General features: G+C 71.9%; 99 protein-coding genes and 1 pseudogene (1 of these 100 running past the window's edge). 39 read left to right on the top strand and 61 right to left on the bottom strand.

Going from position 1 to position 115343, the window contains the following annotated elements:
• On the bottom strand, positions 1–60 hold the 5' portion of the coding sequence (locus G6039_RS03780; RefSeq protein WP_043801600.1) for a cytochrome ubiquinol oxidase subunit I. The gene continues 1437 nt to the left of window position 1, outside the view; 60 of the gene's 1497 nt are visible here — the first part of the coding sequence; the start codon lies at positions 58–60; its stop codon lies off the left edge, out of view.
• A gap of 212 nt (positions 61–272) precedes the next feature.
• Positions 273–1118: an aminodeoxychorismate lyase gene (locus tag G6039_RS03775; RefSeq protein ID WP_029541472.1), complete on the bottom strand. Its 846-nt coding sequence runs from the start codon at positions 1116–1118 to the stop codon at positions 273–275.
• Positions 1119–1172: 54 nt separating this feature from the next.
• Between G6039_RS03775 and ygfZ the strand changes: the two genes are divergently transcribed.
• The 4 genes from ygfZ (at position 1173) to G6039_RS03755 (ending at position 4337) form a co-directional block, all read left to right on the top strand.
• A complete protein-coding gene (gene ygfZ, locus G6039_RS03770) occupies positions 1173–2303 on the top strand; it encodes a CAF17-like 4Fe-4S cluster assembly/insertion protein YgfZ (RefSeq protein ID WP_043801598.1) in 1131 nt (376 codons plus the stop codon).
• Positions 2300–2974, top strand: a complete 675-nt coding sequence (locus G6039_RS03765) for an MOSC domain-containing protein (protein WP_043801595.1) — start codon at positions 2300–2302, stop codon at positions 2972–2974. Before ygfZ ends, G6039_RS03765 begins: the two co-directional genes overlap by 4 nt.
• The gene (locus G6039_RS03760) at positions 2971–3945 is read left to right on the top strand and encodes an asparaginase (RefSeq protein WP_043801593.1); all 975 of its coding nucleotides are present in this window, start codon (positions 2971–2973) and stop codon (positions 3943–3945) included. The genes G6039_RS03765 and G6039_RS03760 overlap by 4 nt, the downstream gene beginning before the upstream one ends.
• A 182-nt stretch (positions 3946–4127) precedes the next feature.
• Positions 4128–4337, top strand: coding sequence for a DUF3073 domain-containing protein (locus G6039_RS03755; RefSeq protein WP_006930206.1), 210 nt, complete (start codon positions 4128–4130; stop codon positions 4335–4337).
• 252 nt (positions 4338–4589) lie between these two features.
• On the opposite strand, the gene purM is transcribed toward G6039_RS03755, so the two are convergent.
• The 12 genes from purM to G6039_RS03695 form a co-directional block, all read right to left on the bottom strand.
• The gene (gene purM, locus G6039_RS03750; protein ID WP_006930215.1) at positions 4590–5663 is read right to left on the bottom strand and encodes a phosphoribosylformylglycinamidine cyclo-ligase; all 1074 of its coding nucleotides are present in this window, start codon (positions 5661–5663) and stop codon (positions 4590–4592) included.
• 175 nt (positions 5664–5838) lie between these two features.
• The gene (gene purF / locus G6039_RS03745; protein WP_006930220.1) at positions 5839–7425 is read right to left on the bottom strand and encodes an amidophosphoribosyltransferase; all 1587 of its coding nucleotides are present in this window, start codon (positions 7423–7425) and stop codon (positions 5839–5841) included.
• A 116-nt stretch (positions 7426–7541) separates the two neighbouring features.
• Positions 7542–7928 carry a sterol carrier family protein gene (locus tag G6039_RS03740; protein ID WP_006930223.1) on the bottom strand — a complete coding sequence of 129 codons (387 nt, stop codon included), beginning with the start codon at positions 7926–7928 and terminating at the stop codon, positions 7542–7544.
• Positions 7929–7939: 11 nt separating this feature from the next.
• Entirely contained in the window at positions 7940–8626 is a 687-nt protein-coding gene (locus G6039_RS03735) for a CPBP family intramembrane glutamic endopeptidase (RefSeq protein ID WP_043801589.1), read from the bottom strand.
• Complete coding sequence (locus G6039_RS03730; protein WP_006930227.1) at positions 8623–10398, bottom strand: alpha/beta hydrolase; 1776 nt, start codon at positions 10396–10398, stop codon at positions 8623–8625. Before G6039_RS03730 ends, G6039_RS03735 begins: the two co-directional genes overlap by 4 nt.
• Before the next feature lie 3 nt (positions 10399–10401).
• Positions 10402–12684, bottom strand: coding sequence for a phosphoribosylformylglycinamidine synthase subunit PurL (gene purL, locus G6039_RS03725; RefSeq protein WP_043801585.1), 2283 nt, complete (start codon positions 12682–12684; stop codon positions 10402–10404).
• 65 nt (positions 12685–12749) lie between these two features.
• Entirely contained in the window at positions 12750–13361 is a 612-nt protein-coding gene (locus G6039_RS03720; protein ID WP_006930232.1) for a Uma2 family endonuclease, read from the bottom strand.
• A 69-nt stretch (positions 13362–13430) separates the two neighbouring features.
• Positions 13431–14729: a M18 family aminopeptidase gene (locus G6039_RS03715; protein ID WP_043801581.1), complete on the bottom strand. Its 1299-nt coding sequence runs from the start codon at positions 14727–14729 to the stop codon at positions 13431–13433.
• A gap of 173 nt (positions 14730–14902) precedes the next feature.
• Positions 14903–15253, bottom strand: a complete 351-nt coding sequence (locus G6039_RS03710; protein ID WP_043801578.1) for a VOC family protein — start codon at positions 15251–15253, stop codon at positions 14903–14905.
• A 60-nt stretch (positions 15254–15313) separates the two neighbouring features.
• Positions 15314–15679 carry a hypothetical protein gene (locus tag G6039_RS03705; protein ID WP_043801631.1) on the bottom strand — a complete coding sequence of 122 codons (366 nt, stop codon included), beginning with the start codon at positions 15677–15679 and terminating at the stop codon, positions 15314–15316.
• Positions 15680–16004: 325 nt separating this feature from the next.
• A complete protein-coding gene (locus tag G6039_RS03700) occupies positions 16005–18074 on the bottom strand; it encodes a copper-translocating P-type ATPase (protein WP_029541448.1) in 2070 nt (689 codons plus the stop codon).
• Between the two features lie 105 nt (positions 18075–18179).
• On the bottom strand, positions 18180–18800 hold the full coding sequence (locus G6039_RS03695; RefSeq protein ID WP_051446147.1) for a DUF305 domain-containing protein: 621 nt from the start codon (positions 18798–18800) through the stop codon (positions 18180–18182).
• 134 nt (positions 18801–18934) lie between these two features.
• Here G6039_RS03695 and G6039_RS03690 point away from each other — a divergent pair, with 134 nt between their 5' ends.
• Positions 18935–19174, top strand: a complete 240-nt coding sequence (locus tag G6039_RS03690) for an SHOCT domain-containing protein (protein WP_043801576.1) — start codon at positions 18935–18937, stop codon at positions 19172–19174.
• Between the two features lie 182 nt (positions 19175–19356).
• Here G6039_RS03690 and G6039_RS03685 read toward each other — a convergent pair whose 3' ends face one another.
• Positions 19357–19716 carry an MmcQ/YjbR family DNA-binding protein gene (locus tag G6039_RS03685; RefSeq protein ID WP_006940324.1) on the bottom strand — a complete coding sequence of 120 codons (360 nt, stop codon included), beginning with the start codon at positions 19714–19716 and terminating at the stop codon, positions 19357–19359.
• A 93-nt stretch (positions 19717–19809) separates the two neighbouring features.
• On the opposite strand from G6039_RS03685, the gene G6039_RS03680 reads away from it, so the two are divergent.
• Together G6039_RS03680 and G6039_RS03675 are read left to right on the top strand one after the other, a co-directional pair.
• Complete coding sequence (locus G6039_RS03680) at positions 19810–20505, top strand: response regulator transcription factor (protein ID WP_006940326.1); 696 nt, start codon at positions 19810–19812, stop codon at positions 20503–20505.
• Entirely contained in the window at positions 20502–21623 is a 1122-nt protein-coding gene (locus G6039_RS03675) for a sensor histidine kinase (protein ID WP_006940328.1), read from the top strand. The genes G6039_RS03680 and G6039_RS03675 overlap by 4 nt, the downstream gene beginning before the upstream one ends.
• Here G6039_RS03675 and purQ read toward each other — a convergent pair.
• The 3 genes from purQ to G6039_RS03660 form a co-directional block, all read right to left on the bottom strand.
• A complete protein-coding gene (purQ, locus tag G6039_RS03670; RefSeq protein ID WP_006940330.1) occupies positions 21590–22267 on the bottom strand; it encodes a phosphoribosylformylglycinamidine synthase subunit PurQ in 678 nt (225 codons plus the stop codon). The two genes, G6039_RS03675 and purQ, sit on opposite strands and share 34 nt — an antisense overlap.
• Positions 22264–22509 (bottom strand): phosphoribosylformylglycinamidine synthase subunit PurS, encoded by a 246-nt coding sequence (purS, locus tag G6039_RS03665; protein WP_006940332.1) that lies wholly within the window; start codon positions 22507–22509, stop codon positions 22264–22266. Before purS ends, purQ begins: the two co-directional genes overlap by 4 nt.
• A 114-nt stretch (positions 22510–22623) precedes the next feature.
• Positions 22624–25005 (bottom strand): PAS domain-containing hybrid sensor histidine kinase/response regulator, encoded by a 2382-nt coding sequence (locus G6039_RS03660; RefSeq protein WP_043801573.1) that lies wholly within the window; start codon positions 25003–25005, stop codon positions 22624–22626.
• Positions 25006–25207: 202 nt separating this feature from the next.
• Here G6039_RS03660 and G6039_RS03655 point away from each other — a divergent pair, with 202 nt between their 5' ends.
• From G6039_RS03655 to G6039_RS03645, 3 genes are all read left to right on the top strand, one after another.
• Entirely contained in the window at positions 25208–25525 is a 318-nt protein-coding gene (locus G6039_RS03655) for a heavy-metal-associated domain-containing protein (protein WP_006940337.1), read from the top strand.
• A gap of 27 nt (positions 25526–25552) precedes the next feature.
• A complete protein-coding gene (locus G6039_RS03650) occupies positions 25553–27793 on the top strand; it encodes a heavy metal translocating P-type ATPase (RefSeq protein WP_043801570.1) in 2241 nt (746 codons plus the stop codon).
• Positions 27794–27874: 81 nt separating this feature from the next.
• Positions 27875–28591, top strand: coding sequence for a hypothetical protein (locus tag G6039_RS03645; protein WP_006940340.1), 717 nt, complete (start codon positions 27875–27877; stop codon positions 28589–28591).
• Positions 28592–28601: 10 nt separating this feature from the next.
• Here G6039_RS03645 and G6039_RS03640 read toward each other — a convergent pair whose 3' ends face one another.
• Both G6039_RS03640 and G6039_RS03635 read right to left on the bottom strand, forming a co-directional pair.
• Positions 28602–28790, bottom strand: a complete 189-nt coding sequence (locus tag G6039_RS03640) for a hypothetical protein (RefSeq protein ID WP_006940342.1) — start codon at positions 28788–28790, stop codon at positions 28602–28604.
• Positions 28791–28852: 62 nt separating this feature from the next.
• Positions 28853–30331, bottom strand: a complete 1479-nt coding sequence (locus G6039_RS03635; RefSeq protein ID WP_029541430.1) for a carboxylesterase/lipase family protein — start codon at positions 30329–30331, stop codon at positions 28853–28855.
• Positions 30332–30490: 159 nt separating this feature from the next.
• Between G6039_RS03635 and G6039_RS03630 the strand changes: the two genes are divergently transcribed.
• Positions 30491–31033: a flavodoxin family protein gene (locus G6039_RS03630; protein ID WP_029541426.1), complete on the top strand. Its 543-nt coding sequence runs from the start codon at positions 30491–30493 to the stop codon at positions 31031–31033.
• A 128-nt stretch (positions 31034–31161) separates the two neighbouring features.
• Positions 31162–31806: an MBL fold metallo-hydrolase gene (locus tag G6039_RS03625; protein ID WP_006940348.1), complete on the top strand. Its 645-nt coding sequence runs from the start codon at positions 31162–31164 to the stop codon at positions 31804–31806.
• Between the two features lie 54 nt (positions 31807–31860).
• On the opposite strand, the gene G6039_RS03620 is transcribed toward G6039_RS03625, so the two are convergent.
• The 12 genes from G6039_RS03620 to G6039_RS03565 form a co-directional block, all read right to left on the bottom strand.
• The gene (locus G6039_RS03620) at positions 31861–33504 is read right to left on the bottom strand and encodes an FAD-binding dehydrogenase (protein ID WP_043801567.1); all 1644 of its coding nucleotides are present in this window, start codon (positions 33502–33504) and stop codon (positions 31861–31863) included.
• Between the two features lie 48 nt (positions 33505–33552).
• Entirely contained in the window at positions 33553–34257 is a 705-nt protein-coding gene (locus tag G6039_RS03615; protein ID WP_029541421.1) for a DUF2334 domain-containing protein, read from the bottom strand.
• Between the two features lie 30 nt (positions 34258–34287).
• Positions 34288–34941: a 5,6-dimethylbenzimidazole synthase gene (gene bluB, locus G6039_RS03610; RefSeq protein WP_043801563.1), complete on the bottom strand. Its 654-nt coding sequence runs from the start codon at positions 34939–34941 to the stop codon at positions 34288–34290.
• 5 nt (positions 34942–34946) lie between these two features.
• Positions 34947–35441 carry a glutathione peroxidase gene (locus tag G6039_RS03605; RefSeq protein ID WP_006940357.1) on the bottom strand — a complete coding sequence of 165 codons (495 nt, stop codon included), beginning with the start codon at positions 35439–35441 and terminating at the stop codon, positions 34947–34949.
• Between the two features lie 69 nt (positions 35442–35510).
• A complete protein-coding gene (locus G6039_RS03600) occupies positions 35511–36347 on the bottom strand; it encodes a hypothetical protein (RefSeq protein ID WP_006940359.1) in 837 nt (278 codons plus the stop codon).
• Between the two features lie 46 nt (positions 36348–36393).
• Entirely contained in the window at positions 36394–36726 is a 333-nt protein-coding gene (locus G6039_RS03595; protein WP_043801559.1) for a cupredoxin domain-containing protein, read from the bottom strand.
• A complete protein-coding gene (locus tag G6039_RS03590) occupies positions 36723–37067 on the bottom strand; it encodes a cupredoxin domain-containing protein (RefSeq protein WP_043801555.1) in 345 nt (114 codons plus the stop codon). Before G6039_RS03590 ends, G6039_RS03595 begins: the two co-directional genes overlap by 4 nt.
• A gap of 11 nt (positions 37068–37078) precedes the next feature.
• Entirely contained in the window at positions 37079–38692 is a 1614-nt protein-coding gene (locus tag G6039_RS03585) for a multicopper oxidase family protein (RefSeq protein WP_043801550.1), read from the bottom strand.
• Positions 38689–40002, bottom strand: a complete 1314-nt coding sequence (locus tag G6039_RS03580; protein WP_043801546.1) for a hypothetical protein — start codon at positions 40000–40002, stop codon at positions 38689–38691. Before G6039_RS03580 ends, G6039_RS03585 begins: the two co-directional genes overlap by 4 nt.
• Positions 39999–40661 (bottom strand): methylamine dehydrogenase light chain, encoded by a 663-nt coding sequence (locus tag G6039_RS03575; protein ID WP_029541405.1) that lies wholly within the window; start codon positions 40659–40661, stop codon positions 39999–40001. The genes G6039_RS03580 and G6039_RS03575 overlap by 4 nt, the downstream gene beginning before the upstream one ends.
• A 44-nt stretch (positions 40662–40705) precedes the next feature.
• Positions 40706–41320 carry a redoxin domain-containing protein gene (locus G6039_RS03570; protein ID WP_006932024.1) on the bottom strand — a complete coding sequence of 205 codons (615 nt, stop codon included), beginning with the start codon at positions 41318–41320 and terminating at the stop codon, positions 40706–40708.
• Between the two features lie 40 nt (positions 41321–41360).
• Positions 41361–41951 (bottom strand): MauE/DoxX family redox-associated membrane protein, encoded by a 591-nt coding sequence (locus G6039_RS03565; protein WP_277606633.1) that lies wholly within the window; start codon positions 41949–41951, stop codon positions 41361–41363.
• Positions 41952–42389: 438 nt separating this feature from the next.
• On the opposite strand from G6039_RS03565, the gene G6039_RS03560 reads away from it, so the two are divergent.
• Together G6039_RS03560 and G6039_RS03555 are read left to right on the top strand one after the other, a co-directional pair.
• Positions 42390–43871 (top strand): APC family permease, encoded by a 1482-nt coding sequence (locus tag G6039_RS03560; protein WP_043801538.1) that lies wholly within the window; start codon positions 42390–42392, stop codon positions 43869–43871.
• Positions 43868–44629, top strand: coding sequence for an IclR family transcriptional regulator (locus G6039_RS03555; RefSeq protein ID WP_006932018.1), 762 nt, complete (start codon positions 43868–43870; stop codon positions 44627–44629). Before G6039_RS03560 ends, G6039_RS03555 begins: the two co-directional genes overlap by 4 nt.
• Positions 44630–44665: 36 nt before the next feature.
• On the opposite strand, the gene G6039_RS03550 is transcribed toward G6039_RS03555, so the two are convergent.
• Positions 44666–45931 (bottom strand): serine hydrolase domain-containing protein, encoded by a 1266-nt coding sequence (locus G6039_RS03550; RefSeq protein ID WP_043801534.1) that lies wholly within the window; start codon positions 45929–45931, stop codon positions 44666–44668.
• Positions 45932–45965: 34 nt separating this feature from the next.
• Positions 45966–47033: a helix-turn-helix transcriptional regulator gene (locus tag G6039_RS03545; RefSeq protein WP_006932013.1), complete on the bottom strand. Its 1068-nt coding sequence runs from the start codon at positions 47031–47033 to the stop codon at positions 45966–45968.
• Positions 47034–47120: 87 nt separating this feature from the next.
• On the opposite strand from G6039_RS03545, the gene G6039_RS03540 reads away from it, so the two are divergent.
• Positions 47121–47582 (top strand): cupin domain-containing protein, encoded by a 462-nt coding sequence (locus G6039_RS03540; RefSeq protein ID WP_043801529.1) that lies wholly within the window; start codon positions 47121–47123, stop codon positions 47580–47582.
• On the top strand, positions 47579–47983 hold the full coding sequence (locus G6039_RS03535; protein WP_006932010.1) for a DUF1304 domain-containing protein: 405 nt from the start codon (positions 47579–47581) through the stop codon (positions 47981–47983). Before G6039_RS03540 ends, G6039_RS03535 begins: the two co-directional genes overlap by 4 nt.
• Before the next feature lie 4 nt (positions 47984–47987).
• On the opposite strand, the gene G6039_RS03530 is transcribed toward G6039_RS03535, so the two are convergent.
• From G6039_RS03530 to G6039_RS03515, 4 genes are read right to left on the bottom strand one after another with little or no spacing between them, the layout of a single operon-like run.
• Positions 47988–48761 (bottom strand): (2Fe-2S)-binding protein, encoded by a 774-nt coding sequence (locus G6039_RS03530; protein ID WP_029541393.1) that lies wholly within the window; start codon positions 48759–48761, stop codon positions 47988–47990.
• The gene (locus G6039_RS03525; protein ID WP_029541391.1) at positions 48754–49536 is read right to left on the bottom strand and encodes an ABC transporter ATP-binding protein; all 783 of its coding nucleotides are present in this window, start codon (positions 49534–49536) and stop codon (positions 48754–48756) included. The genes G6039_RS03530 and G6039_RS03525 overlap by 8 nt, the downstream gene beginning before the upstream one ends.
• Positions 49533–50648, bottom strand: a complete 1116-nt coding sequence (locus G6039_RS03520) for a FecCD family ABC transporter permease (RefSeq protein WP_006932005.1) — start codon at positions 50646–50648, stop codon at positions 49533–49535. The genes G6039_RS03525 and G6039_RS03520 overlap by 4 nt, the downstream gene beginning before the upstream one ends.
• Entirely contained in the window at positions 50645–51667 is a 1023-nt protein-coding gene (locus G6039_RS03515) for an ABC transporter substrate-binding protein (protein WP_029541389.1), read from the bottom strand. Before G6039_RS03515 ends, G6039_RS03520 begins: the two co-directional genes overlap by 4 nt.
• A 753-nt stretch (positions 51668–52420) precedes the next feature.
• On the opposite strand from G6039_RS03515, the gene G6039_RS03510 reads away from it, so the two are divergent.
• Entirely contained in the window at positions 52421–52678 is a 258-nt protein-coding gene (locus G6039_RS03510) for a hypothetical protein (RefSeq protein WP_006932002.1), read from the top strand.
• A 17-nt stretch (positions 52679–52695) separates the two neighbouring features.
• Here the strand turns inward: G6039_RS03510 and G6039_RS03505 are convergent, their stop codons facing one another.
• From G6039_RS03505 to G6039_RS03495, 3 genes are all read right to left on the bottom strand, one after another.
• Entirely contained in the window at positions 52696–53031 is a 336-nt protein-coding gene (locus tag G6039_RS03505) for a hypothetical protein (RefSeq protein WP_029541385.1), read from the bottom strand.
• 199 nt (positions 53032–53230) lie between these two features.
• Positions 53231–54208: an LLM class F420-dependent oxidoreductase gene (locus G6039_RS03500; protein ID WP_029541382.1), complete on the bottom strand. Its 978-nt coding sequence runs from the start codon at positions 54206–54208 to the stop codon at positions 53231–53233.
• Between the two features lie 205 nt (positions 54209–54413).
• A complete protein-coding gene (locus G6039_RS03495) occupies positions 54414–54638 on the bottom strand; it encodes a hypothetical protein (protein ID WP_139310946.1) in 225 nt (74 codons plus the stop codon).
• 178 nt (positions 54639–54816) lie between these two features.
• On the opposite strand from G6039_RS03495, the gene G6039_RS30955 reads away from it, so the two are divergent.
• On the top strand, positions 54817–57612 hold the full coding sequence (locus tag G6039_RS30955; RefSeq protein WP_206530704.1) for a helix-turn-helix transcriptional regulator: 2796 nt from the start codon (positions 54817–54819) through the stop codon (positions 57610–57612).
• Here G6039_RS30955 and G6039_RS03485 read toward each other — a convergent pair.
• Positions 57585–58544: a LysR family transcriptional regulator gene (locus G6039_RS03485; RefSeq protein WP_029541376.1), complete on the bottom strand. Its 960-nt coding sequence runs from the start codon at positions 58542–58544 to the stop codon at positions 57585–57587. The two genes, G6039_RS30955 and G6039_RS03485, sit on opposite strands and share 28 nt — an antisense overlap.
• 37 nt (positions 58545–58581) lie before the next feature.
• Here G6039_RS03485 and G6039_RS03480 point away from each other — a divergent pair, with 37 nt between their 5' ends.
• Together G6039_RS03480 and G6039_RS03475 are read left to right on the top strand one after the other, a co-directional pair.
• On the top strand, positions 58582–59547 hold the full coding sequence (locus G6039_RS03480; RefSeq protein ID WP_206530703.1) for an EamA family transporter: 966 nt from the start codon (positions 58582–58584) through the stop codon (positions 59545–59547).
• Positions 59544–60224 (top strand): NAD(P)-dependent oxidoreductase, encoded by a 681-nt coding sequence (locus tag G6039_RS03475; protein WP_029541371.1) that lies wholly within the window; start codon positions 59544–59546, stop codon positions 60222–60224. The genes G6039_RS03480 and G6039_RS03475 overlap by 4 nt, the downstream gene beginning before the upstream one ends.
• 34 nt (positions 60225–60258) lie before the next feature.
• Here G6039_RS03475 and G6039_RS03470 read toward each other — a convergent pair whose 3' ends face one another.
• Positions 60259–60738 (bottom strand): hypothetical protein, encoded by a 480-nt coding sequence (locus G6039_RS03470; protein ID WP_029541369.1) that lies wholly within the window; start codon positions 60736–60738, stop codon positions 60259–60261.
• 230 nt (positions 60739–60968) lie between these two features.
• Here G6039_RS03470 and G6039_RS03465 point away from each other — a divergent pair, with 230 nt between their 5' ends.
• A complete protein-coding gene (locus tag G6039_RS03465; protein ID WP_029541366.1) occupies positions 60969–62201 on the top strand; it encodes a MalY/PatB family protein in 1233 nt (410 codons plus the stop codon).
• Here the strand turns inward: G6039_RS03465 and G6039_RS03460 are convergent.
• Positions 62172–64313 (bottom strand): NAD(+) synthase, encoded by a 2142-nt coding sequence (locus G6039_RS03460; protein ID WP_029541364.1) that lies wholly within the window; start codon positions 64311–64313, stop codon positions 62172–62174. The genes G6039_RS03465 and G6039_RS03460 overlap by 30 nt on opposite strands.
• A gap of 202 nt (positions 64314–64515) precedes the next feature.
• Here G6039_RS03460 and G6039_RS03455 point away from each other — a divergent pair, with 202 nt between their 5' ends.
• Complete coding sequence (locus G6039_RS03455; RefSeq protein WP_206530702.1) at positions 64516–65220, top strand: GAF and ANTAR domain-containing protein; 705 nt, start codon at positions 64516–64518, stop codon at positions 65218–65220.
• 24 nt (positions 65221–65244) lie between these two features.
• Here the strand turns inward: G6039_RS03455 and G6039_RS03450 are convergent, their stop codons facing one another.
• Positions 65245–65991 carry a Mut7-C RNAse domain-containing protein gene (locus tag G6039_RS03450; RefSeq protein WP_006931970.1) on the bottom strand — a complete coding sequence of 249 codons (747 nt, stop codon included), beginning with the start codon at positions 65989–65991 and terminating at the stop codon, positions 65245–65247.
• A 113-nt stretch (positions 65992–66104) separates the two neighbouring features.
• On the opposite strand from G6039_RS03450, the gene G6039_RS03445 reads away from it, so the two are divergent.
• The 6 genes from G6039_RS03445 to G6039_RS03420 all read left to right on the top strand — a co-directional run bounded on the left by G6039_RS03445 (position 66105) and on the right by G6039_RS03420 (position 72466).
• On the top strand, positions 66105–67181 hold the full coding sequence (locus G6039_RS03445) for an alkene reductase (protein ID WP_029541362.1): 1077 nt from the start codon (positions 66105–66107) through the stop codon (positions 67179–67181).
• A gap of 198 nt (positions 67182–67379) precedes the next feature.
• Complete coding sequence (gene ahpC / locus G6039_RS03440) at positions 67380–67943, top strand: alkyl hydroperoxide reductase subunit C (RefSeq protein ID WP_006931963.1); 564 nt, start codon at positions 67380–67382, stop codon at positions 67941–67943.
• A 139-nt stretch (positions 67944–68082) separates the two neighbouring features.
• Positions 68083–69672, top strand: a complete 1590-nt coding sequence (gene ahpF / locus G6039_RS03435; RefSeq protein ID WP_029541359.1) for an alkyl hydroperoxide reductase subunit F — start codon at positions 68083–68085, stop codon at positions 69670–69672.
• Between the two features lie 10 nt (positions 69673–69682).
• A complete protein-coding gene (locus G6039_RS03430) occupies positions 69683–70600 on the top strand; it encodes a LysR substrate-binding domain-containing protein (RefSeq protein WP_006931958.1) in 918 nt (305 codons plus the stop codon).
• Between the two features lie 94 nt (positions 70601–70694).
• On the top strand, positions 70695–71300 hold the full coding sequence (locus G6039_RS03425; RefSeq protein WP_006931956.1) for a TetR family transcriptional regulator: 606 nt from the start codon (positions 70695–70697) through the stop codon (positions 71298–71300).
• A gap of 119 nt (positions 71301–71419) precedes the next feature.
• Positions 71420–72466, top strand: coding sequence for a nucleoside hydrolase (locus G6039_RS03420; RefSeq protein ID WP_029541357.1), 1047 nt, complete (start codon positions 71420–71422; stop codon positions 72464–72466).
• 86 nt (positions 72467–72552) lie between these two features.
• Here the strand turns inward: G6039_RS03420 and G6039_RS03415 are convergent, their stop codons facing one another.
• The gene (locus tag G6039_RS03415) at positions 72553–73959 is read right to left on the bottom strand and encodes a C4-dicarboxylate transporter DctA (protein ID WP_006931951.1); all 1407 of its coding nucleotides are present in this window, start codon (positions 73957–73959) and stop codon (positions 72553–72555) included.
• Positions 73960–74152: 193 nt separating this feature from the next.
• Here G6039_RS03415 and G6039_RS03410 point away from each other — a divergent pair, with 193 nt between their 5' ends.
• Both G6039_RS03410 and G6039_RS03405 read left to right on the top strand, forming a co-directional pair.
• A complete protein-coding gene (locus G6039_RS03410) occupies positions 74153–75709 on the top strand; it encodes a sensor histidine kinase (protein WP_037201423.1) in 1557 nt (518 codons plus the stop codon).
• Positions 75706–76395 (top strand): response regulator, encoded by a 690-nt coding sequence (locus G6039_RS03405; RefSeq protein WP_006931945.1) that lies wholly within the window; start codon positions 75706–75708, stop codon positions 76393–76395. The genes G6039_RS03410 and G6039_RS03405 overlap by 4 nt, the downstream gene beginning before the upstream one ends.
• A gap of 95 nt (positions 76396–76490) precedes the next feature.
• Here the strand turns inward: G6039_RS03405 and G6039_RS03400 are convergent, their stop codons facing one another.
• Together G6039_RS03400 and G6039_RS03395 are read right to left on the bottom strand one after the other, a co-directional pair.
• Entirely contained in the window at positions 76491–78632 is a 2142-nt protein-coding gene (locus G6039_RS03400) for a S9 family peptidase (protein ID WP_006931943.1), read from the bottom strand.
• Complete coding sequence (locus G6039_RS03395) at positions 78629–79522, bottom strand: phosphoribosylaminoimidazolesuccinocarboxamide synthase (protein WP_006931941.1); 894 nt, start codon at positions 79520–79522, stop codon at positions 78629–78631. The genes G6039_RS03400 and G6039_RS03395 overlap by 4 nt, the downstream gene beginning before the upstream one ends.
• 109 nt (positions 79523–79631) lie before the next feature.
• Between G6039_RS03395 and G6039_RS03390 the strand changes: the two genes are divergently transcribed.
• Together G6039_RS03390 and G6039_RS03385 are read left to right on the top strand one after the other, a co-directional pair.
• Positions 79632–81068, top strand: coding sequence for an MFS transporter (locus G6039_RS03390; RefSeq protein WP_006931940.1), 1437 nt, complete (start codon positions 79632–79634; stop codon positions 81066–81068).
• A 29-nt stretch (positions 81069–81097) separates the two neighbouring features.
• Positions 81098–81928 (top strand): siderophore-interacting protein, encoded by an 831-nt coding sequence (locus G6039_RS03385; protein WP_029541352.1) that lies wholly within the window; start codon positions 81098–81100, stop codon positions 81926–81928.
• 134 nt (positions 81929–82062) lie between these two features.
• Here G6039_RS03385 and G6039_RS03380 read toward each other — a convergent pair whose 3' ends face one another.
• The 11 genes from G6039_RS03380 to G6039_RS03330 form a co-directional block, all read right to left on the bottom strand.
• On the bottom strand, positions 82063–82755 hold the full coding sequence (locus G6039_RS03380; protein ID WP_029541349.1) for a GTP pyrophosphokinase: 693 nt from the start codon (positions 82753–82755) through the stop codon (positions 82063–82065).
• A gap of 178 nt (positions 82756–82933) precedes the next feature.
• Positions 82934–83155: a hypothetical protein gene (locus G6039_RS03375; protein WP_006931934.1), complete on the bottom strand. Its 222-nt coding sequence runs from the start codon at positions 83153–83155 to the stop codon at positions 82934–82936.
• A 184-nt stretch (positions 83156–83339) separates the two neighbouring features.
• Entirely contained in the window at positions 83340–84905 is a 1566-nt protein-coding gene (locus G6039_RS03370) for an alpha/beta hydrolase (protein WP_029541344.1), read from the bottom strand.
• A gap of 193 nt (positions 84906–85098) precedes the next feature.
• Positions 85099–85422, bottom strand: coding sequence for an ArsR/SmtB family transcription factor (locus G6039_RS03365; protein ID WP_006931930.1), 324 nt, complete (start codon positions 85420–85422; stop codon positions 85099–85101).
• A complete protein-coding gene (locus tag G6039_RS03360) occupies positions 85419–85850 on the bottom strand; it encodes an SRPBCC domain-containing protein (protein ID WP_006931928.1) in 432 nt (143 codons plus the stop codon). Before G6039_RS03360 ends, G6039_RS03365 begins: the two co-directional genes overlap by 4 nt.
• Before the next feature lie 110 nt (positions 85851–85960).
• Positions 85961–86701: a class I SAM-dependent methyltransferase gene (locus tag G6039_RS03355; protein WP_231385867.1), complete on the bottom strand. Its 741-nt coding sequence runs from the start codon at positions 86699–86701 to the stop codon at positions 85961–85963.
• Between the two features lie 271 nt (positions 86702–86972).
• Complete coding sequence (entS, locus tag G6039_RS03350; protein WP_043801519.1) at positions 86973–88223, bottom strand: enterobactin transporter EntS; 1251 nt, start codon at positions 88221–88223, stop codon at positions 86973–86975.
• Positions 88224–88230: 7 nt separating this feature from the next.
• A complete protein-coding gene (locus G6039_RS03345) occupies positions 88231–88470 on the bottom strand; it encodes a phosphopantetheine-binding protein (protein ID WP_029541335.1) in 240 nt (79 codons plus the stop codon).
• Between the two features lie 4 nt (positions 88471–88474).
• Positions 88475–97747 carry a non-ribosomal peptide synthetase gene (locus G6039_RS03340; RefSeq protein WP_043801515.1) on the bottom strand — a complete coding sequence of 3091 codons (9273 nt, stop codon included), beginning with the start codon at positions 97745–97747 and terminating at the stop codon, positions 88475–88477.
• An 81-nt stretch (positions 97748–97828) separates the two neighbouring features.
• On the bottom strand, positions 97829–98845 hold the full coding sequence (locus G6039_RS03335) for an ABC transporter substrate-binding protein (protein ID WP_043801513.1): 1017 nt from the start codon (positions 98843–98845) through the stop codon (positions 97829–97831).
• A gap of 287 nt (positions 98846–99132) precedes the next feature.
• Positions 99133–99765 (bottom strand): LysE family translocator, encoded by a 633-nt coding sequence (locus G6039_RS03330; protein WP_308936531.1) that lies wholly within the window; start codon positions 99763–99765, stop codon positions 99133–99135.
• A 122-nt stretch (positions 99766–99887) separates the two neighbouring features.
• On the opposite strand from G6039_RS03330, the gene G6039_RS03325 reads away from it, so the two are divergent.
• Positions 99888–100340: an Lrp/AsnC family transcriptional regulator gene (locus tag G6039_RS03325; protein ID WP_006931915.1), complete on the top strand. Its 453-nt coding sequence runs from the start codon at positions 99888–99890 to the stop codon at positions 100338–100340.
• 160 nt (positions 100341–100500) lie between these two features.
• Here G6039_RS03325 and G6039_RS03320 read toward each other — a convergent pair whose 3' ends face one another.
• A complete protein-coding gene (locus G6039_RS03320; RefSeq protein WP_043801508.1) occupies positions 100501–108243 on the bottom strand; it encodes a non-ribosomal peptide synthetase in 7743 nt (2580 codons plus the stop codon).
• 175 nt (positions 108244–108418) lie between these two features.
• On the opposite strand from G6039_RS03320, the gene G6039_RS03315 reads away from it, so the two are divergent.
• Genes G6039_RS03315 through G6039_RS03300 form a run of 4 tightly spaced genes read left to right on the top strand, consistent with a single transcriptional unit; the run spans position 108419 to position 112764 of the window.
• Complete coding sequence (locus G6039_RS03315) at positions 108419–109636, top strand: isochorismate synthase (RefSeq protein WP_206530700.1); 1218 nt, start codon at positions 108419–108421, stop codon at positions 109634–109636.
• The gene (locus tag G6039_RS03310; protein WP_029541311.1) at positions 109633–110403 is read left to right on the top strand and encodes a 2,3-dihydro-2,3-dihydroxybenzoate dehydrogenase; all 771 of its coding nucleotides are present in this window, start codon (positions 109633–109635) and stop codon (positions 110401–110403) included. Before G6039_RS03315 ends, G6039_RS03310 begins: the two co-directional genes overlap by 4 nt.
• Before the next feature lie 20 nt (positions 110404–110423).
• Positions 110424–112073: a (2,3-dihydroxybenzoyl)adenylate synthase gene (locus tag G6039_RS03305; protein WP_029541308.1), complete on the top strand. Its 1650-nt coding sequence runs from the start codon at positions 110424–110426 to the stop codon at positions 112071–112073.
• A 37-nt stretch (positions 112074–112110) separates the two neighbouring features.
• Complete coding sequence (locus G6039_RS03300; RefSeq protein WP_029541306.1) at positions 112111–112764, top strand: isochorismatase family protein; 654 nt, start codon at positions 112111–112113, stop codon at positions 112762–112764.
• A 17-nt stretch (positions 112765–112781) separates the two neighbouring features.
• Here the strand turns inward: G6039_RS03300 and G6039_RS03295 are convergent, their stop codons facing one another.
• On the bottom strand, positions 112782–114617 hold the full coding sequence (locus G6039_RS03295) for an ABC transporter ATP-binding protein (protein ID WP_029541303.1): 1836 nt from the start codon (positions 114615–114617) through the stop codon (positions 112782–112784).
• A gap of 76 nt (positions 114618–114693) precedes the next feature.
• Here G6039_RS03295 and G6039_RS03290 point away from each other — a divergent pair, with 76 nt between their 5' ends.
• On the top strand, positions 114694–115131 hold the full coding sequence (locus G6039_RS03290) for a MarR family winged helix-turn-helix transcriptional regulator (protein ID WP_037200505.1): 438 nt from the start codon (positions 114694–114696) through the stop codon (positions 115129–115131).
• 69 nt (positions 115132–115200) lie between these two features.
• Positions 115201–115343, top strand: a pseudogene (locus tag G6039_RS30435) (wyosine base formation domain-containing protein); the annotation flags it as partial.

Raw genomic sequence — 115343 nt, 5'->3', positions numbered from 1 at the left:
GATGAAGTGATAGACGGTGGTGATGCCGAACTGCCACCGGGACAGGTCCAACACATCCATGGCTACTCCGAGGTGACGCCCAGGGACAGGCTCCGAATCCGGGGCGCGGGCTCGGGGCCTCGGACTCTGTGCACAAGGGACCATCCGCCGCACGCGCCGGAGACCTTGTTACTACTAACAGTAGTAGAAGTGGACAGAAGCGTCGACGGTGTCGACCGACACATGCTTCCGATCGCGCGAGCGGCACGCCCCCGGCCGGGCCGCGGCGGCGCTCACTCGACCGCGGCGTCCACCAACGCCTCTACCTCACCGACCAGGGCACGGCGGGACAGGGCGTGCCCGTCGAGGGTGTGCACCCGCGCCGCCAGAGCGACGCTCGAGACGAGCCAAACACCTTCCGCCACAACAAGATCCGCAGGACGGACCGGTTCGTACCGCACGACGAAATTGTGGTCGCCCGCGACGTCGAACAGCGCCTGCTGCGTGGTGCCGGGCAGGATCCCCTGCTCCGGCGGCGGAGTGATGAGCGTGCGGCCGCGCGCAATGAGGACCGACGAACGTGGCCCCTCCAACACGTACCCCTCGCTGCTGATGTAGATCACATCGTCGGCGCCGAGCGACTCGGCGTGCCGCAGCGCCGCCATGTTCGTCGCGTAGGACAGGGTCTTGGCCCCGAGCAGCTGCCACGGCGCCTTCGACGCGAGATCCACCGAGTATCCGCGCTCGAGCGTCACCACGGACACCCCGTCCTTGCGGGCCTTGTACACCCGTTCGGCCACCGGCGTCAGCAACAGGAACGCGGTCGGTTCACTCCCGCCCTCCCGGCCGCGGGTGTACACCAGGCGCAACGCCCCCTCCCGCTCCGCGTCCCACTGCTCGATCGCGACCTCGATCGCCAGCCGCCAGTCGTCGCGCTCGGGGGCCGGCAGTCCCGCCGCCGCGGCGGACGACACGAGCCGGCTCAGGTGCTGTTCGACGGTGCGTGCCCGCCCGCCACGCACGAGGAGCGTCTCGAACACCCCGTCGCCGCGCAGCACCCCGATGTCGTCCGCGTGCAGCAGCGGCACATCCGCGTCCCGAACCTCGCCGTCCAGCGTCACCAGCACCCGCTCAGCCATGCGCACACCCTATCCATTCCTCCCGGTACAGACCCGCGCTCCTAGACTGGTGTCGTGGCCGACACTCCCTCCGTGACCGACAGCCCACTCCTTGCCCGCCCCGGCGCCGTCCCTGCGCCGGCCGGCACCCCCGACGCGGGACTGCCGTGGCACTACGGCGACCCGTTCGGTGAACAGCGCGCCGCCCTCACCGGCGTGGCCGTCGTCGACCGCTCGACCCGGTTCGTCGTCGCCGTTCCCGGCGAGGAGCGCCTGAGCTGGCTGCACACCATCTCGAGCCAGCACGTCGCGCAGCTGCGCGACGGCACCTCGGCGGAGAACCTCAGCCTCGATGCGCAGGGCCGCGTCGAGCACCACTTCGTGCAGACCGATCTCGACGGCGTCACCTGGATCGACACCGAGCCGCAGCGTGGACCGGACCTGCTCGCGTTCCTCACCAAGATGGTGTTCTGGTCCAAGGCCGAGCCGCGGGACGGCAACGAACTGGCCGTGCTCACCCTGCTCGGTCCGCACGCCGGCGATGCCGCCGTCCTGGCCGCGCTGGGCATCGACGCCCTGCCCGCCGACGTCTACGCCGCGGCCGCGCTGCCCGGGGGCGGGCTCGTCCGGCGCATGCCCTGGCCCACCGACGACGCCTGGGACCTTCTCGTACCCCGGGAACGGCTCGCCGACGTGTTCACCGCCCTCGTCGACGCCGGTGCCCGCCCGGCGGGCACCTGGGCGTTCGAGGCGCTGCGGGTCGTCTCGCTGCGCCCGCGCATCGGCCTCGACACCGACGAGCGCACCATCCCGCACGAGGCCCGCTGGATCGGCGGCCCGGCCGAGCGCGGCGCCGTCCATCTCGACAAGGGCTGCTACCGGGGGCAGGAGACCGTCGCGCGGGTGCACAACCTCGGCAAGCCGCCCCGGCACCTCGTCCTGCTGCACCTCGACGGTTCCGCCGAGGGCCGGCCCGAACCCGGCGACCCGGTGACCGCCGACGGTCGCGCCGTCGGCCGGGTGGGCACCGTCGTCGACCACTTCGAGCTCGGTCCCGTCGCGCTGGCCCTCGTCAAGCGGAACGTTCCCGTCGGTACGGCGCTCGTCGCCGGACCCTGCGCCGCGGCGATCGATCCGGACTCGGTGCCCGACGACGCCGCCGTGCAGGCCGGCCGGCTCGCCGTGGAACGGCTCCGCGGGCGGTGAGCCACCCGTACGTCCCGACCGGCCGGGTCGAGGCGGTCTGCGTGGTGCACGCCGTCCGCCACAGCGGCACCCGCCGCGTTCCGTACACCGCCATCGACAAGCGGCCCGTGCCCGGGCCCGTGCCGGTCCGGCAGCTCGGCCTGCACGGCGACCGGCAGTGCGACACCGCCCACCACGGCGGCCGCCACAAGGCCTTCTACGCGTACGCCGAGGACGAGGTGCGCCGCTGGGCCGACGAGCTCGGCCGCGAACTGCCCGCGGGTTGGTTCGGCGAGAACCTGCGCGTGAGCGGGATCGCCACGTCGGATGCCGTGATCGGCGAGCGCTGGCGGATCGGATCCGCCGGCCTGCTCCTCGAGGTCACCGGACCGCGCACCCCGTGCGGCACGTTCGGGGTGGGGGCGCAGGAACCGGGCTGGGTGAAGCGGTTCGCGGCCCGCGGCGACACCGGCGCGTACCTGAAGGTGATCGTCGAGGGCCCGGTCGAGGCGGGCGACGGGATCACCGTCGTGCACGTGCCCGAGCACGGGGTGACCGTGCGGGAGCTGTTCACCGGCCGGGACCCGGCGCGGATCGCGGTGATGCTCGAACGGCAGGCCGACTTGTCCCCTAGTGTCGCCGACAAGGCTCGCAGACGAGTCGCCGGACGAGAGGTGCAGGTGGAGTATTGAGCGTCGAACTCGTGGAAGTGGTGCGGTCCGGATTCCGCGAATGCGTGCACCGCGGCTCGCTCGTCGTGGTCGGGCCGGACGGTGAGGTGCGGATCGCCCTCGGAGAGATCCACACGCCCGTCTACCCGCGTTCGTCGAACAAGCCGCTGCAGGCGGTGGCCCTGCTGCGCCACGGATTCGTGCCCAGCTCGACGGAGGAACTGGCCATCGCGACGGCCTCCCACGAGGGCGAGGAGGATCACGTCCGGCTCGTGCACGCGCTGCTCGCCGGGCACGGGTTCACCGAGGACGACCTGCAGTGCCCGCCGGACCTGCCGGGCAACGAACCGGCCCGCGCGACGATCGTCGCGGCCGGCCGCCCACGGCGGACGGTGTACATGAACTGCTCCGGCAAGCACGCGGCGATGCTCGCGACGTGCGCCGCGAACGGCTGGCCCGTCCGCGCCGAGCAGGACGAGCCGGGCTACCTCGACTCCGCCCATCCGCTGCAGCAGGCCGTGCTCGAGACGATCCTCGAGCTCGCCGGGGACGTGGAGGACACCGATCTCGGAATCGACGGGTGCGGACTGCCGATCGTGCCGCTACCGCTGTTCAACCTCGCCCGCGCCTATTCGCGGCTGGCGACGGCCGCGCCCGGGACGCCGGAACGGGCCGTCGCCGACGCGATCCGGCGTCATCCGCGCCTCGTCTCGGGCAGCGGCAAGGACGACGCCCGGCTGATGCCCGCGGTGCCGGGGCTGCTGTGCAAGGCCGGCGCGGACGGCGTGCACGCGGGCGCCCTGCCGGACGGCACCGCGTTCGCCCTCAAGATCGACGACGGCCACGAGCGGGCCCGGCTCCCCCTCACGGCCGCCCTGCTGCACCACCTCGGCGTGACATGGTCCGAGGACCACGCGGAGCTCGCCTCGCAGCCGGTGCTCGGCGGCGGCATCCGGGTCGGCACGGTGCGGGCGATCCCCGGGGTGCTCTGAGCGCCACCGGCACCGCATTTGCCCAGGTCGCCTGTGGGTGAGACCAATCGGACACTGCCGCAACCAGGTGTGTGGAGGCGGAACCGACTTTTGCACGCTAGAGTGGTGGCCAGGAAAATACTCAATTAACCGGGGCCGCCAAATTCCCCAGGCCGCCCCGTCAAGGCGCGAGGGGGTTAGCCATGGGCCGCGGCCGGGCTAAGGCAAAGCAGACCAAGGTTGCACGGGAGCTCAAGTACAGCTCACCGGCCACCGACTTCGAGAGCCTCCAGCGGGAATTGTCTGGCGGTACACCCAACTCGCACCGGGACGAGGTCTTCGCGGACCAGCGTTCCGGCCCGGACGGTCGTTCCGCCTGGGACGACGACTACGACGACGACTGGCGTCGCTGACCCGAGCCTCACGCACGGGAGGGGGGAGTCGGACCACCGACTCCCCCCTCCCGCTGGGCACCCCTCCCCTCCGCCCGGATCCCGCACAGCTCTGCGGACCCGGTCGGGCGGTGAGGCGATCCCGAAAACTTCTTCATCACCACGACGCGCAGCGCCCGGGCCGTCCTGAACGGCCCGGGCGCTGCGTGTTTCGGGTATGGAGAGGTTCCGGGGTGGGGCGTTCCCGGATGCCGGACTCGGGCCGGCGCCGGGTCAGAACCGCGGGTGGTCGCCCACCAGCACGGCCCGCACGTCGTCCTGGTCCTGCGACTTGCGCACGGTGCCCAGGGTCCAGCAGTCGATGTGCCGCGCGGTGAGCACCGCGAGGGCCCGGTCGACGTCCTCGGGCGCGACGATCGCGACCATGCCGACGCCCATGTTGAAGGTCTTCTCCATCTCGGCCCGCTCGACGCGGCCGCGCTGGGCGATGAGCCCGAACACCGGAGCCGGGCTCCACGTGGTGCGGTCGAGTTCGGCGACGAGTCCCTTCGGCATCACGCGGGCCAGGTTCCCCGCGAGTCCCCCGCCGGTGACGTGGCAGAAGGTACGGACCTCGGTCTCGGCGGCCAGCGCGAGGCAGTCCTTCGCGTAGATCCGGGTCGGCTCGAGCAGTTCCTCGCCGAGGGTGCGGCTGAACTCGTCGACGTGTGCCGTCAGGCTCATCTTGCCGATGTCGAGAAGGACCTTGCGCGCCAGCGAGTATCCGTTGGAGTGCAGGCCCGACGAGCCCATGGCGATGACCACGTCGCCCGGGCGCACCCGGTCGGGTCCGAGCAGCCTGTCGGCCTCGACGACGCCGACACCGGTGGCGGACAGGTCGTAGTCCCCGTCGGCCATCACGCCGGGGTGCTCGGCGGTCTCGCCGCCGAGCAGCGCGCAACCGGCCTGGACGCAGCCGGCCGCGATGCCGCCGACGATCTCGGCCACCCGCTCGGGCACCACGCGACCGACCGCGATGTAGTCCTGCAGGAAGAGCGGTTCGGCGCCGCAGACCACGAGGTCGTCGACGACCATCGCGACGAGGTCGAGACCGACCGTGTCGTGCTTGTCGAGGGCCTGCGCGACGGCGAGCTTGGTGCCGACGCCGTCGGTGGACGCCGCGAGCAGCGGTTCCTTGTAGTCACCCTTGAGCGCGAACAGACCCGCGAATCCGCCGAGGCCGCCGAGCACCTCCGGGCGGGTCGCCTTCTTCGCGTGCGGTGCGAACAGTTCGACGGCTCGATCGCCGGCCTCGATGTCCACGCCCGCCGCTGCGTAGGAAGCTCCGGGGGTTGTGTCCTCGGTCATGGGTTGTCGGCTCCAGCCTCGAGTTGTGGTGAACAGGTGTGTCGGCATCGCTGCCGGGCGCGCGCACGCACGCCGAAGCCCGCCGATCGCGCACCTCAAGGTACCTGACCGGGTCGGACCGCCGACGCGCGACGACGCGAAACCGTGGCCGCCGCCATCGCGGCGGCGGGTGGGTCTAGGGGCGGCTCAACGCGTCCGCGTTGTCGTTGTCGAGCACCGGCGCGGTGCCCGCGGCCCCGCCGAGCATGCCTTCGAGCACGTTCTTTCCGACGGCGTGCTCCTTCGGCAGCGCGATCGGGTAGTGCCCGTCGAAGCACGCGGCGCACAGGCGCGATGCGGGCTGCTCGGTGGCGCCGATCATCCCGTCGATCGAGATGTACCCGAGGGAGTCCGCACCGATCGAACGGCGCACCATCTCCACCATCTCGTCGAAGTCGTGCCCGGTCAGCTCGGAGGCGTCGCGGGTGCCGCCGCCGTTGGCGATCAGCTCGGCCGGGGACGCGAAGTCGATGCCGTAGAAGCAGGGCCACTTCACCGGCGGCGACGCGATCCGCACGTGGATCTCGAGCGCACCGGCCTCGCGGAGCATGCGGATCAGGGCGCGCTGAGTGTTGCCACGCACGATCGAGTCGTCGACGACGACGAGCCGCTTGCCGCGGATCACCTCGCGCAGCGGATTGAGCTTGAGCCGGATGCCGAGCTGCCGGATGGTCTGGCTCGGCTGGATGAAGGTGCGGCCCACGTAGGCGTTCTTCATCAGGCCCTGGCCGTAGGGGATGCCGGAGCCCTGGGCGTAGCCGACGGCGGCCGGGGTGCCCGACTCCGGGACCGGGATGACCAAGTCCGCGTCGACCGGGTGTTCCTTGGCCAGGCGCCGGCCGATCTCGACGCGGGTCGCGTGCACCGAGCGGCCCGCGATCGTCGAGTCCGGACGCGCGAGGTAGACGTACTCGAACACGCAGCCCTTGGGCTCGGGGTTCGCGAAGCGGGTCGAGCGGACGCCGTCGGCGTCGATGGCGAGCAGCTCGCCGGGCTCGATGTCGCGCACGAAGGACGCACCGACGATGTCGAGCGCGGCGGTCTCGCTGGCCACCACCCAGCCACGGTCCAGGCGACCCAGGCACAACGGCCGGATTCCCCACGGATCGCGGGCGGCGTAGAGCGTGTGCTCGTCCATGAAGGTGAGGCAGAAGGCACCACGCAGGGTCGGCAGCAGCTCGAGGGCCGCCTGCTCGACGGTGCTGTCGGCGGCGGCGTGCGCGAGCAGCGCGCCGACGATGTCCGAGTCGGTGGTCGCCGTGACCGCCCGCCGGTCCTCGCCGAGGCCCAGCTCGCGGGCGCGCTGGGCGAGTTCGGCGGTGTTGACCAGGTTGCCGTTGTGGCCGAGCGCGACGCCGGTGCCGGCCGCGGTGGTGCGGAAGATCGGCTGGGCGTTCTCCCAGGTGGTCGACCCGGTGGTCGAGTAGCGGCAGTGCCCGATCGCGATGTGACCGGACATGGCGGCGAGCGTCTGCTCGTCGAAGACCTGGCTCACCAGCCCGAGATCCTTGAAGACGAGAACCTGCGAGCCGTCGGCGACGGCGATGCCGGCCGCCTCCTGGCCGCGGTGCTGCAGCGCATAGAGGCCGTAGTACGTGAGCTTGGACACATCCTCGCCCGGAGCCCACACTCCGAAGACTCCGCACTCCTCGCGAGGTTCGTTCTCAGGTTCCTCGGCTGCGAGGAGATTACGTGTGTGGACCGACAGATCGGCACTGGTCACCGGGGTGCTCCCTGGGGGCTGGACAGAAGAGAGGCAACACCATTCTACGGGTCGCGCGACGGTGCCCCGCCCCGACGGGCCGCCGGGGCCCCATCCGGCGTCCCGTAGTCCCCCACTCACAACCGCAGCAGCGGCATCCAGTGCGCGATTTCCCCCGCCCGGCTGCCGGACGCGTCCAGCGATCCCTCGGCGGCCGCGTCGGCGAAGCCGACGAGACCGGTGGCCAGCCGCAGCCACGTCCGCGGGTCGGTCTCGACCACGTTGGGCGGGGTGCCCCGGGTGTGGCGAGGGCCCTCGATGCACTGCACCGCCACGAACGGCGGCACCCGGACCTCGACGCTGGATCCGGGCGCCACCTGTTCGAGGGCACGGGCGCTCAGGCGCACGGCCGTCGCGAGGTCGGTGCGGGCGGGCGCGTCGTCGGTCTCCGCCCGCAGCCACGGACCGACCCGGAGCAGGGCGGCGCGGAGTTCGGCGGGGTCGACGGGTCTGCGCGGTGCCACGGCGAGCCAGCCTAACGCCGCCGCGGCGCGGCGGCGTCCTCCTCGGGCGGCAGGCCGGCCAGGCGGACGGCCACGGCGCCGCCGGCGTTGAGGGCCAGGTGCAGCAGTGCCGGCGCGAGGACACTGCCGCTGCGCCGGCGCAGCCCGTCGAAGACCACCGCCGAGAGTCCGGTGACCAGCACGGTTCCGAGCACGTGGTGACCGGCGTCCCTCGCGGGCCGCACGTGCCACAGCCCGAAGGCCGCCGCGTGCAGGCCGGACCCCGCCCCACCCGGACCGAGCAGCGCCGCGAGCACGCTGCGGAACAGGAGTTCCTCGGCGGCGACGGTGCCGAAGGGAATGTGCAGGCCCACCCATTCGTAGAAGTCCTCACGTTCGGCGCGGGCCTCGTCGACGAGCCGGGCACGCAGCGACGGGACGGCCAGCATCACCCCGTAGGCGGCGAGCGGGACGGTCGCGGCGGCCGCACCCCAGCGGGCGCCGGACACCAGGTGCACCGGGTCCAGTCCCAGCGTCGCCCGTTCCAGGCCCGAGGCCCGCGCCGCACCCACCGCCGCGGCGCCGACCGCTGCGGACAGCACGGCCCGCCCCCGCGGCCCGAGGCGCGTGGCCGGCAGCACCGCACCCCAGCCGACGACCGCCGCGGCGACGACCGGACCGAGCCACGGCCGGCGGCGAGCCCGTCCCGGCCGGCTCACTTCTCCGGTCCCTGCAGGTCGTCGATGACGCTCAGCGCGAACCGCACCCGCTCGGTGTCGGTCTCCGCCCAGCCTTCGGGCCGGGCGATCGCGAGCCACCCGTCGAGCACCGTGGTGCCGTAGTTGTGGCCGTGACCGTCGGGTACCCCCGCGGCGTTGGTCAGATCCGCCGAGACCTGCCAGAACGTCACGAACGGGAACCACCGCATCTGCGGCAGCCGATCGGGTCCGGGCGGTTCGGACAGCCAGTCCGGCCGGCTGAAGATCAGGTCCGGGGACCACCACACCACCGGATCGGAGGCGTGCTGCAGGTACAGGATCCGGGGGAACAACCATTGAGTGTCGGGTTCGCCGATCGACGCGCGGTTGTCGGCGAAGCGCACCACCAGGCCGTCCGCGTACACCGGCTCGACCTCGGTGGTGCCCGGGTCGCGCCGGGTGACGAGCTGACGCCACAGGCGGTTCGAGTTGGGCGGACCGACCCACAGGACACCGTCGACGGTGTCGCGGATCTCGGCGAGCGTGTCGAAAGCGCCCTCCCCCGACTGGGTTCCGAGGCTCTCCCCGTACAGGTACAGCTTCGGGCGATGCTCGGCGGCCTGGGCGAGCCACCGGTTGTGCACCCGGTCGATCAGCATGTCGCCGGCGGCGGCGGCCTTCTCGCGGTCGGCGAGGAACGAGATCCAGCTCGGCATGTACGAGTACTGCCACGCGACGAGGGCGACGTCGCCGTTGTGGACCAGTTCCATCATCATCGCCGCGGTCGGATTGACCCATCCGGTGCCGGTGGTCGGGATGACGACGAGCACCTCGCGGTCGAACGCGTCGGTGCGTTCGAGCTCGTCGATCACCAGGTCGGCACGCGCCTCGGGGGTGTCGGCGGTCTCGAGCCCGGCGTAGACCCGGATCGGTTCCCTCGCCGGGGCGCCGTTGATCGCGGTCAGCTCCGCGGCGCTCAGTCCCCGGCCGACGAAGTCGCGGCCCTGGTAGCCGAGCGTGTCCCACGCCGCGAACGACTCCGGGCTCCCGGACTTCTCGGGCACGAGCGGCTGGGTGATCCCGGGGCGGGTCTCGCTGTTCTGGAGACCGAACACCACGTTGAGTCCCGCGTACGCACCCCGGGCCAGCACACCGTCGATCAGCATGAAGACGACCAGCACCACCAGCAGCGCACCGAGCGAGCGAGCCGCACCCGGCGGCATGCGCAGGCGCCGCACGAGTTGCCACGCGACGATCCCCGCGAGTTCGCGCAGCCCCCGCCAGGTCGCAATCAGGGTGATCGCGACGGCGGCGGCAAGCACCAGGGTCCGCAGATACCCGCTGGTGGTGGTGCCCTCGGCATTCATCAGCGCGGCGAGCTGACGCTGCTGCCGCGAGGCGAACACCAGGGCCACCAGCGACGCGAGCACGGCCGCGACGGGGACCGCGACCTTGATCGCCCGCAGCACGGGCAGCGGCGGCGGCCACCACAGTCGGTTCGCCAGCAGCAGCCGGTACCCGGCCCAGCCGACGGCACACCCCACGCCGTAGCCGATGGCGACGTTGATGCCGCCGATGATGCCCTGGAACAACCAGTCGCGGGGCAGCAGCGACGGGGTCAGCGACCAGCAGAAGAACAGGGCCGCGAAGGCGATGCCGGTGAAATCCAGGCTCAGCAGTCCCCACGCCTGGGCGGTGTGGGGATGACGGTCACCGAATTCGGTGACCGCGTCGATGATCCGGCCCTGCCGGGCCTCGATCAACGCCAGCCGATCGACCTGGGATCCGACCATCGCTCACCCGAACAATGCCGGCAGTGTGCCCTCGTAGACCTCTCGCAGTTCGGCCATCGAGACCGAGAACCGGCCCTGCACCTCGACGGAGTCGGAGCCCTCGTCGACGACCCCGATCCGCACCCACGGCATGTTGCGCGCCGTGCACATGCCGGTGAAGCGGGTCTCCTCGGTGCGCGGCACCGCCACCAGCACCCGGCCGGCGGACTCGGAGAACAGGGTCACGAACGGATCCGCGTCCTCCGGCAGCAGGATCCGGCAGCCGGTCTCGCCGGCCAACGCGGCCTCCACGACCGCCTGCGCGAGGCCGCCCTCGGACAGGTCGTGGGCGGCGGAGATCAGGCCGTCGCGCGAACCGGCGGTGAGGATCTCGGCGAGCAGCCGCTCCCGCTCGAGGTCGACCTTCGGCGGCACGCCGCCGAGGTGGTCGTGCTCGACCTGCGCCCAGATCGAGCCGTCGAACTCGTCGCGGGTCTCCCCCAGCAGGATCAGGGTCTCGCCCGGCTCGAGGCCGAGGCCGGTGGGGATGCGCCGGTGCACGTCGTCGATCACGCCGAGCACGGCGACGACCGGGGTCGGCAGGATCGGGGTGGCCCCGGTCTGGTTGTAGAAGCTGACGTTGCCGCCGGTGACGGGGATGCCGAGCTTCGCGCATCCGTCGGCGAGACCACGCACGGCCTGCTGGAACTGCCACATCACGCCCGGATCCTCGGGCGAGCCGAAGTTGAGGCAGTTGGACACGGCCTTGGGGGTGGCACCGGTGACGGCGACGTTGCGGTAGGCCTCTGCGAGGGCGAGCTGCGCGCCGGCGTACGGGTCCAGCTGGGTGTAGCGGCCCGACGCGTCGGTGGCCAGCGCGATGCCGCGGCCGGTCTTCTCGTCCACGCGGACCACGCCCGCGTCGGCGTTCTCGGCGAGCACCGTGTTGCCGCGGACGTAACGGTCGTACTGCTCGGTGATCCACCTGCGGCTGCACAGCTGCGGCGAGCCGATCATCTTCAGCAGGGTCGCCTTCAGCTCCTCGGGAGTCTGCGGGCGCTGCAGTCCGGCGGTGGTGTCCGCGACGAGCGCGTCCTGGGACTCCGGGCGCTGCACCGGACGGTGGTACACCGGGCCCTCGTGCGCGACGGTGCGCGGCGGCACGTCGACGACGGTCTCACCGTGCCAGGTGATGACGAGCCGGTCGCCGTCGGTGACCTCGCCGATCACGGTGGCGAGCACGTCCCACTTCTTGCACACGGCCATGAAGGCGTCGACGTTCTCCGGGGTCACGACGGCGCACATGCGCTCCTGGGACTCGCTCGAGAGCACCTCGGCGGGCGTCATTCCCTTCGCGCGCATCGGGACCCGCTCCAGTGCGACGTGCATGCCGCCGTCACCGGCGGCGGCCAGCTCGGAGGTCGCGCAGGCGAGGCCGGCGCCGCCGAGGTCCTGGATGCCGACGACGAGCTTCTCGCGGTAGAGGTCGAGGCAGCACTCGATGAGCACCTTCTCGGTGAACGGGTCCCCCACCTGCACGGCCGGCAGCTTCTTCCGGCCGGAAGAAGATTCGTCGCCCTCGAAGGTCTCCGACGCCAGGACGGACACGCCGCCGATGCCGTCGAGACCGGTGCGCGCACCGAACAGGATGACCTTGTTACCCGTGCCCGACGCGAACGCCAGGTGCAGGTCCTCCTTGCGCATCGCGCCGGCGCACAGCGCGTTGACGAGCGGGTTGCCGGCGTAGGAGGCGTCGAAGACGGTCTCGCCGCCGACGTTGGGCAGGCCGAGGGAGTTGCCGTAGCCGCCGATACCGCGGACCACGCCGTCGACGACGCGACGGGTGTCGGGCGCGTCGGCGGCGCCGAAGCGCAGCTGGTCCATGACCGCGATCGGGCGGGCGCCCATCGCCATGATGTCGCGGACGATGCCGCCGACACCGGTCGCGGCGCCCTGGTACGGCTCGACGTAGGACGGATGGTTGTGGGATTCGACCTTGAAGGTGACCGCCCAGCCGTCGCCGATGTCGACGACGCCGGCGTTCTCACCGATACCCGCGAGCATCGACGCCCGCATCTCGTCGGTGGTGGTCTCCCCGAAGTACCGCAGGTGCACCTTGGAGGACTTGTAGGAGCAGTGCTCGGACCACATCACCGAGTACATGGCCAGTTCGGCGTCCGTGGGACGACGGCCCAGGATCTCGCGGATGCGGGCGTACTCGTCGTCCTTCAGCCCCAGTTCGCGGGAGGGCTGGGCGACATCGGGGGTTTCGGCGGCGTGGGTGACGGTATCCACCTGCGGTGACACTGGGCGTCGGGTCCCTTCACTCTGGGATCGAAACGGCAGGCCGGGCGCGCGCTGCCGCGGCCAGTCTATCCGGGTGCACGCCCGGCGCCGTCCACCGGTGCGACGCCCCGCGGCGGCCGCACCGCCGTCAACGCGTCGAGATCCACGCTCACCCGGTGACCCGCGGCCGGAAGCAGCACCTTGCCCGTGTACTCCCCCTCGTAGCGGTACCACCCGTCGTCGAGCACGAACACCCCCAGCGTCGCGGGTTCGACGAGGTCGATCATCCAGTAGGCGGGGATGCGCGCCTCGGCGTACTCGGAGAACTTCGTGACGCGATCGGTGCGGACGCTGCCCTCGGCCATGACCTCCACCACCAGCCGCACGTCGCCGGCCGTCGCGCGGTCGGGGTCGGCGTCCACCAGCGCCCGGTCGACGACGATGCCGTCCGGGCAGCGCACCGTCAGCGGGGACTCGGTGAGCAGCACCTCCACGTCGCCGAGCACGGCCAGTTCCTTCGGCAGCTGATCGGCGAGCTGAGCGACGAGCCCGAACGCGACGTGCTGGTGCAGGTATCCGGGCCGCGGCGACGCCGACAGCACCCCTTCGCAGACCTCGACGTGGAACTGCTCGTATTCGGGCAGTTCCGTCCATTCGGCGAGCGTGAGCAGATGGTCGGGGAACGACGGGCCGGTCACAGGATCACCACCGTTCGCGGTCGGGCGAATTGTCCCCTCAGTCTGGCACCGGATGCCGGGCCGTGCCGGTCAGTTCGCCGGAGTGAGAAACGCCCCGAGAGCGCGGGCGTACGCGGTGACGTCCTTCGCTCCCATGAGCTCGCGCGCCGAGTGCATCGCGAGCTGCGGAGCCCCGACGTCGACGGTCGTCAGCCCGGTCCGGGAGGCGGTGATGGGGCCGATCGTCGAGCCGCACGGCAGGTCGGCGCGATGCACGTAGCGCTGCAGCGGCACCCCGGCCTGATCGCAGGCGAGCGCGAACGCGGCGGCGCCGGCGGCGTCTGTGGCATAGCGCAGGTTCTGGTTGACCTTGAGCACGGGGCCGCCGTTCACCGCGATGCGGTGGGCGGGCTCGTGGCGGTCCGGGTAGTTCGGGTGGGTGGCGTGAGCCATGTCGCCGGAGGCCACCACCGAGCCGGCCATGGTCCGCAGAAAGTCCTCGCGGCTCCCGCCGCGGGCCAGCACGACCCGTTCGAGCACGGTGTTCAGCAGGTCGGAGAACGCGCCGCGGTCGGACATGCTGCCGACCTCCTCGTGGTCGAACAGGGCGAGCAGCGGCACCGGGCCGCCGTGCTCGGCGACGTGGCCGACGGCGGCGAGCAGCGCCGCGGTCCCGGCGTAGCAGGTGCCCTGGTTGTCCAGCCGTGGCGCGCTGACGAGGTCCGCGTCCGCCCCGACCAGGGTGGACGGGGCCAGGTCGTGGGTCATCAGCTCCCAGCCCAGGATCGCGTCGGCCTCGACCTCGACCGCCTCGGCGAGGAAGGCGAGGAAGGACCGCGGCGCGGTGCCCACCCCCCACACGGCGTTGACGTGGCGCTGCGGATCCAGTTGCACGCCCTTGCGGTCCTCCGAGAGGTGGATGGCGAGCTGGGGGACACGCAGGATCGGCCGGTCGACGCGCACGAGCACGTCCTCGGCACCGTTGCCGGCCCGTACCGTGAGCCGGCCGGAGACGCCGAGATCGCGGTCCAGCCACGAGTTCAGCCATGCTCCCCCGTACGGTTCGAGACCGACCAGTTGCCAGCCTGCCGAGGCGAGGTCGGGGTGCTGCTTGACCCGCAGGTTGGGGCTGTCGGTGTGGCCGCCGACGATCCGGAACGGGCGGGCGGGGTCGCCGTCGGCGCCTTCGGTGCTCCACGCGATCAACGAGCCGCCCCGCAGCAGGTAGTAGCGGCCGGGCTCGCTCGGCCACACCTGGGCCTCGGTGAGCTGCGTGAAGCCGGCGTCGGTGAGGGTGGCCGCGACGGTCGCGCACACGTGGAACGGCGACGGCGACAGATCGACGAAGTTGCACAGGCCCTGTGCGTCGGCGGGCATGGTCGTAGGCATGGCTGCATCCTCGCACCGCACCCGCCTCGACACACCCCGGCCGCGCCACCCCGCACCCCGGCACGTCCGTGATGCACGACCGGGAGTGTCTCCGCGAGCGCACCGCGTCGCCGGCGACCGCGCCGACGGGGCGGGATCGAATCCCGCCCCCGGGGCCGCGCTGCCGCCGTCGCTCAGTGCCCTCCCGCCACGCAGAACTGGTTGCCGTCCGGGTCGGTGAGCGTCACCCACCGGAACCCGCCCATGTCCTGGCGGTGCACCTCACCCGCGCCCGCCTCGACGAGCCGGCGCACCTCGGCGTCGAGATCGGGCGCCACCAGGTCGAGGTGGACCCGGTTCTTGCCCGGGATCGGATCCGGAACCTTCTGGAAACCGAGTTTCTGTGCGGTGCCGGGCATTCCGACGATGTAGAACCAGCCGTCGTTGTCCTGCTCGATCCGGCCGCCGATCTGCTCGGCCCACCACGTGGCAAGCGGGCCGGGGTCGGCGCTGTCGAAGGTGATCATGCCGATGTTCAGTGCCATGGCCGGGACGGTAGCGGACGGGACCGACACGAGTGTGCCGCCACGGCACCGGGTTCGCCGTCAGCAGGCGGCGCGGACGAGCTGGGTGATGCGGTCCACCTGCTGATCGGTGGGGGTGACCGCCCCGTTGGTGGACAGCTCCGCGACCCGGCTGTTGATCTCCTCGTCGCTCGCCCCGTCGTCGATCAGTGGACAGGTTTCGGTGACGATCGCCTCGATGGAGGCGTCGTCCCGACCGTCGGCCAGGTTCGGGTAGCCCGTCCGGAAGGTTGCGACGAAGGTCCCCAACTTCGCTGCGTCGACGGCACGTTGGACGACGCTGGAGGCGACGCTGCCGGCCGGGCGGGTCGTGCTCTCGGGCGCGGACGTCTCGTCGTCGGATCCGCAGGCGGTGAGCAGGAAGAGGGCGGCGACCGCCGCCACCACAGCAGTCTTGGTCTTCATTGTTCGAGCGTGACACGCCGGGACGCGCCCGCGCCGGTGAAAGGCGGAATTCACGGTGAGCCGTCGCGCTCACGCGCTTCCCGGCCCGGGAAGGGGACGGCCGAACGGCCCCGGCAAAGATGCGTAATGCTACTCGAGACAACGGCGACGACGTGCGGCATAGTGGTGCCCGGCACGGCCGATCGGGGGATTCGGCGGTGCCCGCCGGAGCCGGTTGGGGGCCGCGCTCCGGACCGCAGGAGAAGGGGCCCCGCCGCCGATCGGGACGGCGGCGGGGCCCCTTTCGTCGCGTCGGGCGACGGTCGTCTCAGCTCCGGGCTGCGACCTTCGCCGGATCCAGCTCCAGCCGGCGCAGCAACTGCGCGTTCAGTGCCACGACGATCGTGGAGACCGACATGAGCACGGCAGCCACCGCAGGCGGCAGGACCACCCCGGCGAAGGCCAACGCACCGGCCGCGAGGGGCACCGCGACGACGTTGTACCCGGTGGCCCAGGCCAGGTTCTGCCACATCTTGCGGTAGCTCGCCCGCGACAGTGCGATCACCGACAGCACGGCGCGCGGATCGTCTGCGGCCAGGACCACGCCGGCCGACTCGACGGCGACGTCGGTGCCCGCGCCGATCGCGATGCCGACGTCGGCCCGCGCCAGCGCCGGCGCGTCGTTGACCCCGTCACCGACCATCGCGACGCGGTGCCCGCGGGCCTGCAGCTCGGCGACCTTCGCGTCCTTGTGTTCGGGCAGCACGTTCGCGAACACCTCGTCGATACCGAGGTCGGCGGCGACGGCGTCGGCCACCTGCCGCGCGTCCCCGGTGATCATGGCGACCTTCACCCCGCGCGCGTGCAGGGCGTCGATCGCCTGCCGCGACTCCTCGCGCACCGCGTCCTCGAGCGCGACGGCTCCCAGCACCGTGCCGTCGCGCACGACGTGCAGCACCGACGCCCCGCGGGCGACCCAGCGGTCGGTCGCGGCCGCGACGTCGGCGGGCACGTGCGCCCGCAGGTCCGCGAGCACGGCCGGACCGCCGACGAACACGGTCGCCCCGTCCACCACGGCCCGCACCCCGCGGCCGGGCAGGGAGCGGAAATCCTTCGTCGGCAACATGACTCGCCCTCCCGCGGCGGCGACGACGGCGCGGGCGACGGGGTGCTCGCTGTCGGATTCGACCGCGGCGGCCAGGGTCAACAGGTCGTCCTCGGTGGTGCCGGCGGTGGCGACGACGTCGGTGACGACGTGCCGCCCCTGGGTCAGGGTCCCGGTCTTGTCGAACAGGACGACGTCCACGCCGCGCATCCGCTCCAGCGACAGCCGGTCCTTGACGAGCACGCCGGCGCGGGCGGCGCGCTCGGTCGAGATGGCGATGACGAGTGGGATGGCCAGGCCCAGCGCGTGCGGGCACGCGATGACCAGGACCGTGACGGTACGGACGACGGCCTCGTCGACGTTGCCGAGCAGCGTCCACACGGCGAAGGTGAGGACGCCGGCGACGGTGGCGAAGTAGAAGAGGAAGGCGGCGGCCCGGTCCGCGAGCGCCTGGGCTCGCGAGGACGAGGCCTGCGCGTCGGCGACCATGCGCTGGATGCCGGCGAGCGCGGTGTCCTCCCCCACCGCGGAGATGCGGACGCGCAGTGCACTGTCGGTGGCGACCGTGCCGGCGACGACGGTGTCGCCCACGGCGCGGGGCACGGCGCGGGACTCGCCGGTGATCATCGACTCGTCCACGTCGGCGCGCCCGTCGACGACCGTGCCGTCGGCCGGGACGCGCGCACCGGCGCGCACCAGCGCGACGTCGCCGACGGCCAGGTCGGCGAGGGCGACCTGCACGACGCCGTCCGCGGTCACCTTCTCGGCGGTGTCGGGCAGCATCGCGGCCAGGGCGTCGAGCGCGCGCGACGCCGAGCCCAGCGCCCGCATCTCGAGCCAGTGCCCGAGCAGCATGATCACGATCAGCAGCGCCAGTTCCCACCAGAAATCGAGGTCGAACCCGCCCAGCCCGAGCGTGGTCACCCAGGACGCCGCGAACGCGACGCTGATGGCCATGGCGATGAGCAGCATCATTCCGGGCCGGCGGTCCCGCAGCTCGTTCCACCCGCCGACGAGGAAGGGGCTGCCGCCGTAGGCGAACACGACCGTGCCGAGGACGGGCGAGACCCATCCGGCCCACGCGGCGTCGGGCAGCGCGTAGCCGAGCAGGTCGGCGAACATGGCGCTGAACGCCACGATCGGAACCGCGAGGACCAGGCTCACCCAGAATCTGCGACGGAAGATCTCACCGTGCGGCCCGTGCCCGGCGTGCCGGTCCCGGGCGCGGTGGGCGTCGCGCGCTCCGGGCGGCGCGGTGTGGGCAGCGTGTCCGTGGTGTGCGAGCTCTGTCATGGCTCCCGCCTCGATCCGTTTCCGTTTCCGTGGACCCCTCCATTGATACCCCCTGGGGGTATGAATGGAAGGGGTGGGACGGTCACGATCCGATCACGGCCCCGACTACCGCTCGAGCATGGCGCGCATCTCGTCGATCTCCGCCTGCTGCGTCGCGATGATCGACTCGGCGAGTTGCCGCGCCTCCGGGTTCACGCCCTCGGCCAGCTCGGTCTGCGACATCTCGATCGCGCCCTCGTGGTGGACGATCATCATGGTCAGCCACATGCGGTCGAAGTCCATGCCGCGGGCCCCCATCATGGAGTCCCACTCGTCGTCGGACATCATTCCCGGCATCCCGCCGGGCATGCCCATGCCGCCGTGACCCATCCCGTCCTCGTCCGGCGCCTCCTGCCCCCAGCTGTCGAGCAGCGACACCATCTGCTCCATCTCGGGTTCCTGCGCGGCCTCGATGCGGGCGGCGAGGTCGATGAGCTGCGGATCCTCGCTGCGTTCGGGCACGGCCTGGGCCATCTGCACGGCCTGCGCGTGATGGGGATACATCTCCTGCAGGAACTCGACGTCCGCGTCGACGAACTGCGCCTGCCCGGCCGGCGCCGAGGTCTGGGACGTGCCCGGAGTCGCCGTCCCCGCCTGCTGCTGCGGCTCGTCGCTGCCACACGCCACGATCACCAAGGCGAGCGGAACCGCCGCCGCTGCCGCTACTACTCTCTTGTTCCACAACATGATTCGACGGTACCCGCCGTATCGGCCGAGTCCGGGGCCGCAGCCCCGCCCCGGCCGGTCCTTCATCGAAACTTCATCGGCCGCAACGCCCGCCCACACGCGGCGGCGCGCACACTCGTCGTAGGAGGTGCGCGATGATGGGTTGGTACGGCGGCGCAGGCTGGGCCGCCGCCCTCGCAATGGGTGTGTTCTGGCTGTTGCTCGCCGGGGTGGTGGTGTGGGCGGTGGTCCGGGCGGCGGCGCCACCGGATCCCGGCGACGACGCCCGCCGGATCCTGGACCGGCGGCTCGCCTCCGGCGAGATCGACGTCGCAACCTACCGGACTCTGCGCGACGAACTGGACGCGCGGCCCCCACGACGGACGCGTCGATAGATCCGCCTGCTCGATACGCGATGCAGCACGTTCACGGGGTCACCGCGATCCGATCCGTCGTCGACGGGTCGCCGAACAATTCTCTGCCGCAACCCGAGTGGCGGGCAGCCGGGGGCGCCCGGCCCTCGTCCCCCGCGGCATGGTCACCCGAGGCATGGTCGGCACCCTGCGGCACTCGCTCGTCAGCGATGTTCCCGGCGGGCATCGAACGCCGCGACGACCCGCTTCGGCGCGGTCAGCCGCCACGCATCCTCGATCAGTTCCGCCAACTCGACCGTGTCGACCGCGGCGAAAACCACGTCGATCCAGCCGTAGCGCCCGAAGAACGGGGCCGCGCGGAACACGTCCGGATCCTCGTGGAGCAGGGCCGCCTGGGTGTCCACGGTGGCTTTGAGGCAGACCGTGGCCGCACCGTAACCCAGGAGGCCGAACATCTTGTTCCGCACCCGGTACGTGGGTTGGTCACCCCAGCTGTCCACCACCACTTCACGTGCCTCGGGCAGCGCCAGCATCATCGCGCGCACACTGTCCGCGCTGGGCATGGGATCTCCTCGGTCGGCGGACAGGGCCACCCAGTTGTACACCCGACCCGCGACAGGGAACGGACGGCCGCGAGTGCTGGGTACCCTGGCCGCGTGCACACCCCCGGCCCCCGCATCCTCGTAGTCGACGACGAAGCCGCCCTGGCGAAGGTGGTGGCCAGCTATCTCGAACGGGAGGGCTTCGAGGTCGCGCTCGCCTACGACGGACCGACGGCCGTCGCGCTGGCTCGGCAGACGGACCCGGTGCTCGTGGTGCTCGACCTGATGCTGCCGGGATTCGACGGCATCGAGGTGTGCCGGCAGCTGCGGACCTTCTCGGACGCGTACGTGCTCATGCTCACCGCCCGTGGCGACGAGGTGGACAAGGTGATCGGCCTGTCGGTGGGCGCCGACGACTACGTCGTGAAGCCTTTCGGGCCACGGGAGCTCGTCGCCCGGGTGCGTGCCATGCTGCGCCGGCCCCGCAGTGGCACCGCGGCGGAGGCACCGCGCCGGATCGGCGGGCTCGTCGTCGATCCGGTGTCGCGCACCGTCTCGGTCGACGACGCGCCGGTGGAGCTGACACGCACGGAATTCGATGTGCTGCTGGCACTTTCGGATCGACCTTCGGCGGCGCTCTCACGCCGGCAGATCATCGACGAGGTGTGGGGGCCGAACTGGTTCGGCGACGAGCACATCGTCGACGTCCACATCCGCGCCCTGCGCCGCAAGCTCGGCGACGATGCCGCCGCCCCGCGCTTCGTCCGGACCGTGCGCGGGGTCGGGTATGCGATGGAGGCCGCGCGGTGAACCGGCTGGGACTGCGCGGGCGGCTGCTGATCGCGCAACTGCTCGTGCTGTTCGTCGGGGCCGCGACGCTCACCGTCGTCGCGACGCTGGTGGCCGCCCCGCTGTTCCACTACCACCTCGCCCACGCGGGCGTGGAGGACACGCAGGTCCGCCTTCACACCGAGGAGGCGTTCGCGCAGGCCGGGGCGGTCGCGCTCGCCGCCGGGGCAGCCGTCGCGCTCGGTGCCGCGGCGATCACGTCCGTGGTCCTGGTGCGCCGCATCACCGCGCCGGTGGGCCGGCTGGTGGAGGCCGCGGGCCACGTCGCCCGCGGCCGCTACGACGTGCCGATCACCCGGTCCGGCGACGCGGACTTCGCCCGGCTCGAGAACGCCTTCGCCGACATGGCGGGCCGCCTGCACAGCACGGAGCTCTCACGACGCCGGCTGCTCGACGATCTCGCCCACGAACTGCGCACACCCGTGGCCACGCTCGAGGCCTACCTCGAGGGCATCGAGGACGACGTACTGCCCGCCGACGCCACCTCGTGGCAGGTGATGCACCACCAGCTCGACCGGCTGCGGCGTCTCGTGTCGGACCTGTCCGACCTCTCCGCCGCGGACGAGCACGCGCTCGCCCTGCACCCCGAGGAGGGCGACCTCGCCGCGGCGGTGACGGCATCGGTCTCGGCCGCGGCACCGCGGTTCGCCGACAAGCAGGTCGGGCTCGGGACGGAGCTGCCCGAGGCGCTGCCGCCGGTCCGGTTCGATTCGCAGCGAGTGGCGCAGATCCTGGCGAACCTGCTCGAGAACGCCCTGCGTCACACGCCGGCCGGGGGCCGGGTGGTCGTCACGTGCGAGCGCGCGGACCGGGCGGCCGTGCGGGTGCGGGTCCGCGACACGGGCGACGGCATCCCCGCGGATCAGCTCGACGCGGTGTTCGAGCGGTTCCACCGGATCGATCCGGCCCGCAGCCCCGGCGGCAGCGGCCTGGGCCTGACCATCGCGCGCAGTCTCGCCCGCGCCCACGGCGGCAATCTCACGGCCGCGAGCGACGGGCCGGGGCGCGGTGCCCGCTTCGACCTGACCCTGCCCACGAACGGGAATCAGGCGGAGACGACCGCGTCGAGAACGCTGTAGAACATGCCGAGCCCGTCGTCGCTGGGACCGGTGAGCGCTTCGGTGGCGTGCTCGGGGTGCGGCATCAGGCCGACGACGCGGCCGTTCGCCGACGAGATGCCCGCGATGCCGCGCTGGGAGCCGTTCGGGTTGTCGCCGGCGTAGCGGAACACCACGCGGCCCTCACCCTCGAGTTCGTCCAGCACCTTCTCCGAGGCCTGGAACCGGCCCTCACCCGACTTGAGGGGCACCAGGATCTCGGCCCCGGCCTCGTAGCGGGTGGTCCACGCGGTGGTGTTCGACTCCACCTTCAGCCACTGGTCGCGGCAGATGAAGTGCAGGCCCTCGTTGCGGGTGAGGGCTCCCGGCAGCAGACCCGCCTCGCACAGCACCTGGAAGCCGTTGCAGATGCCGAGCACCGGCATCCCGCCCCGAGCGGCCTCGACGACCTTGCCCATGACCGGGGCGAACCGCGCGATGGCGCCGCAGCGCAGGTAGTCGCCGTAGGAGAAGCCACCCGGCACGATGACCGCGTCGACTCCCCTCAGGTCGGCGTCGCCGTGCCAGAGGCTGACGGCCTCACCGCCGGCGAGTTCGACGGCGCGGGCCGCATCGATGTCGTCGAGCGTGCCCGGGAAGGTGATGACTCCGACGCGGGCACTCATGCGTCACCGTCGATCCGCCGCACGGTCCAGTCCTCGATGACCGTGTTGGCGAGCAGAGCCTCGGCGATCTTCTCGACCTCGGCGTCGTCGACGCTGCCGTCGACCTCGAGCTCGAAGCGCTTTCCCTGACGGACGTCGGACACGCCCGCGAAGCCCAGTCGCGACAGCGCCCCGACAATGGCCTGGCCCTGAGGATCGAGAATCTCGGCCTTGGGCATGACTTCGACGACGACACGAGCCACGTGCTGCTCCTCGGTAGTAGTGCTGGCGCCCGGGGACGGACACCGGACAGCCCGCAGTTTACCGGCCGACCCGAGCCGGTCCGGAATCGGCAGGGCCCGACGCCGGCGGCCCCGTCACGGCTGTGGCGGCCCCGGCTCGGCGAGCGACGCCGTGAAGTTCTCGACGATCTCGGCCGCGAGGGTGCGGACCTTGACGTTCGTCGCCTGCGACATCGCCGACAGCTGCGCGAACGCGGTGTCCGCGTCGACCCGGTGCGCTGCCATGAGCAGGCCCACGGCCCGGCTCGTGACACTCCGTGTGTCCAAGGCGGTCCGGAGCGAGGCGGCCTCGCGCTCGCCGGCGGCGAGCAACGCCTCCCGCAGCCGCGACATCTCCAGGTGCACGCGGACCCGGGCGATCAGCTCGCTGGGATGGAACGGCTTGACGACGTAGTCGTCGGCACCGGCCCGCAGCCCCTCGACGGCGGACTCCGATCCGGCCCGGGCCGTGAGCAGGATCACCGGCAGCCGCACCAGCCGTTCGTCGCCCCGCACGTCCTGCAGCAGCGACAACCCGCTACGTCCGGGCAGCATGACGTCGCTGAGGAGCAGGTCGGGAACCTCCGTCCGGATCCGCTCGAGCGCGGACTCGGCGTCGGCGGTGACGTCGACGTGCCAACCCTGCGCGGCGAGCAGGTCGACGAGATGGTCACGCATGTCCGCGTTGTCCTCGACGAGGAGCAGGCGCGGTTGCCCCTCGCGCGGTCCGGCGCCGGGGGTCGCGACGGGCCGCCACGCCTCGGCCTCCCCCAGATACGCCGCGCCGGCGGACGCCACGACGTCGTCCGCGGCGCGTGGTGCCGGCTGCGCGCTCGGCACCGCGGGCACCGTCACCGTGAACACCGAGCCGTGCGGGGCGACGGCGTCGACGGACACCGAACCACCCAGGGCGGCAACGAATTGCGCGACAAGAGACAGCCCGATGCCCGAGCCCTCGCGGCTGCGGCCGGACCGGTCGCCGATCTGGTAGAAGCGGTCGAAGATCTTGCCCCGCTCGGCCTCCGCGATGCCTGTGCCGGTGTCGGCGACACGCAGCACCAGGTTCGCCCCGTCACCCCGCAGGGACACGGCGACCGATCCCTCCGGCGTGAACTTCATCGCGTTGGACAGCAGATTCAGCACGATGTGCGTCCACATCGCCCGGTCGGTCGCCACGTACCGGGTCGGCACATTGTCGACGTCGACGAGGAGCGCGAGCCCCGCGCGGTCCGCGGCGTCGCGGAACAGTTCGGCGGCCTCGCGCGTCACCGCGACGATGTCGGTGGGCTCGGTGTGGGCGTCGAGCCGGCCGGCGTCCCCACGCGCAACGTCGAGCAGCATGTCGACGAGCCGCTGCAGGCGCAGGGCGGCCCGCCGCGCCGCCGCGACGGCGTCGACCTGGGCGGGTGGCAGCGCGGCGGCGTGCTCGTCGAGCAGGGTCTGCAGCGGCCCGAGGAGCAGCGTCAGCGGGGTGCGGAACTCGTGGCTGACGTTCTCGAAGAACCGGCTCTTGGCGGCGTCGAGCTCGGCGAGTTCGGCCGCCCGCCGGCGTTCGGCCTCGTAGGCCTGCGCATCGGACAGGGCCGTGGACACGCGGACCGCGACCATATCGAGGAACACCCGGTACTGCTCGTTCAGCTCGCGGAACCGGCTGATGCCGAGCATGAGGGAGCCGGCCGGGCCACCAGCGGAGACCGGGAGCGGCAGGACCACCGCGGTGTCGCCGTCGCGGCCGAGGTCCGCGACGGTCTCGGCCTTGCCGGACTCGGCGACCCGGGCGATCACCTCCGGCAGGTCCGACGCGGCGCCGGGAGCGGTGCCGAACTCGGCGACCGTCACCGTCACCTCGTCGCGGCACAGGTGGGCACTGCCGAACGGCAGATCGTCCTCGTGGCCGGCGAGCAGGCCGAGCGCAGCCCGGCAGGCATCGTCGGCGGTATCGGTCTCCGTCATCGAGAGCTGGCCGAGTTCCCGCAGGACGGCGGCCCGGCGCTCGGCGAGCACCTGCTCGGTGACGTCCGTGGTGGCGACGAAGATGCCCGCGACGGTGCCGTCGGCGGCCCGGACGGGGCTGTAGGAGAACGTCCAGTACGTCTCTTCCGTGTAGCCGAATCGGTGCATGAACAACTGCATCCGCTCCGACAGGGTCGGCTCCCCGCGTTGCGCCTGGGCGAAGAGGGCGCCGACGAAGTCCCAGATCTCGCCCCAGCACTCGGAGGCCCGCTGGGCGACCGCCGCCGGAAACTTCTCGCCGAGGAGGGGCCGGAAGGCGTCGTTGAAGATCTGCACCAGTTCGGGGCCCCAGCACAGCAGCATGGGCACCCGCGACGGAACGACGGTCCGCACGGCCGCCGTCAGTTCGGCAGGCCAGGTGTCGATCGGCCCCAGCGCGGTCGACGCCCAGTCGGCGGCGCGGTGGGCGGTCGCGGTGGGATCCGATTCCGGGAACAGGGCGCGGGCCGAAGTCTCGTCGTTCACCTCGGTGTCGCCTCACATCCTTGCCGTCGGTCCTGTCGGAGGTTCTCAGGATAAAGCGGGCCGGCCCGCCGCTTTCCGGGCCTTGTCCCGCCCCGACGGCACGCGGCATTCCTGAAGATTCGATGAAGAGCACGTCCCGCCCTGGCGGTTCAATACCCCTAGGGGGTATAAATGGGGTGCACCCACGCAGAGGAGAATCGCGATGACCCGGCTCCTGCCCCTGACCGACACGGCCAGCGGCTGCCGCTGCGGCAGCCACCCCACCGAACCGACCGGACCGAGCAGTGAGGACCCCCGAATGAACACCCAGGCCTTCCCCGTCGTCGGCATGACCTGCGGCCACTGCGCCGGCGCCGTCACCGAGGAACTGCGCGCCCTGCCCGGCGTCGAGGACGTACACGTCGAACTGGTCGCGGGCGGCGTCTCCACCGTCACGGTGACCAGCGTCGACGGAATCGACGACGAGGCCGTCGCCACCGCGCTCGACGAGGCCGGCGACTACCGCCTCGCCCCGCAGTGACCCGCCGACCCGAGAAGGGACCCGCCCATGACCACGGGTGAGATGGTGCACGAGGTAGAACTCTCGATCGGCGGCATGACCTGCGCCTCCTGCGCGGCGCGCATCGAGAAGAAGCTCAACCGGATGGACGGCGTGACCGCCACCGTCAACTACGCGACGGAGAAGGCGAAGGTCACCTATGCGCACGGGGTCGTCCCCGACGACCTCGTCGCGACGGTCGAGGCGACCGGCTACACCGCCGCGCTCCCCGCCCCGCCCCGGGCCGAGGAGGCCACCGAGGCCGCCCCCGAACCGGACGAGGCCGCCGCCTGGCGTCAGCGCCTGACCGTCTCCGCGGTCCTCACCGTGCCGGTGGTACTGCTGTCGATGATCCCGGCGCTGCAGTTCGACAACTGGCAGTGGCTGACCCTGACCCTCGCCTCCCCCGTCGTGGTGTGGGGGGCACTGCCGTTCCACCGCGCCGCCTGGACCAACGCCCGCCACGGCGCCGCCACGATGGACACCCTCATCTCCGTCGGCGTCACGGCCGCGTACCTCTGGTCGCTGTGGGCGTTGTTCTTCACCCACGCCGGCATGACCGGGATGCGGATGACGTTCGACCTGCTCCCCACCGGAAGCTCCGAGCCGCACATCTATCTCGAGGTCGCCGCCGCCGTCACCACCTTCATTCTCGCGGGGCGCTATTTCGAGGCCCGCGCCAAGCGGCAGTCGGGCGCGGCCCTGCGGGCACTGCTCGACATGGGCGCCAAGGACGTCGCCGTGCTGGGCGACGGTGACACCGAAACCCGGATCCCGATCGGCCGGCTCACCGTCGGCGACCGGTTCGTCGTGCGTCCCGGCGAGAAGATCGCCACCGACGGCGTCGTCGTCTCCGGCACCTCCGCCGTCGACGCGTCGATGCTCACCGGCGAACCCGTGCCCGTCGAGGTCGGGCCCGCGGACCCCGTCGTCGGCGCGACCGTCAACGCCGGCGGCCGGCTCGTGGTCCGCGCGACCCGCGTCGGCGCCGACACCCAGCTCGCTCAGATGGCGCGGCTGGTGACGGAGGCGCAGAACGGCAAGGCCGAGGTGCAGCGGCTCGCAGACCGGGTGTCGGCGGTGTTCGTCCCGATCGTCATCGGGCTGTCGCTGCTCACCCTCGCCGGCTGGCTCCTCACGGGCAACTCGGTGACCGCGGCGTTCACCGCTGCCGTCGCAGTACTGATCATCGCCTGCCCCTGCGCGCTGGGCCTCGCGACCCCGACCGCACTGCTCGTCGGCACCGGCCGCGGCGCCCAGCTCGGCATCCTGATCAAGGGACCGCAGATCCTCGAATCCACCCGCCGCGTCGACACCGTCGTGCTCGACAAGACGGGCACCGTCACCACCGGCCGCATGGCCGTGGCCGCGGTGCACGCGGCGGACGGCGGCTCCGAGGACGAGGCGCTGCACCTGGCGGGGTCGCTCGAGCACGCCTCCGAGCACCCCATCGGGCGCGCCGTCGCCGACCGGGCCGCGGCCACCGGGGCTCTCTCGCCGGTGGAAAGCTTCGAAAACCACGGTGGACGAGGGGTTTCCGGTGTCGTCGACGGACACGCCGTGCTCGCGGGCCGGCTGTCCTGGCTGCGCGACGAGTGGTCGCTGACCGCGCCCGAATCGCTGCGACGGAGCGCCGGGGCCGCCGAGGCCGAGGGCCGCACACCGGTGTGGATCGCCTGGGACGGGCGCATCCGGGCGATCGTCGTCGTCTCGGACACCATCAAGGACACCTCCGCGTCGGCGATCGCCGATCTGCGCGAACTCGGCCTGCGGCCGGTGCTGCTCACCGGCGACAACCGCAGCGCCGCCGAGACCGTCGCGAAGCAGGTCGGCATCGACGAGGTCATCGCCGAGGTCCTGCCCGCCGACAAGGTCGACGTGGTCAAGAGGCTGCAGGACGAGGGCCGGGTCGTCGCCATGATCGGCGACGGCGTCAACGACGCGGCCGCCCTCGCCCAGGCAGACCTCGGACTGGCGATGGGCACCGGCACCGACGTCGCGATCGAGGCCTCCGACCTGACGCTCGTGCGCGGCGACCTGCGGGCCGCTCCCGACGCGATCCGGCTCGCCCGCGCCACCCTGCGCACCATCAAGGGCAACCTGTTCTGGGCGTTCGCCTACAACGTCGCGGCCCTGCCGCTCGCGGCGCTCGGGTTGCTCAACCCGCTGATCGCCGGCGCGGCGATGGCGTTCAGCTCGGTGTTCGTGGTCAGCAACAGCCTGCGGCTGCGGCGGTTCAGCCCCCGCTGAGGCCCGCACCCACGACGCGCTGCCGGCGGAAGGTCTCCGATTCGCCGGCAGCGCGTCGTCGTGCTGTGTCACGCTCGTGCCATGGAGGCGGAGCGGGACCAGCTGCTGCTCACGGTGCGTAACCTCGCCCGGTTCCACCGCGAGCACGAGAAGTTCTATTCCGAATCGCCGTTCCACGACGTGATCCGGCTGCACCGCAGCTCACGTGCCCTGAAGGCGCTCGCCGAGCGGTGGTCGGTCGTCGCACCACTCGAACGGACGTCGCCGAGCCCGTTCGCCGGCGCGCCCGACCTCAACGACGATCGGGCCACCGAGACGCTCGGCATCCTGTTCATGGAGAGCGGCGACGAACCCGCCGAGATCACCAGACTGAAGGCCGACCTCGGGGCGCTCGCCGAGGCGAACCGGACGACCGGGCAGTGGCTCGCCGACGCCATGGCGACCGCCTGGGACGTGCTCGAGGCGCTGCTGGCCTACCCGGGCCTGGCGGACCTGCTCGCCGAACGGCACCGCATCGTCACCAACGACTGGCAGTGCGCGACGACGGCCCAACTCGTCGCCCGCAACCTCGACCGGGCGGTCGCGATCCTGGGACGCATCGACTTCACCGCAGCCGCCCTGCGCGCGGACCTCGCCGGGGACCGCATCGCGCCACGTTACGTCTTCTCGGCCGCGGAAATGATCGACCACGCCGCCGATCTCGCGGCGCAGAGCGCGGTGCTCACGCACGAGAACGAGCGGCGCTGGCGGATCTTCCACGATCGGGTCGAGCAGATCGTCGCCGGCCCGGAGCCGTAGCACCGGCCGCTCAGCACCCCTGCGTGTCGAGGAGGACACAGTCCCACGTGACGGTCCGCTCCGCCGGGATGCGGCCACCGCCCTCCCACAGCGTCGGCGGCCCGGACGGGTGCACCGAATACCAGCCCGGATACCGGGTCGGCGTGCGATTCGCGAGCTGGGTGATCCAGCCCCGGCGCAGGGCGACGCCTCCGGGCACCGGGATACCGTGCGGCCGCCCTACCCGCCGCGGGCGCTGCCCTCACGGATTCCGCTGCGACGTCACCCGATCCAGCACGCCAGCTCGTCGGCGCGCGGATCGGCCACCACCGGATCACCCTCACCGCCGAACACCCGGACCGGCCGCGAGGCACCGATCGTTGCCCATCCCGGACCTCCCGTGGTCGCGAACTGCACCCAGGCGCGGTGCATCTCGTCGGCGAGGGCCTGCGGGGGCCGATCGCCGGTGAGCCGGTGGGAGACGTCGAGGCGGTCGAAGACGAACGCGATCTCGAGGGCATGGCACGCCCGCAGATCCTGCACCGGGCTCGGCCAGGCGAACTCGTACAACCACGCCGTGCCACCGCGGCGGGCGACCGCGTCGGCCAGGGTGACCGTGCCCGACCGGAAGGCGTAATCGGTGAGGACGGCGGCGAGCACGTCGCCGGGAGTCGCGCCCGGCCGGTGGGCCGCGTACAGGTCGGCGAGCGCGGGATCGATCCCGTACCGCTGCAGGACGAACGGCAGGTTGTCGTCGGTGATCGCCGCGGCGATACCGGTCGGCACCAGGAAGAAGCGGAACTCGTCCGTGGTCGTGCCGGCCAGCACCGGCACACCCGTGCCCGCTCCGGCGGCGATCGCGTCGATCGGCAACGACGGCAGAATCTCCCCGTCGATCGTCGGGAACATGCTCATCACGCCCAAGCCGCGCTGCACCACCGACCCGCCCCACCGGGCCGGGTCCGGATTCTGGGCGAGGTCGAGCCCGAGAGCGTCCTGGGCCGCCTGCAGGACGTCCGGGGCGAGGGCCCCGAACGCCTCGGCCGTGGCCGGCACACCCAGGCGGTCGGCGAGGACAGCCCCCACCCGGCGCGCGTCCTCGAGGTCCGAGGCGGCCGTGGCGTTGCCGCTCTGCACGACGGCGCGGTGGAACAGTCCGCTCGCGGCGGGCGAGGCCAGCAACGCAGCCACGCTCATCCCGCCCGCCGACTCGCCGAACACCGTCACGTTGTCCGGGTTGCCGCCGAAGGCCCGGATGTTGTCCTGCACCCAGCGCAGCGCGGCGAGCTGATCCAGCAGGCCACGATTGTCCGGCGCGCCGTCGAGCGACAGGAACCCGGTGACGCCGAGTCGGTAGTTGATGCCGACCAGCACCACACCGTCGCGCGCGAAGGCGCGTCCGTCGTAACTGTCGATCCGGTTCGAGCCGCGGGTGAACGCGCCACCGTGGATCCACACCATCACCGGCAACCCGGAGGCGCCCGGATCGGGTGTCCACACGGACAGATTCAGGCACTCGTCGCCGGGTGCGATGACGTTGCCGAGCAATGCGGCCGCCGGAGCGGCGTACGGCGCCTGAGGGCAGGTGGGGCCGGGCGTGGCGGCGTCGCGGACACCGTCCCAACGCGGCGCCGGGCCCGGGGCCGCGAACCGCACCGCCCCCACCGGGGCGGCCGCGTACGGAATGCCCAGAAAGGCCCACACTCCGTCGGTCGGCGTGCCCCGAACCGTTCCCCCGGTCGTCTGCACCGTATCCGTCATGCCCCGATCCTCTCCTCGCAGCTCCTCACAACGCCACCCACCCGAGCGAATGTATCGCTGATCTCCGTAGGCCGACGGAAAGTCACATTCGCTCGGTCCGACGGCTCCTATGCTGAGTTGGACGGTCGTCGACTTTCCGCCCAGCCGAGGAGGCGCGGCATGCGAGCACTGGTGGTGTACGAATCGATGTTCGGGAACACCCGTCACGTGGCGGAAGCCGTCGCGCGCGGGCTGGGACCGGCGGACGCGGTGCGCACGGTCCCCGTGACGCAGGCGCATGAGGAGAACCTGTCCGAATACGACCTGGTGGTCGTCGGCGGCCCGACGCATGCGCACGGCATGAGCCGGGAGTCGACGCGCCACGGCGCGGTCGAGCAGGCCGAGAAACCCGACAGCGGGCTGACGCTCGAGCCGGACGCCGAGAGCGAGGGCGTCCGCGAGTGGCTCGATTCGCTGCCGGCCGGCGGCGGGAAGGCCGCATCGTTCGACACGCGCATCGACATGGCGGCCGTCCTGACCGGGCGCGCCGGCAAGGGCATCGCCAAGAAGCTGCGCAAGCACGGGTTCGAACTCGTCGCCGATCCGGAGAGCTTCCTCGTCGACAAGCAGTCGAAGCTCGAGCCCGGCGAGGAGGATCGGGCCGAGCAGTGGGGCCGCTCGCTCGCCCAGCAGGCAGCGAGCGGGTCCGAGGAGCTGCGCTGACCCGCCCGCGGGCCGAGCGAATGTATCGCTCATCTCCGTAGGCCGACGGAACGATACATTCGCTCGGCGCAACCCGGACGCGAGATTGCTCGGCGCGCCGCCGCACGCGACGGTCCATACTCGGGTGCATGCGACTGACCCACTTCGGACATTCCTGCCTGCTCGTGGAGCACCTGGGCGCGACGATCCTGTTCGACCCGGGGAATTTCTCGCACGGCTTCGAGGGCATCACGGGGCTCGACGCGATCCTGGTCACCCATCAGCACCCGGACCACGCCGACCCGGCGCGACTGCCGGCGCTGGTGGAGGCCAACCCGGGGGCCGCCCTGTACGCGGACCCGCAGACCGCCGCTCAGCTGGGCGGCGGCTGGAAGGCCGTGCTCCCGGGCGACGCATTCACCGTCGGCGACGTGCGCGTGCGCGGCACCGGAGGCCGGCACGCCGTCATCCACCCGGAACTGCCGGTCATCGACAACACCGCCTATCTGCTCGGCGACGCCGAGAACCCGGCGCGGCTGCTGCATCCGGGCGATTCGCTGTACATCCCGAACGAAGAGGTCGACGTGCTCGCGCTGCCCGCCGCGGCACCGTGGCTGAAGATCTGGGAGTCGGTGGACTATCTGCGCGCGGTCAATCCGCGGGTGGCCGTGCCGATCCACCAGGGCATCGTCGCGGAGCAGGCCACCGGCATCTTCTACGGCCGTTACTCCGAGATGGCGCCGGAGGGCACCGAGTTCCGGGTGCTGCCCGCCGAGGATTCGGTCGAGGCGTAACCGCCGGTGCGTCCTTTGGGCTGCAGTAGCCGCCCAAAGGACGCACCGGCCGCGTCAGCGGCCTGCGGCCCTCCCGGCGGCGCGGCCGGAGAAGATGCAGCCGCCGAGGAACGTGCCCTCGAGCGAGCGGTAGCCGTGTACCCCGCCGCCGCCGAATCCGGCGACCTCACCGGCGGCGAACAGGCCCTCGAACACCGAGCCGTCGGCCTTCAGCACCCGGCCCGACAGGTCGGTTTCGAGCCCGCCCAACGTCTTGCGCGTCAGCAGGTGCAGCTTGACCGCGATCAGCGGTCCGGCCTTGGGATCGAGCAGCCGGTGGGGGGCGGCGATGCGGGTGATCCGGTCCGGCAGGTAGGCGCGGGCCGCGCGCATCGCCGCGACCTGCAGATCCTTGGTGTACTTGTTCGCGATCTCGCGATCGCGGGACTCGACGACCTGCTTGACCGTCGCGTAATCCAGCGGCGCATCCGGGGTGATCTCGTTCATTCCTGCCACCAGTTCGGCGAGGGTGTCGCGGACGACGAAGTCGACGCCGCGGCGCTTGAACGCCTCCACCGGTCCGGGTGCGCCGGGCTTGACCCGCTGCAGCACCTTGCGGATGTCGCGTCCGGTCAGGTCCGGGTTCTGTTCCTGGCCGGAGAGCGCGAACTCCTTCTCGATGATCTTCTGGTCGAGCACGAACCAGGTGTGGTCGTGGCCGCTGCGCACGATGTGCTCGAGGGTGCCGAGGGTGTCGAAGCCCGGGAACAGCGGCACCGGCAGTCGCTTGCCGGTGGCGTCGAGCCACAGCGACGACGGGCCGGGCAGGATGCGGATGCCGTGGTTGGGCCAGACGGGGTCGTAGTTGGTGATGCCCTCGGTGTAGTGCCACATCCGGTCGCGGTTGACGACGCGCCCGCCGGCGCGTTCGGTGATCTCGAGCATCCGCCCGTCGACGTGCGCCGGCACGCCGGTGAGCATGTGCTTCGGCGGGTCTCCCAGCCGCTTCGGCCAGTTCTTCTTCACCAGGTCGTAGTTGCCGCCGATGCCGCCCGACGTGACGATCACCGCGCCGGCCGAGAGTTCGAACTCGCCGGTCGCCACGCGCGACGACGCCACGCCCCGCGCCGCCGACGACGGCTCGAGCACGGTTCCGCGCACCCCGGTGACGGCGTTGCCGGTGACGACGAGGTCGTCGACGCGGTGCCGGTTCCGCAGGATCACCCGGCCGCGCTCGACGCCGTCGAGCACCCTGCGGGCGAAGATCTCGACGAGGGCCGGTCCGGTGCCCCACGTGATGTGGAAGCGCGGCACGGAGTTGCCGTGACCGCCGGCGTCGTAGCCGCCGCGTTCGGCCCAGCCGACCATGGGGAACAGCTTCAGCCCGCGTTCCTTCAGCCACGCGTGCTTTTCTCCGGCCGCGAACTCGACGTAGGCCTGCGCCCAGCGGCGCGGCCAATAGTCCTCGTCCTCCCGGTCGAAGGCGGCGCTGCCCATCCAGTCCTGCAGGGCCAGGTCGTACGAGTCGCGGATGCCGAGCCGGCGCTGCTCGGGGGAATCCACGAAGAACAGCCCGCCGAACGACCAGAAGGCTTGTCCCCCGAGGTTGTGCGAGTTCTCCTGGTCGACGAGCACCACGGTGCGCCCGGCGTCGATGAGTTTGGCCGTGGCGACGAGCCCGGCCAGGCCGGCGCCCACCACGATCACGTCTGCGTCCATGCCCGCCAACCTACTGCAGGGTAGGTTCGTGTGGGCGGATCTTCGGGCTCAGGCCGCGCCGAGTGTGCGCAGGCGCGGCGGCCAGCGGTAGACGGAGGGCTGCGCCTCGAGGTGCAGGGCGAGGTCGATCGCGTCGAGCATCGCCTGCCGCGGCCCCGGCCGGTCGAGTTGCTTGCCGGAGATCGACAGCCGCAGCAGCCCGCCGCGCCGTGCGACCCGGGCGGCGCCGATGACCATCGCCCGGCACCACCACGGTTCGGCCTTGGCGCCCTCGCCGATGCCGAACACCCGTGCATGGGTGACGGTATCGCGGTCGAGGTCGTGGATTCCGGCGGCGCCGGCCAGGAGCCGGAAACCGGTGGCGGGCAGCGCCGCGACGGCCCCGGGCGAGGCGAGCCAGCGCGGCGGCGCGAACAGCCGGGTCCGCAGCCCCGTCTCCTCGAGCACCCGGTCGGCGGCGAGCAACCGCAGCCGCGCCTCGTGTTCGGGCAGGACCGCGAACTCGGCGCGCCGCCGCTTGGTCGCGGCCTGATCGTAGCCGTGGAGCACGATGGCGTCGCCGCCCTCGCGACGCTCGAGCAGCCACTCCTGGGTGTGCGGGTCGCGCGCCAGCCGGTAGTGATCCTTCAGTCGCGGCGCGACGAGCAGCGACAGCGGCACGCCGCGGGCGTCCATCTCCCGGGCGAAGTCGTCCACCGCCGGGCGGGTTTCGTCCCTGATGCCCGACACCGACACGATCAGCTGGCCGCTCATGGGCTCCACGGTGCCAGGGCCGGGTGAACGTCAGGCGTCGCGGACCTGAAGGGTTTCGGCATGCACGGCGTCGGCGAGGGGCCGGCCGGTCCGCCACCCGAACCGTTCGAGGTCCGGCACCTCCTGCAACCGCGTCACGAGGCCGACGCACAGCCACGCGATCGGCCGCACCGGGGTCCGCGCCCCGACGAAGTCGGCGAGGAACGCCTCGTCGTAGAACGAGACCCAGCCGACACCGAGTCCTTCGACGGTCGCCGCGAGCCACAGGTTCTGGATCGACAGCACCGCCGAGAACACGCCCACGTCGTCGATCGTGTGCCGGCCGAGGATGTGCTGCCCGCCCCGCGACGGGTCGTAGGTGACCACGATCCCGGTGCCGGACTCGGCGATGCCCTCGACCTTGATGGGGTCGAAGGTGCGCCGCCGCTCCTCCGGCAACGAGTCCGCGAACGCGCGACGGCATCCGGCGACGTGGTCGGCGAACTCGGCGAGCCGCTGCGGGTCGCGGACCACCACGAAGTCCCACGGCTGGGTGTTGCCGACGCTGGGCGCGGCGTGCGCCGCACCCAGCACCCGCCACAGGACCTGCTCGTCGACGCGCTCGCCGGTGAACTCCGCGCGGACGTCGCGGCGCGCACGGATCACGTCGTACAGGGCCGCCCGCGCATCGATGGTGTCGGTCATCGCGGTCAGCGGGGCAGCGCGGCTTCGATGGCCGCGATCACCTCGGGGGCGTCGGGCTCGGTGCGCGGCCGGAACCGGGCGACGACGTTCCCGTCCGGCGCGACGAGGAACTTCTCGAAGTTCCACTGCACGTCGCCGGCCTCCCCGTTCGCGTCGGGGTGCTGGGTGAGCTCGGTGTAGAGGGGGTGCCGGCTCTCGCCATTGACGTCGATCTTCTCCATCAGCGGGAACGTGACGCCGTAGTTGGTGGAGCAGAAGGTCCGGATCTCCTCGGCGGTGCCCGGCTCCTGGCCCATGAACTGGTTGCACGGCACACCGACCACGGTCAGGCCCCGGTCCGCGTACTCGACGGCGAGCTTCTCGAGCGCCGTGTACTGCGGGGTCAGGCCGCACTTGGAGGCGACGTTGACCACGAGGACCGCGCGGCCGTCGAACTCGGCGAGGGAGGTGGGCACCCCGCCGAGGGTGTTGATGCCGATGTTCTGCAGAGAAGTCGTCATGCCGCCCGACGTTAGTCGCGGCGGTCCCGGGTGCGGTAGTGCGCCCGGAAACCGCCGCGAACCGGCACGTCAGAGTGCGGCGACGACCGCGAACGCACCGAGGGCGACGAGCACGGCGCCGGTCAGCGTCTGCACGCGGCGGTCGACCACGCACATCGCCGACAGGAAGCCCGGCATCGACCCGCCGCCGCGGGTGTGCAGGATCGCCAGCAGGCTCGGCAGGCACCGGCCGAGCGAGACGAGCGTGAACAGGGCGGCGCCGAGCGCCGGGGAGCCGACCACGGCGACGCCGAGCACCAGCAGGTAGTACGCGCTCGACCGGATGAAGATCACGAAGCCGGGTCCGATCATGGCGCCGAAGAGCAGCGAGACCTTCCACGGGGCCATCGACCGGCGCAGGTGCCGCGGCAGCTGCCGGCGGCGCATCGGCGTCGGCAGCGTCACCAGACCCAGCTCGTGCAGACCGTAGGCGAACGCGACGACGCCCCACGCGACGAGCGCCCACGTCACCGGGACGGATCCGGCGACGAGCGCACCGAGCGCGCCGACGAGCGCACCGGTGGGGGCGCCGGTCGCGACCGACCCGAGCGCGTGCCAGCCGAGCCGGCGCACCGGCGTCGACGAGCCCGCGCGGTCGGGCTGCTTCGGAGCCGCGACGACGCCGGCGACCGACATGCCGCACGTCGACCAGTTCGCGGCCAGGGCGGTGACGGCGCCGGCACCCACGACCGCGGCGGTCGTCGCGGCGGGTCCCGACGGCGTGAGGAGCGCCGCCGCCCCGGCACCGGCGACGCCGGCGGCGGCGATCAGCGCCGCCCGGGTGCGCGACGGCACGGCCTTCTGCAGGGTGGGACGGATGTCCGGCACGTCCGTCGTCAGCGGCTCGTGCGTGAGTACTGCTGTCATGACTTCCTCCAAGGGGGTCGGTGTTCTCCGGATTCGGACGACTGGTTCAGGATTCGGTGACGGTGACGGTGACGGTGCCGGTCATGTACCGGTGGACCGAGCAGGTGTACTCGTAGGTTCCCGGTTCGTCGAAGGTGTGGGAGTACGTGCCTCCCCCGGTGATCCCGCTGTCGAACCGCCCCTCCGACGTGACCTGGTGCAGCACCCCGCCGTCCTCGAACCGCCATTCGACGGTGCCGCCGGCCGGCACGGTCACGTCGGGCGGAGCGAAGTGGACGTTGCTGACGACCACCACCGCGTCCGGGGGCCGCTCGGACGGGCCGCAGGCCGTGACGAGCGGAAGCAGCAGGGCCGCAGCCCACCCCGGCCGCCGGGTCATTCCCGGACGATCACGGTGCCGACCATCATCGGGTGCGGCGTGCAGTGATAGGTGAACGTGCCGGCTTCGTCGAAGGTGTAGGAATACGTTCCCTCGGTGAGGAGTTCACTCTTCAGCTCCCCCTCGAGGGGGCCCTCGCCCACGACGTCGTGCGGCAGTCCGCCGTCGTCGAATCGCCATTCGACGGTCTGCCCCTTCTCGATCGTCACCGACTCCGGGTTGTAGGCCATGTTCCTCACCTCCACGACGACGGCCGGTTCGGCCGAACCTCCGGCGCTGCCGCACGCGGACAGGCTCGCCGCGGTCAGCAGGCCGGCGAGCAGGGTGACGGACCTTCTCATGGCGATTCCTCTCATCGGATGTACCGCAGGTTCGCGGTCATGCCGGCTTCGAAGTGGTAGGCGTTGTGGCAGTGGAACATCCATTCGCCCGGATTGTCGGCATCGAATTCGATCGCAAGTTCGGTGCCGGGCAGCACGTTGACCGTGTCGCGGCGCAACCCGCCGTACGCGCCGATCGCGAAGGTGTGTCCGTGCGTGTGCATGGGGTGCCACATGGTGGACGAGTTCTTCATCGTGATCCGCACGCGTTCACCCTGTTTCATGACGAGGCGGCCGGCGTCGGCGCCGACCATGCCCCACACGTAGCGGTCCCCTGCCTGGATCAGATCGATCCGGTAGTCCCGGTCGGGCTCGCGCGGGTCGAGCCGCACGGTGTCGGCAGGCCGCAACGCGTTCTCCGCGACGAGCCGGCCGCCGAGTTCGGGGATCGCATCGCCCACGTCGGCGTCGGCCATCGGCACCGCATCCGGGGTGCGCAGCACCGTCGAGGCATACCCTTGCCGCCCTTCGACCTTCGCGACGATCGGCCACACGCCCGACTTCACGGTGACGAGGACGTCGTAGCGTTGCGCCATTCCGACGACGATCGTGTCGGCGACGGTGGGCTGCACGTCGAAGCCGTCCGCCGCGACGATCGTGAGTTCGTGCCCGGCCACCGCGAACCGGTACGGGGTCTCCGCCGCCGCGTTGACGATCCGCAGCCGCAACCGCTGTCCCGCCGCGGCGACGACCGGGGCGGGATCATTCGGAGGACGACCGTTGATCAGGTGCAACGGATACGCGATGTGCTGGGTCATCCCGCCGAGGGGCGCGGAGTCGCCGTGCCCGGCGCTCACCAGCCGCCGGGCGACGTCCGTGTCGCCGGCCGGGTGTGCGCCGGGTGCCGCACCCCCGCCGTGGCCGCCGTGACCGCCGGAGATCGCGGGGTTGAGCGCCGCGAGCACGGCGTCGGGCGTGGTGCCCAGGCCGTCGACCCAGTCGTCGAGGACCAGGACGGCGTCGGCGTCGGCGCCGGTGCGGTCGTCGGGGTCCTCCACGATCAGGGCCCCGAACAGGCCGCGGTCGGCCTGCAGGCCGCTGTGCGAGTGGTACCAGTGGGTGCCGGGGTCCGGGACGACGAAGCTGTAGTCGAACGTCGTGCCCGGTGCGATCGCCGCCTGGGTGACGGGCGCTGCGCCGTCCATGTCGTTGCGGATCCGGATGCCGTGCCAGTGGAGCGTGGTGTCGGCGTCCAGGTCGTTGCGCACCACGGCGTCGAGCCGGTCGCCCTTGCGTACCCGCAGTTCCGGGGCGACGGCGTGCCCGCCGTAGGTCCAGGTGTCGACCAGGCGTCCGCCCAGGTCGACGGTGGAGAATCCGGCGGCGAGCGCGAACGACGCCACGGTGCCGTTCCACCCGCGGGCGGCCTCGGCGGCGGCGATCTCCGGATCGGCCGGGGAAATGTAGTCGAGATCGGACGCCGCCGATCGTGTGTCCGAGCCGGCGGCCGCCGGCTGCGTACCGGACGATGCGGTAGCGCAGCCGGCGGCACCGAACCCGAGCGCGCTCATTCCCAGCGCCCCGGCTCCGAGGGAGCCCAGGGCGAGGAATCGGCGCCGGCCCAACCCGTTGTCGGGTTGTCTCATCCGATCACCTCGGGGGTGAGCAGGTCGGTGAAATCCTCGACGTTGCCGCTGATCTCCGCCGAGGAGACCTGTTGCCCGGTCGCGGCGTCGAACCCGACGATGCGCTGTGCCGCCTCGCCCTGACCCTCCGGATTGCCACCGAGGACGTAGAACGTCGCGCCGTCGACGGAGAACGCCATGCTCGCGATGTCGGTCAGCCCCAGGTCCTGCAGGCTCAGCGACCGGATCGGGGCGAGGTTCGCGGCGTCGGACAGCACGATGCGGGTCAGGTCGCCGCCGCGCGCGGAACTGGGATGGATCGGTGAGTCGGTGTAGGCGATCGCGATCCGGGTGCCGGTGTTGTCGATGACGTCGCTCGCGAACCGCCCGTCGGGCTGACCGGCGTTGCCGATCGGCGTCACCGCGCCCTGCGGCAGGCCGTTCGAGAAGTCGAAGACGTACACGTCGCCGTTCTCCCCGACCAGCAGGGCCTTGCGCGCCTCGGCGGCCCACCCGACCTTCCGGGCGCTGACGAAGTCCTCCGGCAGCACCTTCGCCCGGGCGGTCTCGGCCGGCACGCCGTCGTCGCCGACGGAGATCCGGATCAGCTCGCCGGTCTCCTCGCACACGCTGTAGATCTCGTGGTCCACGGTCCAGGTGAACGGTCCGCAGCCGACGATCTGCACGGCCCCGCTCTGCTGCTTCGTCTCGAGGTCCACGACGCGGACGCCGTAGAGCCCGTCGTCCCACGTGACGAAGTACCGCCCGTCGGAGGTGACCGCGTTGGAACCGGGCCGCGAGTGCACGCGCGCGACGTCGGGCAGCAGCGCCTCGGCCGGCTCGAGCAGATTCCCGGAGTAGGTGCTGACGGTGAAGTCCGCGGCCCCCCGCGAGCCGCGGGGGCGCCACACCTCGGCGGCGAGAACGGCCGGATCGGACGGGGTCTCGCCGACGAAGCCGTGGATCACGGGGTCCCAGATGCCGGGGCCGACGACGATGCGGCTGCCGGCGACGCCCGTCTTCGGGTCGAGGACGTTGACGCCGAGCTCGAGCTTGCCGAATCCGCCTGCCACGGCGACGAGCTGGTCACGTCGGATGGGGTCGATCTCGGCGACGTGCAGCGGTTCGGGGATGGTGTCGCCGATCTCCTGGTCGTCGTGGCCGAGCGAGATGCCCTCGCCGGGGGTGCTGAATTCGACGGTGGGATAGGTGATGTCGCCGGCGGTGTTCGCGTCGTCGCCGGACGAGCCGCAACCGGTGAGGGTGACGAGCAGCGCGAGCGGAACGACGGCCGCGGCGGGACGCACGAGGCGGCGGGAACGCGATGTCATGATCCGGCACCGACCTTCGGGCGGTCGGCGGGACGGGCCTGGCAGTCCTCGCCGATGATGGGGGCCATGGTGCAGGTGTACGACTGGGATTCGTCGGACACGCACCAGATGATCTCCTGGTCGTAGCTGCCCGAGACCGGGTTGTACATGACGGCCTGCATGTCGGGCTCGCCGCAGAAGGCGTTGGAGCACGACGGGGCGCCGCAGCAGTCGTAGTAGGCGATCAGGTAGGTCTTGCCGGTGTCGGGGTTGGTGCAGCAGCCCACCCAGAATTCGGCGCCCGGCTTGCTGCCCGGCGCGCACGTGGTCACTCCGCCTCCGTTGCAGGCAGCGCAGGAGGTGCCGTCCATGTTGCACCAGCGCCAGTACTCGCACTCGGCGGGATCCTTGCCGTCGTACACGGGCACGAGCGGTTCCGGGCCGGGCTCGGGGGCGGGTTCCTGCGCGAACGCGGTGCGCGTCACCGGAAGCGAACTGATGAGCGCCACCCCCGACACGCCCATCGTCCAGCGGCCGAGGCGGCTGATCATCGAGCGGCGCGACACCTGTTCCGACATCCGGCGTCCGGTCCGGCTCATGAACGAGCCGCCCTTGCCGGCCATCCAGGCGGCTTGTTCCTTGACGGTCTCCTCGTCGACCGGATACCGGTTCTCGTACATCTCTTCCAACGCATCTCTCCGTTCGTCCAGGGGGAAGGCGGGATTCAGGCGCTCGCGGCGGCGCGGGCCTTGGCCTGTTCGTGCAGGTGCTGCAGCGACGGGGTGCCGGTCTCGAGGGCGTTGAGCAGGCTCTCGACCTGGGCCATGTGGTTGCACAGCCCCTTGGCGCGGATCCTGCCGTGCTCGTCGAGGATCACCCCGTAGGGGGTGGTGCCGACCTGGTAGGCGATGCCGACGTCGCGGCCGTCGACGTAGCTCAGTTCGGTGCCGATGTTGCTGCCGGCGAGGAACTGCCGGTGTTCCTCCGGTGTGCCGTCGGAGACGATCACGACGTCGAGGTCCTTCTCCGCCTTGGCCATCGCCCGGATGCCGGGCAGCAGGCTCTTGCAGGTGGAACAGGTGGGCGCCGTGAACAGCAGCAGCTGCGGCCTGTCGCGGTGGCCGCCGACGCCGACGGTGCGGCCCACATGGTCGGTGAGGCCCCGGAAGGACGGGCCGGCCTGCTCGATCTTCGGACCGGTGTCCATCATGCGGGCCCCGAGGGGGCCGAGCCGGACCTGCACCCGGCCGATCTCGCGGGCCAGCGCGAGCACCATCAGGAACAACACGGCGACCGCCACCACCAGCACGATGATCGCAACGAGAAATATGGTGTCCATCTGTCGTCCTGTCTCGGAAAATGTTGTGGAAGAAATGGTTTCAGGCCCCGTAGCGCGACACGGCAGAGACCGCGCGCAGTTCGATGGACGCGCCGGTCAGGTGCTCGTCGACGGGCCGGCGCCCGACGTGGACCACGGAGCGCAACTGGGCCACCGCGAGCCCGGCGGCGAGCGCGAGCGCCGCGAGCGCGATTGCCGCCATCTGCTGGAGCGCGGCGATCGTCGCGGGTCCGGTGAGGGCCAGCACGATCGACGCGGCGGCGAACGCACCGGCCCGCACGGAGTGGAACCAGCCGATGCGCGGTGCCTCGCCGTGGCCGCCGAACGCGAAGCAGCCGCAGTCGAGCTCGCGCCGGCCCCGCGCGAGGTTCACGGTGAGACCGACGAAGAAGCCGAGGAACAGCACCGCCGCGACAGCCGCGGCGGCACTGCCGGCGACGCCGAGCACCAGCAGGGCACCCACGGCGATCTCCGCGGCGGGCAACACCCGCGCGACCGCCCGTTCCAACACGGGCGGCAGCAGCCGATAGCCGCGGACGGCGCGCAGCAGCCCCTCGTGATCGCCGGCCTTCGGCACCCCGGCGAGCAACAACGTCCCGCCGACGAGCGCCGCAACCACCGCCCAGATCATGGTCGTCCCCTTCGCAGTCGAGTGATCGTGCCGGTCAATCGTGCGCACCGGATGCGTCGCGAACGGGTCGTCGGGGAAACGTCCGGGGGCACCGCGAGTGGAACCGGCCGTGGCGGCGCGCCCCATGCGGACACTGCAGGTGGGACACGGTCTCCGGCGCTCGGGGGACCGTGTCCGCACGGGGCACGGGGCCGTGCGGTGGCGCGGGCCACAGCGCCGCGTCGGGCGGATTCCCACTTGCCGTCCACATGTCGTTCGCGGAGGTAACCGTCGCGTAACACCGCGGCGCTACGTTGTCCCTCGCCCTGAGGCGTTTCACCGCCCGAGGTGCCGGCACCGCCGGCTGCACGGACGCACAGACGGGATACGACGATCGTGACAACCGCACTCCGGGCCGCGATTGCCCGCTCACGGGACGCCGAAACCCATCGGGATCCGGTGTATTCGCCGCTGCGCGCCCTCGGCCGCCGTCAGCTCACCCCGATCGATCTGCTCGGCCAGTCCCTGTCGACGATCGCGCCGGCCACCGGGATGGTGTTCATCGCGCTGTGGATGGTGACCCACCGGCCGGGCGTCGGCGGTCTGCTGGCGATCGCGGGGACCACCGCCGTGGTGGTGCTGGTGGCGCTGTGCATCACGCAGTTCACGCGGCGCCTCGCCGCGGCCGGGTCGCTCTACAGCTTCGTGTTCCAGGGCCTGAGTGCCCGCGCGACCCTCACCACGGGCGCGGCGCTGCTGCTGGGCTATCTCGGCATCTCGATCTCGGTGATGTCGCAGGCCGCACAGAGCCTGCTCCGCATCGCAGACCTGCTCGGCATGCACGTGCCCGGCGCCGCGCCGTGGTCGGTCACGATCGGTCTCGTCGCGGTTGCCGTCGCGGTGATCACGGTGCGCGGCGTGCGGTTCGCGACGCGCGCCATCCTGCTCGTCGAGGCGTGCTCGCTCGTGCTCATCGTGGCGCTCATGCTCGGCACCCCGGCCGGTGCGGGCACGGCCACCACCGAACTGCCGGACGCACCCCTGAGCCTCATGCCGTTCCTCGCGATGCTCACCGTGCTGTCGATGGCGGGCTTCGAGAGCGCCGCGTTCTTCGGCCCGGAGGCCAAGCGGCCGTTGGTGACCGTCACTCGCACCGTGCTGATCTCCCCCGTCGTCGTCGGTGTCCTGTTCGTGTTCGCGGCGTGGGCCGCGTTGTCCGGCCACGGCGCCGTCGTCGTCGGCGCGTACTTCGACGGCACGGCGTCCGGCGCGAGCGTCGGTGTGGTGCTCGCGGTGCAGGCGGGCATGACGTGCTCGTGGCTCGCGTCGACCCTGGGGTGCGCGCAGGCGGGTTCCCGGCTGCTGTACTCGATGGGTGTCGAGCGGGTGCTGCCGAGCGCCCTCGCCCGTGTCCACGACCGGTTCCGCACCCCGCACGTGGGCGTGCTCTCCTTCACCGCCGCGGGTTTCGCCGGCGCGTGCCTGTACGCGTCCCTCGCGGGGGCGGATTCGGGGGCGTTCGACGGCGTCGTGGAGATCGGCCTCGTCGTGGCCTACACGCTGGTGGCCGTCGCGTCGCTGCGATTCCTGCACCGCATCGGCGAGCACACCGTCGTGACGCGGGCGGCCGCGCTGTTCGTCTCGGTCCTGGGGATGGGCCTGCTCGGCTACATCGCCGTCGACGGCACCGCGCACGGCGTATGGGTCGTGCCCGCGACACTCTCGGCGGTCGCGGCGTCCGGCACGGTGTGGCAGTACGTGCTGCGCCGGGTCCGGCCGGGCAGCCTGACGACCATCGGTGCGTTCGACTCGGTCGAGACCGGGGACATCCTCCCCGGGGCGGGGACCCTCGTGATCGGCGCGGACGGGCGGCGGCGCATCCTCCCGGACGTCCCGCACCCCGGCGACGACGCCCGTCCCCGCGACGGGAACCCGGGTTGACCGCGCACGTGTCCGTGCACGCGGACGATTCGCACTTCAGCGGACAGCAGCCGCGCGCGGTGCAGAAGGCGCTGGGGATGCTCGAGGCCGTCGCGCAGCTCGGCCCCGGCACGTCCGCGAAGGAGATCGCCAGGTTCGCCGGGGTGCCGCCGACCACCGCGTACCGCATGCTCAACCTGCTCGTGGCCGACGGATTCCTCGTCCGCGTGCCGGACCTGTCCGGCTTCGCGCTGGGTCGTCGCACCGCGGAGCTCGCACAGGCGGCCGCGGAGACGAGCCCGTCGCCGACGCTGCACGACGTCGTCGAGGAGCTGCGCACCCACACCCGATTCGGGGTGCACGTCGCCTCGTTCGCGGCCGGGCGGCTGCGGTTCGTCGACAAGGACCCCGACCACGAGATCATCGCCATCGGCGTGCTCGCGAAGAACCTGCACGCCAACGCCCTCGGCAAGCTCATGTTGGCGCACCATCCGCACGTGCGTCCCGATCCGGAACTGCGGCGCCTGACCGACCACACGATCTGCGACCACGACGTCCTCGCCGAGGAACTGCGCGCCGTCGCCGCCGCGGGCTACGCGTACGAGGGCGAGGAGTGCCGGACCGGGCGGGCCGCGCTGGCGGTGCCGATCCGGGACCGTTCGGCGTTCGTCGTCGGCGGCCTCTACCTGCAGGGGTCGGCGTCGCGGGTCACCCCGGACGACGCGGTGCTCGTGCGGTTCCTCTTCGACGGCTCGGCACGCCTGTCGGGGCTGCTGTGACGGCGTGAGTCACCGGGTGGGCCGCGGCGGGGTTCGTCACCGGGTGGGCCGCGGCGGGGGTGCGTCGTCCGGGGCGAGGTGCGCACCGATCCGACGGAACAGCGTGTCGGCCTCGTTCCGGTACGCACCGGTGTCGTCGAACGCCGCCGGGTCGAAGGTGACGGCGACGGCGACGGCGATCTTCCGCGACGGCAGGTATGCCTCGACCGCGGCGTACCCACCGAACAACGGGTTCTGCATCAGCCAGTTGCCGGTGACCACCACACCGAGGCCATAGGTGTAGCCCTCGGACTGCGGGAAGCACGTGGGGCAGCCGGGCAGCGCGGTGGTCCGGCCGCGCAGGTCCGTCGACACCATCGCCCGGTACGACTCCGGGGAGAGCAGCGTGCCGGTGCCGACGGCGACCGCGGTGTCGTGCAGGTCGTGGATGTCGGTGGTCTGGACGGCGCCGCGGGTGATGGTCCAGGACGGGTCCCAGAACGTGGATTCCTCGTAGAAGGGTGTCGCGGCGGGGATCCCGAGCGCCTGCCGGCGTTCCGAGCTGAACGCATGCAGCACCGGCTCCGGGATCGTCGGCGTCTGCGACGGCGTCGTGCCGTCCAGCCCGAGCGGATCGAGTACCTTCTCCTGCAGCAGTTCCGCCACCGGCCGGCCGGTGATCTTCTCGAGGGCCAGGCCGAGGATCACGTAGTTGGTGTGCGCGTAGTTCCAGTTGGTGCCGGGCTCGTAGAAGAGGGGCTGGGACGTGCCGTAGGCGATGAGCTCGTCGGGCGTCCAGTTCCGGAACGGGTCCCGGTAGATCGCATCCGACAGTTCGGGATTCTGCACGTAGTCGGCATAGCCGGAGGTCATCTGGGCGAGCTGCCCGAGGTTGACCCGGTCCGAATTCGGAATGTCGGGCAGCCACGTCGAGACCTTGTCGTCGAGGCGGACCTTCCCCTCGTCGACGAGTTGCAGCAGCAGCGTGGCGACGTAGGAGATGGCCACCGCGCCGTTGCGGAAGTGCATGTCGGTCGTCGCCGGCACGCCGGTGGTGGATTCGCCGTAGGCGCGGGTGAGGATCTCCCTGCCGTCGACGGTGACGCGCACGACCGCCGCCTTCAGGTGCGTCTCCGCCATGGTGTCGCGCACGATCCGGTCCACGGCCTCGGCCTGTGCGGGGTCGGCCGACGAGGCGGTCCCCGATGCGGCCGCGGTGTCGGCGGATCCGGACGGGCCGGGCGCGGCATCGTCCGTCGACGTGCAGGCGGTCAGGAGGCCGAGTGCGCACAGCACGGACAGGATCCGCCGGTTCAGGGGCATGCCTGATCTTGGCAGATGCGCTCGGCCGGTGCGATCACTCCGGCCCGGCGGCTGTGGTTCGGCGCAGGTCCCGATCGGACCGCAGGCGGGCGGTGAGTTCGGCCCTGCTGCGGACTCCGGTCTTCGTGTAGATCGCCTTGAGGTGATCGTGGACGGTGTTCGGAGTGATACCGCGACGGTCGGCGATCTCGGCGGTCGAGTATCCGGCCATCACCTCGAGGCACACGTCCCGTTCGCGGGCGGTGAGCGCGTATGCGGCGAGCAGCAACTCGGCGAGTTCGAGGCCGGTCGCATGCTCGATGGTGACCACGGTCTGCGGTTCGGCACCGCCCAGCAGCGCGGTGGCCCGCATCAGGATCCACCCGCCGGTGGCGTCGCGGATCCGCGTTCGGAACACACCCGAACCGCTCGCACGCGCCCCGAACGCGGCGGCGCGCACCATGACGGCCAGCCGTCCGGGCGCGATCTCGTCGAATCGGTCCTGCCAGTCGCGGGCGGCCGCTGTGAGCGCGAGCGGCTCACCCGCGGCCCCGGTGAGTACGACCGCCGGACCCGGGTCGCCCAGGCGCGAGGCGGCGGTGGCGCACACGGCGGCGCGGGTCGCCGACGCCACCGCCGGCGCCACCCGCGTGAGGAACTCGACCTCCGAGTCGGTGAAGTCCGCCCCGGACCGAACGAATCCGGCCGCACCCCAGCACAGTCCGCCGATGCGGAAGATCACGCGCAGTTCGTGGTCCAACCCGAGCGGACGCCACACCCCGGCGTGGCGAAGACTGTGGGCCACCTCGTCCGGGGGCAGCTCGGATCCCCGGGCCGCACTGCGGCCGTTGCGGAACAGCTCGGCGAAAGTGCCGGGATCCCGCCCGCGGTACTCGCTCTCGGCGAGCAGCGGCTCGTATTCCGGCGGAACCCGGTCGGGTCCGCTCGTCATGGAACCGATCGTCAGGGACCGGGGATCGATCATCGCCCAGCACGTCAGGTCGCTGCGCACCGTCCGGCCGACGAGTTCGATGGCGCGCCCGTGCACCTGCGTCACATCGGCGCCCGCGGCCGCGAGCGCCACCACCTCGCGGCCCACCTTCTCCGCCCGGATCTCGAGCATGAACCCAGTATGCGCTGGTGGCGGACCTGTACCCATCCCCGTTTTCGGGGATGGGCCATCGGCCGGGCGGTTCCTAACGTGACAGACATGTCCGACAACATCGAACTCTGCAGGATGGGCGAGGGCCGTCGCCTCACCCTGCCCGACGCAACCGTCACGGTCCTGTCCACCGGTGCACACGCCGGCGGAGCCTACGAGCTCTTCCTCGTCGAGGCCCCGCGCACCGAGCCGGCGCCGCTGCACGCCGAACCGTGGGCCAAGTCGTATCACGTGCTGAGCGGCCGGATCCTGGTCCGTGCCGCAGCGACCGGTCACGAGCTCGCGGCCGGGGACACGATCACCCTCGCGCCGGGAACGGTGAACTCCTTCACCGTCCTGACCGACGCCGCGACCTTCCTGCTGATCGCCGCCGGGACCTCGATGGGCGGATTCTTCGGCGCGGTCGACGCCCTCGGGCACGAGCGTCCACCGGACGAGACGGGTCGGATTCTCCGAGAGGTCGCCGACCGGTACGGGGTCACGCTCGCAGCGGAGGCAGGTGCGTCGTGATCGTTCTCGCGCAGGTCGCCGCGCTGGTCGGCGCGGCCGTGCATCTGCTCGCCTTCGTGTGGGAGACGCTGCTGTTCCGGCGGCCGTCGATACACGAAGACCTGTTCCGCATCCCCACCGGCGACGTCGCAGCGGTGCGGATGTGGGCGTTCAACGTCGGCTTCTACAACCTGTTCCTCGGCACCGGCGCGCTGATGGGGGTGGCCCTGTGGCGGGCCGGCGAGGACACGGTCGGACGCGCGCTCGTGCTCTACACGTGTTCGTTCATGCTGCTCGCCGGGATCGCCCTGTTCGTCTCGGACCGCATGGCCATGAGCCGGCCCCGCGGCGCCGGGCTCGGGGGTGCCGCGGCGCAGTGCACGCCACCGGCGATCGCGCTGATCGCGCTCGCGGCAGCCTGATCCGCTACTCCTGCGCGGCGACGTACCGCCCCAGCGCCGCGGCGCGGTCGGCCGGTGACCGGCGCGGGCAGCTCGTGCACTTGCCGCTGTCGGTCGCCCGGTAGATCAGGCAGCAGGAGCTGCGTCGCACGAAGCGTCGCCCGTCCGCCGGCTCCGGCGATCCGGGAGCTGCCGCCGTGACGCTCCCGGTGGGATCGACGTCGACGAAACGCGGTGGCAGCAGCGGCGGCCGCGACAGCGCGGCGGCGAGGGTGCACCCGTCGTCGACGCGGTGGGCGGCACGCCCGGCGTCGAGGGCACGGTTGGCGATCGAGTCGGACGCGACGGCCCACAACGCCCGCTCCGGCGCACCCGACACCCGCGCGAGCGGCGCGATGATCGCCGACAGCGCCGGCACGAGAGCGCGCGCAAAGGCATCGGGCCCGGGCAGCAGGCGCGAGGAACGCACCGCGCCGAGGTAGCCGTCCTCCCGCAGCACGCAGCGCAACCGGGCCGGGTCGGGATCGGGAGCGTGGCCGGTGGCCAGGAGCATCGCGACGGGTCCGGCCACCAGGGTTGAACTGGCCGAGTACCACCAGAGCGTGCCGTTGACCCGAGGGTCGCTGCAGTCCCACCTGCGGCCGGTGTCGGATACCCGTCCGGCCAGCCACTGCGGATCGGTCGTCACCGTGCCCGGAAGGACGGCGGTCCCGAGGTCGACGGTGTGCGCGAAGTCGCCGAGCAGGGTTCGGGCCGCGGCGTAGGCACGCGCCGCGGCGTCGGCGTGCCCGTCAGGCATCGGCGAGCCCCCAGACCTCGAGCGTGCGTCGTCCGTCGCCGTCCACAGCCACCCGGCCACGAACTCCGAAGACCCCCGCCAGCACGGCGGGATGCAGGACGTCTTCCGGGGTTCCCGCAGCGACCACCGATCCGTGGTCCAGTACCGCCATGCGATCGCAGTACGCGGCCGCCAGCCGCAGGTCGTGCAGCGTCACCAGCACGGCGAGCCCGTCCGCGGCGAGGCTGCGCAGCAACTCCAGCACGGTCAGCTGGTGGCGCAGGTCGAGATGATTCGTCGGCTCGTCGAGCAGGAGCACGCGGGGTTGCTGGGCCAGGGCCCGGGCTATGGACACACGCTGGCGTTCCCCACCGGACAGGGCGAGCACGTCGCGATCGGCGAGGTGCAGCAGCCCGAGCCGGCCGAGCACATCCTCGACGACCACCCGGTCGTCGTCACCGAACGGTTCGAGCCATCCCCGCCGGGCGGTGCGTCCCAGCTGCACCGATTCGCGCACGGTCGTCCCACCGAGCGAGACCGGCTCCTGGACGCCGACCCCGACGAGGCGCGCGAGCGTGCGGCGCTTCAGGTCCGTGACGTCCTCGTCGCCGACGGTGATCGCGCCGGCCCCGACCCGCACCGCGCGGTAACAGGCGCGCAGCAGGGTCGTCTTGCCGCTGCCGTTGGGCCCGACGAGGGCGAGCACCCGGCCCGGGGCCACGTCGAGGTCCACCCCGTCGAGTACGGTGCGTTCGCCCAGCCGCGCGCGGACCCCGGTGGCGCGCAGGCGGGTCATCGTGCCCGCCCGTAGCTGCGCCACAGCATGACGAGGAAGGCGGGCGCACCGAGCAGACCGGTGACGACCCCCACCGGCAGCTCGGTCGAGCCGCTGACCGAACGGGCGACCATGTCGGCCAGGACCAGCGCGAGCGCCCCGGCCACCGCCGCCACGGGTATCAGCCGGACGGTGTTGCGGCCGACGAGATGGCCGGCGATGTGCGGGATCAGCAGTCCGATGAATCCGACGGTCCCCGAGACGGCCACCGCCGCGGCGGTGAGCAGAGAGACCGCCAGCAGGATCAGGATGCGGAACCGCCGCACGTCCATTCCCAGGGCGGTCGCCCCGTCGTCGCCGACGAGCAGCAGGTTCAGCTGCCGGCCGCACAGCAGGACGCCGCCGCCGACGGTGAGCAGGACCAGCGCCGGCGCGGCGAGCATCGACCACGTCGCATCCCCGAATCCTCCTGCCAGCCAACGCATCACCGTACCGATCTGACGGTCGTCACCCAGGACCAGCAGGGTGAAGGTGGTCGCCGCAGAGAACACCATCGACATCGCCACGCCGACGAGGACGATCGCGGTGACGGCATGGGCGCGCAGACTCACCGCGATCGCGCCGGCGAGCGGAAACAGGGCTCCGAGGAAGGCCGCGAACGGCAGGGTGAACGCTCCGAGTGCGCCGCTGCCGACACCCAGGACCGTCACCAGCACCACCCCGAACCCGGCACCGGAGGACACGCCCAACAGGTAGGGGTCGGCCAGCGGGTTGCGGGTCACCGCCTGCGCCACCACCCCGGCGATCGCGAGCGCGGCACCGACGACGGCGGCCGTCAACGCCCGGGGCAGGCGTGATTCGACGACGATCGCTTCCCGCGCCGCGGTCCACCACGGCGTGAAGGCCCCCGGTGCGAGGCGGTGCGCGACGATCGCCCACACGTCGCCGAAGGGGATGTTCACCGTGCCCAGCGACACGGCGCCCGCCAGCGCCAGCACGAGTGCGGCGAGCAGCGGCGGCAGGATCAGCCACAGCGAACGACGCGCCGCGCCCCCGTCCCGTCCCCGCGCGGCCGGCGCCGCGGCGCCGGCGTGCGGCGCCGATGCGTCGGCCAGGGTACCGGCGGGGGTCATTCCGGATCCGTGAACGCGGCCGGGTGCAGTCCGCGGGCGATCGTCGCGACCGAGTCGACCATGCGCGAGCTCTCGAAGAAGTCGTCGAGCGGCACGACGACGAAACGATCGTTGCGCACGGCGGGCGTGGTGGCCACGATCGGCTGGTTCTTCAGATAGGCGATCTTGTCCTCCGCGCTGGTCGCGCCGTAGTCGAGTACGACGATCGCCTCGGGTGCGCGCTCGCCGACGACCTCCCAGCCGGTGGTGAAGTACGGTTTCGGGCCTTCGGCGGTGATGTTGTCGGCGCCGGCGTATTCGGCGATGAGGTTGCCGATGCCCACGCCGCCGACCGAGAGCGGCTCGGCTTCGCCCGAGTCGTAGAAGAAGGTGCGCACCGGCGCGACGGCGGCCTGCTCCAGGCGGGCGCGTACCGCGTCGAGTTCCGCGGTAATCGATTCGGTCAGGGCCGCGGCCTGTTCCTCGGTACCGAGGAGGGCGCCGAGTTGGGCGAAGTCGTTCTTCAGCAACGCGATATCGGAGAAGCCGGCACCGCAGTACTCGGAGAACAGGAACGTGCGGATACCCGCCTGCTCGAGTGCGTCCCGCCCGCGTCCGGTCTTGTCGTCGAATGCGCTGCGCATCCCGCCGACGACCAGATCCGGGTCGAGGTCGCGGATCTGCTCGTACGTGGGGTACTCGGCAGCCAGCGACGGAATCGCCCGGAACTGCTCGGCCGTCTCGGGCAGCGGGTCGTCCTTCTCGCCGTAGCCCATACCGACGATGCGATCCCCCACGCCCATCTGGATCAGGGTTTCGGTGACGTGGTCGTTCATCGACACGATCCGCTGCGGGGGCGCGTCGTAGGTCGCGGTGCGTCCGCAGTTGGTGATCGTCACCGGTTCGCCGAAGGCCGCGGCCGGCGGGGTGGCGCCGGTGTCTGCGCCCCGCGAGCAACCCGACAGGGCCGCGGTGGCGACGGTCAGGGCGGCGAGAACCGCGGCGGCGTCTCGCACGGGACGGCGGAAGTCGACGGGCATGGGACCTCGTGCTCTGCTCAGGTGGCACGAGGCAGACTCCGGCACGGCAGCGACCCCGGACAGCGGGCACCGGCTACCCTGCTGGACTCCATCTCGTAGACCACGACGAAATACCGGAGTCGCGCACCCCCGTGCAGGCGATCGGGCTCACCGTCGGATGGACGGCCTACCGTTGCGGGTCAGCGCCGGACTCGGACCGGACTTTCCCTGCACGGGCGTCAGCAACGCTGCGGCCATTATGCATGTCGGCGGCCGGCTCGCATCGCAGGGTCGGCCACCGGTGCGCGGGTCCGTCGGGACGGCCACCCGGAGCGCCGTTCCATCGTCCGCCGCCCTCCCCCGGTTTTCACCCTCACTTTCACCCCGTTCGCGACCTCGGCTCCGGAACCGCGGCGATCCCCGGTGCGTTCCGATTGATGGTGGCTGTCGAACGGACTGCGCCCTCGTGCGGCCGGGGCGTCGCCACCGGCCCCTCTTCCGAGGGGCAACGCGCCGGAACGTCGGGTGATGCGGCGGACCGGCGGGCCGGTCACCGCGCAGGGGGCGGTGACCGGCATCCGGGCGCGTGCGGGCCGGCACACTCGGGCGGATCACCGTACTGCCACGCCGCTGCCTCGCCCGCGGTGCCCCGGAACCGGGACCGACGACGCCGACTCCACGAAACCCAGAGTTCAAAATGCGGCCATCTGCCGGAGACCCGCCGCCGCGACACTGGAGGCACAAGGTGTCAACGACGGACGGGGAAACACTGATATGTCCGAGAACATCGCCCACCGACCCGACCCCCTCTTCGCTCTGCCGGCCGCGACGATTCCGGCGGCGCCCCACTCGATACGCCTCGAGGAGCCGGCCCCGATCCGTCCGGCCTCCGGCCTGCGTCCCCGCGTGGGCACCGTCCTCGGCACGGTCGTCTCCGCGGGGGCCGTCGCCACCATGGTGACCGGCTTCGTGGCGGTCGGTACCGTCGCCACGGTGTCCGGCCTGGTCTCGGCCGTCCGGCTCGGACCCTGACCGGCTCGGCGAACCCCTCAGTCGCCGAACTGCACGCTGTCGACGACGACGTCGGACCCGAACAGTTCGCGGGCGCGGACCAGAGCCGCGTCGCGCACCTCCGGCTCCGACAGCGTCGTGGGCAACGCCAGGGTCAGCAGCACGGAACGACCGTCGGACCTCGGCTGTGCCCTGACACGGCACACCCAGTCCACCGTTCCGCCCTCCCGGCGCAGCGCCAGCTCGGTGCGCGCGACGTCGCGGGCGAAGCAGGGCAGCGCGGGATCGGTCGTGCGTTCGAGCTGGGCCACGAGATCCTCGAGGCGATCGGTGCGCCATTGGCGCAACCCGGCCATCCGCGGTTCGACGTTCATCTCGGCACCCTTCGACGCCGGCGACCGTCGGGTGCGCTCGCGGGAGCATGCGGGTCCGAGATCTGCGGCGTCAGCGAAACTGACTACTACCGAGACCATCGCGCCGCGAGCGCGCGGCGTTTCACGAGCCCGGCAACAGGCTGCGCTTCATGAGCCCGGCAACAGGCTGCGCTTCATGAGCCCGGCAACAGGCTGCGCTTCATGAGCCCGGCAACAGGCTGCGCAGCGCCGGCAGCAGTTCCTGTTCGGCCCACCGGATGAACGGCCCCTGCCGGTCACCTCCGATCTGGACGAGGGCGACCTCCGTGAATCCCGCGTCGACGAACGGCCGGATCTTGTCCACGTACTCGTCGATGTCGTCGCCGCACGGAAGTTGCGCCCCGACCTGCTCGGGCGTCACGAACCGGGTGGCCGCCGCGAACGAGGACGGCGCGGGCAGGTCCGGGCTGACCTTCCAGCCGAGGCCGAACCACCGGAACTGCTCGTGCGCCCGCTGCACCGCCGCGTCGCGGTCGGTGTCGTAGGAGACGGCGATCTGCCCGACTCGCGGTTTGCCCGCTCCCCCGGCCTCGTCGAACATCCGGGTCAGCTCCGGCTCGGGTTCGGTCGCCACCATCAGGTCGGCCTTCTCCCCGGCGAGGGCGCACGACTGCGAACCGGACACGGCGATGCCGATCGGCACCCGGGTCTCGGGCAGGTCGTACAGGTGCGCGGACTCGACGTCGAAGTAGTCGCCGCGGAAGTTCACGTTGCCGCCGTCGAACAGCGCCGAAATGATCTCCACGGCCTCGGCGAGCATCTCGTGACGGGTGCCCACCGCGGGCCAGCCCTTGCCGACGACGTGTTCGTTGAGGTTCTCGCCCGCGCCCAGGCCGAGGCGGAACCGGCCCCCGGACAGGATCTGCATCGTCGCCGCCTTCTGCGCCACCACCGCCGGGTGGTACCGCAGGATCGGGCAGGTCACGTAGGTCATGAGCGGGATCTGCTCGGTGGCCTGGGCAGCGGCACCAAGGATGGACCACGCGTAGCCGGAATGCCCCTGTTCCTCCAGCCACGGGTTGTAGTGGTCACTGATCACCGAGAAGTCGAAGCCGGCCTTCTCCGCCATCTGCACGTCGCGGACGAGGTGGTCCGGCCGGGACTGCTCGCAGAGCATGGTGTAGCCGAAGTCGGTCACTGTTCGTTTCCTCCCGTGGTCCGTGCCGGGCGCCCCGCCGATGCCGGCGATCCGTCCTTCGGGATACCCACCGGTCGCCTCGGTACACGACCGTCACGGTAGGGAGGGGCCGCCGAGATGCCGGCTGCGCATCTCGGCAGGTACGGGTGTCTCGTTGCGGCGGGCCGGCCGGGCCGGCTCGCCGCAACGAGGGGTCGACCCGGTGTCAGACGAGGCAGACCACGAACAGCGGCACTCCGACGACCGGAACGAAGAGCAACGGAACGCACACGACACCGAACGGGCCGAGGACCGCCGGCTGGACGGATTCCGCGATCGGGGCAGGCGCGGTGGGGATGGCGGGGGCCGCTGTCGCGGCACCGGTGCCGAGGGCGATCATGGGGGCCATGGCGGTCGCCGCTACCGCCGCGCGAAACGTAGTCCTGCTCATGGTGTTTCTCCTCGCGTCGCGTGCCGCGACCGATACGCGCCCACGGCACGGAAATGGATCGGCTGTATATCAGCATCGCCGACGAACCCGACGCCGGGCGACGGGGAAAACCCTGCATCGCGACGACTCGGGCATGGCCACGTACCGACGGGTCTCGTTTCGGTCGAGGCCGGCCCCGATGCTTCCATTTCGGTTGAGAAGAGGGCGCCGGCCCCCACCCGGGGGCTACGGTGAAGCTGTGCTGTTCGGGCGGGGACCGGAATGCGCACGCATCGATCGGCTGCTTGCCGCACTCCGGCAGGGAGCGGGTGGAGCAGTGGTGCTGAGCGGGGAAGCGGGAATCGGCAAGACCGCCCTCCTCGACTACGCCCGCGAGCATGCCTCCGGACTCGGGGTGCTGTCGGTGACGGGTGCGGAAGCCGAGGCCCCGATCCCCTTCGCGGCGCTCGAACGCCTGCTGGCGCCGGTGCCGGGGCCCATCGCGTCGCTGCCCAGGGTGCGCCCGTTGTGCGGCTCCACCGCGCGCGAAATTCCCGGGCCGGAGGACCGATTCGCGATCTACGCCGGATTCTTCCGGATTTTGACAGCGGCCGCACGCAGCGCGGCACTGCTGGTAGTGATCGACGATGCGCAGTGGCTGGACCGGCCGACCCTGGACGCCGTCGCCTTCGCCGCTCGGCGGCTCACCACCGAGCGGATCGGGATTCTGGTCGCCACCCGCGAGCCGCAGGGTCCGGCCGGCGTCGAGACGTCGGTGGTGCGGGGTCTCGGCGACGAGGCGGCCGGTCAGCTGCTGGCCGCCCTCCTGGGCCGGCGCCCGCCGGACGACGTGGTGGCGGCGGCGGCCGCACAGGTGGGGGGCAACCCGTCGGCGCTGCTGGAGCTGGCGGGCACTCTCTCGTGCGACGAACTCACCGGAACCCGTCCGCTGCGCCTCCCGGTACGCGCCGGGTCGGCCGCGACCCGCATCTTCGGTGCGCGCATCGCCACGCTCGACGACGCGACACGCCGAGCCCTCCAGGTCGCGGCGGTGGCGGCCGACGACGGGTTGCCCGTGGTGTCCGCCGTCCTGGCGCACCTGGGGATCGCCGGCGGTGCCCTGGGAACGCTCGAGGACACCGGGTTGACGTCGTTCGCGGGCGGCCGGTTGTCCTTTCCGCATCCGTTGATCCGCAGCGCCGCGGTATCCGATCTCCCGCCGACGCGGCGGCGGTCGCTGCACCGCGCAGTGGCCGAGATGCTCACCGATCCGGCGCAGCAGGACCGACGTGCGTGGCACCTGACCGAAGCCACCCTCGCCCCGGACGAGGGCACCGCCCGGGAACTGGAGCAGTCCGCGCGGCTGACGTCGGAACGGCGCGGGTACGCGGCCGCCGCGGTCGTCATGGAGCAGGCTGCCGCGTTCTCCGCCGACGAGGCGGGTACGGCCCGGCGTCTCTGCGCGGCGGCCGACGCGGCCCGGCGCGCGGGCCGCGGCACGACCGCGCTGCGGCTGCTGGACCGATCCGACGACCACACCACCGATCCGGCCCTGCGGGCCGCCAGCGCCGGCGTCCGCGGACGGGTCGAACTCCACACCGGCGCAGCGTGTATCGCACGCCGGGTGTGGGAGACGGGCGCCGCGGACATCGGTCGACGAGACCCGGCGCGAGGCGCCCACCTGTTGGCCATGGCGGCCGAGGGAGCACTCGTCGCCGGCGAGCCCGAGGGGGCACTGCGGCTCGCTCGCCGGGCGATCCGGTCGGCGCCGCCCCGGGACACCGACACGACGCTCCTCGGCTCGCTCGTCATCGGTAGCGCGTTGTCGTTGTCCGGCAACCCCTCCGACGGGATGCGCTGGCTGCAGGATGCGGCGGCGCTCGCGCGGTGGGGCGCCGACGCCGACGTCGAATGGGTCCTGTTCGCGGAGCTGGGCGCGGTGGCCTGGCACGGGGAGGACGGCGATCCGCGGCAGGTGCTCGACCCGCTGGTCCACCGGCTCCGGGCCGAGGGCGCCTGGGGGCAGTTGCCCCTGGCGCTGTACGTCACGGCGCTGGCCGACAGCCGCCTCGGACGCCTGCACTCCGGTCGTTGCGCGGCCACCGAGGCCGTCGAACTCGCCACCCGCACAGGTGATTTGCTCGCGCTCTGCGCGGCGCTCGGATGCCTGGCGGAACTCGAGGCGCAACTCGGTGACGAACAGGCCTGCCGGGCGCACGCCGCCGACTCGTTGCGGATCCGCGAGAGGACCCGTCTGGGCGAGATGCATCGCGACGCCCTGGACGGACTCGGGCTGCTGGAACTGAGCCTGAATCGACCCGACCGTGCCGTCGACCATCTGGAGGAGGCCAACCGGCGACCGTCCGGGTACGCGGACGGTCTCCTCGTCGCGCGAGCGTCGTCCGCAGACCTGATCGAAGCGTACGTCCGATCAGGACGCGACGTGCCGGACGCGGTTCGCGAACAGTTGCGGCTGCTCACGGAACTCGCGCTGCCCGATGCGCTCGGAGCCCTGATCTGCCGCGGCCGGGCACTGATCGGCGACGACGCGGAGTACGACACCTGGTTCACCAAAGCCCTGCAACTGCACGCACGCTCGCCGTCCCCGTTCGACACCGCCCGGACCGCGCTGTGCTACGGCGAACGGTTGCGCCGCGCCGGGCGCCGGCGCGACGCCCGCAAGCATCTGGAGGTGGCGTTCGACGCGTTCCGGCACATCGGGGCCCGCACGTGGGCCGCGCAGGCCGCGACGGAACTGGGCGCCGTCGGCCGGCCGGTCGACGCGCCCGCCGCTGCCGCGGGGCACCGGCTCACCCCGCAGGAACTCCAGGTGGCCCGGCTCGCCGCCCGCGGCGGCACCAACCGTGAGATCGCCGAGCAGCTCTTCCTCAGCGTCAAGACCATCGAAATGCATCTGGGACGGCTGTACCGGAAGCTCGGCATCCGGTCCCGCACCCAGCTGGCGAACTACCTGCGCGACAACGTCCTCGCCTGAGCATCCGACTCCCAGGACGATGGTCGCATCGGAATAGGTTGGGATTTCAGTCGATTCGATGCCATCTGAGAGTGCAATGCGTCCAGGAATGCCACCGCGGCGGGCGCGGGGTCGAAGTCGCTCCAGGCGAGGTATTCGACTCGGGTCGGCCCGTCGCTGACGGGCACCTGGACCAGGTTCGGGTTCGAGGGGACGAAGGCGGGGGGCAGCAGTGCGACGGCGAGGCCCTGTTTCACGAGGTCGAGGATCAGATCGGTAGACATCGATTCGAAGGTCACCTCGCGCCGGAGTTCGGCAGCATCGAAGGCCCGGTCGCTCTGTGCGCGCCCCTGCGTCCCGGCGGGAAAATCCGCGAAGGTCTCGTCTGCCAGATCGCGTAGGCGCAGGCGGCGCCGTCCCGACAGTCGATGATCAGCGGCGAGAACGGCAACGAGACGTTCGCGGGCCAACTCGATGAACCGGACACGGTGAGGGGTGGTCGCGTCAGGCAGGCCCAGCACGGCGATGTCGACCTCGCCCGCGCGGATCGCGGTCACGAGTTCGTCGCTGCCGCCGTTTCGAAGCGCGATGCTCACCGCCGGGTGAGCGCGGTGGAATTCGCCCAGCGCAGCGGGAATGTCGATGGCGGTCACGGTGGGGATGACACCGATCGTCAACGGGCCACGGATCTGCCCTACGGTCGCTGCCGCGTCGGCGGCGGCACGCTCGGCGGCCTCCAGACTCGCCCGCGCCGCGGGCAGGAACGCCGCCCCGGCATCAGTGAGCTCGACCCGACGGCTGGTCCGGGCGAACAGCGGCACGCCCAGCTCTTGTTCGAGCGCCTTGATCTGGTGACTGAGCGCCGATTGGACGACGAAGCACTGCTCGGCCGCTCGGGTGAAGTTCCTCTTCTCTGCCACGGCGAGCACATACCTCAGTTGCTGCAACTCCATCCATCTATCGTGCATCGCGATCGTTGTGATGAAAAGCATGTGTTGGACTCATCAACCGAAAGGGCACGACAGTGGTGGGGTGACTACGACGACCACTTCTCCGCCCACGTCGCCCGGCCCGGTGACGAATCGTGCGGCGCTCACCGCGGCGACCGCTGTGGCCCCGGTGGTGTGGGGCACGACCTACCTCGTCACCACCGAACTGCTGCCGCCTGACCACCCCCTGTTCGCCGCGCTCATGCGCGCTCTGCCCGCAGGTGCGCTCGGCCTCCTGCTCTCCCGCACGCTTCCGCGCGGGGCATGGTGGTGGAAGGCCGCGGTGCTGGGCGCCTTGAACATCGGCCTGTTCTTCCCGCTGCTGTTCCTCGCCGCGGAACGACTGCCCGGCGGAGTGGCCGCCACTCTCGGGGCGACCCAGCCGATCCTCGTCGCCGTCCTCGCCGTGATCGTTCTGTCCGAACGCCTCTCGCTCTGGCGCCTGGGCTGGGGCGTCGTCGGCGTGATCGGGGTGGGGCTGGTGGTGCTGGGCCCCGGAGCGATGTTCGACCCCGTCGGCATCATCGCCGGTCTGGCCGGTGCCGCTGCGATGGGAACCGGCGTCGTTCTCACCAAACGGTGGGGCCGGCCCGAGGAAGTCAGCGCGATCGGCTTCGCAGGTTGGCAGCTCACCGCCGGAGGCCTGGTGCTGCTGGCCCCGACGCTGTTGTTCGAGGGGATTCCCAGCCGAATCGGCGCCCCCGCCGTGGCGGGCTACCTCTGGCTCGGCATCGTCGGCGGGCTTCTTGCCTATTCCCTCTGGTTCAACGGCCTGCGCACCCTGCCGGTCACCGCGACGGCTCTGCTCGGACTGCTCTCCCCACTCGTGGCCGCCGTCCTCGGCGTCGTCGTGGCAGGAGAAACCCTCAGCGCACTCCAACTTGTCGGCTTCGCGTTCGCCCTCGCAGCGCTGGGCGCCGGACAGGTCATCCCTCGTCCCCGTACGAGGAAAGGACTCCCGTCGTGAACATCACCGTCATCGGCGCCACCGGCATGGTCGGCTCGCGCCTCGTCACCGAAGCCACCGCCCGCGGGCACCGCGTCACCGCTGCCGCCCGGCACCCCGGCACACACCCGGACCCCGCCGTCACTCCCCTCGCCGTCGATGCCGGCGCACCAGGGCAACTCGAGGCCGCACTCGCCGACGCCCACGCCGCGATCCTTGCCGTCCGTGCCGCTCCCGGCCAGGAGCAGACGATCGCACCGCTGACCACCGCAGTCCTGGACGCGGCAGGCCGGGCCGGCGCCCGTCTACTCGTCATCGGCGGGGCCGGGCCCTTACGCTCACCGCACAAGGGCGACCTGTTGGTCATCGACGATCCGAACTATGTGCCGATCGAATGGCGAGCGATCGCCGACGCCAGCGCCACCCAACTCCGCACCTGCGTCCAGCACCCGAACCACCGCTGGACCTACCTCAGCCCGCCCGCGATCCTCGAACCCGGTACCCGCACCGGCACGTACTGCCGGGGAACCACCACCCTGCTCACCGAGCCGGACGGCACCTCCCGCATCACCGCCGAGGACCTCGCCGTGGCCGCCCTGGACGAAATCGAGCGCCCCGGCACCGACCGGCACTTCACCGTTGCGCAGAACTCCACTGTTCACGCCGCCACATCAACGTCAGGGGTCAGGAGGGGCTGACAGCCCCGATTACGGCGCGCGCACTCTTCAACCGTCATCGGCGGTGCCGGCGCGCCGCCGACGAGTCCGCCCAGTGCTCCCACGCCGACTGACGCGTCATCCCCACCAGCTCCCCCACCTGCGCCCACGAGGCACCCTCGGCGCGCAGGCGCCGTACCCCCTCGTCCACCACTTCGGTCAGGGCCTGCTGTTCGGCCGCCAACCGGTCGAGCTGCTCGAGCGCATCGAGCACTGCCGCCTTCGCCGACACCCGATAGATGTGGCGCACCCACTCCTCCTCGAGCTTTTCCCGCGTCAGGCGCCCCGGACGCAACGCCTCGCCCGAACCGACCCGCACCGCCGTGCTGCCCAGCCAGTCACAATGCAGACACTTCGCCCGCCACGCGCACGCTCCCACCGCAACCCCGCCGGCGATCGGCACCGGCCGCCCCGCCTCGTCCTCGATCCGGATCGTGCCGACATACGGCCCCTCCCCGGGTACCAGCAACTCCCACTCCGGCAACCGCCTCGCCATGTCGTCAGGCTCCACCCATCACGCAGGCGCCGTCAACCACACCCCGTGCCAGGTGCTGCGCGACGGGCACGGCAGGCAGGCGCTTTCGAACGTCGATCGACCACTCGCGGAGTCCACGGGCAGCTGCGGACGAAGGCGGATCGGATTTCGGGTTCGCTTCCGTCCGGTACACGGCACGGGCACACTCACTGCATGGACTGCTCGGGGGACCCCCGTTCCGGGACCGTCCGATGACCGGATTGCCTCCGGCATCGGAGGCCCGGTATCCCGGATTCGACGATATCGAGATCGGCGATCTCGTCCGTCGCACCGGGGTCAAGTGGGCACGTGCCGTCCGCGCGGGCGCCCTGCCGGCCTGGGTGGCCGACATGGACTTCCCGATCGCCCCCGAGATCCGGGACGCGCTGTGCGAGTCGGCCCGGTCGGGAGAACTCGGCTACCCCGATTGGCTCGGCGGTACCCCGCTGCGTGCGGAGTTCGCCCGGCGGATGCAGTCCCGATACGGATGGACGGTCGACCCCGCCGACGTCCGGGAGCAGACCGATCTCATCCAGGCCCTGCAACTGATCCTGCACCTGCACACCGAGCGCGGCGACGCCGTCGTGATCCAGACTCCGAACTACCCGCCGTTCCTCGCCACCATCGCGGCCATGGGCCGCAGGACGGTCGAATTCCCGTTCGCCGACACACAGGACGGGTGGCGGCTCGACTTCGAGACGCTCAGGGCGTCGCTCGCCGCCGAGCGCCCGAAAGTGCTCGTCCTGGTCGATCCGCACAACCCGACCGGACGCGTCCACACCCGTTCCGAACTCACCCGCATCGCCGAACTGGCCGTCGAGTTCGACCTTCTTGTCGTCAGCGACGAGATTCATGCGGAGCTGATCTACGCGCCGCACCGGCACATCCCGTTCGCGTCGATCAGTCCGGAGGCGGCAGCTCGGACGATCACCGTCACGTCGGCCGGAAAGGCCTTCAACATCGCCGGACTGCGCTGCGCCGTCGCGCACTACGGGTCGAAGCAGTTGCTCGCCGTGCGGGACGGCGAACCGCCCGACCTGTACGGAACCGTATCGACCCCGGCGGTGCTCGGCACACTGGCCGCATGGCAACGCTGCCAGAGCTGGCAGGACACGCTGCTCCGAGTGCTCGACCGCAACCGGCGACGTGTCGACACGGTCCTGCGCGAGCACCTGCCGGAAGCCCGCCACCATCTGCCGGAAGCCACCTACCTCAGCTGGGTCGATGTCTCGGCCGCACCCGTCGACGATCCGATCCGCCGGATCCGGGACCTCGGCCGGGTGCTGGTCGACGGCGGCAGACCCTTCGGAAGCGCGGCAGCGGGATTCGTGCGGATCAACTTCGCCACGTCGGCGGCTGTCCTCGAGCACATCCTCGACGGCATCTCGGCGGCGATGCGCGGGCGACGAGCCGTCTCACCGCTGACGGAGTTCCTCGGAACCTGATCCGCCCCGGTCCTCCGGCACCTCCCGATCGAGTTCGTCGAGCCAGATGCGCGCGGACGCGTCGGAGGGCGCACGCCAGTCCCCGCGCGGTGAGAGGGACCCCCCGGCGGCGACCTTCGGCCCGTTCGGCATCGCGGACCGCTTGAACTGGCTGAAGGCGAAGAACCGCTGGACGAACACACCCAGCCACCGCCGGATCTCGGGCAGGTCGTACTCGCGGCGGGCGTGCCCGGGATGGCCGGACGGCCACTCCCCGGCGCCGGCCTCGTGCCAGGCCTGCCATGCGAGGTAGGCGATCTTCGACGGCCGGAACCCGAAGCGCAGCACCTGGAACAGGAAGAAGTCGTGCAGGTCGTAGGGACCGATCGTGGCCTGGGTGCTCTGCGGCGTCTCCCCCTCCTCGACGGGGACGAGCTCGGGACTGATCTCGGTGCCCAGCACGGCCTCGAGGGTGGCGCCGACCTCGTCGTCGAATTGCCCGGACGAGACGACCCAGCGGATCAGATGCTGGATGAGCGTCTTCGGCACCCCGGCGTTGACGTTGTAGTGCGACATCTGGTCCCCGACGCCGTACGTGGACCAGCCCAGCGCGATCTCCGACAGGTCGCCCGTCCCGAGCACCAGGCCGCCGCGCTGGTTCGCGGCCCGGAACAGATAGTCGGTGCGCAGCCCGGCCTGGATGTTCTCGAACGTGATGTCGTAGACCCGCTCGCCGCGCGCAAACGGGTGACCCAGGTCCTCCAGCATCACGCGCGCGGCACGGGTGATGTCGATTTCCTCGAGCGTCACCCCGAGCGAGTGGCACAGCCGGCGGGCGTTCTCCCGGGTCCGGTCGCTCGTCGCGAACCCCGGGAGGGTGAAGGCGAGCACGTCCTCGCGCGGACGGCCGAGGCGGTCCATCGCCTTGACGGCGACGATGAGCGCGTGCGTGGAGTCCAGTCCGCCCGACACGCCGATCACGACCTTCGGACCGCCCCGCGTCGGACCACTCAGCGCACGCAGGCGCTGCTCGAGCCCGGCGACCTGGATGTTGTACGCCTCGTAGCAGTCGTGCTCGAGGCGGGCCGGATCGGACGGCACGAAGGGGTATCGCTCCACCCGGCGCCGCAACCCGATGTCGGTGAGCGGAGGCGCGAGGGTGAACGCGATACGGCGGAACGCGTCGAGGCGGGCCGCGTGATGACGCCGATTGTCGTCGAAGGTGCCCATGCGGGTGCGCTCGTTGCGCAGCAGTTCGAGGTCGACGTCGGCCACCGCGTGCTGTTCGCCGCGCGGGAACCGCTCGGTCTCGGCGAGCAGCATCCCGTTCTCGTACACCATCGCCTGCCCGTCCCAGGACAGGTCGGTGGTGGACTCCCCCGATCCCGCCGCGCAGTACACGTAGGCGGCCAGGCACCGCGACGACGCCGAGCGAGCCAGCAGGTGACGGTCCTCGGCGCGGCCGACGGTGATCGGGCTGCCCGACAGGTTCGCCAGCACCGTCGCGCCGGCCAGGGCGGCCTCCGCGCTGGGCGGGATGGGGACCCACATGTCCTCGCAGATCTCCACGTGGAGCACCAGACCGGGAACGTCGGTGGCCTCGAACAGCAGATCGGGACCGAACGGTGCGTCGTGACCGGCGACCCGGACCGTGCCGCTCGCATCGTCCCCCGGCGCGATCTGCCGGCGCTCGTAGAACTCCCGATACGTCGGCAGATACGACTTGGGGGCGACCCCCAGGACCCGGCCGCGGTGCACGACCGCGACGGCGTTGTAGATCCGGTGCCGATGCCGCAGCGGCAGGCCCACCAGCAGGACGGGCAGCAGGCCGGCCGAGCCGGCGACGATCTCCGCCAGCGCCCGCTCGGCCGCCTCCAGCACGGTGTCCTGCATCGACAGGTCCTCGACCGAGTACCCGGTCAACGTCATCTCGGGAAACACCGCCAGCCCGGCCCCGTCGTCATGGCAGACCCGGGCGGCCCGCAGCACCGCCGCCGCGTTGGCCGCCGGATCGACGATCGTCGTCGGCGTCGCGCAGGCCGCGACCCGCAGGAAGCCGTGGTGGTAGCTGGACCGGAACTCGGGTCTCGCCGCGGGGACGGGGACGTCCCGAGCGCCGGCTTCGTCGGTCATCGCGCTGCCTCCTTCTCCGTCGTCCGCGCCCTCGCGGCGCCCGGATCGCGTGATCGAATCCTAGGGATCCGGCCGCTCGACGCCACTCGGCGACGTGGAGCGGGCCGGATCCGGACTTTCGCGGCATTATCTCGGCGTTTCGGGGAACACTCCGGTACAGACGACGGAAACTGGGCCCGTCCGCGCGGCACAGGGGGTGGTGATGGCCTACCGGCACAGGGAATTCGTCGCTGCGCTGTCGAAGTTCGCGCAGCGCCTCCTCACCCCGTACGAGGTCGACGCCGCCCTCGACGCAGTCGTCCGCAAGGTGACCACCGTGCTCGAGCTGTCGGGAGCGGGAGTGACTCTGCACATCGACGGCCGGCTCCGGTTCGTCACCGCCGCCGGCGAACAGATCGAAGCGATGGAGCGGTGCCAGGAGCGATTCGCCGCCGGACCGTGCGCGCACGCCTTCGCCCATGGCGAGACCATCGCCGTCTCCGATGTGCGCCGCCGCGACGATCTGTGGCCGGAGTTCGCCGCCGAGGCGCGACGGCGGGAGATCGCCGCCGTCGCCGGTGTCCCGATGCAGCTCGGCGAGGTCAAGGTCGGCGCCCTGGACCTCTACTGCCGCGAGCCCCGGGAATGGGCCGACGACGAGCTCGCCGCCGCGCAGGTGTTCGCCGACATGGCCACCGGCTACATCGTCAACTCGGACAAGCTGCGCCAGCAGGAGCAGCTCTCCGCGCAACTGCAGACCGCGCTCGACACCCGCATCGTCGTCGAGCAGGCCAAGGGCATCACCGCCCAGGCCCGCGGCGTCACGCCGGCCGCGGCGTTCGAGCTGATCCGCGCCTACGCGCGCCGCCATCAGGCGCCGGTGCGCGCCGTCGCGCAGGCGATCGTCGACGTCGGGTTGCGCATCTGACGTCGAGGTGCGCATCTGAAGACGTCAGACCTCCGCCGCGATCTCCCGGACGAGGGCGACCAGCTTCCCGTGATGCGAGCCGGCCCAGTAGATGCGGCCGCAGTCCGTGCACCGGGAGAACTCGTCGTAGAAGCGGCGGGTGAGCGGCTCGAGCCGATCGAGGACCTCGTCCTTGGGCACCGGGTCGAGCCGGCCGTTGCAGCGCAGGCACCGGGTGAGCGGGGCGAACCGCGCCGCGAGATCGAGCCGGCGGACGACCTCGACGATCTGCTCGAGCGGGCGGTCGGCGTGCACGAACAGCCCGTGGGTGATCTCCCGGCGCTCGAGCAGTCCCCGGTCGCGGGTCAGCAGGATCCGCTGATCCGCACGCCCGATCCTCGCCAGCTCCGCGTCGTCCATGTCGGACGTCCAGATCACGTCGAACCCCAGCAACCGGAGCAGGCGCGCCAGCCGGCCCAGGTTGACGTCGACCACGAACCGGGGGTCACGCAGGGGAACCGGGCGCAGCCGGGTGATCGGCTCGATGTCGAGCGCCTCGAACAAGGGATAGACCGCTATGCGGGCGCCCGAGTGCGGCCGGTACGCGAAATCCACCGGCTCGCCGTCGACCACGATCAGATCGACCTCGGTGTGCGGTATGCCCATCGCCTCGACGACGTCCTTGACCGTCTGATGGGCACGGAACGGCCGCCGCACCGCGATGCCCCGCGACTCGGGCGCCACGAAGTCGTTCAGCTCGGCGTACGCCCGGACCTCGACGTGGCCGGTCATCGGACCATCTTCGCGCGCAGCATGACCCGGCACAACCGCCGCGGCGGGCGTGACGCCGGTCGCAGTCGGTCACGTTCGGGAATCGCGGGTACGCCAGCCCGGTTGCGCCCGACATGGATTTGTTTACACCTGTCACCCTCGGAGACCTCGAACTCGCCAATCGCGTTGTCATGGCCCCACTGACCCGGCTGCGGTCCGGCGCCTCCGGCGTCCCCGGAGACCTGGTGGTCGAGCACTACCGGCAGCGGGCGAGTGCCGGGCTGATCATCGCCGAGGGCACCTATGTGAACCACGAATCGCAGGCCTTCGTCGGCCAGCCGGGGATCGTCACCGGCGAGCAGGTGGCCGGCTGGCGGCGGGTGGCCGAGGCGGTGCACGACCGCGGCGGCCGCATCGTGCTGCAGGTGATGCACGGCGGCCGGGTCACGCACCCCGACGTGAACGGCGGCCGGCGGGTCGTCGCCCCGAGCGCGATCGCGATCGACGGTGTGGGGCACACGGAGAAGGGCAAGCAGCCGTACCCGGTGCCGCACGCGCTGACCACGGAGGAGGCGCGGGCGATCATCGGGGACTTCGTCGCCGCGGCCCGCCGGGCGATCGAGGCCGGGCTGGACGGCGTGGAGATCCACAGCGCCAACGGCTACCTGCTGCACGAATTCCTCTCCCCGGCCGCCAATCAGCGCGCCGACGAGTACGGCGGTTCGCCGCAGAACCGGGCCCGTTTCGTCGTGGAGGTGGTCACGGCGGTGGCATCGGCCATCGGCGCCGGCCGGGTCGGGCTGCGGATCTCGCCGGAGCACAACATCCAGGACGCCTACGAAACCGACCGGGACGACGTCCTGGCCACCTACGGCGCCCTGCTCGAGCAGGTGCGCCCGCTGAATCTGGCCTACCTGTCCGTGCTGCACGCGGACCCGGCCGGTGAGTTGGTGCAGGAGCTGCGCCGGCGTTTCGGCGGCAGGCTGATCGCCAACAGCGGCTTCGCGTCGCCGACCACCCGTGCGGAGGCGGTGCAGCTGATCGAGGCCGCCCATGCCGACGCCGTGGCGGTGGGCCGGGCGCTCATCGCCAATCCCGATCTGGTCGAGCGCTGGCACGGCGAGCACCCGGAGAACGAGCTGCGGCCGGCGTTGTTCTACTCGCCGGGCGCCGAGGGCTACACCGACTACCCGTTCCTGCAGGCGGGCTGAGCCTCAGGGCTGCGCCGGCCCCGCTCGGCAGCGGAGAGAACAACTCTCGCCGTCTTCATGGTGCGGTGACGGGCGCGACCAATCATACCGATAGATGCAGACTATCAATCGAATCAGACCGGTCGATTGGCATTATCTATCGAAAGTCGTTAGTGTTCACAACGTCAGAAACCCATATCGACCGAACAGAGGTTCAACGTGGCCCTGATCAACAAGCAGATCAAGCCCTTCTCCGCGACCGCCTACCAGGAGGGCGGCTTCGTCTCCGTGTCCGACGAGGACATCAAGGGCAAGTGGGCGATCTTCTTCTTCTACCCGGCCGACTTCACCTTCGTCTGCCCGACGGAGCTCGGCGACCTGGCCGACCACTACGAGGAGCTGCAGAAGCTCGGCGTCGAGGTCTTCTCGGTCTCCACCGACACCCACTTCACGCACAAGGCGTGGCACGACTCGTCCGAGACCATCGGCAAGATCAAGTACGCCATGATCGGCGACCCGACCCTGCAGATCAGCACCAACTTCGAGGTGCTGCGTGAGAACGAGGGCCTGGCCGACCGCGGCACCTTCCTCGTCGACCCGGACGGCATCATCCAGTTCACCGAGATCACCGCGGAGGGCATCGGCCGCAACGCCGCCGAACTCGTCCGCAAGGTCAAGGCCGCCCAGTACGTCCGGTCGCACCCGGGCGAGGTCTGCCCGGCCAAGTGGGAAGAGGGCGACGACACCCTCGCCCCGTCGCTGGACCTCGTGGGCAAGATCTGACGCACCCGGATTCGACACCCCGGTAGTGCGGCGCGGGGTCCGGTCCGCCGGACCCCGCGCCACCCCCGGAGCGCCGAACCGCCCGGCGCAGTTCCCTTCGCCCGATCACCGTTCCGCCCCGTCGATGGAGTAGATCCCTATGCTCGAAGCCTCGCTTGCCGGCCAACTGAAGTCCCTCCTCGAGCGGCTGACCCTGCCGATCGAGCTCGTGTCCTCCCTCGACGACGGACCCAAGTCCGCCGAACTCGCCGAACTGCTCACCGAGATCGCGGCGATGTCGGACAAGGTCACCTACGAGCGTCGCGACGACGACGCGCGTCGCCCGTCCTTCGCGGTGCGCCGCGTCGGCACCGACATCGAGGTCCGCTTCGCCGGCATCCCGCTGGGCCACGAGTTCACCTCGCTCGCGCTTGCACTGCTCCAGGTCGGCGGTTACCCGTCGAAGGAGCCCGAGGAGCTGCAGCAACAGGTGCGAGACCTGGACGGCGAGCTGCACTTCGAGACCTACTTCTCGTTGTCCTGCCAGAACTGTCCCGACGTCGTGCAGGCCCTGAACCTGATGTGCGTGCTCAACCCGCGCATCAAGCACGTCGCGATCGACGGCGCCCTGTTCCAGGACGAGGTCGACGGACGTCAGGTGATGGCCGTGCCGACGGTGTACCTCAACGGCGAGCTGTTCGACTCGGGCCGCATGAGCCTCGAGCAGATCATCGGCAAGCTCGACACCGGCGCCGCGGACCGGGCGGCGGCCGCGATCGACGAGAAGGACCCGTTCGACGTGCTCGTCGTCGGCGGCGGCCCGGCCGGTGCCGCGGCCGCGATCTACGCCGCCCGCAAGGGCATTCGCACCGGTGTCGTCGCCGAGCGCTTCGGCGGCCAGGTGCTCGACACGATGGCGATCGAGAATTTCGTCTCCGTGCCCTACACCGAAGGCCCCAAGCTCGGCGCCGCACTCGACAACCACGTCCGCCAGTACGACGTCGACATCATGAACGTGCAGCGCGCGGCGAAGCTCGTGCCTGCGACCGAGGGCGGCCTCGTCGAGGTCGAGCTCGAGAGCGGCGCCTCCCTGCTCGCCCGCAGCGTGATCCTGTCCACGGGTGCACGGTGGCGTTCGATGAACGTGCCCGGCGAGACCGAGTACCGGAACAAGGGCGTGACCTACTGCCCGCACTGCGACGGACCGCTGTTCAAGGGCAAGCGCGTCGCCGTGATCGGCGGCGGCAACTCCGGCGTCGAGGCCGCGATCGATCTCGCCGGCGTCGTCGCGCACGTCACGCTCCTCGAGTTCGACTCGGCGCTGCGCGCCGACGAGGTGCTGCAGCGCAAGCTGCGCAGCCTGCCGAACGTCGACATCGTCGTCAGCGCGCTGACCACCGAGGTCCTCGGCGACGGCCACAAGGTCACCGGCCTGACCTACCGGGACCGCACCACCGAGACCGCGCACAGGCTCGACCTGGAGGGCATCTTCGTCCAGATCGGCCTGCTGCCCAACACCGAGTGGCTCACCGGGACGGTCGAGCTGTCGCCGCGCGGCGAGATCGTCGTCGACGACCGCGGCCAGACCTCGGTGCCCGGCGTGTTCGCCGCCGGCGACTGCACCACGGTGCCATACAAGCAGATCATCATCGCCGCCGGCGCCGGAGCGACGGCAGCGCTCGGCGCGTTCGACCATCTCATCCGCACCAGCGCCCCGGCCGAGGACTCGGTCGCCGCGGTCGTCCGATAGTTCGTCCCTCGTGAACCTGCGTGATCTCGAGTACCTGGCCGCGGTGGCGCATCACCGCCACTTCGGCCGGGCGGCGGAGGCCTGTTACGTCAGTCAGCCGACGCTGTCGACCCAGATCCGCAAGCTCGAACAGGAACTCGGCGTCGAACTCGTCGAGCGGAGCCCGCGTCAGATCACCCTGACCGACGCGGGCCGGCAGATCGTGGAGCGGGCCCGGATCATTCTGAGCGAGACGGCGAACATTCGCGAGATCGCCCGGCAGTCCTCCGACCCGGAGTCGGGCACGCTCCGCATCGGCCTGTTCCCGACCCTCGCGCCGTACCTGCTCCCCCATGTCGTGCCGAAGGTGCGGGCGAGGTTCCCCGACCTCGAACTGCTGTTGATCGAGGAGAAGACCGAGGACCTCCTCGAGCGGCTCCGCGGCGGCGACCTCGACGTCGCCGTGCTGGCGCTCCCGGTCAACGACGAACACCTGCACCAGGAGTACCTGTTCTCCGAGGACTTCGTGCTCGCCGTCCCGGCCACGCATCCGCTGGCCGCCACGGCCGAACCTGCCCCTATGTCGGTGATCGCGGACGAGAGCCTTCTGTTGCTCGAGGACGGTCACTGCCTGCGGGACCAAGCCCTCGAGGTGTGCCGGTTGACCGGAGCCGCCGAACGCAACGGCTTCCGGGCGACGAGCCTGGAGACCCTGCGTCAGATGGTGATCGCCGGGGTCGGGGTGACACTGTTGCCCCGCCTGGCCGTCACCACCCCGGTCACCCAGCCGCCGGACATCCGGCTGCTGCGCTTCGAAGATCCCGTCCCGCATCGCCGCATCGGCATGTTCTGGCGCAAGAGCAGCGGCTTCCGCGACTTCCTGCCTCAGCTCGCCGAGATGTTCCGCCAGCTCCCCGCCGGCCTGGTCGACACGACACCGCCCTCCTGAGCCGGCAACCCGAGGCGACGGCCGGGTCGCCGCCCGCACGCCGGCATCGACGGAGGTGGTCATAATCGCAGGACACCGGCTGAGGAAGGACCGCATGAACGTCGACATCCCCCGCGATCTGCGGACCCGGCGCCGCCTGGACACCCACCAGGAGATCCACCGGGCTGCCCTCGAGTTGTTCGAGGAACAGGGCGTCCGCGAGACCACCGTCCAGCAGATCTCCGACCGGGTCGGCATCTCGGCCCGCACCTTCTTCCGGTACTTCACCTCCAAGGAGCAGGCCGCCCTGCCCGGACAGCGCCGCCTGCTCCTGGTGATCGACGCCCTGGAGGTCTCCGGCCCGGATCCCGCCGCCGTCCTGAGAAGCGTCGAGGCCGCCGCGGAGGCGGTGATGAGCCGGGAGACCGACCCCGACCTGGAGGAACACCGGCGCGTCGCGCGCCTGCTGGCGAAAGAGCCCGACCTGCAGGCGCTCGCCGCATCGCAGGAGCAGGTCCTCACGTCCCGCCTCCGGGCCCGCCTGACCGAACAGCTCCCGCACTACGACCCGGCGACGATCCTGCTGGTCGCCGAGACGGCCGTGGCCGTGTGGCGCACGAGCTGGGAGCGTTGGGGCGAACTCGCCCTCGCGGGCGAGGCCGCGGAACCGGTGGAGGTCTACCGCCGCTGCCGCGAGGAGTTGCGGCGCATCGTCGGCTGAGACCGACTCGCACTGCCCGAGCCGCGATCGGCCGTCCGTCCGCGGTGTGGTCGGCATCCACACCCATCCGGCCCGCCCCGACCGTTCCGGGCCGCGGCCGCGTACTGCAGGATGGGCGGGTGCCCGAACCCACCCGCCTCGTCGCCGACGTCGACACCGGCATCGACGATGCACTCGCCCTGCTCTACCTGCTGGCGAGTCCGGACGCGGAGATCGTCGCGGTGCTCTCCACCGCGGGGAACGTGCCCGTGCAGCAGGTCACCACGAACAACCTGGCGTGGCTGCAGGTGTGCGGCCGGCCGGACATCGAGGTCGCCGTCGGCTCCGAGGCCCCGCTCGTCGCGCCGCTGATGACCACCGAGGACACGCACGGCCCGCGCGGCGTCGGTTACGCCGACCTGCCCGCCCCCGGACGCGGCCCGTCGGGCCGCAGCGCCGCCGAGGCATGGGTGGAGCTGACCCGCGCCCACCCCGGCGAACTCGTCGGGCTCGTCACCGGTCCGCTCACCAATCTCGCACTGGCGGTCCGGCTCGACCCGGAACTCCCCCACCGGTTGCGTCGTCTGGTCGTGATGGGCGGGGCGTTCAACTACCCGGGCAACACCACACCCACCTCCGAGTGGAACGTCGCGGTGGACCCCGAGGCCGCGAAGGCGGTGTTCGACGCGTTCTCCGCGGTCGAGCCCGGCCGTCGGCCGATCGTGTGCTCGCTCGACACCACCGAGTCCATCGCGATGCGACCCGAACACCTGCGACGGCTCGCCGAGACCGCGGGGAGCGTGCCGGCCGAAATCCTCTCGCCGGACGATCCGCGCGGACTGCGCTCGGAGGCGTCCCACCCGGTCGTGCGGTACCTGTCCGACGCCCTGCGCTTCTACATGGAATTCCACCGCGATCAGGATCAGGGTTTCCTGGCACACGTCCACGATCCGTTCGCGGCGGCGGTCGCCCTGGGAGCGGTGCCCGTCACCACCCGTCCGGCGACGGTCGACGTCGAACTCGACGGCCGGCTCACCCGCGGCACCACCGTCGCCGACTGGTCCGGCATGTGGGGCCGGCAACCGAACGCCGAGATCGTCGTCGCCACCGACCCGCCGCTGTTCTTCGACCACCTCGTCGAGCGGGTCGGGGCGCACCTCGCCGCGCTGTCCCGGACGCACGTCTGACCGAACGCCTGTGGCCGAATGTCACACCGGCTCGATCTGATCGAACCGGTGTGACATTCGGCCACAAGGGGTTTCGCGGAGGTGGGTCAGGCGCGTGCCAGCACCTTCTCTTCCGGCTCGGCGGCGACGGCCGGCTTCGGCTCGGCGACCGGACCGTGGCCGTCGTCGACCATGGTCTCCTCGTCGAACGGGATGCGGCCGGCGAGGACGTCGCGGACGCGGCCGCGGTCGACGGTGCCGGTCCACGTTCCCACCAGCAGGGTGGCGACGGCGTTGCCGGAGAAGTTGGTGACCGCGCGCGCCTCGGACATGAACCGGTCGATGCCGACGATGAGGCCGACGCCGTCGAGCAGCTCCGGACGGTGGCTCTGCAGGCCGCCGGCGAGCGTGGCCAGGCCCGCGCCGCTCACTCCGGCCGCGCCCTTCGACGCGACGATCATGAACACCAGCAGGGAGAGCTGCTCGGCCAGGGACAGCGGCGAACCGAGCGCATCGGCGATGAAGAGCGAGGCCATCGTCAGGTAGATGGCGGTGCCGTCCAGGTTGAACGAGTAGCCGGTGGGGACCACGACGCCGACGGTGGTGCGCTCGACACCGACGTGCTCCATCTTCGCGATGAGCCGGGGCAGCGCGGACTCGGACGAGGACGTCGCGAAGATCAGCAGGTATTCGCGGGCCAGGTACTTGACCAGCTTGAAGATCGACACCCCGGACACCATGCGCAGCAGGGAGCCCAGCACACCGAACACGAACAGCACGCAGGTGAGGTAGAACCCGATCATGAGGGTGCCGAGCTGGACGACCGCGCCGAGACCGGTCTGCCCGACCACGTTGGCGATGGCGCCGAAGGCACCGATCGGAGCGAGCCACAGGATCATCGACAGGATCTTGAACACGAGCTTCTGCACGTAGCCGATGCCTCGCAGGACCGGCTCGCCGGTCTTCCCGAGGGCCTGCAGCGCGAAGCCGACCAGCAGTGCGACGAACAGGGTCTGCAGCACGCTGCCCTCGGTCAGCGCCGACAGCAGCGACGTGGGGATGATCGACGCGATGAAGTCCATGGTCCCGCCCGCGGCGTGGGCCTTGTCGGCCAGCGCGGCACCGGTGCCGGCGGTCTCCGGAGAGAGGTTCAGGCCGCTGCCCGGATCGAGCAGGTTACCCACCCCCAGGCCGATAGCGAGCGCGACGGTGGACATGCCGAGGAAGTACACCATCGCCAGGCCGCCGACCTTGCCGACGCTGGCGGCGGCCCGCACCGAGCCGATGCCGAGGACGATCGTGCAGAAGATGACCGGGCTGATCATCATCTTGATGAGATCGACGAACATCGTACCGAGGACGCCGAACGACTTGGCGACGTCCGGGGCGAGCCAGCCGACGAGGACGCCGGCCACCACCGCCACGATGACACCGACGTAGAGCCAGTGCGTCCGGTCTTTGCGCTTGGCCGGCGACTTGGCACCGGGTGGCCGGGAGTCTGTGGACGTGCTCATGGCGGATCCTCTCGGATGGGACGTTTCGGGGGACTTCGTGATCGCGGTCACGTTCCTGATAGAAATGGTGGTAGCGCAGCCTCACCCGGTGAAGATTGCGTTCATTTCGTTCAGGTGATGTCGCGCTCACGAGGCGGACCCACCGGCATCCGGAAGGAGTACGTCCGTGCCGCCGACCGCGCACCGGCCGTCGATGAGCGTGGCACGTCAGCTGCTGGTGCTGCAGCTGGCTGTGCTCGCCCTGGTCATCGCCGCAGGTACCGTCCTCGTCGGGATCGATGAGCGCCGCGACAGCGACGACGCCACCCGCCGCACCGTCCTCGCCATCGCCGAATCCCTGGCCGGGTCCGACTCGACGGCCGCGGCGCTGCGCACGCCGGACCCGACCGCGGTGCTGCAACCGCGCACCGAACGGATCCGGGAGGCGACGGGCACCGACTTCATCGTGGTGATGGCGCCGGACCGGACCCGGTACACCCACACCGACCCCGCGATGATCGGTCTGCCGTTCAGCGGCAACATCGAACCGGCCCTCGCCGGCACCGCGTTCACCGAGACCTACGCCGGCTCGCTCGGCCCGTCCATCCGGGCGGTGGCGCCGATCCTCGACGACGAACGCGTCGTCGGCCTGGTCGCCGTCGGCGTCACCCGCGCGAAGGTCGCCGACCAGTTCGCCCGTGGGCTGCCCGCCCTCCTGGGCCTGTCGGCCGCGGCCCTGGCCGTCGCGGCCGCCGGCGCCGTGCTCGTCAGCCGGCGCCTGCGCCGCCAGACCCTCGGACTCGCACCGGACGAGCTGCGCCGGCTCTACGAGCACCACGACGCGGTCCTCCACGCGATCGGCGAGGGCCTGATCGTGCTCGGCACCGACGAGCCCGCACGTGTGGAGGTCGTCAACGACGAGGCGCGGCGCCTGCTCGGCCTCGGCGACGGCCCGGTCACGACGGAGGACCTGCCCGAGGCGCTGCGGGTGGCCGGCTCGGACCCGGACGCCCGCGGCGACGTACTTCTCACCGAGGACCGCGTCCTGGTCGTCGACCGCAGCCCGGTGCAGTGGGAGGACCGACGGATCGCCACGGTGATGACGTTGCGGGATCGCACCGAATTGCGGAGGGTGCTGGGCGAACTGGACTCGGTGCGCGGATTCGCCGACGCGCTGCGCGCGCAGGCGCACGAGTCGGCGAACCGGCTGCACACCATCGTCACGATGGTCGAACTGGGACGCCCCGAGGAGGCGGTCGCGTTCGCGACGGAGGAGCTACGCCTGTCGCAGCAGCTCATCGACCGGCTCACCGCGTCGGTGCAGGAACCCGCGCTGGTCGCCCTGCTGCTGGGGAAGATCAACGACGCCGCCGAGCGCGGCGTGGAGCTGACCGTCACCGACGACACCGCACTGGGCGCGACGCCGCTCGGCACCCGGGACCTGGTGACGCTCGTCGGCAACCTGGTGGACAACGCCATCGACGCCGCGCGGGCCGTCGACGAGCCCTGGGTGGAAGTGACGATACGGCAGGATGATTCGAACATGATCGTCGAGGTGGCGGACAGCGGGCCGGGGATGTCGCCGGAAACCCTCGCCCGTGCCATGGCGCGGGGCTACTCCACGAAGGCGGACCACCACGGCCTGGGCCTGGCCCTCGTCGCGCAGGTGGTGGCGCGGCACCGCGGCACTCTGCGGACCGAACCGTCGCTGGGTTCGATGGTCGTCGCGGAGATCCCCCTGCAGGCCGAGCACGGAGGCGGCGCACGATGATTCGCGTCCTCGTCGTGGAGGACGAGCCCCGCATCGCCGATGCCCACCGCGCCTACGTCGATCGGCTGCCGCAGTTCAGGGTCGTCGCCGTCGCCAACACCGGGCAGGCCGCGCTGCGCGCCGTCGCCGACGCCGCGCGGACCGCCGAGCCGGTGGATCTGGTGTTGCTGGACATCGGCCTGCCCGACATGAGCGGCCTCGACGTGGCTGCAGCGATGAGCGGGATCCGCCCGAGCCCGGACATCATCGCCGTCACCTCCGCCCGCGACCTCGAGGTCGTCCGCACCGCCGTCGCCCGGGGCATCGTGCTGTATCTGCTCAAGCCGTTCACATTCGCGGCCCTGAGCGACAAGCTCGACCACTACCTGGCCTACCGCGACGCGCTCGGCGCGTCGGGCACGGCCACCGGCCAGCACGACATCGACCGGGCGATGGCTGCGCTGCGGACCTCCGATCCGCGCGCCTCGTCCCCGAAAGGCGTTGCGCCGCAAACCCTCGATGCGGTGGCCCGGTGCCTGCGGGACGCGTCGCGCCCGCTGACGGCCGCCGAGGTGGGCAGCGCGGTGGGCGTGTCCCGGGTGACGGCGTGGCGGTATCTGGAGCGCCTGGCCGACGACGGCGTCGCCTCCCGGCACACCGAGTACGGCCGTGCCGGCCGTCCGCAGATCCGCTACGCCCCGCGCTGAGCGGCGGCACGCGGTGGCCGTTTGTGGCCGTTGTGGCCGAATGTCACACCGTGTCGTTTACATCGAACGCATGTGACATTCGGCCCCGGCGGTTCTCAGCCGCGGTATGCCCCGGAGGTCTCGAGCACCCACGCGAACTCGAAGGCCACCTCGCGCCACTTCTCGTACCGGCCGGACACGCCGCCGTGGCCGGCGCTCATCTCCGTCTTGAGCAGCAACGGGGCGTCACCGGTCTTGGTGGCGCGCAGCTTGGCCACCCACTTGGCCGGCTCGACGTAGAGCACCCGGGTGTCGTTGAGGCTGGTGATCGCGAGGATCGCCGGGTAGTCCTTCGCCTCGACGTTCTCGTACGGGCTGTACGAGCGCATGTACTCGTACACCTCGGGGTTGTCGAGGGGGTTTCCCCACTCGTCCCATTCGATCACCGTCAGCGGCAGCGACGGATCGAGGATCGACGTGAGCGGGTCGACGAACGGCACGTTCGCAAGGATCCCGGCGAACAGCTCCGGCGCCAGGTTCGCCACCGCGCCCATCAACAGGCCACCCGCGCTGCCGCCGTCGGCGACGAGCCGGTCCGGGCCGGTGACACCGGCGTCGATCAGGTGCCGTGCGCAGGCGACGAAGTCGGTGAAGGTGTTCTTCTTCGCCAGCGTCTTGCCGTTCTCGTACCAGTGCCGGCCCATCTCGCCGCCGCCCCGCACGTGCGCCACCGCGAAGACCATGCCCCGGTCGAGGAGCGACAGGCGCGCCACCGAGAAACCGGGGTCGATGCTGGCCTCGTACGACCCGTAACCGTAGAGCAGCGCCGGCGAGTTCTCGGGCGTGCCCTTGCGGGTCACGATCGACAGCGGGATACGGGTGCCGTCCTCGGCCACCGCCCAGTCCCGGCGCTGTTCGTAGTTCGACGGGTCGAAGTCACCGAGCACCGGCTGGGCCTTGCGCAGCAACAGCTCTCCCGAATCCACGACGTAGTCGTAGACCCGGCTGGGGGTGATGAACGACGTGAAGCCGAGCCGCAGCATCGGCTGGTGCCATTCCGGATTCGCACCCGGGCCGACGGCGAAGAGTTCCTCGTCGAACTCGAGTTCGGTCAGCTCGCCGTAGCCGTCGGCGGTCAGCGGCCACACCGCGAGCCGGGTCAGCGCCTCCCGCCGGTACCCGAGAACGAGGTGCCCGGCGAACGCGTCGACGTCCTCGAGACGCACGTCGTGCCGGTGCCCGATGAGAGTGCGCAGCGCCGACGGATCGTCCACTGGCGCCTCGGCGAGGACGAAGTTCTCCGCCTTCTCGCGGGTGATCTCCCCCGTCGCGTCGTTCACCACCTCGACGACGTCGTTGTGCATGACCAGGAACCGGTCCTCGCCGCCGATGACGGCATGCTCGGCGCCGTACTCGACGCCCTCGCGGCGCGGCAGCAACACCCGGAATTCGCCGGTGGGATCCGCGGATTCGAGCACCCAGCCCTCGGTGGTGATCTTGGATCCCACCCAGATCATCAGATACTTCTCGCTGCGGGTGGTACCCACCGACACCCAGTACCGCTCGTCGGGCTCGTGGAAGACCTTGACGTCCTCGGTGTGGGACGTGCCGAGACGGTGCCGCCATACTGTGTCCGGCCGCCACGACTCGTCCACGGTGAGGTAGAAGATGTGGCTGTGGTCGATCGCCCACGTCGCGCCGGGTGCGGTCCCGGGGATCTCGTCGGCGAGCAGCTCGCCGGTGCCGAGATTCTTGAACCGCAGCGTGTAGCGCTCGTCGCCGACGACGTCGACCGAGTACGCGAGCAGCGTCCCGTCGTGGCTGATCGAGAACGCGCCGAGGGAGAAGAACTCGTGCCCGGCCGCCTCGACGTTGCCGTCGAGCAGCACCTGCTCGCCCGGCAGTTCCACACCCGGCGCCAGCTCCGGCGGATTCCAGTCGTCGGGGTCGGCGATCGGACAGCGGCACTGGATGCTGTACTGCTTGCCCTCGACGGTACGGGCGTAGTACCACCAGTTCCCCATGCGGGTGGGCACCGACATGTCGGTTTCCTGCGTGCGGGACTTGATCTCCTCGAAGATCCGCTCCCGCAGCGGCGCCAGATGCGCGGTCTGCTTCTCGGTCCACGCGTTCTCGGCCTCGAGATGGGCGATGACCTCGGGATTCTCCTTGTCGCGGAGCCACTCGTACTCGTCGACGAAGGTGTGTCCGTGATGGACCCGCTCGGACGGGACCCGCTTGGCGATCGGCGGGGTCATGCGCTCGGCCCCCACCAGTCGGCGAACGACAGGCCCGAGATCCGTTCGTAGGCTTCGATGTAGCGCTCCCGGGTGGCGTCGACGATGTGCTGCGGCAGGGGCGGCGGCGGGGTGTCGGACGCACGGTCCCAGCCGGACTCGGGGCCCGTCAGCCAGTTGCGCACGAACTGCTTGTCGAAGCTGGGCTGCACCTTGCCGGGCTCGTAGCCCTCGGCGGGCCAGTAGCGTGACGAATCCGGGGTGAGTACTTCGTCGGCGAGGATGAGGTTGCCGTCGTCGTCGAGGCCGAACTCGAACTTCGTGTCGGCGAGCAGGATGCCCTTGTCCGCCGCGTACATCGCGGCACGGCCGTAGATGTCGAGGGTGTCCTCGCGCAGCTTCACGGCGAGATCCACGCCGACCTTGTCGGCGACCTCCTCGAAGGTGATGTTCTCGTCGTGGTCGCCGAGTTCGGCCTTGCTCGCCGGGGTGAAGATCGGATCCGGCAGCTGACTGGCCTCCACGAGGCCCTCGGGCAGCGGGACGCCGCACACCGCGCCGGTCTTCCGGTAGTCGAGCAGGCCCGACCCGGTGAGGAAGCCGCGGGCCACGCACTCGATCGGCACCATCTTCAGCCGTTTGACGACGAGGGCGCGGCCGAGGACCTCGGCGGGGATGCGTTCGTCGTCGGGCTCCCCGGCGAGGTGGTGGTTCACCTCGAGCAGGTTGAAGAAGAACACGCTCATCGCGGTGAGCACCCGGCCCTTGTCGGGGATCGGGGTGTCGAGCACGTGGTCGTATGCCGAGATCCGGTCGCTGGCCACGAGGAGCAGGTGCTCGTCGTCTATGACATACAGGTCCCGGACCTTGCCGCCGGCGAGGTGGGGGTAGGACTGGAGTGATGGACGCACGCTGCCACCCTAGTGCGCCGCGCCGACCTGCACCGCACCCCCGTCCGATCGCCGGATCGTTCACTATGACAATGATCGTGACCGGAACCCCACCCCGAACAGGAGCGTGATGTCGGCCGCACCCCGGATCGACGTGGGTCTGCGCTCGGAACGCGGACCGATTCTCGCGGCTCTGATGCTCGCCACCGCGCTCGTCGCACTCGAGAGCACCATCCTGGCCACCGCCGTCCCGACCATCGTCGCGGACCTCGGCGGCTTCACGCAGTTCCCGTGGCTGTTCTCGAGCTACCTGCTCACGCAGGCCGTGCTCGTGCCGGTCTACGGCAAGGTGTCGGACGTGTACGGGCGCAAACCCGTGCTGCTGTTCGGCATCGCGCTGTTCGCGCTGGGCTCGGCGCTGTGCGCGCTGGCGTGGAGCATGCCGGCACTGATCGCCTTCCGCGCGGTGCAGGGTCTCGGGGCGGGGGCCGTGCTGCCGATGGCGCAGACCATCGCCGGCGACATCTACACCGTCGCCGAGCGCGCAAAGGCGCAGGGCTACCTCGCGAGCGTGTGGGGCATGTCGGCGATCGTCGGCCCCGCCGTCGGCGGCGTGTTCTCCGACTATGTGTCGTGGCGGTGGATCTTCTGGGTCAACCTGCCGCTGTGTGCGCTGGCCGCGGGGGTGCTCCTGCGGGCGTTCGCCGAGCCACGGCCCCCGGCCGCCCGGCGGCGGGTGGATCTGGCCGGCGCCGCGACGCTCGCCACGGGTTCGGGTCTGCTGATCCTGGGTCTGCTCGAGGGCGGGCAGGCGTGGGCGTGGGCATCGGCGCCGAGCGCCGGGGTGTTCGCGGCCGGCACGACGCTGTTACTGCTGTTCGTGTGGGTCGAGCGGCGGGCGCCGGAGCCGATCCTGCCGCCGTGGGTGTTCGCCCGTCGTGTGGTGCTGACCAGCAGCGCGGTCGCTGCCCTCGTCGGCGCCGTGGTGCTGGGGCTGACCTCCTACGTGCCCGCGTTCGTGCAGGGGTCGCTGGGCACCACGGCACTGGTCGCGGGATTCACCCTGTCGACGATGACGATCGGCTGGCCGCTCGCGGCGGCTCGTTCCGGCTGGTTCTACCTGCGGATCGGGTTCCGCAACACCGCGATGATCGGGTCCGTGCCGGTGCTGGCCGGCACGGGTCTGCTGACGCTGCTCGACGAGCGGTCGCCGGTGTGGCACGTCGCGGTGTGCTGCGTGCTGGTCGGTCTCGGGATGGGCCTGATCGCGAGCCCGGCGCTGATCTCGGCGCAGTCGAGCGTGACGTGGGCCGAGCGGGGCGTGGTGACGGGGGCGTATTCGTTCGCCCGATCGATCGGCAGCGCCGTCGGGGTCGCGGTGTTCGGCGCGCTGGCGAACTCGGCGCTGGCCGCGGACGGGGTCGCCGGGTCGGGCCCCTTGGAGCCGGAGCGGCTCGCCGACGCGGTGGCTCCGGTGTTCGTCGCCCTTCTCGTGGCCGCGGTGGGCCTGGCGGTGACGGCCGCGACGATGCCGAACCGGCCCGCCGAACCACCCGGCACCCCTTAGGTTGGAAAGGCTCACCTAAGGTGTGGGTCATGTCGAACGAAGACGGGCTGATGCCCAGCGTCATCGAAGTCGCGAAGGTCGAGGACATCACCCCCCGCATGCGCCGCGTCACGTTCGCCGGCCGCGGGGTCGAGGTCTACGCGAGCGACCCGACCCGCGTGCCCAACATCAAACTGATCTTCCCGCGGGAGAACGGCGACCTCGACCTGCCGGTCAACACCGGCGGCCGTCGCCTCGAGTGGCCCGACCCCACGCTCAAGGCGCAGGTCCGCACCTACACCGTGCGGCGGCTCGATCCCGCGGCCTCCGAGATGGACATCGACTTCGTCCGGCACGGCGACGAAGGGCTGGCCAGCGCCTGGGCCGAGCGGGCCCGTCCGGGCGACCGCATCGCGGCGGCCGGCGGCGGCGGGATCGTCGCGCCCCCGGCCGACTGGTATCTGATCGTCGGCGACGAGACGGCGCTGCCGGCGATCGGCCGCATGCTCGAACGCCTACCCGAGGGCGCCCGCGGCACCGCCGTCGTCGAGGTCGCCGACGAGGGTGAACGGCAGGATCTGCGCTCCCCCGCCGACATCGAGATCCGCTGGGTGCACCGCGACGGGGCGCCCGCGGGCACCACCACACACCTGGCCGACGCGGCGACCGCCGTGCCGATCCCCGACGGCGAATTGAAGCGGTTCGCGTGGGTCTCGGCCGAATCCGCGACTGTGCTGCGGATGCGCAGGTATCTGCGGAACGAGGCGGGCTTCGACCGCAGGTCCACCCTCGTCATCGGCTACTGGCGGCACGGCATGACCGAGACCGGGTACGGCCGTACCACGGATCACGACCGGGACTTCACCGAGCACGACGCCTGAGCCGGGCCGAGCGACGCGCGCCTTGGGCCGCCTCGGGGCCGCCCCGGGCCGCCCCGGGCCGCCCCGGGCCGAGCGAATGTATCGTCCATCTCCTCAGCGGTAGCGAGCGATACATTCGCTCGCCCCGCAGGAGGTCAGGGCGACGAGTCGGGCCCGTGCACCTGGTCGTGCAGGGCCTCCATCCGGACGTCGAGATCGCGGGCGGTCGCGGCCGCTGCCCGGAGTTCGTCGAGCAGTCCGACGGGCACCGCCTTGTCGTACTTGTAGAAGATCTTGTGTTCGAGACTGGCCCAGAAGTCCATCGCGACCGTGCGGATCTGCAGTTCGACGAACACCGGCTGCACCCGGTCGGACATGAACACGGGGACCTCGACGATCGCGTGCAGGCTCCGGTACCCGTTGGGCTTCGGATGCGCGATGTAGTCCTTGACCTGGACGACCCGGACGTCGCGCTGCCCGGTGATCAAGTCGAAGATCCGGTAGACGTCGGAGATGAAACTGCAGGTGATGCGGATGCCGGCGATGTCGTAGATGTTCTCGCGGATCGCGTCGAGGGTGAGCGGCAGGTCCTTGCGGACGGCCTTCTCGACGACCGACTCCGGTGTCTTCAGCCGCGACTTGACGTGCTCGATCGGGTTGTGGTCGTGGGTGAAGCCGAACTCCTCCCGGAGGATGTTGATCTTGGTCATCATCTCGTCGATACCGAACTTGTAGACCATCAGGACGCGGCGGAACTCCCGTTGGAGCGCGATCTGCGGCGGGTCCAGGTTGAGCTGCGCCGGCTCGACTCGTGGTTGCCTCAGCTGCACGTCGTCAGCGCCGTCCACCGTTTCCGTCACCGTCTGTCTCCTCATCGCCTTCCCGATCGAGTCTGCCAGGTCGGCCGAGGGTGCGGCCCGGCGCCGACCCGGAGCCGCGGTGACGAGCGTGAGGGCGGCACGCGGCGACCGCGCCGGAGCGGCACGGTCGCCGCGCACCCTCAGCCGGGATGGACGGGCGCAGTCGTCACCACGGCAGCGGCACCCACTGGTCGAACAGCCAGAACCCGTGCCCCTGCGGCCCGGGCTGCTGATGCTGCGGGGCCGGCTGGTGCTGCGGCGCCGGCTGCTGCTGAACCGGGGACGAACCGGGTGCGGCGCTCGCGACGCCGGCGCCGGCGCCCACTGCGGCCAACGCGATCGTCCCCGTCGCCGCGACCTTGCCCAGCTTCGTGTTCAGAACCTTCACGACTTCGCAGTCCTCTCGTCGGGGGCGAGGTGGTTCCCCGCCCGTTGGACGACTCCACACTGACCCGCGCAGCTGGCAGCAGCCTTGGGAAACCCTGCCGTTCGGCTCCGAATTCGCGGGGCGCCCGCGGTGACCACCGCGGGCGCCCCGAACGTCTGTCACGACGGATCGGCTCCGGTCCGGCTCAGCATGTCGTATCCCCCTCCGGCACAGCCAGATCGACGAGGTAACGCGCGACGGGCAGGTCGACGCACCACTGGCCGCTCAGCACCACGCCGTGCTGGGTTCCGCGGTACGTGACGAGCACCGCGTCCAGTTGCTTCGCCAGGTCCACACCCGCCTGATACGGCGTCGCCGGATCCTCGGTGGTGGAGACCACGACGATCGGGGGCAGACCGTCGACCTCCACGGCGTGCCGATCTCCCGTCGGCGGCACGGGCCAGAAGGCGCACGCACCGAGCGGCGCGTTGCCGGTGCCGCGGCCGTCGTCGAGGAACGGGGCCGCCTGCCGGGACCGGGTGTCGAGTTCACCGGCCACGGCGGGGTCGGTCACGGCGGCGTCGTCGACGCACCGCACCGCCGCCATCGCCTCGGCAGAGTTCGAGTACGAACCGTCGGCGAACCGGCCCTCGTACATGTCGGACAGCACCAGCAGTGTGTCGCCCCGGCCCTGCACCAGTTCGGCGAGCCCGTCCCGCAGGTATTCCCAGCCCTCCGGCGAGTACAGGGTCGCGATGACGCCGCTGATCGCGTTCGCGTAGCTCAGCCCCCGCGGATCCTCCGTCGCGGCCGGCCGATCGATCAGGGGATCGACCAGCGAGCGGAACCGCTCGACTGCGACCGCGGGATCGGAGCCGAGGGGGCAGTCCTCGCGGGTCGCGCACTCCGTGGCGAATGCGTCGAAGGCCTGCTGGAAACCGGCGGCCTGCCGCACCGCTTCCTCGACCGGGTCCTGCTGAGGATCGAGCGCCCCGTCGAGCACCATCGCCCGCACGTTGCCGGGAAACGCCTCCGCGTAGGCCGAACCGAGCCGGGTTCCGTAGGAGTAGCCGAGGTAGTTCAGCTTCGGGTCGCCGAGAACGGCCCGGATGACGTCCATGTCCCGCACCACGTCGCGGGTGCCCACGTGCGCCAGCACGTCGGTGCCCGTGCGTTCGGCGCAGCGCGCCGCGTACTCCCGGCGGTTCTGCTCCGCCCGGGCGATCCCCTCGGGGGTCATGTCCACCGCGGGGTCCTGCCGCCACGCGTCGGTCTCCTCGGGCGTCAGGCAGTCGATCTGCGGTGTCGACGCACCGATGCCGCGCGGGTCGAATCCGACGACGTCGAACCGCTCGGCGAGCTCGGTGCCGGCGCCGACGACGGCCATCCCGAGGCCGGACGCTCCCGGTCCACCCGGGTTGACGAGCAGCGACCCGACCTTCTCCCCCGTCGACCGTGATCGGGACAGGGCGATCTGCGCGGTATCGCCCTGGGGGTTCTCGTAATCGATCGGCACGGTCACCCGCGCGCACTCGAGCCCGGCCCCGGCCAGGTCCGATCCGTCGGTGCTGTAGCCGTCGCACGAGCCCCACTGGAGCTGCTGGGTGTAGAAGGGCTCGAGGCCCGGCGGGATCTCCCCCGCCGCCGAGGCGAAGCCGGCCGCGCCGACCGGAGACGTGAACCCGCCCACGATCAGTGCCGTCGCCGCTCCCGTTGCGGTCACGAACCGCAGGACCCGGTCCCGGGTCCTGCGCTCTCCACTCGCCGCCATGAATCGACCTGCCCTCCAGTGGTACTCGATCGGAGAGGCGAATCTCTCCTCGGACCACTACAGGGTCGGTGCCGGCGGCGACCGGCACCACCACCCCGAGGGTGTCGATGGACAACCCCTCGGGACGGCGCTCCACCCTCCTCGCCGAGCGCGTCGCCGCTCGGGCCTCGCCGCGCTCCGGCCGCCCGTGCGGCTAGGGACGTTCGGCGATGCGCTTGATCGCTTCGAGCCGGCGGTCCCACTGCCGTCCGATCGATTCCAGCTCGCCGGCCAGTTCGCCGAGCCGGGCACCGACCGCCCGGTAGCGGATCTCCCGTCCGACCCGAACCGACTCCACGAGCCCGGCGTCGGCCAGCACGGTCAGGTGCTTGGCGATCGCCTGACGACTGACCGGCAGCCGCCCCGCGAGCGCACTGGCGGACAGGTCCTCGGCGCCGATCGCGGTGAGGATGTTCCAGCGGGTCTCGTCGGCCAGTACCGCGAGCACCGCTGGAACGCCCTTCGGCACATCGTTCACCGGGATTCCAGGAACTCCACCAGATCGCCGAGTTCGGCACGCCAGCCGTCGACATTGCCGTCGTGGGCCGACTGCGGGTCGACGAGTTCCTCGAAGCCGGTCTCCACCATCGTCAACCGGGTGCCGCCGTCGATCTCGGCCAGGTCGAACCGCACGACCGTGGAGTTGCCCGGTACCGGGTCCACATTCGCGTCGCGTGCCCAGCGGTAGATCAGTGTCTTCGGCTCGTCCACGTGTTCGACCAGCACCCGGAAGGGTCCGGCGTCGTGGCCCGTCCAGCCGAACGTGCCGGTACCGCCGGGCGATGCGTCGAATTCGATTCTGTCGCCGAACCATTGCGCGATCAGTGCGGGTTCGGTCAGGGCGGACCACACCTTGGTGGCCGGTGCCGCGATGTCGATGGTGCGGGTGATGTCGAGCGGGGCCATGATCGCCTCCAGTTCGGGTAGGGGTTGTGCAACTCCAGGGTTGCACCTTTCTTCCTCGGCTGCAACCCCCCAGTTGCAGAAATATGTTCGTCGCGACGGCGACTCACCTCTCATCGCGTCCGGTCGACGACCAGCACCTGGACGGCACCGAACTGCGGGACGATCCGGCCGATCAGGGCCGCCGGCGGCTCGAGCCGGTGCCCGAACCGCGGATGCGCCGCGGTGAACAACCGGCCCTGCACCCGGGCTCGGCCGTGTCGAGCGCCCAGACGGCGCAGCTCTCGCCGCGTGACAAAGCGTCCGTCCGAGTACGGCGCTCGGCGGGTGGGCCGATCGAGCCACCCCCAAGGGCTGGTCGGGTTCAGGGTGAGTGCGACGATGCGCCCGCCCGGACGAGTGATGCGAGCCATCTCGGTGAGCACGGCCGCGGCGTCGGTGAACTCGAGGGTCGCGACGGTGACGGCCGCGTCGGCCGCAGCGTCCGGCACCGGCAGGCGGGCGGCGTCGGCACGCACGACCCGGCCGGGTGCCCGGCCGGCCGCGACGGCCAGCATGCCCGCCGACAGGTCCACACCGAGCACACGGGCACCACGGTGAACAAGATGGCACACGAGCCGTCCGGTCCCGCAGCCGATCTCGACCACGGTGCGGCCTGCCACCTCCGGCAGGGCCACATCGATCGCGCCACGCTCCACGGCCCAGGCGTGGGCGCCCCACGGGCTGGCGAACCAGGTGTCGTAGTCCCGGGCCTGCGCTGCGTCACTCGTCATCCAGCGTGCAGAGGGGTGCGCAGCATCGATCTCTTCTCCGGGCGTGCGCTCGAACGGCACGAACGGTTCGTTGGTGGACATGCCGTCGGGATTCCCCTCGCCGGAGTCCGGAAACAGCGGTACGACGAGGCGGGTCTCACGCCGGTGCGAGCCTTCGGACCGCGTAGCTCACGATCTCGGGGGTATGCGCGCTGATCACCACCCGCTACACCCTCGACCAGGTCGCCGAGGCATACGAGGACATGCACGCCGGCAAGAACATCCGCGGCGTGATCGTGTTCGACCGAGCGGAACCGGCCCGCGCCGGCACCCGCACACGGGTGCCGGCGCAGCGGCGTTCGGCAGGACGGGCTCAGGCGACGCGCTCGAGTGAGGTCCCCTCGTCGAGCCGGCGCAGCGTGCGCCAGGTGGCCCACAGCAGCGCGGTGATCACCAGCCCGACGGCACCGTACGCGGGCAGCGCCGCCGAGATCGGCACCAGCGCCGCCACTGCGCCCGCGACCACCGCGCCGACGGAGGCACCGGCGGTGACCTGCGCCGCCCACACCGCGGCGATGCGCCCCCGGTACTCGTCGGGGGTGTGTTTCTGGACCGTCGCGTACCGGACGATGTCGGTGAGCGCGTCGCCGAAGCCGTGCGCGGCCAGGCCCAGCAGCGCCACCGCGACGGTCGCGGTGAGGCCCGCCCCGACGAGCCCGGCGGCGGAGACGGCCATGAGCAGGAAGACCACCTGCCCGGATCGGCGGAGGTGGCCGGTCCAGCCGCTGGTGAGCGAGCCGATCACCGCGCCGACGGCCGGGGCGGTGTAGAGCAGCCCCACCACCGACGGTCCCGCACCGAGCACCTCGGTGGCGTACTCGGGGACGAGTACCGACCAGCCGGCAAGCAGCATCGTCACGAATCCGCAGACGAGCACGCCGCCGATGACACGGTTCCCCGACGCGTAGCGGAAGCCGCTGAGCACCGAGCGCAGCGGCGACTCGTCGGCGACGTGCGTCGGCGGCAGGGACGGCAGCCGGGTGATGCAGAACGTGGTCACGGCGGTGGTGAATGCCGCGAGAGCATAGGCCACCCCGACTCCGCCGGCGGCGATGACGACCCCGCCGAGTGCGGGTCCGACCATCGCGCCCAGGTCGCCGGTGAGGGCCATGAGCGCACCGGCCGCCGCCATCTTCTCCCGCGGCAGCAGACTGGGGGTGACGGCCATGAGGGCGGTCGCGGAAATGCCGCCGCACGCGCCGTCGATCACGGCCGCCACATAGACGACCCACATCTTCGGGTCGGGCAGAAACGCGTTGAGTGCGAGCACCGCGAACGCCACGCCCGCGGTGCCCCGGGCGACGGCGATGACGCGCCGGCGATCGTAGCGGTCGGCGAGCACCCCGCCGACGAACGTGGCGGCGAACGTGGTCACGCCGAGCACCGCCGACACGGCGGCGACCTGCGCGGTGGACCCGGTGAGCCGGTACACCTGCAGCGGCACGGCGACGACGAGGAAGCCGAGGCCGAACAGCGACACGACCCGAGCGGTGAAGATGTAGCGGAATTCGCGGCTGGTGCGCAGGGGGTCGACGTCGAGGACCAGCTTGTCGATCAGGGCCACGGCCGGGTCACCGCGGGGCGAGCAGGTCGTACCACGCCTCGAGCTGCGGTTCGGTGGCCAGCGAGACGAAGTCGACATCCGCGCCGGCGCCGCGCCACTGCTCCACGAGCCCCATCAGACGCACCGAGTCGAGGCCCTGGTCGACGAGGCTGAGCGCGGGGTCGAGTTCGTCGGCCTCGATCTCGAGGAGCCGTGCGATATCGGTGCGGATCGTCTCGCGGTCCAGGATGCCGGACTGTGTTGACATGAGGTCACTCCTTCTCGGTTGCAACGGGTTCGGGGATGCGGGCGGCCGCGGTGAGGGCCTGGACCCAGCGCCGGGCCACGACGGCGACGGTGTGCTCGTCGAGCACCTCGTCGGGCGCGGCGAATTCGCAGTCGAGCACGGGCCCCTCCGGGGTGTCCTCGACGACGGCGTCGACGTGCAGGACGTGGTCGAGCGGCGTGGCCGGGTCGACGGAACCGCCGAGCGCGACGGCCTCGGGTGCGCCCGACCACGGGGCGCCGGTGTCCTCGCCGAGCGTCATCCGGCCGAGGTAGTTGAACACCACCTGGGGCCGCCGATAGCGGTCGAAGACGTGGTCGGGCGCGAGGCGGTGCAGTAGTCCGAAGCCGATGCCGTTGTCGGGCACGGCGTTCAGCACGTGCGCGACTCGCGCGCGGGCCTCGCGCGCGGCGGCCGCGCCGGTCAGGGCGTCCTCGGGGTCGATACCGGCCAGGTTCAGCGCGACCGGGAACATCGACGTGAACCACCCGACGGTGCGCGCGACGTCGGCTCCGGGCACGACCTGTTCCTCGCGGCCGTGACCCTCGAGTTCGACGCGCACGACGTCGCCGCCGCGGACCGAGGCGACCGCCACGGCGAGCGCCGCGAGCAGCGCGTCGTTCACGGCCCCGGAGGCGAGGACGTCCTCGGTGACCGGCACGGGAACCCGCACGTGCGTCGAGCGCAGCGCCGAGACCGTGTCGCGTGCCGGGTCGAGGGCCCGGACGCCGAGGGGTGGTTCGACCGCGTCGACCGCGGGTTGCCAGGCGGGCAGCGAGGCCCTGATCCGCTCGGAGCGCGCGGCCTCGGCGAGGCCGGTCGCCCACGCCCGGAAGGACGTGCCGGGTGACGTCAGCGCGACGGTCTCGCCGCGTCCGGCCTGTTCGACGGCGTCGGCGAGGTCGGGCACGAGGATGCGCCACGACACACCGTCGATCACCAGGTGGTGCACGGCGATGAACACGCGGCCGGGGCGGTGCGGCCCGAAGTCGAACAAGATCGCCTGCACCATCACTCCGGATTCCGGATCGAGTGCCCTGTAGGCGATTTCGCGTTCGGCAGCGAACCGATCCGCCCACTGCTCGTCGTCGACCTCGCCGACCTCGACGCGGCGCACCAGGGTCTCGATGCCCGGTGCGGTCTCGGGGACGGTCCAGCGGGGTCGGCCCCCGGCGACGGCGAACCGGGACCGCAGCATCGGATGGGTGTCGAGCAGCGCCGCGACGGCCTTCCCGAGCGTGTCCACGGTGAGGCCGACGGGCGCGACGAGCAACCGCGCCTGCGAGAACCGCGCGAGGTCGCCACCCCACGCGAGGGCCTCCCACACGATCGGGGTGATCGGCACGTCGCCCGTCGCGGCGACCGCGGGCACCGCCGCCGGGGCCGTGTCCGTCTCGTCGACCGCGGCCAGGGCCGCGACGGTGCGCAGCTCGAACACCTGCCGGGCCGTGAGCCGGAGCCCGGCGGCCCGGGCGCGGGAGACGAACTGGATCGAGACGATCGAGTCACCGCCGAGCGCGAAGAAGTCGTCGTCGATGCCCACCCGGTCGAGGCCGAGCACCTCGGCGGCCACCTCCGCCAGCACCGCCTCCCGCTCGGTGCGCGGCGCACCCGAGCCGACGAGTGCCCCGAAGTCCGGCTCCGGCAGCGCCTTCCGATCCACCTTGCCGTTGGCGGTGACGGGGAATGCGGCCAGCACGAGCACCGCGGCCGGCACCATGTAGTCCGGGAGCCGCTCGGCGAGCACGGCCCGCACGACGGCCGGGTCCACGTCGCCGTCGGGCACGACGTAGCCGACGAGCCGGCGCACGCCGCGTTCGTCGGTGTGGGCGACGGCGACGGCGTCGCGCACCCCGCGCACCGCGGTCAGGGCCGCCTCGACCTCGCCGAGCTCGACCCGGAAGCCGCGGATCTTGACCTGGTCGTCGCCGCGGCCGAGGAATTCGAGGGTGACACGGCCGTCGCCGGCCGGGACCCGGCGCACGACGTCGCCGGTGCGGTACATGCGGGTTCCCGGCGGACCGAACGGGTCGGGCAGGAAGCGGGTGCCGGTCAGGTCGGGGCGGCCGAGGTAGCCGCGGGCCACGCCGGATCCGGCGACGTACAGCTCACCCGCGACGCCGACCGGCACGGGGCGCAGCATCCGGTCGAGGACGTAGGTGGCGGCGCCGTGCACGGCCCGGCCCAGGCACGGGGTGTCGGCGTCGGTGACCTGTCCGACGAGCGAGTCGACGGTGCACTCGGTGGGCCCGTAGAGATTGAACGCACGTCCGTCGGTCAGCTCCCGCAACCGCCGCCACAGCGCCGGGTTGACGGCCTCGCCCCCGAACCCGACCGTGGCGGGCCGGTGTCCGCCGTCGAACAGCCCGGCGGCGACCATGCGGTCGAGGAACGACGGGGTGACCTCGAGGAAGTCGAGTTCGTGTTCGGCGACGTACGCGACCATCGCCTCGGGATCGCGCAGGGTGTCCTCGTCGAACACGTGCACGGCGTGGCCGTCGAGCAGCCACAGCATCGGCTGCCACGAGGCGTCGAACCCGAACGACCAGGCGTGCCCGACGCCCACGCTCGTCCGGCCCGCCCCCGCCACGGTGGGCACGTACAGGTCGGCGCGGTGGCTGTCGAACAGGTTGAGCAGGTTCGCGTGGGTGATCGCCACGCCCTTCGGCAACCCGGTGGAGCCGGACGTGTAGATGACGTACACGGGGTGCTCCGGTCGGAGCGGTGCGGTGCGCTCGTGGTCGGCGACGGGTGCGGCCGGGCGGGCCCCGACGTCGGCACGGACCGTCTCGTCGTCGAGGTCGAGCACCGGCACCCCGCCGAGCACCGGTCGCAGCGTCTGCGCCACGGCACCGTTCGTGACCACGACCCGCGGCCGCGCGTCGCCGACCATGTGCGCGAGGCGCTCCGCGGGGTACGCCGGGTCCATCGGCACGTAGGCGCCGCCGGCGGCGTGCACGGCGCAGAGCGCGACCATCATGTCCGCCGAGCGCGGCAGGGCCAGGCCCACGAGCGTCTCGGGTCCGACGCCCTCGTCGATCAGCCGTCGTGCCAGACGTGCCGACGCGGCGCCGAGCTGGGCGAAGGTGAGCCGCACGGCGCCGCACACGACGGCCGCCGCGTCCGGGGTGCGGGCGATCTGCGCCGCGAGCAGGTCGGGCACGGTGCGGTGCCCGTTCGACGGTGCCGGGGCGGTCGACGAGAGTTCGGGCAGCCGCCCTCGCTCGGCCGGACCGAGGACGTCGAGCTGGGCGACGCGCAGCGACTGTTCCCCGGCGAGCTGGTCGAGGAGGCGCACGAGCTGCCGGCCGAGCTCGCCGGCGTCGGCGGCGGTAAACAACGCCTGCTGGTACTCGAGGGTGAGGGCGAGCTCGTCGTCGAGTGCGGCGACGAGCACCAGCGGGAAGTTGGTGGCGTCGTGACCGCGGACGTCGGTGACATCGAGACCACCGGAGCGCTGCGCGCGGGCGAGGGCGTCGGTGTCGATCGGGTAGCTCTCGAACACGATGAGGGTGTCGAACAGTTCGCCGAGGCCGACGGCGCGCTGGATGTCGGCGAGGCCGACGTACTGGTGATCCAGGAGCCGGTTCTGCTCGTCCTGGACGCGCCGGAGCAGTTCGGCGGCGGGCTCGCCGGGGCGCAGCGCGACGCGCACGGGCACGGTGTTGATGAACAGGCCGATCATCGTCTCGACGCCGGGAACGTCCGGGACGCGGCCGGACACGACGGCGCCGAAGGTCACGTCGGTGCGGTCGAGCCGGGCGCCGAGGAGAACCGCCCACGCGGTCTGCACCGCGGTGTTCACGGTGACGCCGAGGTCGCGGCAGCGGCGCTGCAGCCGCGCGGCCAGGCCGGCCGGCACCGGCACCGAGAGTTCGGCGGGCAGCGTGGCGTCGAGCGACGAGCCGGCCGGGGCAAGCAGCGTGGGTTCCTCGACGCCGGTGAGCGCCTCGGTCCAGCGGCGCAAGCCCTCGTCGGTGTCGCGGTCGCCCAGCCACGCAAGGTAGTCGGTGAACGGGCGGACCCCGGGCAGCGACGCCGGGTCGGCGCCCGCGCCGTAGAGGGTGAACAGTTCCTGCATCAGCAGCGGCGACGACCAGCCGTCGAGCAGCAGGTGGTGGGCGGCGAAGATCAGCCGGTGCCGGTCCGGTGCGACGCGCACGAGGGTGAACCGCACCAGCGGCGCGGCCGCGACGTCGAACCGGGTGGCGCGGTCGGCGGCGACGAGGTCGTCGCTGCGCTCCTCGACGGGCCGAATGTCACATCGCGTCGATCTGACCGAAGCGGTGTGACATTCGGTCACGGGGGTGGGGTCGTGTGTGAGGTCGACGTCCGTCCACCGCAGGCCGGGGTCCCGGAGAACGACGCCGACGGGGTCACCGGCTGCGGTCGTGCGGAATCCGGTGCGCAGGGTCGCGTTCCGGTCCAGCAGCGCGACGACGCTGCGCCGCAACGTGTCCCGGTCGAGGTCGCCGCGCAGATCGAGGACGGTCTGCATCGAGTACACGTCGGTGCCGGTGCCGTCGTCGAGACCGGCGAGGAAGAACATGCCGCGCTGCAGCGGCGTGAGCGGCACGACGTCGTCGATCGGGCCGAGTTCGGTGGTGAGCGAGGCGAGTTCGGGCAGCGCCAGCCCCCGGTAGGTCAGGTCCGACGGGGTGGGTCCGCCGGCGCCGGGGGTGCCGGCGTGCCGGGCCAGCGCGGCGAGCGCCTCCACCCACCGGCCGGCGACGAGGGCGACGGTCTCCTCGTCGAGGACGCCCGCCGCCGTGAATTCGCAGACGATCTCGGGGCCGCGGGGGCCGTCCTCGGTGACGGCGTTGACGTCGAGGACGTGGTCGAGGGGTGTGCCGGGATCGACGGCGCCGCCGAGGGCACCCGCCTCCGGCGCGGCGGACCACGCCTGACCTGCGTTCTCCCCGAGCGTCATCCGGCCGAGGTAGTTGAACATCACGTCGGGGGCCCGGTACCCCGGGAAGTGCCGCGTTCCCCCGGGAGCGAGCCGGCGCAGCAGCCCGAATCCGAGGCCGTCGTCGGGCAGGGCCCGCAGCGACTCCTTGACCTGGGCCAGAGCGGTTCCGGCTGCCGCGGTACCGGCGAGGGCCTCGTGCGGGTCGATGCCGGACACGTCGAGCACGGCGGGGTACAGGGTGGTGAACCAGCCGACGGTGCGGGTGAGGTCGGCGCCGGGCACGGCGTGCTCGGCGCGGCCGTGGCCCTCGAGGTGCACGCGCAGCACGTCGCCGCCGCGCACCGACGTCACGGCCAGCGCGAGGGCGGTGAGCAGCACATCCGCGACGCCCGCCTGGTACGCGGCGGGCACGGTGGTGAGGATCTGCTCGGTGACCGCCACGGGTACCCGCACCTCGCGCGACCGCGCGGTGGCGACGGTGTCGCGCGCCGGATCCAGCGGGCGGGCGCCCAGCGGCGGTTCGGTGGTCTCGGCGATCTCCTGCCAGCGCGGCAAAGCGTGCGTAATGCGATCGGACGTGGCGGCTTCGGTGAGCCCGAGCGCCCAGTCCCGGAAGGAGGTGCCGGCCGGCTCGAGGTCCGGCGCGGCGCCGCGGCGCACCCGATCGACGGCGGCCGCGAGGTCGGGCACGAGAATCCGCCACGACACACCGTCGACGACGAGGTGGTGCACGGCGACGAACACGCGGCCCGCCGCGTCGGGGCCGGCGTCGAGGAGCACCACGCGGATCATCTGCCCGGCCGCGGGGTCGAGGTCCGCCAGCGCGCGGTCGCGTTCGGCCTCGAACAGGGCGCGCCACCGCGCGTCGTCGAGACCTGCCGCGTAGACCCGGCGCACCGCCGTCGCCGCGTCCGGAATACCCTCGGGCACCACCCAGTCCGCGTCGCCGCCGGCGACGGTCAGGCGCGAGCGGAGCATGGGATGGGTGCGCAGCAGTGCGTCGACGGCCGCGACGAGGTGCGCCTCGGTGAGCCCGGGCGGAGCGATCAGCAGGCGGGCTTGCGCGAAGCGCCGCAGATCCCCTCCGTGGTCGAGGGTTTCGCGCACGATGGGGGTGAGCGGGACCGGGCCGGTGGCCGCGACGGCGGGCCGCGCCGGCTGCTCGTCACCGGTGCCGGACTCGCAGGCCGCGGCGAGCGCGGCGACGGTGCGCAGTTCGAACACCTGGCGCGCGGTGATCCGGACGTCGGCGGCGCGAGCGCGGGACACCAGTTGAATCGAGACGATGGAATCGCCGCCGAGGGTGAAGAAGTCGTCGTCGACGCCGACGCGGTCGAGGCCGAGGACCTCCGCGAACGCGGAGCACAGCGCCGACTCCGTCGCGGTGCTTGGCGCACCGGATCCGGCGAGCGCCCCGAAGTCCGGCTCCGGCAGGGCCTTCCGGTCCACCTTGCCGTTCGCGGTGGTCGGCAGTTCCGGGACCCGCAGGATCGCGGCGGGCACCAGGTACTCGGGCAGGTGGGCGGCGACGGCGGTGCGGACGGTCACGGGCTCGGCCGTTCCGGTGACGTAGCCGACCAGGCGGCGCACGTCGCGGGCGTCGGTGTGCGCGACGACGACGGCGGCACGCACCCCCGGCACGGCACCCAGCGCGGCCTCGATCTCGCCGAGTTCGACGCGGAACCCGCGGATCTTGACCTGGTCGTCGTCGCGGCCCACGTATTCGAGGGCACCGCGTTCGGTGTCGACCGGGTCCGGCAACCACCGCACGACGTCGCCGGTGCGGTACATCCGCTCGCCCCGGCCGGTGAACGGGTCGGCGACGAACCGCTCCCCCGTCCGGCCGGGTTGTCCCACGTAACCGCGGGCGACACCCCCGCCGGCGACATACAGTTCCCCGGCCACGCCGGGCGGTGCCGGCCGCAGCCACCGGTCCAGCACGTACAGCCGGGTGCCGGGGGTCGGTCCGCCGATGGTCACGGTGTCTCCCTCGATACGGGAGCAGGTTGCGTCGACCGTGCATTCGGTGGGGCCGTAGCAGTTGTAGGCCTCGACGCCGTCCGCGGCGCCGAGGCGCCGCCACAGCGCCGATCCGACTGCCTCGCCGCCGACGGTCACCTTGGCGGGCCGGGGGCGGTCACCGTCGAGCAGACCGGCGTCGAGCAGACCGCTCATCAGCACGGGCACGCAGTCGACATGATCGATGCGGTGGGTCCGCACGTAGTCGACGACGAACGCGGTGTCGGTGCGGTGCTCGTCGGGCAGCACGTGCAGGGTGTGCCCGGACAGCAGCCAGGTCAGGGCCGCGACGGCCGAGTCGAAGGCGAACGGGTAGGTCAGCAGCACCCGCCACGTGCCGGACGCCGACCGCATGATCGTCTCTCGCTGCGCAGCAACGAGATCGGTGAGATTGGCGTGGGTGACGGTGACACCCTTGGGGAGGCCGGTGGAGCCGGAGGTGTAGACGACGTACGCGGCGTGACCGGGGCGGAGCGGGCGGAGACGATCGGCGTCGGCCACCGCGGCGGCGGGCAGCGCGGCGAGCCGGGCGCGCAGGTCCGGGTCGTCGAGCACGACGAGGCACGCGCCGCTGCCGGTGAGGGTCGCTCCGAGTTCGTCGGCGACGGCACGGGTGGTGAGCACGACACCGGGGCGGGCGTCGGCGACCATGTGCGCCAACCGCTCCGCCGGGTACGACGGATCGAGCGGCAGGTAGGCACCCCCGGCGGCGAGCACCGCGAGGACGGCCTCCACGGTGGCGGCGGAGCGTGGCAGGGCCAGGCCCACGAGCACGTCGGGTCCGACACCGAGCCCGATCAGCAGGCGCGCGAGCCGCGCCGAGTTCGCCCCGAGCTCCGCGAAGGTGCGCTCCTCGGCGCCGCACACCACCGCGAGGGTTTCCGGCCCCGCCGAGGCGGGCAGCGCCGCGACGGTGCCGTCCGAGGGCGCGGCCGGCGCGACGGACCACGTGCCGAGGACGCGGTCGCGTTCGGTGCCGGTGAGCAGGTCCAGCGCGGCGGCCGGGCGGTCCGGCGCGGCGGCGAGGGCGCCGAGGATGTGGACGAGGCGGCCGGCGAGGGCGGCGGCGTCGTCCGCGGTGAACAGGCCGGGCCGGTAGTCGAGGGTCATGACGAGGGTGTCTGCGACGCCCGCGGTGAGCACGAGCGGATAGTTGGTGGCGTCGCGGCCCTCGACGGCGGCGATCGTGACCCCGCCGGCGCGCTGGGCACGGTCGAGCGCGTCGCGGTCCACGGGATAGCTCTCGAAGACGGTGAGGGTGTCGAACAGCTCCCCCAGTCCCACGTCGCGCTGTACCTCGGCGAGGCCGAGGTACTGGTGGTCGACGGTGCGGGACTGCGCCAGCTGCACGCGCCGTAGCAGCTCGGTGACGGTGGCGCGGGGATCCAGGCGCACCCGCACGGGCACGGTGTTGATGAACAACCCGACCATGGATTCGACGCCGGCCAGTTCCGGCGGTCGCCCGGAGACGGTGGCGCCGAAGACGACGTCATCGCGGCCGAGCAGCCCGGACAGCAGCAGCGCCCACCCGGTCTGCAGGACGGTGTTGAGGGTGACGCCGGCGTCGCGGGCCAGGCCGGTGAGCCGGTCGCCGAGTCCGGCCGGCACCTCGACGGCGACGGCGGCGGTCGGCGTCGTGGCCCGGGTGGCGCCGGGCGGGGCGACGAGGCTCGGTTCGGTGAGTCCGTCGAGGGATTCGCGCCACAACGCGCGGGCGGCGTCGTGGTCCTGCCTGCCGAGCCACGCGAGGTAGTCGCGGTAGGGCCGGACCGGAAGCAGGCCGGTGGCGGCACCGCCCGCGGCGTAGATCTCGAGGAGTTCGCGCACCAGGATCGGGGTGGACCAGCCGTCCACGACGATGTGGTGGGCGGTGAGCACGAGCCGCACGTCGTCCGGCCCGAATCGCACGAACAGCCAGCGGATCAGCGGCGGCCGCGTGAGGTCGAACCAGTCGCGTAGATCCTCGGCGAGCAGGTCCGCGAGGTGACGCTCCGCGACGTCCGGCTCGAGACCGGTCAGATCGACGCTGCGCCAGGGGGCTTCGGTGCCGCGCACGACGAGGCCGGCGGTGCGGCCGTCCTTGCGGGAGCGGAAGCACGTGCGCAGGGCGGGGTGCCGGTCCAGCAGCGCCTGCGCGGAGGTCCGCAGGGTGTCCTCGTCCACCCGCCCGGTCAGGCTCAGCACGGACTGCACGGTGTAGGCGTCCGGTTCGACGGCTCCGGCGGCACGGGCGGTGTCGTCGGGCGCGGCGACGGTGCTGAGGTAGAGCAGGCCTTGCTGCAGCGGCGAGAGGGGAACGATGTCTTCGAGCGCGGAGGTGCGGGTCATATCTGCCTAACGAACGGGTGCGAGGTGCGACGAACACGGCCCCCGGGTCGCCGGACGCGGGGGCCGTGGGTGCCGGGAGGGCTACTGCTGCCGGTTCGCGGGCAGCGCGGGGAGCGCCTCGTCGATGGAATCGAGTGCGAGCAGCGCGGTCTCGTAGGTCGCGGCGTGGGAATGTTTGACCGGAACCAGATTTCCGGCCTGCACGGCGGGCAGGGACTGCCACAGCGGGGAGGCCATCAGCTCCTGCAGCTCGGGCGAGACCGAGCCGTCGGCCTCGACGCCGTAGACGATGACGTCGACGTTCCCGAGGTTCCGGCCGATCTCCTCGACGGAGAGGTACTCGCCGTGCACGTCCTCGGGGTTGGCGGGCTGACCGGGGAACTGCAGGTCGAGGTCCTCGAACAGGTTGGTGGTGTACGACGAGGTGTACTCGCGGAAGAACTCACCGGGCTCGGTGCCGCACACGTTGCAGACGCCGGCGAAGGTCAGGTTCCCGAGGGTGCCGCGGTACTTCCCGGCGATCTCCGCGGCGCGTGCCTCGTACTGCTCCTTGTACTCGCCGTAGGCGTCGGACACGTTCGCGGCGTCGGCGTACTGCTCACCGAGGCCGCGCCAGTCACCGGGGTTGGTCAGGCCGAGGAAGACCACCGGAGCGAGGGCCTCGAGCTTGGCCGTGTCGAGCTGCGACTGCACGCGCGCGGGCACGCCCATGATGATCAGGTCGGGCGCGGCGGCGGCGACGGCCTCGTAGTCGAGTTCGCTCACGGCCCCGTCCGGCGCCACCTTGGGCAGCGCCTCGTACGCGGCCTTGGTCTCCGCGTCCATGTTGTCGAGCTCGCGGGTCCATTCGCAGGCGGCGGCGAGATTCGCGTCGGCCTGGAGCAGCGGTAGCACCGCGTAGCCGCAGGCGACGATACGCTGCGGGTCGGACGGGATCTCGATCGGCCCGTTCTGCGCCTCGAACGTGCGCGTGGCGTCCGCGGCCGGTTCCTCGCCGGAGCCACCGTCGCTGCCGCACCCCACCAGGCCCACGGCCAGCACCGCCGTCGCGCCGAACACCGCTGCGCGGCGCAGCCGGCCCCGTCCCTCAACCCGCATCGCTAACTCCCACATGTCTGTTCGCCGGGCACCCGCCCGGACCTGATTGGTTAGGCTAACCGAACTCGGTGCGGGCGCCAAGCGCTACGTCCCCGGTCCTGCGCACGGTTGTCTGCACTGATCCTCGTCGCCACATGACGGCTGAATCGCGTCGTTCCGCGGACCGGTTACCTCACGGTCCTCGCGCGTCGTCGCTACGGCGCACCGACCGTGACCCACGGCCTGCTCGTCATTGCGGTCGGTGCCGGATCGCTCGTAGCGCACGGGCCGAACCCACCGTGGCAGGCCTATCCGACCACCCGCTGGATCAGCAGTACCGCACCGATTCCGATCATCGCGGCACCGGAAATCCAGGTCACCACCCGCGCCGCGGCGGGGCGGGTGCGCAGCACCACCCGCGCCCCCGTCCCCACCCCCGTGTAGACCACCGCGCAGCTGACCGTGTGCACCACACCCAGCAGCACGATCTGCACCGCGAGGGGCCACCGCGCGTCCGTGTCGGTGAACTGTGGCAGCAGCGCCAGGAACAGCAGAAGCACCTTCGGATTCAGCCCGCTGGTCCCCATACCCTTGACCGCCTGCCGCACCCACGATTCCGGCGCCTGCTCCGCCCCGGCCTGCGGCAGAGCCGAGGGCTTGACGAGCATCGCGATCCCCAGCCACACCAGGTACGCCGCCCCGACCGCCGTCAACGCGGTCAGCACCAACGGCGAGCGGGCCACCAGCGCCGCGACGCCGGTCGCCACCACCGCGGTCATTGCCAGATGCCCCGACAACATCCCACCGACCGCGGGCACCACGGTGCGGTGCCGCAGCCCCGCCGCGATCGCGTACGCCCAATCCGCCCCCGGCGTCAGCACGAACAGAAACGACACCGCCCAGAACGCAGCAACGGTACCGACCGCCATGACCTCACTCATCCTTCACACTCTCGGACCGCCAGGACGCCTGGCGGTTCCCGATAGAGAGATTAGGGAGATCGACCTGGAATTCGTTCCCATAGTTTTCACAAGAACCGCGTAATTGGGGGAAAATCTTCCACATGGACAACGTCGACAAAAAGATCCTTGCCGAGCTCCAACAAGACGGGCGGCTCACCGTCACCGAACTCGCAGATCGGGTCCAACTCAGCATCTCGCCCTGCCACCGCCGCCTACGCGCGCTGGAGAGCTCCGGCGCGATCACCGGCTACCGCGCCCAGCTCGACGCCGGCGCCCTGGGCCTGACGTTCGAGGCGCTCGTCTTCGTCACCATGCGCACCGTCGACCGCGACACCCTCGAGGCATTCGAACCGGCCGTCGCCGCCATACCCCATGTCCTGCAAGCGCAACGACTGTTCGGCGACCCCGACTACCTCCTGCGGGTGATCACCCGCGACCTGCCCGCCTTCCAGAAGCTCTACGACGAATCCCTCGCCACCCTCCCCGGCGTCGGGCGCCTCAGCTCCACTCTCGTCATGAAAAGCGTGGTAGACAACCGTCCCCTGCCCCTGTAGGACCCCGACCACTGCTCCGTGGCCTACGCGGTCCCGGAGCGTACCGACGCCCCAGGAGGGACGGTGTCCTGTCCGTCCCGATCGAAGAACACGTCGTTACTCCGCTGTCGACGGTCCGCATCGATGATGCGGCGCACCTCCGGGCCCAGCGCCGAGGCACTCACCCGAATTCCAGTGCGAAATCGTCGATTTCGGACTGGTCGAGGTCGCTCAGCGTCAGATCGGAGGGAGTGAAGCCACCGGCGTCGTCGCGCGCGGCGTGGTCGGCGAGCGCACACAGCGCCGCGACCCAGCCGTGCGCCAACTCGGCGACGACGGACGCCGGCACGACCCCGGTGGCGTAACCCCACGTCGCGCGGAGCACCGGTCCGGCCGGCGTCTCCTCGGTGACGGCGCCGACCTCGATCGCGTGGCTCACCGGCATCGCCTCGTCGGTGGTGCCGCCGAGCACGCCGGCCTCCGGAGCGGCCGTCCACGGTCCGCCGTCCCCCTCGCCGAGGGTCAGCCGGCCGAGATAGTTGAACCCGATCTCCGGTGCCGGTGCGGCCCCGAGTTCGGTCCCGGACTCGGGATCGAGATGGCGGAGCATGCCGAACCCGATTCCGTTGTCGGGGATCTCCCGCAACTGTTCCTTGACGAGCTTGAGCGCCACCCCGGCGCAGTCGCCGCCGGCGAACGCCTCGGCGAGATCCACCCCGGAGACGTCGAGGCGGACCGGATACAGGCTGGTGAACCAGCCGACGGTGCGGGACAGGTCGGCGCCAGGAACCACCTGTTCCTCGCGTCCGTGCCCCTCCCGGTCCACCGGGACCGCCCCACCGCCGCACACCCGGCCCACCGTCAGCGCCAGCGCGGTGAGCAGCACGTCGTCGACGCCGGCGCGGAAGCGCTCCGGCACCGTCGTCAGCAGCGCCTCGGTCACCGACGCCGGGACCTGCACCTGCACCCTCGAGACCGTCACCATCGTGTCGCGCGCGGGATCCACCCGCCGCCCCGCGATCCGCACGCACCCGGCCGGTTCGAGGGCGCGGCGCCACAACCCCAGTTCGCCGCGCCGCGCCGGAACCTGGTCGAGCAGCCCCCGCGCCCACGTCCGCAGCGGCGTTCCCCCGCCGGCCGGTTCGGTGCCCTCGCACGCGACGGCCAGGTCCGGGACCAGGATCCGCCACGAGACCCCGTCGATCACCAGATGATGCACCACCACCAGGATCCGGCCCGGACGCCCTGGGCCGGCGTCGAAGAAGACCACCCGCATCATGTCACCGGTCTCGGGATCCAGGGCGGCACAGGCGACGTCGGTCTCCTCGGACAGCACCGTCGAGCGGGACCGCTCGTCGAGTCCCCGGACATCCACCCGCGTGACGAGCGTGGCCGGATCGACGGCGTCCGCGGCACGGACGTCGAATGTCCTTGCCGCCGGATCGAACACGGTACGCAAGGCGTCGTGCACCGCGAGCACCCGGCCCACCGCCGCGACCAGGGTGCCGAGGTCGACCCCGACGGGCGCGTGCAGGAGGCGGGACTGGGCGAATCCCCGGTAGGGGCCGCCGCGGTCGAGGAGGTCGTGCACGATCGGGGTCGCCGGGACGAGACCCAGGGCGGCGGTGCGTTCCGTCTCGTCCGGTGCCGTGTCGACCTGCACGATGCGGGCCAGGCCCGCCGGGGTGCGGTGCTCGAAGACGTCGCGGGCGGCGAAGCGCAGTCCCGCCGCCCGGGCTCTCGACACGAGCTGGATCGAGACGATGGAATCACCGCCGAGGGAGAAGAAATCGTCGTCGGGTCCGATCGTGTCCAGGCGCAGCACCTCCGCCACCACCGCGCACAGGCGCCGCTCGAGGTCGTTCGCCGGGGCCCGGGACGCCCCGGCGGGCGCGAAGACCGGGGCGGGCAGCGCCCGCCGGTCGACCTTACCGTTGGGGGTGACCGGGAACTCGTCGAGCACCACGATCGCGGCCGGCACCATGTGCTCGGGCAGACTACGGGACACGTGCTGCCGCAACACTTCCGGATCTGCTCCGGCGCCGGTGACGTACCCGACGAGCCGGCGGCGGCCCGGCTCGTCCTCCCGGGCCACGACCACGCAGCCCGCGACCGCCGGGTGCGCCGACAACGCGGCCTCGATCTCGCCGAGCTCGATGCGGAACCCGCGGATCTTGACCTGATCGTCGCTGCGGCCGAGGTACTCGAGCACCGGACGGTCGCCGCCCGCGTCGATCCACCGCACCCGATCTCCGGTGCGGTAGAGCCGGGCGCCCGCAGCGCCGAACGGATCGGCCACGTAGCGGGCCGCACTCGGCCCGGGGCGGTTCAGGTAGCCGCGGGTGACGCCGGGCCCGCCGACGTACAGCTCTCCGGCCACGCCCGCCGCGACGAGGCGCAGACGGTCGTCGAGCACGTACACCCGGGCGCCGTCGATCGGCGCCCCGATGTGCGGGCGCGCCCCGCGGATCTCGGCGACCGTGGCGTCGACCGTGCATTCGGTGGGGCCGTACATGTTCAGCGCCCGTACCCCGTCGAACGCGCCGAGCGCCGACCACAGGTCCGCGGACACGGCCTCGCCGCCGACGGCGAGCAGGCTGGGACGGTGCGGCGCCGCGGGCTCGCACAGGCCGGCGGCGAGCAGTTCGGTCATGAGCAGCGGTACGCAGTCGACGGCGTCGATGCGGTGGGTGCGCACGTAGGCGACGGTGGCGGCGGCGTCGGCGAGCAGGTCGGCGTCCGGCAGGTACAGGGTGTGCCCGGCGAGCATGGACAGCAGCGGGTCGATCGAGGAGTCGAACGACAGCGCGTAGCTCAGCAGCACCCGCAGCGGCCGGTCCTCCGCGCGGCCGACGGTCCGGCGCCGCTGGGTCGCGACCAGGTTCACGACGCCGCGGTGCGGCACCACGACGCCCTTGGGGAGCCCGGTCGAGCCGGAGGTGTAGACGACATAGGCGGCCCCGTCGCCGGAGACTGCGCCGAGATGCTCGCCCGGCTCGAGCGGGGTGTCCGGGAGCGTGGGGTCCACCGCGGCGAGCGCGGCCTCGTCGAGGACGAGGACGGGCCTCGAGTCGGCGAGCATGTGTTCGATGCGCTCGGCCGGGTACCCGGGATCGATCGGGACGTAGGCGCCGCCGGCCTGCCACACCGCGAGGGCCGCGACGATCGCGTCGGTGCCGCGCGGCAGCATCAGCCCGACCACCGTCTCGGGTCCCACGCCGCGGCGGATCAGGTGCCGCGCGAGCCGACTGGTCCGGGCGTGCAGTTCCCCGAAGGTGAGCGTCCCGGTGGCGGTGACCAGCGCGGTCGCGGTCGGGGTGCGCCGCGCCTGGCGGGTGAACAGCTCACCCAGGGTGTCCACGCCGACGTCTTCGACGTCGTCCATACATACGTACGGGCTGCCGGAGCAGAGACGGTCGCGCTCGTCGTCGGCGAGCAGGTCGAGCGCGGACAGCCGGGTCCGCGGATCCCTCGCGAGCGCCGCGAAGGCGCGCACCACGCGGGCGGCGAGCGCATCGGCGGTGGCCGCGTCGAACAGGTCCCGCGCGTACTCCACCCGCACTCGCAGGCCGTCGCCCGCGTCCTCGACCACGTCGAAGGTCAGGTCGAACAGGGCGGCGCCGGTGTCGACGGTGGACACCCGCGGTTCCAGGCCGGCGAAGGCGTCGACGACCGGCGGGGTGCGGTGCTGCACGAGCACCTGGAACAGCGGGTGCCGGCCGGCGCTGCGGGAGGGGTTCAGGGCCTCGACCAGCCGGTCGAACGGCAGGTCCTGGTTCGCGTAGGCGTCGAGGTCGGTGCTGCGGATCCGGGCGAGCAGTTCGGCGAGCGTGGGATCGCCGGACAGGTCCGTCCGCAGAACCACCATGTTGACGAAGAACCCGACGAGGTCGTCCAGTTCGGCGGCGGGGCGGCCCGCGGTGGGCGAGCCGATCGGGATGTCCTCCCCCGCGCCGCTGCGCGCGAGGGCGACGGCGACGGCGGTGTGCACGAGCATGAACATCGTGGCGCCCGCACCGCGCGCGACGGCCCGCAGCGCATCGGCCACGTGCGGCGGTACCAGCCGTTCGACCGTGCCGCCCGCGAACGTGGCTGTCGCGCCGCGGGGCCGGTCGGTGGGCAGGTCGAGTTCCTCCGGCATCCCGTCGAGCCGGGCGCGCCAGTAGTCGAGCTGGCGGGCGGCGAGTCCGTCGCCGTCGCCGAGGATCTCGCGGTGCCACACCGCGAAGTCGGCGTACTGCACCGGCAGCGGCGCCGGCGTCCAGGAACTCCCGGCGGCCGCGGCGGCGTAGGCCGCGCCGAGCTCGCGCAGCAGGATCGGGGCGGACAACTCGTCGGCGGCGACGTGGTGCACGAGCACCAGCAGCACGGCCTCCGCGGATCCGCCCTCGAAAAGCATCACCCTGATCGGGATCTCGCGTTCGAGGTCGAACACGTGCCGCGCCGCGGCCGCCACCGCCGCGTCCAGGTCGGCCCCCGCGACGGTGCGGGCGGTGAACGGCACGCCGGGTGCGGCGAGCACGCGCTGCATGCCGACGCCGTCGTGGTCCTCGAGCACGGTGCGCAGGACCTCGTGCCGGTCCAGCACCGCGCGCACCGCTTCGTGCAGCGCCGCCGGATCGGGGACGCCGCGCAGGCGCAGCGTCAGCGGGACGTTGTAGGTCGGGCTCGGGCCCTCGAGCCGGAACTGGAACCACAGCCGCTGCTGCCCCGCCGAAAGCGGTGCACGGTCGCCGCGTTCGACCGGACGCAGCGGGATCCGCAGGGCCGCGGCATCGTCGGGGCACTGCGCGGCGAGCCCCTCGACGGTCGGGTGGTCGAAGACGGTGCGGATCGGCAGTTCCACGCCGAGCGCGTCGCGGACCTTCGCGATCAGCTTGGCCGCCGCGAGGGAGTGACCGCCGAGGAGGAAGAAGTCGTCGTCGACGCCGACGGTGTCGAGGCCCAGGACGTCCGCGAACACCGCGCACAGCACGCGTTCGCGTTCGGTGGCGGCCGCGCGGCCGCCGACGAGGGCCCCGAAGTCCGGTTCCGGCAGCGACGTGCGGTCCACCTTCCCGTTGGAGGTGAGCGACAGCGCGTCGAGGAACACGAACGCCGACGGCACCATGTGCGCCGGCAGCCGCCGCGCCACGAGCTCACGGGCCGCCGCGGGGTCACCGTCGCCGCCCACCAGGTAGGCGACGAGCCGCGCGGTGCCGGTCGCGTCGGGACGCGCCACGGCGACGGCCCGCGCGACGCCGGGCAGCTCCTGCAGCGCCGCCTCGACCTCGCCGAGTTCGACGCGGAAGCCACGGATCTTGACCTGGTCGTCCCGGCGGCCGCGGTAGACGAGGTGGCCGTCCGCGGTCCACCGCACCACGTCGCCGGTGCGGTACATGCGGCTTTCGCTGTCGCCGAACGGGTTCGCCACGAACCGCGCCGCGGTCGCGCCGGGCGCGCCGAGGTAGCCTCGCACCACGCCGGGGCCGGCGACGTACAGTTCGCCGTCCACGCCCTCCGGGACCGGATTCAGCGCGGCGTCGAGCACGTAGGCGCGCAGGTTCGCCACCGGCCGGCCGATCACGGGTTCCGCCGCGTCCCCCACCTCGGCGACGAGGACGTCGACGGTGCCCTCCGTGGGGCCGTAGAAGTTGAACGCGGCGCCGTCGCGCTCACGCAGACGCCGCCACAGGGCGTCGGTGACGGCGTCGCCGCCGAAGCCGAGCGTCGGCACGGTACCGGCGGGCAGCAGGTCGGCCTCGACGATCTGCTCGAGTTGCGCGGGCGACAGTTCGACGAAGTGCCAGCCCTCGCTGCCGGCGAGTTCGGCGAGCCGGTGCGGGTCCCGCTGGGTGGCCTCGTCGACGATGCGCAGCTCGTGTCCGTCGAGCAGCCACAGATGCGGGCCCCACGAGGCGTCGAACGCGAACGACCAGGCATGCCCGACCCGCAGGCGGTCGCGGCCGGCCTCGGCGCGGGCACGGGAGAAGACGCGCTCGCGGTGGCTGTGGAACAGGTTGACGGCGCCGCGGTGCGGGACCTCCACGCCCTTGGGCCGGCCGGTCGAACCGGAGGTGTGGATGACGTAGGCGACGTCGAGCTCGTGCAGCGGGCGGCCGCGTTCGGCGCGGGTCAGCGGCTCGGCGTCGTAGCCGGACAGGTCCAGCCCGTCGAGGTTCACCGGATCGGGCAGGCCCGCGGTGCAGGAGATCTCGGCGATACGTGCGGCGCCGTCGCCGCCGGTGAGCACGACACCGGGTACGGTCTCGGCGAGCACGTGGGCGAGCCGCTCGGCGGGATGGTCGGGGTCCAGCGGAACGCACGTGGCGCCGGCCTCGAGGACGGCGAACAGCGCAACCAGCGTGTCGGCGCGGCGCGGCAACGCGACGGCGACGCGCCGCTGTGGGCCGAGCCCGCGGCTCAGGAGGTGACGGGCGAGGCGGCGCGAGCGCGCGGCCAGTTCGCCGAAGGTCAGGGCGGTGGCGGCATCGCGCACCGCGGGTGCGTCCGGGTCACGGGCCACCTGCGCGGCCAGCAGGTCCGGCAGCGTGAGGTCCGTCGGCACCGGCAGGTCGTCGCCGCTGCGCTCGACGAGGAGGCGGCGGCGCTCGCCGGCGCCGAGGATCTGCAGCCGGGCCAGCGGCCGGTGCGGATCGGCGAGCGCGGCGATTTGGGTGAGGAGCAGTTCGAGACGGCGTGCGTGCCGCGCGAGGTCGTCGGCGGTGTAGGCGTCGGCATCCGCGTCCACCCAGACCTCGAGGCCGCCGGTGTGGTCGAGCGGCCGCACGGTCACCATGAAGTCCTGCAGCGGGCCCCGGGCCACGGAGTGCACCGCGGCGTGCAGGTCCGCGAAGCGCAGCCGGTCGCCGAACGGTTTGACGTTGACGGACGGTCCGACGACGCCCCGGGAGCCCGCGGGCAGGCGCAGGTCGTTCTGGATGTCCTCCCCGCGGTAGCGGTGGTGCGGGCGGCAGTCCGCCACGGCGGCACGCACCTCGGCGACGAGATCGGCGAGAGTGCGGGCGGGTTCGGGACGCAGGCGCAGCGGCACGACGTTGACCGCGGACATCGGCACGGTCGTCGCGGCGCTGCCGAGCCGGTTCATCACCGGGAATCCCACGATCACGTCGCCGCGTCCCGTCGCGGCGCGCAGGAACGCGGCGACGGCGGCGGTGACGACGTCGCCCCAGCTCGCGCCGGTGGCCTTGCCGATCCGCGAGAGCCCTTGCTGCTGTACGGCGGTCAGGGTCAGGCGCACGCCGCGGCAGCGGACGGCGATGCCGCCGGGACCGTCGGCGAGGGTCACGGCGTCCTCGGCGCCGTCGAGGTAGCCGGCCCAGAAGTCCCGGTCGGCGGCGAAGTCCGCGGACGCGCGGTAGGCGGCTTCCTCGGCGACGACGGGGGCGAGTGGGGCGAACCTGGCCGGTGGGACCGGCAGCCCGAGCACGTCGGCGGTGTAGCGTTCGGCGATGCGCCGGGTGAGCAGGCCGAAGCCGTAGGCATCGATCACCAGGTGGTGGATGCACAGGTAGAGGACGGCGTGCCGGTCGCCGAGGCGGAGCACGGCGGCGCGCAGGCACGGCTCGCGGGCGGGATCCAGCACGCGCGTGTGGTCGCCGGCCATCCAGCGCCGGGCGGCCGCCTCCGGGTCGGGCTCGCGGCGCAGATCGACGACGGCGGGCTCCGGCGCCTCGTGCGCGCCGGGACGGATGAGGACCGATCCGTCGGCCTCCACGGCGAAGGCCGCGGTGAGCACCTCGGCTTCGGCGACGGCCTCCCGGACCGCCCGCGTCACCGCGGCGACGTCGACGTCGCCGCGGAGTTCGACGCATTCCGCGGTGTTGAAGACGGGGTTCGCGGGGTCGAGCTGCTGGGCGAACCATACGCCGGACTGGGCCCGCGTCAGCGGAAATGCCGAGGTCGACGGGCCGGACGTGGGCACGATCGATCCCCTTTCTACGGTCGAATTCGACTGTGCCGTATCGCATCACGAGAGGTGAAGCCGGTCCGGCGCGAAACGTGACGATACCAAAGGTTAGGCTAACCGTATATGTTCTGCTGGGTCGGGTGCACGGCACCGCGACCGTCCCTGTCACCACTACGAGAGGTCTGCGCACATGCAAGCACCGGCCGTCGCCGCGCCCGGCACCGCCGCCCCGCGGCAGATCGGCACCGCCGCCCCGCGGCAGATCGGCACCGCCGCCCCGCGGCAGATCGGCACCGCCGCCCCGCGGCAGATCGGGTCCGCCGCCCCGTTCGTGCTGTCGCGTCCGCACGGCACCGTCGTGGCGGAGGGCGTCGACGCCCGGTTCGCCTCGGCCGGCGAGGCCGCGGCAGCGCTGCGCGCCGGCTCGGTGGCCGCCGTCGTCGGCGCGCTGCCGTTCGCACCCGACCACCACGCCGCCCTCACCGCTCCCGTCGCGCTGCGACACCAGCCGGACCCCGTCGGGGACGTCACCGTCGCGCTGCCGCCGGTGCGGATCGCCGCGACGCTGCCCACCGAGGACGAACACCTCGACCGGGTGGCCACGGCGCTGCGGCAACTGCGCGACCCGGCCGACGACCTGGCGAAGGTGGTGCTGGCCCGCGCGCTGCTCCTGCGGGCGGACGCACCCGTCGACCCGGCGTCGCTGCTCGCCCGCCTGGCCGGAAACGACCCCTCCGGCAACGGATTCGTCGTCGACCTCACCGCCGCCGGGGGACCGTGGACCGGCCGACACCTCGTCGGGGCCAGTCCCGAGGTGCTCGTCCGGCGCCGCGGCGACCTCGTCACGTGTCATCCGCTCGCCGGTTCGGCGCCCCGGCACCCGGACCCCGAGGTCGACCGGCGCACCGGCCGGCGCCTCGTCGCGTCGGAGAAGAACCTCGCCGAGCACGCCCACGTCGTCGACGCCCTGCGTGCGAGCCTCGAACCGCTGTGCACCGACCTCGACATCCCCGGGTCGCCGACCCTGACGAGCACCCGGCAGCTCTGGCACCTGGGCACCCCGATCTCGGGCCGGTTGCGGGACCGGTCGGTCACCGCCCTCGACCTCGCCCTCGCCGTGCATCCGACCCCCGCGATCTGCGGCACGCCGACCGCCCCCGCCCGGGCGCTGATCCAGGAACTGGAGGGTGACCGCGGTTTCTACGCCGGCGCCGTCGGCTGGGCCGACCGGGACGGCGACGGCGAATGGATGGTGACGATCCGCTGCGCCGTCCTCGACGCCGACGGCACCACGCTCACGACCCACGCGGGCGGCGGCATCGTCGCCGGGTCGGATCCGCTCGACGAACTCGCGGAGACCACAACGAAGTTCGGCACGGTGCTCGAGGCGCTGGGGGTGCGGCGGTGAGCCGGTCCGTCACCCTCGTCGTCGGCGCCGCCCAGGGCATCGGCCGCGCCACCGCCCTGACCCTCGCGAAGGCCGGGCACCGCGTCGTCCTCGCCGACCGCGATGTCGACGGCCTCGCCGAGACCGCCGCGCTGCTCGACGTGGCCGCCCCCGTGCACGGTCTCGACGTGTGCGACGCGGCCGGCGTCGCCGAGGCGGTCGCACGAGTGGAGGCCGAGCACGGGCCGGTCGACGCGCTGGCCCACGTCGCGGGCGTCTTCACCACCGGGTCGGTGCTCGACTCCGATCCCGCCGAGTGGCAGCGGATGTTCGACGTCAACGTCACCGGCCTGATCAACGTGCTGCGCGTCGTCGGTCGCGGGATGCGCGAGCGTCGCCGCGGGGCGATCGTCACGGTCGGCTCCAATTCGGCGGGTGTGCCCCGCGCCGGAATGGGCGCATACGGCGCGTCGAAGTCCGCCGCCCACATGATCGTTCGTGTGCTCGGCCTCGAGCTGGCCCGGTTCGGGGTCCGCGCCAACGTCGTCGCCCCGGGCTCCACGGACACGGCGATGCAACGGTCCCTGTGGCCGGATCCGGCCGACGACGCGGGCGCCCGCACCGCGATCGACGGCGACGCCGCCTCGTTCAAGGTGGGGATTCCGCTGGGCCGCATCGCCGACCCTGCCGACATCGCCGACGCCGTCGAGTTCCTGCTCTCCGACCGTGCCCGCCACATCACCATGCAGACCCTGTACGTCGACGGCGGCGCCACGCTGCGCGCCTGAACCGGATCGAAAGGAACTCCGTGACGATCGCCGCCACCCGGACTCCCCTGGCTGCCACCGCCGGCTACCCCCAGGAGTTCGCGGAACTCTACCGCGCCGCGGGCTACTGGACGGACGAGACGTTCGTCCGGTTCCTGTCCGTGCGGGCCGACCGCCACGGCGAGCGCGTCGCCGTGGTCGGCCGTGACGCCCGCGGCACCGAACGCCGCCTCACCTACCGCGAACTCACCGGCGCCGCGGACCGGATCGCCACCGGGCTCGCGGCCGCGGGCGTCCGGCCGGGCGACCGGGTGCTGGTGCAGCTGCCCAACATCGTCGAGTACACCGAGGTGGTCTTCGCGGTGTTCCGGCTCGGTGCGCTGCCGGTGTTCGCGCTGCCCGCGCACCGCAGCGCCGAGATCGGGTACTTCTGCCGGTTCACCGACGCCGCCGCGTACGTGATCGCCGGCGAGCACGGCGGATTCGACTACCGCGGCCTGGCCCGGCAGGTGTGCACGAACCTCGACCGTCCGCCGGTCGTGGTCGTCGCCGGCGACGCCCGGGAGTTCACCCCGCTCGACGCGCTGCGCGAGCACGAGCCGGGCGAATTCGCCGATGTCGAAGCGGAATCCGTCGCCTTCCTGCAGCTCTCGGGCGGCACCACCGGAACCCCGAAGCTGATCCCGCGCACCCACACCGACTACCTGTACTCGGTGCGCGAGTCGGCCCGCATCTGCGGCGTCGACGCCGGCACCCGGATGCTGGTGGTACTGCCGGCGGCGCACAACTTCCCGATGAGCTCACCCGGGATCCTCGGGGTCCTGCACGCCGGCGGCACGATCGTGCTGGCGCCGGACCCGAGCCCCGACACCGCCTTCGCGCTGATCGAGCGCGAGCGGGTCACCATGGCGTCGCTCGTGCCCCCGCTCGCACTGGCGTGGCTGTCGGCGCGGCCCCGTATCGACCGGGACCTGTCGTCGCTGCAGGTCCTGCAGGTGGGGGGCGCGAAGTTCGGCGCCGAGGCGGCCGCGCGCGTGACGCCCGAACTCGGCTGCACCCTGCAGCAGGTGTTCGGGATGGCCGAGGGCCTGGTCAACTACACCCGGCTCGACGACCCCGAGGCCACCATCGTCGGCACCCAGGGCCGGCCCATCAGCCCGCACGACGAGATCCGGGTGGTCGACGACGCCGACCGTCCCGTCGCCCCGGGCGCGACGGGCCACCTGCTCACCCGCGGTCCCTACACGATCCGCGGCTACTACGACGCGCCCGGGCACAACGCGTCGGCGTTCACCGCCGACGGGTTCTACCGCACCGGTGACCTCGTGCGGCTGACCGAGGACGGCTACGTCGTCGTCGAGGGCCGCGCGAAGGACCAGATCAACCGGGGCGGCGAGAAGATCGCCGCCGAGGAGGTGGAGAACCACCTGCTCGCCCACCCCGGGGTCCTGGACGCCGCGGTGGTGGCCGTGCCCGACGCCTACCTCGGGGAGCGCACGTGTGTGTTCGTCGTCGCCGACGGCGAGGCCCCGAAGGCCCCGGCGCTGAGGACCTTCCTGCGCGAGCGGGGCCTGGCCGCGTACAAGATCCCCGACAAGGTGGTCTTCGTCGACACCTTCCCCCGCACCGGTGTGGGCAAGACCAGCCGCGCCGGACTGCGTCGCGCGCTCGCCGCCACCCTGCAGCACTGATCCCGACTCCGCTCGACCACAGAAAGCGAATCCTGCGATGGCCCTGCCGAAGTCCGTGTCCTATCCCCTGCCGACCGACCTGCCCGCCAACACCGTCGACTGGACCATCGACCCGGGGCGGGCGGTACTGCTCGTGCACGACATGCAGGAGTACTTCGTGCGGGCCTTCGACCGCGCGGCGGATCCGCTGGCGACGGTGGTCCCGAACATCGACGCGATCCGGCGGTCGGCGTACGAGGCGGGCATTCCCGTCGTCTACACCGCCCAGCCCGGCGACCAGGATCCGGCCGAGCGGGCGCTGCTCACCGATTTCTGGGGTCCCGGCCTGGCCGACGATCCGGCCCTGACGTCCGTCGTCGCCGACCTCGCGCCGCGCGAGGACGACGTGCAGCTCACCAAGTGGCGCTACAGCGCGTTCATCCGCACCGACCTGCGGGAGCGGATGCGCGCGTGGGGCCGGGACCAGCTCGTCGTCACCGGCGTCTACGCCCACATCGGGTGCCTGAGCACCGCGCTGGACGGATTCATGCAGGACGTGCAGGTCTTCGTCGTCGCGGACGGCGTCGCGGACTTCTCCCGGCGCGAGCACACCGAGGCGCTGCACTACCTCGCGGCGCGGTGCGCCGCCGTGGTGCCGGCGGCGGACGCGGTGCGGCGCCTGCGCACCCGCGTCCTCTCGGTGTCCGGCTGATCCGCGGGGAGCGCCGCTTACACGCCGACTTCCTGCGGTTCCGTGCGGGCCGCGAGCGCGGCGTATCTGCCGCCGCGGGCGAGCAGTTCGTCGTGGCTGCCCTGCTCCACGATGCGGCCGCGGTCGAGGACGACGATCGTGTCGGCGTCGCGGATCGTCGAGAGGCGGTGCGCGACGGTGAGGGTCGTGCGGCCGCGGCGGGCCGCGTCCAGGGCCTGCTGCACCGCGCGTTCGGTCTCGTTGTCGAGCGCGCTCGTCGCCTCGTCGAGCACCAGGATGCGCGGGTCGCGCAGCAGGGTGCGGGCGATGGCGAGGCGCTGCTTCTCGCCGCCGGAGAAGCGGTGTCCGCGCGCCCCGACGACGGTGTCGTAGCCGTCCGGCAACGAGGACAGGAGCTCGTGGATGTGCGCGGCGCGGGCGGCCTGCTCGATCTCGGCGTCCGTCGCGTCGGGCTTGGCGTGGCGCAGGTTCTCCCGGACCGTGGCGTGCAGCAGGTACGTCTCCTGGGAGACGACCCCGACCAGGCTCGCGATGTCGGCGAGCGGAAGGTCGCGCACGTCGACGCCGTCGATCGTCACCCGCCCCGACGTGGGGTCGTACAGCCGCGCGACGAGCGACCCGAGAGTCGTCTTTCCCGAACCTGTTTCGCCGACGAGAGCGACGTGTGAGCCGGCGGGCACGTCGAGGGTGATGCCGGCCAGCGCGTCCCGGTCGGCGCCGTCGTAGCGGAAGCGGACGTCGTCGAACCGCACGGCGCCGGCGATCCGGTCGAGGTCGAGCCGCACCGGGTTCGCGGGTTCGCCGATCTCGACGGTCAGGTCGAGGTATTCGAAGATGCGGCTGAACAGCGCCAGCGAACCGGTGACCGACACGCCCACGTCGAGCAGGCTCATCAGCGGCCGGAACAGGGTGGCCTGCAGGCCGGTGAAGGCGACGAGGGTGCCGATGGTCATCCCTCCCGACGTCGCGGGCAGGCCGGCGACGAGGTAGAGCAGGGCGGGGATGGCGGCGAAGACGATGTTCATCGTGGCCATGCGCCAGCGACCGGACAGCTGGGAACGGACCTCGAGGTCGGCCAGTTCGGTGGAGGTGCGGGCGAAGCGTGTCGACATGGCCGGGCCGGTGCCGAGGGTCTTACCGAGCAGGACGCCGCTGAGCGAGAGACTCTCCTCGATCTGGGTCTGCATGTCGGCGAGGCGACGCTGGCGCACGGCGGTGATCTCGCGGCGCATCAGGGCGACTTTGCGGGTGAGCCAGATCGCCGGCGGCAGCACCAGCAGGGACAGCAGCGACAGCCGCCAGCTGAGCACCGCCATCGCGACGGCCGTGCCGACGACGGTGGTGACGTTGGCGGCGATCGAGGTGGCGGTGGAGGTGACGACGTTCTGCATGCCGCCGATGTCGTTGGTCAGGCGTGACTGGATCTCCCCGCCGCGGGTGCGGGTGAAGAAGCCGAGGGACTGCCGTTGCAGGTGGTCGAACACGCGGGTGCGCAGGTCGTGCATGACGTGCTGGCCCACCGTGGTGGAGATCCACGTCTGCACCACCCCGAGGATCGAGGCGACGACGGTGACGGCGAGCATCGCGCCGACGGCGCCGAGCAGCAACGGCACGTCCTGGTCGGGAATCGCGTGGTCGATGAGGGTGCGGACGAGGAACGGGTTGGCGAGCGTGATCACCGACGACACCACGATGAGCACGACGACGAGCGCGACCTGCCAGCGGTAGGGCGCGAAGAGCGCGCCGATGCGGCGCACGCTCACGGGGGATTCCTCGAGCTGGGCGCGGTCGCGCGGGTCGGGCTTGGCGTGCCGCATCGGTCCCGGCCCGCCGCCGGGCGGAGGCTGCATCATGCCCATCACCTCCTTCGTGAGGCACGAAACGTACTTGTTGAGGTTGCCTCACTAAGAGGCAGCCGTCAAGTGAGGTATGATCCGCATCATGTCCGACGCCCCCACCGACCCGGCGCTGCGCGACCTGCTGATGACGGCCACCCGCACGCTGCGACGCCGCTGGCACGCCACCCTCGTCCCGTGGGAACTGTCCCCGCACGAGCACCGCGCGCTGCACGTCGTCGGCCACTCCGCTCAGCCGCTGCGCCTCGGCGACGTCGCCAAGGCGCTGCGCATCGCGCCGCGATCGGCCACCGAGGTGATCGACCGGCTCGAGGCCCGGGGCCTGACCCGTCGCGTCGCCGACCCCGCCGACCGTCGCGCCGTGTGCGTCCACCTCACCGACGAGGGCCGTCGCATCGCCGCCGAACTCGACGCGGCCCGCGACACCGAGGCCACCGAGTTCTTCGCCCACCTCGACGGCCCCGAGCGCACCGAACTGGCCCGCCTCCTCACCAAGCTCGCCGACGGGTGACTCCCGCGACGAGGGGGAGGTTGTTGTGGCAACGTGCGAGTGGCGTGCCCGACAACCGCCCCCTCGGCGCGACAACCTCCCGCTCGGATCTCACGTTCCCCGCCCGACGGGCAGGAGTGGACCTGGGGGCCCGACGCCGCCACCCAGACCGTCACCGGATCCGCCCTCGACTTCTGCCGGCTGGTGACCCAGCGGATCCACCGGGCCGACAC

Origin of the sequence: Rhodococcus aetherivorans (assembly GCF_011058165.1) — a bacterium.
In the GTDB taxonomy this organism is placed as follows: Bacteria; Actinomycetota; Actinomycetes; order Mycobacteriales; family Mycobacteriaceae; genus Rhodococcus; species Rhodococcus aetherivorans.
This window is presented reverse-complemented; position numbering and strand designations above follow the sequence as displayed.

Bases quoted from the DNA above. Each gene is read 5' to 3' on its own strand.
- G6039_RS03775 (WP_029541472.1), bottom strand. From the start codon at position 1,118: ATGGCTGAGCGGGTGCTGGTGACGCTGGACGGCGAGGTTCGGGACGCG.
- G6039_RS03755 (WP_006930206.1), top strand. From the start codon at position 4,128: ATGGGCCGCGGCCGGGCTAAGGCAAAGCAGACCAAGGTTGCACGGGAG.
- purM (WP_006930215.1), bottom strand. From the start codon at position 5,663: ATGACCGAGGACACAACCCCCGGAGCTTCCTACGCAGCGGCGGGCGTG.
- G6039_RS03730 (WP_006930227.1), bottom strand. From the start codon at position 10,398: ATGGTCGGATCCCAGGTCGATCGGCTGGCGTTGATCGAGGCCCGGCAG.
- G6039_RS03715 (WP_043801581.1), bottom strand. From the start codon at position 14,729: ATGCCTACGACCATGCCCGCCGACGCACAGGGCCTGTGCAACTTCGTC.
- G6039_RS03710 (WP_043801578.1), bottom strand. From the start codon at position 15,253: ATGGCACTGAACATCGGCATGATCACCTTCGACAGCGCCGACCCCGGC.
- G6039_RS03700 (WP_029541448.1), bottom strand. From the start codon at position 18,074: ATGACAGAGCTCGCACACCACGGACACGCTGCCCACACCGCGCCGCCC.
- G6039_RS03695 (WP_051446147.1), bottom strand. From the start codon at position 18,800: ATGTTGTGGAACAAGAGAGTAGTAGCGGCAGCGGCGGCGGTTCCGCTC.
- G6039_RS03690 (WP_043801576.1), top strand. From the start codon at position 18,935: ATGATGGGTTGGTACGGCGGCGCAGGCTGGGCCGCCGCCCTCGCAATG.
- G6039_RS03685 (WP_006940324.1), bottom strand. From the start codon at position 19,716: ATGCCCAGCGCGGACAGTGTGCGCGCGATGATGCTGGCGCTGCCCGAG.
- purQ (WP_006940330.1), bottom strand. From the start codon at position 22,267: ATGAGTGCCCGCGTCGGAGTCATCACCTTCCCGGGCACGCTCGACGAC.
- G6039_RS03655 (WP_006940337.1), top strand. From the start codon at position 25,208: ATGACCCGGCTCCTGCCCCTGACCGACACGGCCAGCGGCTGCCGCTGC.
- G6039_RS03650 (WP_043801570.1), top strand. From the start codon at position 25,553: ATGACCACGGGTGAGATGGTGCACGAGGTAGAACTCTCGATCGGCGGC.
- G6039_RS03645 (WP_006940340.1), top strand. From the start codon at position 27,875: ATGGAGGCGGAGCGGGACCAGCTGCTGCTCACGGTGCGTAACCTCGCC.
- G6039_RS03635 (WP_029541430.1), bottom strand. From the start codon at position 30,331: ATGACGGATACGGTGCAGACGACCGGGGGAACGGTTCGGGGCACGCCG.
- G6039_RS03630 (WP_029541426.1), top strand. From the start codon at position 30,491: ATGCGAGCACTGGTGGTGTACGAATCGATGTTCGGGAACACCCGTCAC.
- G6039_RS03625 (WP_006940348.1), top strand. From the start codon at position 31,162: ATGCGACTGACCCACTTCGGACATTCCTGCCTGCTCGTGGAGCACCTG.
- G6039_RS03620 (WP_043801567.1), bottom strand. From the start codon at position 33,504: ATGGACGCAGACGTGATCGTGGTGGGCGCCGGCCTGGCCGGGCTCGTC.
- G6039_RS03615 (WP_029541421.1), bottom strand. From the start codon at position 34,257: ATGAGCGGCCAGCTGATCGTGTCGGTGTCGGGCATCAGGGACGAAACC.
- bluB (WP_043801563.1), bottom strand. From the start codon at position 34,941: ATGACCGACACCATCGATGCGCGGGCGGCCCTGTACGACGTGATCCGT.
- G6039_RS03605 (WP_006940357.1), bottom strand. From the start codon at position 35,441: ATGACGACTTCTCTGCAGAACATCGGCATCAACACCCTCGGCGGGGTG.
- G6039_RS03600 (WP_006940359.1), bottom strand. From the start codon at position 36,347: ATGACAGCAGTACTCACGCACGAGCCGCTGACGACGGACGTGCCGGAC.
- G6039_RS03595 (WP_043801559.1), bottom strand. From the start codon at position 36,726: ATGACCCGGCGGCCGGGGTGGGCTGCGGCCCTGCTGCTTCCGCTCGTC.
- G6039_RS03590 (WP_043801555.1), bottom strand. From the start codon at position 37,067: ATGAGAAGGTCCGTCACCCTGCTCGCCGGCCTGCTGACCGCGGCGAGC.
- G6039_RS03585 (WP_043801550.1), bottom strand. From the start codon at position 38,692: ATGAGACAACCCGACAACGGGTTGGGCCGGCGCCGATTCCTCGCCCTG.
- G6039_RS03580 (WP_043801546.1), bottom strand. From the start codon at position 40,002: ATGACATCGCGTTCCCGCCGCCTCGTGCGTCCCGCCGCGGCCGTCGTT.
- G6039_RS03575 (WP_029541405.1), bottom strand. From the start codon at position 40,661: ATGTACGAGAACCGGTATCCGGTCGACGAGGAGACCGTCAAGGAACAA.
- G6039_RS03570 (WP_006932024.1), bottom strand. From the start codon at position 41,320: ATGGACACCATATTTCTCGTTGCGATCATCGTGCTGGTGGTGGCGGTC.
- G6039_RS03565 (WP_277606633.1), bottom strand. From the start codon at position 41,951: ATGATCTGGGCGGTGGTTGCGGCGCTCGTCGGCGGGACGTTGTTGCTC.
- G6039_RS03550 (WP_043801534.1), bottom strand. From the start codon at position 45,931: ATGCCCCTGAACCGGCGGATCCTGTCCGTGCTGTGCGCACTCGGCCTC.
- G6039_RS03545 (WP_006932013.1), bottom strand. From the start codon at position 47,033: ATGCTCGAGATCCGGGCGGAGAAGGTGGGCCGCGAGGTGGTGGCGCTC.
- G6039_RS03540 (WP_043801529.1), top strand. From the start codon at position 47,121: ATGTCCGACAACATCGAACTCTGCAGGATGGGCGAGGGCCGTCGCCTC.
- G6039_RS03530 (WP_029541393.1), bottom strand. From the start codon at position 48,761: ATGCCTGACGGGCACGCCGACGCCGCGGCGCGTGCCTACGCCGCGGCC.
- G6039_RS03525 (WP_029541391.1), bottom strand. From the start codon at position 49,536: ATGACCCGCCTGCGCGCCACCGGGGTCCGCGCGCGGCTGGGCGAACGC.
- G6039_RS03520 (WP_006932005.1), bottom strand. From the start codon at position 50,648: ATGACCCCCGCCGGTACCCTGGCCGACGCATCGGCGCCGCACGCCGGC.
- G6039_RS03515 (WP_029541389.1), bottom strand. From the start codon at position 51,667: ATGCCCGTCGACTTCCGCCGTCCCGTGCGAGACGCCGCCGCGGTTCTC.
- G6039_RS03510 (WP_006932002.1), top strand. From the start codon at position 52,421: ATGTCCGAGAACATCGCCCACCGACCCGACCCCCTCTTCGCTCTGCCG.
- G6039_RS03505 (WP_029541385.1), bottom strand. From the start codon at position 53,031: ATGAACGTCGAACCGCGGATGGCCGGGTTGCGCCAATGGCGCACCGAT.
- G6039_RS03495 (WP_139310946.1), bottom strand. From the start codon at position 54,638: ATGAGCAGGACTACGTTTCGCGCGGCGGTAGCGGCGACCGCCATGGCC.
- G6039_RS30955 (WP_206530704.1), top strand. From the start codon at position 54,817: ATGCTTCCATTTCGGTTGAGAAGAGGGCGCCGGCCCCCACCCGGGGGC.
- G6039_RS03485 (WP_029541376.1), bottom strand. From the start codon at position 58,544: ATGGAGTTGCAGCAACTGAGGTATGTGCTCGCCGTGGCAGAGAAGAGG.
- G6039_RS03480 (WP_206530703.1), top strand. From the start codon at position 58,582: ATGTGTTGGACTCATCAACCGAAAGGGCACGACAGTGGTGGGGTGACT.
- G6039_RS03470 (WP_029541369.1), bottom strand. From the start codon at position 60,738: ATGGCGAGGCGGTTGCCGGAGTGGGAGTTGCTGGTACCCGGGGAGGGG.
- G6039_RS03465 (WP_029541366.1), top strand. From the start codon at position 60,969: ATGACCGGATTGCCTCCGGCATCGGAGGCCCGGTATCCCGGATTCGAC.
- G6039_RS03460 (WP_029541364.1), bottom strand. From the start codon at position 64,313: ATGACCGACGAAGCCGGCGCTCGGGACGTCCCCGTCCCCGCGGCGAGA.
- G6039_RS03455 (WP_206530702.1), top strand. From the start codon at position 64,516: ATGGCCTACCGGCACAGGGAATTCGTCGCTGCGCTGTCGAAGTTCGCG.
- G6039_RS03450 (WP_006931970.1), bottom strand. From the start codon at position 65,991: ATGACCGGCCACGTCGAGGTCCGGGCGTACGCCGAGCTGAACGACTTC.
- G6039_RS03445 (WP_029541362.1), top strand. From the start codon at position 66,105: ATGGATTTGTTTACACCTGTCACCCTCGGAGACCTCGAACTCGCCAAT.
- ahpF (WP_029541359.1), top strand. From the start codon at position 68,083: ATGCTCGAAGCCTCGCTTGCCGGCCAACTGAAGTCCCTCCTCGAGCGG.
- G6039_RS03425 (WP_006931956.1), top strand. From the start codon at position 70,695: ATGAACGTCGACATCCCCCGCGATCTGCGGACCCGGCGCCGCCTGGAC.
- G6039_RS03415 (WP_006931951.1), bottom strand. From the start codon at position 73,959: ATGAGCACGTCCACAGACTCCCGGCCACCCGGTGCCAAGTCGCCGGCC.
- G6039_RS03410 (WP_037201423.1), top strand. From the start codon at position 74,153: ATGAGCGTGGCACGTCAGCTGCTGGTGCTGCAGCTGGCTGTGCTCGCC.
- G6039_RS03405 (WP_006931945.1), top strand. From the start codon at position 75,706: ATGATTCGCGTCCTCGTCGTGGAGGACGAGCCCCGCATCGCCGATGCC.
- G6039_RS03400 (WP_006931943.1), bottom strand. From the start codon at position 78,632: ATGACCCCGCCGATCGCCAAGCGGGTCCCGTCCGAGCGGGTCCATCAC.
- G6039_RS03390 (WP_006931940.1), top strand. From the start codon at position 79,632: ATGTCGGCCGCACCCCGGATCGACGTGGGTCTGCGCTCGGAACGCGGA.
- G6039_RS03385 (WP_029541352.1), top strand. From the start codon at position 81,098: ATGTCGAACGAAGACGGGCTGATGCCCAGCGTCATCGAAGTCGCGAAG.
- G6039_RS03370 (WP_029541344.1), bottom strand. From the start codon at position 84,905: ATGGCGGCGAGTGGAGAGCGCAGGACCCGGGACCGGGTCCTGCGGTTC.
- G6039_RS03360 (WP_006931928.1), bottom strand. From the start codon at position 85,850: ATGGCCCCGCTCGACATCACCCGCACCATCGACATCGCGGCACCGGCC.
- G6039_RS03355 (WP_231385867.1), bottom strand. From the start codon at position 86,701: ATGTCCACCAACGAACCGTTCGTGCCGTTCGAGCGCACGCCCGGAGAA.
- G6039_RS03345 (WP_029541335.1), bottom strand. From the start codon at position 88,470: ATGTCAACACAGTCCGGCATCCTGGACCGCGAGACGATCCGCACCGAT.
- G6039_RS03340 (WP_043801515.1), bottom strand. From the start codon at position 97,747: ATGACCCGCACCTCCGCGCTCGAAGACATCGTTCCCCTCTCGCCGCTG.
- G6039_RS03335 (WP_043801513.1), bottom strand. From the start codon at position 98,845: ATGCGGGTTGAGGGACGGGGCCGGCTGCGCCGCGCAGCGGTGTTCGGC.
- G6039_RS03330 (WP_308936531.1), bottom strand. From the start codon at position 99,765: ATGAGTGAGGTCATGGCGGTCGGTACCGTTGCTGCGTTCTGGGCGGTG.
- G6039_RS03325 (WP_006931915.1), top strand. From the start codon at position 99,888: ATGGACAACGTCGACAAAAAGATCCTTGCCGAGCTCCAACAAGACGGG.
- G6039_RS03315 (WP_206530700.1), top strand. From the start codon at position 108,419: ATGCAAGCACCGGCCGTCGCCGCGCCCGGCACCGCCGCCCCGCGGCAG.
- G6039_RS03300 (WP_029541306.1), top strand. From the start codon at position 112,111: ATGGCCCTGCCGAAGTCCGTGTCCTATCCCCTGCCGACCGACCTGCCC.
- G6039_RS03295 (WP_029541303.1), bottom strand. From the start codon at position 114,617: ATGATGCAGCCTCCGCCCGGCGGCGGGCCGGGACCGATGCGGCACGCC.
- G6039_RS03290 (WP_037200505.1), top strand. From the start codon at position 114,694: ATGATCCGCATCATGTCCGACGCCCCCACCGACCCGGCGCTGCGCGAC.